The 113,305-nt window shown below is 66.7% G+C and carries 102 protein-coding genes, 1 tRNA gene and 2 pseudogenes (1 of these 105 cut by a window edge); 52 read left to right on the forward strand and 53 right to left on the reverse strand.

Annotated features, from left to right (window positions below):
- Window positions 1-570: 570 nt before the first annotated feature.
- The 3 genes from P2PM1_RS03020 to bfr all read right to left on the reverse strand — a co-directional run bounded on the left by P2PM1_RS03020 (window position 571) and on the right by bfr (window position 3,344).
- A complete protein-coding gene (locus P2PM1_RS03020) occupies window positions 571-1,452 on the reverse strand; it encodes a 2-keto-4-pentenoate hydratase (RefSeq protein WP_186398058.1) in 882 nt (293 codons plus the stop codon).
- 97 nt (window positions 1,453-1,549) lie between these two features.
- Window positions 1,550-2,704 carry a hypothetical protein gene (locus P2PM1_RS03025; protein ID WP_186398059.1) on the reverse strand — a complete coding sequence of 385 codons (1,155 nt, stop codon included), beginning with the start codon at window positions 2,702-2,704 and terminating at the stop codon, window positions 1,550-1,552.
- Window positions 2,705-2,858: 154 nt separating this feature from the next.
- Complete coding sequence (gene bfr / locus P2PM1_RS03030; protein ID WP_186388384.1) at window positions 2,859-3,344, reverse strand: bacterioferritin; 486 nt, start codon at window positions 3,342-3,344, stop codon at window positions 2,859-2,861.
- A 307-nt stretch (window positions 3,345-3,651) separates the two neighbouring features.
- Between bfr and P2PM1_RS03035 the strand changes: the two genes are divergently transcribed.
- Both P2PM1_RS03035 and P2PM1_RS03040 read left to right on the forward strand, forming a co-directional pair.
- The gene (locus P2PM1_RS03035; RefSeq protein WP_186388383.1) at window positions 3,652-4,050 is read left to right on the forward strand and encodes a DUF2177 family protein; all 399 of its coding nucleotides are present in this window, start codon (window positions 3,652-3,654) and stop codon (window positions 4,048-4,050) included.
- Window positions 4,051-4,168: 118 nt separating this feature from the next.
- The gene (locus tag P2PM1_RS03040; protein WP_186398060.1) at window positions 4,169-4,939 is read left to right on the forward strand and encodes an SDR family oxidoreductase; all 771 of its coding nucleotides are present in this window, start codon (window positions 4,169-4,171) and stop codon (window positions 4,937-4,939) included.
- A gap of 11 nt (window positions 4,940-4,950) precedes the next feature.
- Here P2PM1_RS03040 and urtE read toward each other — a convergent pair whose 3' ends face one another.
- From urtE to P2PM1_RS03080, 8 genes are all read right to left on the reverse strand, one after another.
- Window positions 4,951-5,646, reverse strand: a complete 696-nt coding sequence (gene urtE, locus P2PM1_RS03045) for an urea ABC transporter ATP-binding subunit UrtE (protein WP_186398061.1) — start codon at window positions 5,644-5,646, stop codon at window positions 4,951-4,953.
- Between the two features lie 24 nt (window positions 5,647-5,670).
- On the reverse strand, window positions 5,671-6,417 hold the full coding sequence (gene urtD, locus P2PM1_RS03050; RefSeq protein ID WP_186388380.1) for an urea ABC transporter ATP-binding protein UrtD: 747 nt from the start codon (window positions 6,415-6,417) through the stop codon (window positions 5,671-5,673).
- 4 nt (window positions 6,418-6,421) lie between these two features.
- Window positions 6,422-7,603: an urea ABC transporter permease subunit UrtC gene (gene urtC / locus P2PM1_RS03055; RefSeq protein ID WP_186398062.1), complete on the reverse strand. Its 1,182-nt coding sequence runs from the start codon at window positions 7,601-7,603 to the stop codon at window positions 6,422-6,424.
- Window positions 7,604-7,640: 37 nt separating this feature from the next.
- Window positions 7,641-9,305 carry an urea ABC transporter permease subunit UrtB gene (gene urtB, locus P2PM1_RS03060; RefSeq protein ID WP_244301390.1) on the reverse strand — a complete coding sequence of 555 codons (1,665 nt, stop codon included), beginning with the start codon at window positions 9,303-9,305 and terminating at the stop codon, window positions 7,641-7,643.
- A gap of 384 nt (window positions 9,306-9,689) precedes the next feature.
- Window positions 9,690-10,988 (reverse strand): urea ABC transporter substrate-binding protein, encoded by a 1,299-nt coding sequence (gene urtA / locus P2PM1_RS03065; RefSeq protein WP_186388378.1) that lies wholly within the window; start codon window positions 10,986-10,988, stop codon window positions 9,690-9,692.
- A 237-nt stretch (window positions 10,989-11,225) separates the two neighbouring features.
- Window positions 11,226-12,461 carry a CaiB/BaiF CoA-transferase family protein gene (locus P2PM1_RS03070; RefSeq protein WP_186398063.1) on the reverse strand — a complete coding sequence of 412 codons (1,236 nt, stop codon included), beginning with the start codon at window positions 12,459-12,461 and terminating at the stop codon, window positions 11,226-11,228.
- Between the two features lie 392 nt (window positions 12,462-12,853).
- Complete coding sequence (locus tag P2PM1_RS03075) at window positions 12,854-14,287, reverse strand: hypothetical protein (RefSeq protein WP_186398064.1); 1,434 nt, start codon at window positions 14,285-14,287, stop codon at window positions 12,854-12,856.
- A 12-nt stretch (window positions 14,288-14,299) separates the two neighbouring features.
- Entirely contained in the window at window positions 14,300-14,776 is a 477-nt protein-coding gene (locus tag P2PM1_RS03080; RefSeq protein ID WP_186398065.1) for a hypothetical protein, read from the reverse strand.
- A 527-nt stretch (window positions 14,777-15,303) separates the two neighbouring features.
- On the opposite strand from P2PM1_RS03080, the gene aepX reads away from it, so the two are divergent.
- The 8 genes from aepX to P2PM1_RS03120 all read left to right on the forward strand — a co-directional run bounded on the left by aepX (window position 15,304) and on the right by P2PM1_RS03120 (window position 24,760).
- Window positions 15,304-16,923, forward strand: coding sequence for a phosphoenolpyruvate mutase (aepX, locus tag P2PM1_RS03085; RefSeq protein ID WP_244301391.1), 1,620 nt, complete (start codon window positions 15,304-15,306; stop codon window positions 16,921-16,923).
- A gap of 24 nt (window positions 16,924-16,947) precedes the next feature.
- Window positions 16,948-18,087, forward strand: a complete 1,140-nt coding sequence (gene aepY / locus P2PM1_RS03090; RefSeq protein ID WP_186398067.1) for a phosphonopyruvate decarboxylase — start codon at window positions 16,948-16,950, stop codon at window positions 18,085-18,087.
- On the forward strand, window positions 18,084-19,202 hold the full coding sequence (locus P2PM1_RS03095; RefSeq protein WP_186398068.1) for a 2-aminoethylphosphonate--pyruvate transaminase: 1,119 nt from the start codon (window positions 18,084-18,086) through the stop codon (window positions 19,200-19,202). Before aepY ends, P2PM1_RS03095 begins: the two co-directional genes overlap by 4 nt.
- Before the next feature lie 634 nt (window positions 19,203-19,836).
- The gene (locus P2PM1_RS03100; protein WP_186398069.1) at window positions 19,837-21,084 is read left to right on the forward strand and encodes an aminotransferase class I/II-fold pyridoxal phosphate-dependent enzyme; all 1,248 of its coding nucleotides are present in this window, start codon (window positions 19,837-19,839) and stop codon (window positions 21,082-21,084) included.
- Window positions 21,085-21,192: 108 nt separating this feature from the next.
- Entirely contained in the window at window positions 21,193-21,897 is a 705-nt protein-coding gene (locus tag P2PM1_RS03105; RefSeq protein ID WP_186388372.1) for a DUF4833 domain-containing protein, read from the forward strand.
- 109 nt (window positions 21,898-22,006) lie between these two features.
- Entirely contained in the window at window positions 22,007-23,119 is a 1,113-nt protein-coding gene (locus P2PM1_RS03110) for an inositol-3-phosphate synthase (protein ID WP_186398070.1), read from the forward strand.
- Window positions 23,120-23,121: 2 nt separating this feature from the next.
- Entirely contained in the window at window positions 23,122-23,961 is an 840-nt protein-coding gene (locus P2PM1_RS03115) for an SDR family oxidoreductase (RefSeq protein ID WP_186397384.1), read from the forward strand.
- Window positions 23,962-23,986: 25 nt separating this feature from the next.
- On the forward strand, window positions 23,987-24,760 hold the full coding sequence (locus P2PM1_RS03120; RefSeq protein ID WP_186398071.1) for a phosphatidate cytidylyltransferase: 774 nt from the start codon (window positions 23,987-23,989) through the stop codon (window positions 24,758-24,760).
- A 7-nt stretch (window positions 24,761-24,767) separates the two neighbouring features.
- Here the strand turns inward: P2PM1_RS03120 and P2PM1_RS03125 are convergent, their stop codons facing one another.
- The gene (locus P2PM1_RS03125) at window positions 24,768-25,247 is read right to left on the reverse strand and encodes a phosphatidylglycerophosphatase A (protein ID WP_186398072.1); all 480 of its coding nucleotides are present in this window, start codon (window positions 25,245-25,247) and stop codon (window positions 24,768-24,770) included.
- A 308-nt stretch (window positions 25,248-25,555) separates the two neighbouring features.
- Here P2PM1_RS03125 and P2PM1_RS03130 point away from each other — a divergent pair, with 308 nt between their 5' ends.
- Both P2PM1_RS03130 and P2PM1_RS03135 read left to right on the forward strand, forming a co-directional pair.
- Window positions 25,556-26,779 (forward strand): LptF/LptG family permease, encoded by a 1,224-nt coding sequence (locus P2PM1_RS03130; RefSeq protein WP_186398073.1) that lies wholly within the window; start codon window positions 25,556-25,558, stop codon window positions 26,777-26,779.
- A 6-nt stretch (window positions 26,780-26,785) separates the two neighbouring features.
- Window positions 26,786-28,006 carry an LptF/LptG family permease gene (locus tag P2PM1_RS03135; RefSeq protein WP_186398074.1) on the forward strand — a complete coding sequence of 407 codons (1,221 nt, stop codon included), beginning with the start codon at window positions 26,786-26,788 and terminating at the stop codon, window positions 28,004-28,006.
- Window positions 28,007-28,088: 82 nt separating this feature from the next.
- Here P2PM1_RS03135 and P2PM1_RS03140 read toward each other — a convergent pair whose 3' ends face one another.
- Window positions 28,089-28,844, reverse strand: a complete 756-nt coding sequence (locus tag P2PM1_RS03140; RefSeq protein WP_186398075.1) for an NTP transferase domain-containing protein — start codon at window positions 28,842-28,844, stop codon at window positions 28,089-28,091.
- Window positions 28,845-28,956: 112 nt separating this feature from the next.
- Between P2PM1_RS03140 and P2PM1_RS03145 the strand changes: the two genes are divergently transcribed.
- Window positions 28,957-29,715, forward strand: a complete 759-nt coding sequence (locus tag P2PM1_RS03145) for a CDP-alcohol phosphatidyltransferase family protein (RefSeq protein WP_186398076.1) — start codon at window positions 28,957-28,959, stop codon at window positions 29,713-29,715.
- Window positions 29,712-30,830 (forward strand): glycosyltransferase family 4 protein, encoded by a 1,119-nt coding sequence (locus P2PM1_RS03150; RefSeq protein ID WP_186398077.1) that lies wholly within the window; start codon window positions 29,712-29,714, stop codon window positions 30,828-30,830. The genes P2PM1_RS03145 and P2PM1_RS03150 overlap by 4 nt, the downstream gene beginning before the upstream one ends.
- 2 nt (window positions 30,831-30,832) lie before the next feature.
- Here the strand turns inward: P2PM1_RS03150 and P2PM1_RS03155 are convergent, their stop codons facing one another.
- Window positions 30,833-31,840, reverse strand: a complete 1,008-nt coding sequence (locus P2PM1_RS03155; RefSeq protein ID WP_186398078.1) for a stealth conserved region 3 domain-containing protein — start codon at window positions 31,838-31,840, stop codon at window positions 30,833-30,835.
- A 154-nt stretch (window positions 31,841-31,994) separates the two neighbouring features.
- Here P2PM1_RS03155 and P2PM1_RS03160 point away from each other — a divergent pair, with 154 nt between their 5' ends.
- The gene (locus tag P2PM1_RS03160) at window positions 31,995-33,590 is read left to right on the forward strand and encodes an FGGY-family carbohydrate kinase (protein ID WP_186388361.1); all 1,596 of its coding nucleotides are present in this window, start codon (window positions 31,995-31,997) and stop codon (window positions 33,588-33,590) included.
- 28 nt (window positions 33,591-33,618) lie between these two features.
- The gene (locus P2PM1_RS03165; protein ID WP_186398079.1) at window positions 33,619-34,248 is read left to right on the forward strand and encodes a CDP-alcohol phosphatidyltransferase family protein; all 630 of its coding nucleotides are present in this window, start codon (window positions 33,619-33,621) and stop codon (window positions 34,246-34,248) included.
- Between the two features lie 46 nt (window positions 34,249-34,294).
- Here P2PM1_RS03165 and P2PM1_RS25765 read toward each other — a convergent pair whose 3' ends face one another.
- The gene (locus tag P2PM1_RS25765; protein ID WP_186397373.1) at window positions 34,295-35,053 is read right to left on the reverse strand and encodes an FKBP-type peptidyl-prolyl cis-trans isomerase; all 759 of its coding nucleotides are present in this window, start codon (window positions 35,051-35,053) and stop codon (window positions 34,295-34,297) included.
- A 168-nt stretch (window positions 35,054-35,221) separates the two neighbouring features.
- Here P2PM1_RS25765 and P2PM1_RS03175 point away from each other — a divergent pair, with 168 nt between their 5' ends.
- From P2PM1_RS03175 to P2PM1_RS03260, 18 genes are all read left to right on the forward strand, one after another.
- Window positions 35,222-36,049: a 2-keto-4-pentenoate hydratase gene (locus P2PM1_RS03175; RefSeq protein ID WP_186398080.1), complete on the forward strand. Its 828-nt coding sequence runs from the start codon at window positions 35,222-35,224 to the stop codon at window positions 36,047-36,049.
- A 129-nt stretch (window positions 36,050-36,178) separates the two neighbouring features.
- Window positions 36,179-38,278, forward strand: a complete 2,100-nt coding sequence (locus P2PM1_RS03180; RefSeq protein ID WP_244301392.1) for a 3-hydroxyacyl-CoA dehydrogenase NAD-binding domain-containing protein — start codon at window positions 36,179-36,181, stop codon at window positions 38,276-38,278.
- 454 nt (window positions 38,279-38,732) lie between these two features.
- The gene (locus tag P2PM1_RS03185) at window positions 38,733-40,013 is read left to right on the forward strand and encodes an extracellular solute-binding protein (RefSeq protein WP_186388494.1); all 1,281 of its coding nucleotides are present in this window, start codon (window positions 38,733-38,735) and stop codon (window positions 40,011-40,013) included.
- Between the two features lie 181 nt (window positions 40,014-40,194).
- Window positions 40,195-41,148, forward strand: a complete 954-nt coding sequence (locus P2PM1_RS03190) for a carbohydrate ABC transporter permease (RefSeq protein ID WP_208985182.1) — start codon at window positions 40,195-40,197, stop codon at window positions 41,146-41,148.
- The gene (locus P2PM1_RS03195; RefSeq protein ID WP_186398083.1) at window positions 41,145-42,095 is read left to right on the forward strand and encodes a carbohydrate ABC transporter permease; all 951 of its coding nucleotides are present in this window, start codon (window positions 41,145-41,147) and stop codon (window positions 42,093-42,095) included. Before P2PM1_RS03190 ends, P2PM1_RS03195 begins: the two co-directional genes overlap by 4 nt.
- Window positions 42,092-42,391, forward strand: coding sequence for a hypothetical protein (locus P2PM1_RS03200; RefSeq protein ID WP_186398390.1), 300 nt, complete (start codon window positions 42,092-42,094; stop codon window positions 42,389-42,391). Before P2PM1_RS03195 ends, P2PM1_RS03200 begins: the two co-directional genes overlap by 4 nt.
- A 6-nt stretch (window positions 42,392-42,397) precedes the next feature.
- The gene (locus P2PM1_RS03205) at window positions 42,398-43,513 is read left to right on the forward strand and encodes an ABC transporter ATP-binding protein (RefSeq protein ID WP_186398084.1); all 1,116 of its coding nucleotides are present in this window, start codon (window positions 42,398-42,400) and stop codon (window positions 43,511-43,513) included.
- 1 nt (window position 43,514) lies between these two features.
- Window positions 43,515-44,528: an ABC transporter ATP-binding protein gene (locus P2PM1_RS03210; RefSeq protein WP_186398085.1), complete on the forward strand. Its 1,014-nt coding sequence runs from the start codon at window positions 43,515-43,517 to the stop codon at window positions 44,526-44,528.
- Complete coding sequence (dhaL, locus tag P2PM1_RS03215; protein WP_186398086.1) at window positions 44,529-45,137, forward strand: dihydroxyacetone kinase subunit DhaL; 609 nt, start codon at window positions 44,529-44,531, stop codon at window positions 45,135-45,137. It abuts the gene before it with no gap.
- Window positions 45,134-45,523, forward strand: a complete 390-nt coding sequence (gene dhaM, locus P2PM1_RS03220; RefSeq protein ID WP_186388351.1) for a dihydroxyacetone kinase phosphoryl donor subunit DhaM — start codon at window positions 45,134-45,136, stop codon at window positions 45,521-45,523. Before dhaL ends, dhaM begins: the two co-directional genes overlap by 4 nt.
- Window positions 45,524-45,533: 10 nt before the next feature.
- Window positions 45,534-45,836 (forward strand): HPr family phosphocarrier protein, encoded by a 303-nt coding sequence (locus P2PM1_RS03225; protein ID WP_186388350.1) that lies wholly within the window; start codon window positions 45,534-45,536, stop codon window positions 45,834-45,836.
- Between the two features lie 5 nt (window positions 45,837-45,841).
- Window positions 45,842-47,461 carry a phosphoenolpyruvate--protein phosphotransferase gene (locus P2PM1_RS03230; RefSeq protein ID WP_186398087.1) on the forward strand — a complete coding sequence of 540 codons (1,620 nt, stop codon included), beginning with the start codon at window positions 45,842-45,844 and terminating at the stop codon, window positions 47,459-47,461.
- The gene (locus P2PM1_RS03235) at window positions 47,454-47,900 is read left to right on the forward strand and encodes a hypothetical protein (protein WP_186398088.1); all 447 of its coding nucleotides are present in this window, start codon (window positions 47,454-47,456) and stop codon (window positions 47,898-47,900) included. Before P2PM1_RS03230 ends, P2PM1_RS03235 begins: the two co-directional genes overlap by 8 nt.
- A gap of 18 nt (window positions 47,901-47,918) precedes the next feature.
- Window positions 47,919-48,908 (forward strand): dihydroxyacetone kinase subunit DhaK, encoded by a 990-nt coding sequence (gene dhaK / locus P2PM1_RS03240; RefSeq protein ID WP_186397363.1) that lies wholly within the window; start codon window positions 47,919-47,921, stop codon window positions 48,906-48,908.
- A 92-nt stretch (window positions 48,909-49,000) separates the two neighbouring features.
- Complete coding sequence (locus P2PM1_RS03245; RefSeq protein WP_186398089.1) at window positions 49,001-50,056, forward strand: sugar phosphate isomerase/epimerase; 1,056 nt, start codon at window positions 49,001-49,003, stop codon at window positions 50,054-50,056.
- 40 nt (window positions 50,057-50,096) lie between these two features.
- Entirely contained in the window at window positions 50,097-51,269 is a 1,173-nt protein-coding gene (locus P2PM1_RS03250) for a Gfo/Idh/MocA family protein (protein WP_186398090.1), read from the forward strand.
- A gap of 160 nt (window positions 51,270-51,429) precedes the next feature.
- Window positions 51,430-52,518: a metal-dependent hydrolase gene (locus P2PM1_RS03255; RefSeq protein ID WP_186398091.1), complete on the forward strand. Its 1,089-nt coding sequence runs from the start codon at window positions 51,430-51,432 to the stop codon at window positions 52,516-52,518.
- Window positions 52,519-52,647: 129 nt separating this feature from the next.
- Window positions 52,648-53,886 (forward strand): MFS transporter, encoded by a 1,239-nt coding sequence (locus tag P2PM1_RS03260; protein WP_186398092.1) that lies wholly within the window; start codon window positions 52,648-52,650, stop codon window positions 53,884-53,886.
- A gap of 29 nt (window positions 53,887-53,915) precedes the next feature.
- Here P2PM1_RS03260 and P2PM1_RS03265 read toward each other — a convergent pair whose 3' ends face one another.
- The 3 genes from P2PM1_RS03265 to P2PM1_RS03275 form a co-directional block, all read right to left on the reverse strand.
- Window positions 53,916-54,656: a hypothetical protein gene (locus P2PM1_RS03265; RefSeq protein ID WP_186398093.1), complete on the reverse strand. Its 741-nt coding sequence runs from the start codon at window positions 54,654-54,656 to the stop codon at window positions 53,916-53,918.
- 77 nt (window positions 54,657-54,733) lie between these two features.
- Complete coding sequence (locus P2PM1_RS03270; protein WP_186398094.1) at window positions 54,734-56,620, reverse strand: adenylate/guanylate cyclase domain-containing protein; 1,887 nt, start codon at window positions 56,618-56,620, stop codon at window positions 54,734-54,736.
- Between the two features lie 115 nt (window positions 56,621-56,735).
- Window positions 56,736-58,892, reverse strand: a complete 2,157-nt coding sequence (locus P2PM1_RS03275; RefSeq protein ID WP_186398095.1) for a caspase family protein — start codon at window positions 58,890-58,892, stop codon at window positions 56,736-56,738.
- A gap of 137 nt (window positions 58,893-59,029) precedes the next feature.
- Here P2PM1_RS03275 and P2PM1_RS03280 point away from each other — a divergent pair, with 137 nt between their 5' ends.
- The 10 genes from P2PM1_RS03280 to P2PM1_RS03325 all read left to right on the forward strand — a co-directional run bounded on the left by P2PM1_RS03280 (window position 59,030) and on the right by P2PM1_RS03325 (window position 69,944).
- Window positions 59,030-60,145: a Gfo/Idh/MocA family oxidoreductase gene (locus tag P2PM1_RS03280; RefSeq protein ID WP_186398096.1), complete on the forward strand. Its 1,116-nt coding sequence runs from the start codon at window positions 59,030-59,032 to the stop codon at window positions 60,143-60,145.
- The gene (locus P2PM1_RS03285; protein ID WP_186398097.1) at window positions 60,142-60,957 is read left to right on the forward strand and encodes a glycerophosphodiester phosphodiesterase; all 816 of its coding nucleotides are present in this window, start codon (window positions 60,142-60,144) and stop codon (window positions 60,955-60,957) included. The genes P2PM1_RS03280 and P2PM1_RS03285 overlap by 4 nt, the downstream gene beginning before the upstream one ends.
- 114 nt (window positions 60,958-61,071) lie before the next feature.
- Window positions 61,072-63,012 (forward strand): molecular chaperone HtpG, encoded by a 1,941-nt coding sequence (gene htpG / locus P2PM1_RS03290; RefSeq protein WP_186398098.1) that lies wholly within the window; start codon window positions 61,072-61,074, stop codon window positions 63,010-63,012.
- Between the two features lie 89 nt (window positions 63,013-63,101).
- Entirely contained in the window at window positions 63,102-64,019 is a 918-nt protein-coding gene (locus P2PM1_RS03295; protein WP_186398099.1) for a LysR family transcriptional regulator, read from the forward strand.
- 74 nt (window positions 64,020-64,093) lie between these two features.
- The gene (locus P2PM1_RS03300) at window positions 64,094-64,954 is read left to right on the forward strand and encodes a putative hydro-lyase (protein WP_186398100.1); all 861 of its coding nucleotides are present in this window, start codon (window positions 64,094-64,096) and stop codon (window positions 64,952-64,954) included.
- Window positions 64,955-64,976: 22 nt separating this feature from the next.
- Window positions 64,977-66,020, forward strand: a complete 1,044-nt coding sequence (locus P2PM1_RS03305) for a TRAP transporter substrate-binding protein (RefSeq protein WP_186388334.1) — start codon at window positions 64,977-64,979, stop codon at window positions 66,018-66,020.
- 27 nt (window positions 66,021-66,047) lie between these two features.
- Window positions 66,048-66,596 (forward strand): TRAP transporter small permease subunit, encoded by a 549-nt coding sequence (locus tag P2PM1_RS03310; RefSeq protein ID WP_186388333.1) that lies wholly within the window; start codon window positions 66,048-66,050, stop codon window positions 66,594-66,596.
- Window positions 66,593-67,873 (forward strand): TRAP transporter large permease, encoded by a 1,281-nt coding sequence (locus tag P2PM1_RS03315; protein ID WP_186398101.1) that lies wholly within the window; start codon window positions 66,593-66,595, stop codon window positions 67,871-67,873. Before P2PM1_RS03310 ends, P2PM1_RS03315 begins: the two co-directional genes overlap by 4 nt.
- 42 nt (window positions 67,874-67,915) lie before the next feature.
- Complete coding sequence (locus tag P2PM1_RS03320; RefSeq protein WP_186398102.1) at window positions 67,916-68,593, forward strand: DUF2848 domain-containing protein; 678 nt, start codon at window positions 67,916-67,918, stop codon at window positions 68,591-68,593.
- Window positions 68,594-68,657: 64 nt separating this feature from the next.
- On the forward strand, window positions 68,658-69,944 hold the full coding sequence (locus P2PM1_RS03325; RefSeq protein WP_186398103.1) for an amidase family protein: 1,287 nt from the start codon (window positions 68,658-68,660) through the stop codon (window positions 69,942-69,944).
- On the opposite strand, the gene P2PM1_RS03330 is transcribed toward P2PM1_RS03325, so the two are convergent.
- The 3 genes from P2PM1_RS03330 to P2PM1_RS03340 all read right to left on the reverse strand — a co-directional run bounded on the left by P2PM1_RS03330 (window position 69,945) and on the right by P2PM1_RS03340 (window position 73,443).
- Entirely contained in the window at window positions 69,945-71,171 is a 1,227-nt protein-coding gene (locus P2PM1_RS03330) for a mandelate racemase/muconate lactonizing enzyme family protein (protein WP_186398104.1), read from the reverse strand.
- Between the two features lie 111 nt (window positions 71,172-71,282).
- A complete protein-coding gene (locus P2PM1_RS03335; RefSeq protein WP_186398105.1) occupies window positions 71,283-72,569 on the reverse strand; it encodes a UDP-N-acetylglucosamine 1-carboxyvinyltransferase in 1,287 nt (428 codons plus the stop codon).
- A gap of 112 nt (window positions 72,570-72,681) precedes the next feature.
- Window positions 72,682-73,443, reverse strand: coding sequence for a DeoR/GlpR family DNA-binding transcription regulator (locus P2PM1_RS03340; RefSeq protein ID WP_186388327.1), 762 nt, complete (start codon window positions 73,441-73,443; stop codon window positions 72,682-72,684).
- Window positions 73,444-73,703: 260 nt separating this feature from the next.
- Here P2PM1_RS03340 and P2PM1_RS03345 point away from each other — a divergent pair, with 260 nt between their 5' ends.
- The 5 genes from P2PM1_RS03345 to P2PM1_RS03365 all read left to right on the forward strand — a co-directional run bounded on the left by P2PM1_RS03345 (window position 73,704) and on the right by P2PM1_RS03365 (window position 81,223).
- Window positions 73,704-74,621 (forward strand): ABC transporter substrate-binding protein, encoded by a 918-nt coding sequence (locus P2PM1_RS03345; RefSeq protein WP_244301411.1) that lies wholly within the window; start codon window positions 73,704-73,706, stop codon window positions 74,619-74,621.
- A 132-nt stretch (window positions 74,622-74,753) separates the two neighbouring features.
- Window positions 74,754-75,809: a glycine betaine/L-proline ABC transporter ATP-binding protein gene (locus tag P2PM1_RS03350; protein WP_244293100.1), complete on the forward strand. Its 1,056-nt coding sequence runs from the start codon at window positions 74,754-74,756 to the stop codon at window positions 75,807-75,809.
- A 2-nt stretch (window positions 75,810-75,811) separates the two neighbouring features.
- Entirely contained in the window at window positions 75,812-77,875 is a 2,064-nt protein-coding gene (locus P2PM1_RS03355) for a proline/glycine betaine ABC transporter permease (RefSeq protein WP_186398107.1), read from the forward strand.
- On the forward strand, window positions 77,872-78,774 hold the full coding sequence (locus P2PM1_RS03360; protein WP_186398108.1) for a choline/ethanolamine kinase family protein: 903 nt from the start codon (window positions 77,872-77,874) through the stop codon (window positions 78,772-78,774). Before P2PM1_RS03355 ends, P2PM1_RS03360 begins: the two co-directional genes overlap by 4 nt.
- A gap of 4 nt (window positions 78,775-78,778) precedes the next feature.
- A complete protein-coding gene (locus tag P2PM1_RS03365) occupies window positions 78,779-81,223 on the forward strand; it encodes an FAD-dependent oxidoreductase (protein ID WP_186398109.1) in 2,445 nt (814 codons plus the stop codon).
- A gap of 3 nt (window positions 81,224-81,226) precedes the next feature.
- Here P2PM1_RS03365 and P2PM1_RS03370 read toward each other — a convergent pair whose 3' ends face one another.
- Complete coding sequence (locus P2PM1_RS03370; RefSeq protein WP_186398110.1) at window positions 81,227-82,966, reverse strand: cyclic peptide export ABC transporter; 1,740 nt, start codon at window positions 82,964-82,966, stop codon at window positions 81,227-81,229.
- Window positions 82,967-83,483: 517 nt separating this feature from the next.
- Between P2PM1_RS03370 and P2PM1_RS03375 the strand changes: the two genes are divergently transcribed.
- A tRNA-Met gene (locus P2PM1_RS03375) sits at window positions 83,484-83,560 on the forward strand.
- Between the two features lie 238 nt (window positions 83,561-83,798).
- Entirely contained in the window at window positions 83,799-84,008 is a 210-nt protein-coding gene (locus P2PM1_RS25770; RefSeq protein WP_371636329.1) for a hypothetical protein, read from the forward strand.
- Window positions 84,009-84,089: 81 nt separating this feature from the next.
- On the opposite strand, the pseudogene P2PM1_RS25775 reads toward P2PM1_RS25770, so the two are convergent.
- From P2PM1_RS25775 to P2PM1_RS03415, 8 genes and pseudogenes are all read right to left on the reverse strand, one after another.
- Window positions 84,090-85,178: pseudogene (locus P2PM1_RS25775) on the reverse strand (recombinase family protein); the annotation flags it as partial.
- Window positions 85,096-85,410, reverse strand: a complete 315-nt coding sequence (locus P2PM1_RS03385) for a hypothetical protein (RefSeq protein WP_186398111.1) — start codon at window positions 85,408-85,410, stop codon at window positions 85,096-85,098. The pseudogene P2PM1_RS25775 and the gene P2PM1_RS03385, both read right to left, overlap by 83 nt.
- A gap of 475 nt (window positions 85,411-85,885) precedes the next feature.
- Complete coding sequence (locus P2PM1_RS03390; RefSeq protein ID WP_186398112.1) at window positions 85,886-86,785, reverse strand: LysR family transcriptional regulator; 900 nt, start codon at window positions 86,783-86,785, stop codon at window positions 85,886-85,888.
- A gap of 10 nt (window positions 86,786-86,795) precedes the next feature.
- Window positions 86,796-87,338, reverse strand: coding sequence for an invasion associated locus B family protein (locus P2PM1_RS03395; protein ID WP_186398113.1), 543 nt, complete (start codon window positions 87,336-87,338; stop codon window positions 86,796-86,798).
- Between the two features lie 95 nt (window positions 87,339-87,433).
- Complete coding sequence (locus tag P2PM1_RS03400; RefSeq protein ID WP_186398114.1) at window positions 87,434-87,583, reverse strand: hypothetical protein; 150 nt, start codon at window positions 87,581-87,583, stop codon at window positions 87,434-87,436.
- A gap of 293 nt (window positions 87,584-87,876) precedes the next feature.
- Window positions 87,877-88,299 carry a globin family protein gene (locus tag P2PM1_RS03405; protein ID WP_186398115.1) on the reverse strand — a complete coding sequence of 141 codons (423 nt, stop codon included), beginning with the start codon at window positions 88,297-88,299 and terminating at the stop codon, window positions 87,877-87,879.
- 86 nt (window positions 88,300-88,385) lie between these two features.
- Window positions 88,386-91,358 (reverse strand): autotransporter domain-containing protein, encoded by a 2,973-nt coding sequence (locus P2PM1_RS03410; RefSeq protein WP_186398116.1) that lies wholly within the window; start codon window positions 91,356-91,358, stop codon window positions 88,386-88,388.
- Between the two features lie 227 nt (window positions 91,359-91,585).
- On the reverse strand, window positions 91,586-92,359 hold the full coding sequence (locus P2PM1_RS03415) for an outer membrane protein (protein ID WP_186398117.1): 774 nt from the start codon (window positions 92,357-92,359) through the stop codon (window positions 91,586-91,588).
- Between the two features lie 358 nt (window positions 92,360-92,717).
- Here P2PM1_RS03415 and P2PM1_RS03420 point away from each other — a divergent pair, with 358 nt between their 5' ends.
- Window positions 92,718-93,761 carry an AraC family transcriptional regulator gene (locus tag P2PM1_RS03420; protein WP_186398118.1) on the forward strand — a complete coding sequence of 348 codons (1,044 nt, stop codon included), beginning with the start codon at window positions 92,718-92,720 and terminating at the stop codon, window positions 93,759-93,761.
- Here P2PM1_RS03420 and P2PM1_RS03425 read toward each other — a convergent pair.
- The 23 genes and pseudogenes from P2PM1_RS03425 to P2PM1_RS03530 all read right to left on the reverse strand — a co-directional run.
- Window positions 93,703-94,230 (reverse strand): globin domain-containing protein, encoded by a 528-nt coding sequence (locus P2PM1_RS03425; RefSeq protein ID WP_186398119.1) that lies wholly within the window; start codon window positions 94,228-94,230, stop codon window positions 93,703-93,705. The two genes, P2PM1_RS03420 and P2PM1_RS03425, sit on opposite strands and share 59 nt — an antisense overlap.
- A gap of 140 nt (window positions 94,231-94,370) precedes the next feature.
- Window positions 94,371-94,604 (reverse strand): DUF2274 domain-containing protein, encoded by a 234-nt coding sequence (locus tag P2PM1_RS03430; protein ID WP_186398120.1) that lies wholly within the window; start codon window positions 94,602-94,604, stop codon window positions 94,371-94,373.
- Window positions 94,605-94,608: 4 nt separating this feature from the next.
- Complete coding sequence (locus tag P2PM1_RS03435) at window positions 94,609-95,736, reverse strand: TrbI/VirB10 family protein (RefSeq protein ID WP_186398121.1); 1,128 nt, start codon at window positions 95,734-95,736, stop codon at window positions 94,609-94,611.
- A complete protein-coding gene (trbG, locus tag P2PM1_RS03440; protein ID WP_186398122.1) occupies window positions 95,733-96,788 on the reverse strand; it encodes a P-type conjugative transfer protein TrbG in 1,056 nt (351 codons plus the stop codon). The genes P2PM1_RS03435 and trbG overlap by 4 nt, the downstream gene beginning before the upstream one ends.
- Entirely contained in the window at window positions 96,785-97,474 is a 690-nt protein-coding gene (gene trbF / locus P2PM1_RS03445; RefSeq protein ID WP_186398123.1) for a conjugal transfer protein TrbF, read from the reverse strand. Before trbF ends, trbG begins: the two co-directional genes overlap by 4 nt.
- Complete coding sequence (trbL, locus tag P2PM1_RS03450) at window positions 97,471-98,829, reverse strand: P-type conjugative transfer protein TrbL (protein WP_186398124.1); 1,359 nt, start codon at window positions 98,827-98,829, stop codon at window positions 97,471-97,473. Before trbL ends, trbF begins: the two co-directional genes overlap by 4 nt.
- 3 nt (window positions 98,830-98,832) lie before the next feature.
- Window positions 98,833-99,114, reverse strand: coding sequence for a putative entry exclusion protein TrbK-alt (gene trbK-alt / locus P2PM1_RS03455; RefSeq protein WP_186398125.1), 282 nt, complete (start codon window positions 99,112-99,114; stop codon window positions 98,833-98,835).
- A gap of 17 nt (window positions 99,115-99,131) precedes the next feature.
- A complete protein-coding gene (gene trbJ / locus P2PM1_RS03460) occupies window positions 99,132-99,911 on the reverse strand; it encodes a P-type conjugative transfer protein TrbJ (RefSeq protein ID WP_186398126.1) in 780 nt (259 codons plus the stop codon).
- A complete protein-coding gene (trbE, locus tag P2PM1_RS03465) occupies window positions 99,908-102,418 on the reverse strand; it encodes a conjugal transfer protein TrbE (RefSeq protein ID WP_186398362.1) in 2,511 nt (836 codons plus the stop codon). Before trbE ends, trbJ begins: the two co-directional genes overlap by 4 nt.
- Before the next feature lie 10 nt (window positions 102,419-102,428).
- Window positions 102,429-102,710 carry a VirB3 family type IV secretion system protein gene (locus tag P2PM1_RS03470; RefSeq protein WP_186398127.1) on the reverse strand — a complete coding sequence of 94 codons (282 nt, stop codon included), beginning with the start codon at window positions 102,708-102,710 and terminating at the stop codon, window positions 102,429-102,431.
- Complete coding sequence (locus P2PM1_RS03475) at window positions 102,710-103,039, reverse strand: TrbC/VirB2 family protein (RefSeq protein WP_186398128.1); 330 nt, start codon at window positions 103,037-103,039, stop codon at window positions 102,710-102,712. Before P2PM1_RS03475 ends, P2PM1_RS03470 begins: the two co-directional genes overlap by 1 nt.
- Complete coding sequence (gene trbB / locus P2PM1_RS03480) at window positions 103,036-104,034, reverse strand: P-type conjugative transfer ATPase TrbB (RefSeq protein WP_186398129.1); 999 nt, start codon at window positions 104,032-104,034, stop codon at window positions 103,036-103,038. The genes P2PM1_RS03475 and trbB overlap by 4 nt, the downstream gene beginning before the upstream one ends.
- A 145-nt stretch (window positions 104,035-104,179) precedes the next feature.
- Entirely contained in the window at window positions 104,180-104,620 is a 441-nt protein-coding gene (locus P2PM1_RS03485; protein WP_186398130.1) for a CopG family transcriptional regulator, read from the reverse strand.
- Window positions 104,621-104,630: 10 nt separating this feature from the next.
- Window positions 104,631-106,622 (reverse strand): conjugal transfer protein TraG, encoded by a 1,992-nt coding sequence (locus tag P2PM1_RS03490; protein WP_186398131.1) that lies wholly within the window; start codon window positions 106,620-106,622, stop codon window positions 104,631-104,633.
- Between the two features lie 164 nt (window positions 106,623-106,786).
- Window positions 106,787-108,850, reverse strand: coding sequence for a relaxase/mobilization nuclease domain-containing protein (locus tag P2PM1_RS25780; protein WP_371636334.1), 2,064 nt, complete (start codon window positions 108,848-108,850; stop codon window positions 106,787-106,789).
- A gap of 313 nt (window positions 108,851-109,163) precedes the next feature.
- The gene (locus tag P2PM1_RS03500) at window positions 109,164-109,931 is read right to left on the reverse strand and encodes a lytic transglycosylase domain-containing protein (protein ID WP_186398132.1); all 768 of its coding nucleotides are present in this window, start codon (window positions 109,929-109,931) and stop codon (window positions 109,164-109,166) included.
- A gap of 3 nt (window positions 109,932-109,934) precedes the next feature.
- Window positions 109,935-110,270, reverse strand: coding sequence for a DUF736 domain-containing protein (locus tag P2PM1_RS03505; RefSeq protein ID WP_186398133.1), 336 nt, complete (start codon window positions 110,268-110,270; stop codon window positions 109,935-109,937).
- Between the two features lie 35 nt (window positions 110,271-110,305).
- A complete protein-coding gene (locus P2PM1_RS03510; protein WP_186398134.1) occupies window positions 110,306-110,851 on the reverse strand; it encodes a S26 family signal peptidase in 546 nt (181 codons plus the stop codon).
- On the reverse strand, window positions 110,848-111,366 hold the full coding sequence (locus P2PM1_RS03515; RefSeq protein WP_186398135.1) for a DUF2840 domain-containing protein: 519 nt from the start codon (window positions 111,364-111,366) through the stop codon (window positions 110,848-110,850). The genes P2PM1_RS03510 and P2PM1_RS03515 overlap by 4 nt, the downstream gene beginning before the upstream one ends.
- A pseudogene (locus tag P2PM1_RS25345) lies at window positions 111,363-111,616 on the reverse strand (hypothetical protein). Before P2PM1_RS25345 ends, P2PM1_RS03515 begins: the two are co-directional and overlap by 4 nt.
- A complete protein-coding gene (gene parA / locus P2PM1_RS03520; protein WP_186398136.1) occupies window positions 111,613-112,263 on the reverse strand; it encodes a ParA family partition ATPase in 651 nt (216 codons plus the stop codon). The pseudogene P2PM1_RS25345 and the gene parA overlap by 4 nt, the downstream one beginning before the upstream one ends.
- Complete coding sequence (locus P2PM1_RS03525) at window positions 112,260-113,270, reverse strand: replication initiator protein A (protein ID WP_186398137.1); 1,011 nt, start codon at window positions 113,268-113,270, stop codon at window positions 112,260-112,262. Before P2PM1_RS03525 ends, parA begins: the two co-directional genes overlap by 4 nt.
- Before the next feature lie 7 nt (window positions 113,271-113,277).
- Window positions 113,278-113,305, reverse strand: partial view of an AlpA family transcriptional regulator gene (locus tag P2PM1_RS03530; RefSeq protein WP_186398138.1) — the end only. 254 nt of this gene lie beyond the right edge of the window; the window shows 28 of its 282 coding nt (coding positions 255-282); the start codon falls outside the window, past its right edge; it ends in the stop codon at window positions 113,278-113,280.

A 113,305-nucleotide genomic window follows, 5' to 3' on the forward strand; every position in this document is an offset into this window, starting at 1 on the left:
GGTTCCGGTGGTGGTTCTGGCGGCTCGCGTCCCTCGCAGGGCGGCGGCGACGGCGCCATGGCCGCAGCCCTTGCGGCGGCCTTCAACAAGAAGCCGCGCTGATCGGGGAAGGGCATCCTTCTCCATCGACCGCTCTGGGAACGAATGGACCCCGGCTCTCCGGCTTCGCCTGCGTCCGGGGTGACATCCGTGGGTGGGGTGACATCCGTGGGTGGGGTGACCGGTGCGTGCTTGCGTGCGACCGGGGGTGACGGCCGAGAGGATGCGAGGTCGTGCCTCCCCCTCGGAAGGTCATCCCGGCCGCGCGCAGCGCAGAGCCGGGAACCATTGGCACCCTCAGCGGGCATGAGGCGGGACGGCGTGTCGCTCCTCTCGCTGCTGCCGTTTTGCTGGCTCCGACCCCTCCGGCGTCATCCCGGGCAAGCGAAGCGCGACCCGGGACCGGCGAGCCACGGCGGTCGTGGCATTTTTCCGGAGCGCACCTCATACGCCCCGGCTCTCCGATCCCGCATCTCCGCTTACGCTGCGTGCGGGATGACGAAGGAGGGGCTCCCCCCTCCCGCGTTGCCCTTACTCGAACCGGGCGCCGAGCTTCGGCGTGCCGGGCAGGCCCTCGTAGGTCAGTGTCACGCTCAGGCCCGGCTTCATCGGATGCAGCGGGCCGATCGAGCCGACCGAGACGAGGTCGCCGGGCTTCAAGGCCTTGCCCTGCGCCTTCAGCGCGCCGGCGATCCAGGTGACCGCGTTGAGCGGATGGCCGAGCACGGCCTTGCCCGGCGCCTCCGACAGGGTCTCGCCGGTGGCCTCATTCGTCAGCTTCGCGGTGAAGTCGGCGAGCATGGCAACGCCCTCTTCCCCTTGCGGGATCTCGATCAGATCGCCCATCACGCCCTTCCAGGCCCCGACATTGATCGAGGTGATGGCCGGGCCGTCGAGCTTGTCGTCCGCCCCGACGACGAGCGCGGGCAGCTCCAGGAACGGCCGGATGCCGGCGATATGGGCGAGCACCTCCTCCGGCGTCGTCGCCTCGTTGACGGCCGCATCGGCGATCTCGACGATGAGATCCGCCTCGAACAGCGGGCGCACCGCCTCCGCCGGCCGGGCGGTGACCTCGCCGGTGAGGATCATGCCCTCCAGCAGCGTGCCGAGCACCGGCTCGCTGACGCCGAAGGCCTCCTGCGATCGGGGCGAGGTGAGGCCGGCCTTGTAGCCGACGACCGGGCCGAGATCCGTTTCCAGCCTTGCGACGATCTTGTCTTGCGCGCACAGGGCGTCCGCCATCGATCCGCCGGCGGCGACCGGCGGCGGCGTCGGGGCCGCGCTGGCGCGCGCCGCCAGAAAGGCGTCGATGGCCGCATCGTCCGGGCAGGCGGCCTGGGCCGCGCCGGAGAGCACAAGCAGCGAGACGAGAAGCGAGGCACCAAAGGCACGTGCCGAGGGATTGGACTGCATTTATGAAACTCCTCCCGAAAGGCGTGTCACGCCGGGCGCAAGAGTGCCGGGGCGCGGCCCGCCTTGCAAGCGCCAGCCGGCGCCGGGGAGGGGCCGTTCACAGGCCGCCATACTGCTCCTGCAGGTAGATCCAGTAATTGCCGAGATGGTGCTGCCAGAAATAGTCCTTCGGGTCCTCAGGGTTGCCGCCGGGCCGGGCGAAGAGCGGCACCAGGGCGCCCGCCGGGGCATAGTTCAGCGAGAGCTGCAGCCGCGACAGCAGCGTGTCGAGGGCGGGCGAGAGGGCAGTTCCGGGAACCGGCGTCGCGGCGCCGCCCGGCAGCGCGTCGGGGGCAAGGCGGAGGGCGGCGAGATCCGTCTTCAGCCGGTCGATGGTTTCTCGCGCCTGCGCCAGCGCCTGGACCAGCGCCGCCTCGGCCGCCGTCGCCGCAGTCAGCGCCATCGCCGCGACCCGCGGATCGCTGTCCGGCATCGTCTCGCCGGCATAGGCGCGCAAGGGGTTGGGCGTGTTGAGATCGCCCGGCCCCTGCAGCGTGAACGGCACCTGCGGCACCCAGCCTTGCGTGCTGGCGAGGGTCCAGCCGAAGCCTGCCATGCCGACGATGGCGGCATAGTCGGCGGCATAGTGGTCGTTGCCGGGCTTGGCCGGCGCCAGCACATAGGTCTTGACGGAGAGCGTGCGGAACGGTGCGAAGGGGCCGCTGGCGTGGCGCAGGAACGAGGTGGCGAGCGTCGCGATGGAGGCGCCCTGGCTGTGGCCGGTGACGAGCAGCTCCGTTCCCGGCAGCAGCGACAGGCGGGCAAGGGTCGCCAGCAGCGGCCGGTCGGTGGTCAGCAGCATCAACAAGAGGCTGAGCGTGAAGCCGAGATGGGTGCCGGCGATGACGGCGCTGCCCGTCTCGTCGCGGGCAAGGTGAAAGGGAATGTCGAGCGTCGCGCCGCCGATATCGAGCGTCAGGTCGAGCCTTGCATCGACCAGCGGAAACAGCAGGTCGGCGAGGATGCTGGCATCGGTGTCGACCGTGCCGCGCACGACGAGGGCATAGCGGTTCGGGGCGGCGTCGCTCCGCCAGACCTGCCAGAGATTGTCGAGCAGCGTCGGCCCGGACGGCGACAGCGCGTCGACCTTCGACCAGCCGAGCGTTGCCGGATCGGGCGTCGGCACCGGAATGGCGGGAGCGCCATAGATCGCCTGGGACAGCGCGAGCGCGGCCCGCGCTTCGGTGAAATCGAAACCGGCGCTGAATGCCATGCCGTCCTCCTGTTCGTCGGAGCGGCAGGATAGACCGGTTTTGCAATTCAAGGTTGGTTAATTTTTGAATTTACACGCAGGCGTGCCCGCCCCCGCGCGCAAAAAGCCGCCGCGCCTGGGCGCGGCGGCTGTGCAGTGGAGCGAAGCAGGGAGCTTATTCGGCTTCGTCGGCCGAACCGGAGTTGAGCAGCGAGTAGCGCTCGACGCCGATCTTCTCCAGGAGGTCGAGCTGGGTCTCGAGGAAGTCGATATGGCCTTCCTCGTCGGCCAGCAGCTCCTCGAACAGCTTCATGGAGACGTAGTCGCCCTCGTCGTGACAGATGTCGCGCGACTTGGAGTAGGAGCTGCGGGCCTCGTGCTCGCCGGCAAGGTCGGCTTCCAGAACTTCCTTGACGTCCTGGCCGATGCGCAGCGGCGCCACCTTCTGCAGGTTCGGATGGCCCTCGAGGAACAGGATGCGCGCGATGATCTTGTCGGCGTGCTGCATTTCCTCGATCGATTCGGCCCGCTCCTTCTTGGCCAGCTTGGTCAGGCCCCAGTCGTCGAGCATGCGGTAGTGCAGCCAGTACTGATTCACCGCGCCGAGCTCGAGGAACAGCGCCTCGTTGAGCCGTTCGATAACTTTCGCGCTGCCTTTCATTCCATGTACTCCTGTCTTTCGGTCATTGTCTTTAAGGATCGTCCAAACGGGTTTCCGGGGGCGCCGTCGCGGAGGTCGCTCCGGGGAGGGAAGGCGATCAATTGGAGTTAGTTTAGAATAATTCCAATTCAATGGGAAGGGGCTGCGGCCGGCTGGACAGGGATTTTCACAGGAGACAGAACGGGACAGTGCGAAACTCGGCCCTTGCAAGGAATTTCGCAAGGGGCCTGCCGAATGCGGCGGAAAGGTGAACCGCCGGCTGCGATCCTGCGTTTATAGCGGCAGGACCAACAGGAAGGCCCCCGACATGACGCATGCGATCGCCTATGGCGCCACGGCGCTGATCTTCTTGGTGATGGATTATATCTGGCTGGCGCATGTGGCGGGGTCGTTCTATCGCGAGCGCCTTGCCGGGCTGATGGCCGAGCAGGTGAATTTCGCCGTCGCCGGCCTGTTCTACCTCGTCTATGTGGTCGGCATCGTCATCTTCGCGGTCGCCCCGGCGCTGCGCTCGGGCAATTGGCAGGACGCGGCGCTTTACGGCTGCCTGTTCGGCTTCTTCGCCTATGCGACCTATGACGTCACCAACCTTGCCACCTTGCGCGACTGGCCGGTGGTGGTGACGGTGGTCGACATCGTCTGGGGCACGCTGGTGACCGGGGTGTCGGCGACCGCCGGCTTCCTGATCGCCCGCAGTTTCGTCTAGAGCCCTTTCGGCGCTCCGACAAACTGCCCGGCCAAGTGCCGACACGGCTTGCCTTTTCCGCTGCTCCCCGGCCATTCTCGCGACAACGATTGGAACGGCTTGCAAGCGGAGGACCGAGATGGCCGGACGGGGAGATGGAACGGGAGCTGTGGCGCTGGTGACGGGCGCCAGCGCGGGCGTCGGGCGCGCCTGCGCCATCGCCTTTCTCAAGGCGGGCTACCGCACGGTGCTGACCGGGCGCCGGGGCGACAAGCTGGAGGAGACGGTGGCGATGTCCGGCGTCGATCCGGCGGCGGCCCTTTGCGTTCCCTGCGACGTCAGCGATCCGGTGGCGGTGGACGATCTGTTCGGCGCCCTGCAGGACGCCTTCGGCCGGCTCGACGTCGTCTTCAACAATGCCGGCACCACCGTGCTCGGCAAGCCGATCGGCGATCTTTCCTTCGAGGAGTGGCGCAAGCTGATGTCCGTCAATCTCGACGGCGCCTTCCTCGTCGCGCGCGCCGCCTTCAACCTGATGCGGTCGCAGGACCCGCAAGGCGGGCGGATCATCAACAACGGCTCGATCTCGGCGCATGTGCCGCGCCCCGGTTCGGCCGCCTATACGGCGTCCAAACATGCGATCACCGGCCTCACCCGCTCGATCTCGCTGGACGGGCGGCCGTTCAACATCGCCTGCGGCCAGATCGACATCGGCAATGCGGCGACCGACATGACGGTGCGCATGCAGCAGGGCGTCGCCCAGCCGGACGGCAGCGTGCGGGCCGAGCCGGTGATGGCGGCCGAGCATGTCGCCACCTCCGTCCTGCACATGGCGAGCCTGCCGCTCGATGCCAATGTGCAGTTCATGACGGTGATGGCGACGACCATGCCCTATATCGGCCGGGGCTGAGGGGCTGATCGTCAGACGGTGAGGTGGGCGCGGACCGCGCTCTCCTCCAGCTCGTCCCGGGTGCCGGCGAGCACCACCTCGCCGCGGTCCATCACGGCGAAGCGGTCGGCAAGGTCGCGGGCGAATTCGAAATACTGTTCCACCAGCACGATGGCCATTTCGCCGGTGTCGCGCAGGAACGAGATCGCCCGGCCGATATCCTTGATGATCGAGGGCTGGATGCCTTCGGTCGGCTCGTCGAGGATCAGGAGGCGCGGCCGCATGACGATGGCCCGGCCGATGGCGAGCTGCTGCTGCTGACCGCCGGACAGGTCGCCGCCGCGCCGCGACAGCATCGACTTCAATACCGGGAACAGCTCGAACACCGTGTCGGGCACCCGGCGGTCCTTGCGCGGCAGCACGGCAAAGCCGGTCTCCAGGTTCTCGCGTACGCTGAGCAGCGGAAAGATGTCGCGCCCCTGCGGCACAAGGGCGATGCCCCGGCGCGCCCGCTGATAGGGCGTCAGGCGCGAGATGTCCTCGCCCTCCCAGCGCACGCTGCCGGCGGAGATCGGCTGCTGGCCGGCGATGGCGCGCAGGGTCGAGGTCTTGCCGACGCCGTTGCGGCCCATCACGCAGGTGACCTTGCCGACCTCCGCGCTCAGGCTGACATCCTTCAGCGCCTGCGCGGCGCCGTAGTGCAGGTCGATGTGCTCGACGCTCAGCATGGCGGGCGGCTCCTGTGGGTGCGATCAGCGGCCAAGATAGACATCGATCACCTTCTGGTCGGAGGAGACGTGGTCGAGCGAGCCTTCCGCCAGCACCGAGCCCTCGTGCAGCACGGTGACCTTGACGCCGAGCGCCCGCACGAAGGTCATGTCGTGCTCGACGACGACGACCGAATGGCTCTTGGCGATGTCGCGCAGGAGGTCGGCGGTCGCCGCCGTCTCCGCGTCGGTCATGCCGGCGGCCGGCTCGTCGATCAGCAGCAGTTGCGGGTCCTGTGCCAGCAGCATGCCGATCTCCAGCCACTGCTTCTGGCCGTGGCTGAGATCGCCGGCAAGATCCTCGCGCCGGCTGTCGAGCCGCACCAGCTCCAGCAGCGCGTCGATGCGGGCGGTCTCTTCGGGCTCGCGCCGGTGGAACAGGGTGGCGAAGGGCCCGCGCGGCGCCTTCAGCGCCAGCGCGATATTGTCCTCCACCGTATGGCTTTCGAAGACGGTCGGCTTCTGGAACTTGCGGCCGATGCCAAGGCCGGCGATCTCCGCCTCGTCGTGGCGGGTGAGGTCCAGCTTCTCGCCGAATAGCAGCGTGCCGCTGTCCGGGCGGGTCTTGCCGGTGATCACGTCCATCATCGTCGTCTTGCCGGCGCCGTTCGGGCCGATGATCGCCCGCATCTCGTTGGGGGCGATGAGGAAGGACAGGTTGTTCAGCGCCTTGAAGCCGTCGAAGGAGACGCTGACGCCGTCGAGATAGAGCAGGGAGCCGGTCGCGGTCATCGTCTCACTCCGCGGCCTGATTGCTTGCAAGGGCCGGGGCGGGCGCCGCCGCCGCCGCCGGCGTGCGGTCGACAGGAGCCGCCTCCTTGCGCTTGGGCAGACGGGCGCGCAGCGTTGCGGCGAGGCCGAGAATGCCCTTGGGCAGGAACAGCGTCACCGCGACGAACAGCGCGCCGAGGGCGAACAGCCAGATTTCGGGCAGGGCGGCGGTGAACCAGCTCTTGGCGAAGTTGACCAGCACCGCGCCGATGATCGGGCCGATGAGCGTGCCGCGGCCGCCGACCGCCACCCAGATCACCGCCTCGATGGAGTTGGCCGGGGCGAATTCGCCCGGATTGATGATGCCGACCTGCGGCACGTAGAGCGCGCCGGCAAGCCCGGCCATCATCGCCGAGACGGTCCACACGAACAGCTTGTAGTGCTCCACCCGGTAGCCGAGGAAGCGGGTGCGGCTTTCCGCATCGCGCACCGCGATCAGCACCTTGCCGAGCTTGGAGCCGGTGATGGCGATGGCAAGGACGAGGCCGGCGGCGAGCGCCAGCGCCGAGGCGGCGAACAGCCCTGCGCGGGTGGTGGCGGCCTGCACCGGATAGCCGAGGATGTCCTTGAAATCGGTCAGGCCGTTGTTGCCGCCGAAACCCATGTCGTTGCGGAAGAAGGCGAGCAGCAGCGCATAGGTCATCGCCTGGGTGATGATCGACAGATAGACGCCGGTGACCCGCGAGCGGAAGGCGAACCAGCCGAAGACGAAGGCGAGCAGCCCCGGCACCGCCAGCGCCATCACCATGGCGAAGGGGAAGGCGTCGAAGCCGCTCCAGTACCAGGGCAGCTCCTTCCAGTTGAGGAACACCATGAAGTCGGGCAGCAGCGGGTCGCCATAGACGCCGCGCGTGCCGATCTGCCGCATCAGGTACATGCCCATGGCATAGCCGCCGAGGGCGAAGAACGCCGCATGGCCGAGCGAGAGGATGCCGCAATAGCCCCAGACGAGATCGAGCGCCAATGCCAGCAGCGCATAGGTCAGGTACTTGCCCATCAGCGTCACGGCGTAGGTCGGCACGTGCAGCGGGTGGCTCGGCGGCAGGGCGAGGTTGAGGACGGGCACCAGCACGGCGGCACCGACGAGCAGCGCCAGCATGGCGAGGCGGCCGCCGGTCAGGCCGCCGGCGAGGAAACGGACGATCATGACGGGCGGCTCCGCGGGATGTGGGCGGGACGGGGGCTCATGCCTCCACCGCCCGGCCCTTCAGCGCGAACAGGCCGCGCGGGCGCTTCTGGATGAACAGGATGATGAAGACCAGCACCAGGATCTTGGCCAGCACGGCGCCGGCGACGGGCTCCAGGAACTTGTTGGCAACGCCGAGGCTCATCGCCGCGACCAGCGTGCCCCACAGGTTGCCGACGCCGCCGAACACCACGACCATGAAACTGTCGATGATGTAGGACTGGCCGAGATTGGGCGAGACATTGTCGATCTGCGACAGCGCCACCCCGGCGATGCCGGCGATCCCCGAGCCGAGGCCGAAGGTCAGCGCGTCGACCAGCGGCGTGCGGATGCCCATGGAGGCGGCCATGCGCCGGTTCTGGGTGACGGCGCGCACGTTCAGCCCGAAGCGGGTGAACTTCATCGCGATCAGCAGCGCGGCGAAGACCGTCAGCGCGAAGACCAGGATCCACAGCCGGTTGTAGGTGATCGTCAACTGGCCGATCTCGAAGGCCCCCGACATGAAGGCCGGGTTGCCGACCTCCTGGTTGGTCGGGCCGAAGATCGAGCGCACCGTCTGCTGCAGGATCAGCGAGACGCCCCAGGTGGCGAGCAGCGTTTCCAGCGGCCGGTTGTGCAGGAAGCGGATGACGCCGCGCTCGATGGCGACGCCGACGAGGCCGGCGACGAGGAAGGCGGCCGGCAACGCCACCAGCAGCGAATAGTCGAAGAGGTGCGGCGCGTGCAGGCGGAACAGGTTCTGCACCATGAAGGTGGTGTAGGCGCCCAGCATCACCATCTCGCCATGCGCCATGTTGATGACGCCCATGACGCCGAAGGTGATGGCAAGGCCGATGGCGGCGAGCAGCAGCACCGAGCCGAGCGACAGGCCGAACCAGACGTTGCGGGCCATGTCCCAGACCGCCTGCAGCTTCTGGATCCGGGCAAGGGCGGCACCCGCCGCCTCCTGCAGTTCAGTGGCCCCGCTGTTCTGCACGGCGGTGATCATCGACAGGGCGTCGCGGTCGCCGCGTTCGGCCAGCGTGTCGATGGCGGCGATCTTCTCCTCCGTCGGCAGGTCGGAGGCGAGCACGGCGGCGGCGCGCGCCTCGCGCATCAGCTTGGCGACGCCCACGTCCGTCTCGGCGGCGATGGCATCGTCCAGCGCCTCGATGGCCTCCGCATCCTGCGCCTTGAAGATCGCCTCGGCCGCCTGCCGGCGCACGCGGGTGTCGGCGGCGCGCAGGGTCAGCCCGCCGACCGCGTTGCGGATGGTGCGGCGCAGCCGGTTGTTGACGCGGATCTTGTCGAGGCCGCTCGCGGCGACGGGCTCCAGCGCTTCGCCGGTCAGCGGATCGGTGAGGGCAAGGCCGGAGCCGGCGCGCTTGCCGATCACCACGGCGCCGTCGGCCTTGCGCAGATAGAGGTCGCCGTTGCCGAGCGCTTCCAGCGCCGGCACCACGGCCGGATCGCCGGTGGCGGCCAGCGCCGTGACCTGCTTTTCCGTGTCGGTGAACGAGCCTTTGCCGAGCGCATCGACGAGCGGGCGCAGGCTCTCCAGAGCGGGGGCGTCCTGTGCGCTCGCGGCCGAAGACAGCAGCGCCAGGGGCAGGAGCGCCAGCAGCAGGGCGAGCAACAGGGCCGGGAGGGAGCGCTGGGCGTGTGCGTTGACGGATGCGTTCACGGGTGGCTTCACGGGGGACCGTCCGGACTGTTCGGGAATAGGCGGCAGCGGAGGGTAAGGAGGAGGCGGATCTGCGCCCGCCTCCCTCCCCCTCTGGATGCGGAAGGTGGGTGTTAGAGCCCTTCCGACCAATTCGAAGTCAATTCTGCTTCTCGATTGGGGTGGCGATCCGGCGTCGAAACGGTCGCCGCGCGATGCCTTCGCATCGGGCAAGACCGGTTCGGCGTCGGGTGCCCGCCAATCGGAAGCCCTGCGGGACGGGCGATTTTGCGCCAATTCCAGCGCAAAGCCCCTTGTCCGTATCCAGATACGGCCTGCGTGTCTTTGCTTGACCTTGTCACAAAATCGCTCCGTCAGAATGGCTCCGAATTGGCCGAAAGGGCTCTAGCTGCCCGACCCGCCGCACTTGCCCGTGACGGTGTTGAAGTTTCCGCAGCTCATCGGCTTGCGCCAGTCGGCGATCAGGTCCTTGGAGCCGTCGAGATAGTCGGACCAGGCGTCGCCGACGACGAGGCCGGAGGTCTCCCACACGGTCTCGAACTGGCCGTCTTCCTGGATCTCGCCGATCAGCACCGGCTTGGTGATGTGGTGGTTCGGCATCATCGCCGAATAGCCGCCGGTCAGGTTCGGCACGGCAACGCCGATGATCGCGTCGATCACCGCGTCGGCCTCGGTGGTGCCGGCCTTCTCGACCGCCTTCACCCACATGTTGAAGCCGATGAAATGCGCCTCCATCGGATCGTTGGTGACGCGCTTGTCGTCGCCGATATAGGCCTTCCAGGTCTCGATGAACTCGGCATTGATCGGCGTGTCGACGGACTGGAAATAGTTCCAGGCGGCCAGGTGCCCGACCAGCGGCCCGGTGTCGAGGCCGGCCAGTTCCTCCTCGCCGACCGAGAAGGCGACGACCGGGATGTCCTCGGCCTTGATGCCGGCATTGCCAAGTTCCTTGTAGAAGGGCACGTTGGCGTCGCCGTTGATGGTGGAGACGACGGCGGTCTTCTTGCCGGCCGAGCCGAAGGCCTTGATGTCGGAGACGATCGTCTGCCAGTCGGAATGGCCGAACGGCGTGTAGTTGATCAGGATGTCTTCCTCGGCGACGCCCTTGGCCTTGAGATAGGCCTCGAGGATCTTGTTGGTGGTGCGCGGGTAGACATAGTCGGTGCCGGCCAGCACCCAGCGCTCGACGCCTTCCTCGTTCATCAGGTAGTCGACGGCGGGAATCGCCTGCTGGTTGGGGGCGGCGCCCGTGTAGAAGACGTTGCGCTGGCTCTCCTCGCCCTCATACTGGACGGGGTAGAACAGCAGCGAGTTCAGCTCCTCGAAGACCGGCAGCACGGACTTGCGCGACACCGAGGTCCAGCAGCCGAACACCGCCGAGACCTTGTTCACCTCGATCAGCTCGCGCGCCTTCTCGGCGAACAGCGGCCAGTCGGAGGCCGGGTCGACCACCACCGCCTCGAGCTTCTTGCCGAGCAGGCCGCCCTTCTTGTTCTGCTCCTCGATGAGCATCAGCATGACGTCCTTGAGGGTCGTCTCGGAGATCGCCATGGTGCCGGAGAGCGAGTGGAGGATGCCGACCTTGATGGTCTCCTCCTGGGCGAAGGCGCCGGTGACGGCGGTGGAGGCCATCAGGCCCGAGAGCGCCATGCCGGCGAAGAAATTCCTGCTGAAACGTGTCATCTGTTTCCCCTCTGTCGCCTCTCCCCCGGAGGAGAGCCACGACAGGGAAGATCAAGATGCGTGCCAGTTGCGCGCGGCGGCCGTTCCCGGCGCGAAAGTGCCGGAAACGCCTCGGCTTGCGGGAGACGTAGCGTCAAGCTGGCAGGGGGCGGCGCATGCCGCATCGCACAATGAACTTGCACAAATCTGCATCGCGGCGAGAATGTGCCTAAAATTTGCTCAAAATGTGAGGGCCCCTCAGCCCTTGCGCGAGGCGATGGCGCCGGCCGCCTCCAGCGCGTCGAGCTCGGCCTCGTCCAGGCCGAGGACGCGGGCCAGCACCTCGCGGGTGTGCTCGCCGAGCATCGGCGGGGCGATCCTGTCGTTGACCGGCGTCTTGGAGAAGCGCAAGGGGCTGGCGACGCCCGGCACGGTGCCGCCGCTGCCATGCGGCAGGGCCGGGTTCATCAGCCCGCGCGCCTTGGCCTGCGGTTCCTCGAACACTTCGGCGATGGTGTTGATCGGGCCGCAGGGCACGGCGGCGGCCTCCAGGTCGGCGATCCATTCGCGGGTCGTGCGCGTCTTGATGATCTCCGCGACCATCGGCGCCAGGATCTCGCGGTTGAGCACCCGGTCGCGGTTGACGGCAAAGCGCGGGTCGGCGGCGAGCTCCGGCCGGCCGGCGACCTCGCAGAAGCGGACGAACTGGCCGTCATTGCCGACGGCGAGGATCAGGTGGCCGTCGGAACTGGCGAAGACCTCGTACGGCACGATGGCGGTGTGGGCATTGCCCATGCGCACCGGCGAGGTGCCGGAGACGAGATAGCTCAGCGCCTGATTGGCGAGCGAGGCGACCTGCACGTCGAACAGGGCGATGTCGAGATGCTGGCCCTCGCCGCTGCGCTCGCGATGGGCGAGGGCGCCGAGAATGGCGATGGTGGCGTTGAGCCCGGTCAGGATGTCGGCAAGCGCGACGCCCGCCTTCTGCGGCCCGCCGCCCGGCAGCGCGTCGCGCTCGCCGGTCACCGACATCAGCCCGCCCATGCCCTGGATCATGAAGTCGTAGCCGGCGCGCTGGGCATACGGCCCGGTCTGGCCGAAGCCGGTGATCGAGCAATAGATCAGGCCCGGATTGACCTTCGACAGGCTGTCGTAGTCGAGGCCGTATTTCTTCAGGCCGCCGACCTTGTAATTCTCCACCAGAATGTCGCAGCTCTTCGCCAGCTCGACGATGAGCGCGCGGCCCCTCTCGCTGGCGATGTCGACGGCGACCGACTTCTTGCCCCGGTTGGCGGCCATGAAATAGGCGCTCTCGCCGGCGGCCGGCCCGTCCGCGACGAAGGGCGGCCCCCAGCCGCGGGTGTCGTCGCCGCTGCCGGGCCGCTCGATCTTGATGACGTCGGCGCCCATGTCGGCCAGCGCCTGCGTCGACCAGGGGCCGGCGAGGACGCGGGAGAGATCGAGCACGCGCAGATGCGACAGCGGGGCGGTCATGATCGGGAAACGCCTTCTTTCCGGAACGTCTGTCCTGCTGTCCTCAACGTGAGGCGCAGCAGGCGTCCCCGGTCATAGCCCCGGCATCGCCCTCAGTCCAACGACTTGGGGTTGGAACATCATTCCGGGGCGGCAGGACCGGTCAGGCGGCAAGGCGCAGGGCGTAGCGCCCGTCCTGCCACGAGACGCGGCCCATGCGGTGGAGCGAGGCGAGCACTCGCTACTCAACCTCAGGCGCCATTCTGCGACGCGCATGTTGGAACCGAAATTCACAGCCCCCTCGTTCGTGAAGTGTGAGTCCGGGCGGTAGTCGAGTGGCTCCTTGGTGGGACATGCAACCCGGCATCAAGGACACGGCACGTCTTTTGGACGCGCCACGCCAGATAACATGTTCACACGAACGAGAAGTCGTCCTGACCCAGTTGTTCCGCAAAAACGTTGGCTACGGAGATCTGTAGACCGCTATTCAAAACGGAGATCAAGACGCCTCGTTCTTGGTCAAGGAACGTCAAGTCTTCGAACGAGGCGCCAGATATCTGGATTGTATCCAACCCATCTTCAAATGCGTTAAGCCGGTGAAGCCCGCTGTCCTGGTTGAAGACAAAGATGTCTGGGCGCCCATTCGTGGTGAGTGTGGAGATATCGACAGCAAAATGAACGTCTCCAACGACGCCCGTAGAGCCGTCCTCCATTGTGTAGGAGCCCACTTCCGAAATCAGATTGCCATTACTGTTAACGCCCGAGGTCGTCGTATCGAGAGATAGGGAGGTAATGCCATAGTCGCTCAAGGTACCCAGTTCCTCAGCTTGCGAAATGCCATCGCCGTTCCGGTCTCGCCAGATCAGGATCGACTGAAATTGCTCATCATTGGCATCGATCACCCCGTCACCATTCGAGTCGAGAGCGGACAACTCGGCAAACCCCGATTCATTGCGATTACCAAAGAGTTCTCCGATGTCGTTGATGACGCCATCTCCATTGCGGTCGAATGCAAGAAGCCCGTCGTCCTCTCCGACCCAGCCGTGACGCGCACTAAGCCCGTCCTCGGTGAAGAGATTGAAATTGGCTCTGCTGTCATCAACGGAAACAGTCTCGATGCCGTCTCCATCCAGGTCGATGACCAACGGATCATAAAGCGCCGTATAGGCTTCGAAAGCAAAGAGCTGTACCTGATCGTGAAGACTTGAGAGCTCTTGTCGCTGCTCATTAGTGAGGCCATTTGACTCATCGTTTGCGGCCTGATCTACAAGCTCCGCGAGCGCTCTGACGTCGTCAAGCAGATTGTTAAACTCAGACTCAGTGGTTCCTGGTCTAAGAAAGAGCGTTTGCACTCCGTCATCATTAAACCCAATGGCTCCGCTAGTGATCTCTCCAAGGCGTGCCCGATATTCTTCGAATACAGTTGATATTGAATCGTAGTAACTCGTATAATTGGTTTGGCCTGGGCCATAGTATGATCCGCGACCTGTTTCAGACGGGCTGGTGATGAGTTGTCCAGAAATTAGTGCGTTATGTACGTAATTAGCTATTTCTTCTCTCGTAGTAGTTCCTGAAGCCAGAGATCTACCGACCGAATTGTTAAATAGGTCCATCGTTCGTTCTGCGGCCGGCTGACCATTCCAGTCACCTCGCAACTCAACCAATTGGCCAGCAACATTGGCAATCGTCGATCCGTAATCTTGGGTCATTGCAGCGCTGGCATAGGCATGGCGGAATGCGTCCCACTGCCCGTTGTGGGCTGTGCTCGGATCTAGTCCAAAGTGCTGTGCCCATGTATTTGCTTCATTTTGGTAAGCCAGAAGAACATCTGTAGGAACGTAAGTCATCTCATCCTCGGGCTATTTCATTTCAACCAAAGAAATTGCCCAGTGATCGCTTTGTTTTTTTATCGTGAATGCGGCGAGAGCAATCGAAAGACAGCGGGTGTCGTTTTTATCCGCGCGCCACCTGAGCTGACCTGAATTGAGTTGCAGGCGATCGATCACAGGAGCGGCATCACCCGTTGTGACGTAGACGAACAAGCCGTCACTTTCCGGAACCGGGAATATCGCGAGCCCACTGAGCAGTTGCTGGTCCAGTTGGTTGCGAGCAAAACCCTCATCGAAATAAGGACCGATGCTGCAGACATGAGTGGTGGCGGTGGAGTCGAGAAGAGCCGAGACCGGAACTATCTCTTCGTTCGCGACTCTTTGAATGCTCGCCATGGAAAGGTGCAGGCCGGCATCGGTTGTTTTTCCTCCGGCAATCCAGGTCACAATGGCGGCGGCTAGGGCGAGTGTACCCGCGGGCCACAGTAGCTTTGGGAGTGGTTTCATGCTTTGCGCTCCGACAGCACGACGGTGGCATCTTAAAAAGATGAGTTTATGAGTCAAGTTTTGAATTTGATATTTGCAACCTGTAATTTGTGACATGTGCTCAAGCCTCTCGCTTCGCTGTGTGCGGCGGAAGGTCGAGCGTCGCGATGAGAATGTGCATCGCTGGGGCAAGATGGCTCAGGCTGCGCCCGCCGAAGGGCAATGCCGCGCTGACGGTCAAGCATTCGACGATAGCCTATACGGACGGCCTGTCCTGGAGTTCAGGCGGCGGTCCCTACCCAATCGGCAGCATGCGCACATGGATTGCATGCGTGCTTCGCCCTCCCTGTCCCTATCGTTTTACCCGGCCCGCCCCGTCGCGCAAGCCGGCAGGCGCGGCCCGCATCGCCGCCCGGCCGCGCGTCCCCTCCGCGCAAGCGAACAAAGGGCACGCGGCGCCTCGCCCCGTCTTTTCTTTTGGCGGGCGCTTCGCTACCAATGAGCCGCCTTACGAACGGGCGCCGGCAGGCCGGCCGAAAGGAGTTGTTTTGCAAAAGCACGTCGCACTCGAGCGCGCATCGGCGCCGGTCTCCAGGTTCACCCGGCTGCGCGAACTGCTGCAGCGCCCGGATCTTGCCTTCCTGATGGAGGCGCATAGCGGCCTGTCCGCCAAGATCGTCGAGGAAGCGGGCTTTGAGGGCATCTGGGCCTCGGGCCTCTCCATGTCGGCGGCGCTCGGCGTGCGCGACAACAACGAGCTGTCCTGGACCCAGGTGCTCGACATGCTGGAATACATGTCGGATGCCTCCAGCCTGCCGATCCTCGTCGACGGCGACACCGGCTACGGCAATTTCAACAATTTCCGCCGCTTCGTCGCCAAGCTGTGCGATCGCGGCATCGCCGGCGTGTGCATCGAGGACAAGATCTTCCCCAAGACCAACTCGTTCCTGGGCGAGAACCAGCCGCTCGCCGACATCGACGAGTTCTGCGGCAAGATCAAGGCCGGCAAGGACACCCAGAGCCATCCGGATTTCCAGATCGTCGCCCGGGTCGAGGCCTTGATCGCCGGACGCGGCCTCGACGAGGCGCTCAAACGCGCCCATGCCTATGCGGATGCCGGGGCGGACGCCATCGTCATCCATTCCAAGAAGAGCACCGCCGACGAGATCCTCGCCTTCTGCCGGGAGTTCGGCGACCGGGCGCCGGTGATCCTGATCCCGACCAAATATTACCGCACGCCGACCGAGAAGCTGCGCGAGGCCGGCGCCTCGATGATCATCTGGGCCAACCACAACCTGCGCGCCTCGATCCGGGCCATGCGCGAGACCTGCGCGACCCTGCGCGCCCAGCAGACCCTCCTGGAGGTGGAAAGCGACGTGGCGCCGCTCGGCGACGTGTTTGCGCTCGCCGGCGCCAGCGAGCTGGAGGCGGCGGAAAAGCGCTATCTCTCCGCCTCCGCGCCGAAGCGCGCCATCGTGCTCGCCGCAACGCGCGGCGAGGAGCTCGGCGACCTGACGCTGGAGCGGCCGAAATGCATGCTGCCGGTGCGCGGCACCTCGCTGCTCGGCCGCCAGGTGGCGGCGCTGACGCGCCACGGCGTTGCCGATATCCGCGTCGTCGTCGGCTACAAGGCCGAGGCGGTCGAGGCGCCGGGCATCGTGCCGGTGGTCAATGCCGATTTCGAGACCAGCGGCGAGGCGCGGTCGCTGTCGCTGGCGCTCGGCGAGGGCGACACCATCGTCTCCTATGGCGATATCCTCTACCGGCCGTTCTTCCTGGCGATGCTGGAGGACCGGGAGGAGGACATCGTGCTCGCCGTCGACCCGCGCAATGGCGGACGCTCGGGCCGCGATGCGGTCGCCTGCAGCCTGCCCTTCTCCGACGATCTCGACCCGGAGGCCGAGGCGCCGCTGCTCACCGGCTTCGTGCCCGAGGGCGGCGACGGCGAATGGGTCGGCCTCATGCGGGCGAGTGCCGCGGGCGCCGCACGCCTGCGCCGCACGCTTGACGAGATGGCGGGCGAGGGGAGCCTCGACAGCGCCGATCTCGGCGCGGTGCTGACGCGCATGGCGGCGGCCGGCGAGCGCATCGGCGTCGTCTATGTCAGCGGCTTCTGGCGCAACGTCAACGATCTCCTCGATCTGGCGCAGGCCCGCGATGCGGTGTGACCGGCGCGCGCGGAGGGCCGGACGATGATCGAGGCGGGCGACTTTCTCGAGGCGGCCAAGCGCCAGGGCATCGACTTCTTCACCGGCGTGCCCTGCAGCTTCCTGACGCCCTTGATGAATGCGGTGATCTCCGACCGGACGGCGCGCTATGTCGGGGCGACCAGCGAGGGCGAGGCGGTGGCGATCGCCGCCGGCGCCTGGTGCGCGGGCCGCGAGACGGCGGTGATGTTCCAGAATTCCGGGCTCGGCAACGCGGTCAATCCGCTGACCTCGCTCAACCATCCCTTCGCCATCCCGACGCTGGTGATCGCCACCTGGCGCGGCGAGCCGGGGGTCAAGGACGAGCCGCAGCACGAGCTGATGGGCGAGATCACGCCGCGCCTGCTGGCGCTGGCCGGCGTCCATGGCGAGCCGTTCCCGCTTGCGGCCGCCGATATCGAGCCGGTGCTGTCGCGCGCGCTCGCCCATATGCGTTCGACCGGCCAGCCGGTCGGGCTGGTGCAGCCCAAGGGCGCGATCGCGCCGCGCCCGCTCGACGAGGTCCGGGCCGAGCCGGCGCCTCGCGTTGCTCCGGTCGAGTTCGGCGGCGCGAGCCTGCCGCGCCGCATCGACGTGCTGGCCTTGCTGCGGGAGAAGCTTCCCGAAAGCGCCGGCCTCATCGCCACCACCGGCCATACCGGCCGTGAGCTCTTCACCCTGCAGGACCATGCCGGGCATCTTTACTGCGTCGGCTCGATGGGCGGGGCCAGCGCCATCGGCCTTGGCGCGGCGCTCAACAGCGAGCGGGAGATCGCGGTGCTCGACGGCGACGGCGCGGCCTTGATGAAGCTCGGCAACATGGCGACCATCGGGGCCGAGGCCCCAGTGCGCTTCACTCATGTGCTGCTCGACAACGGCCGGCACCTGTCGACCGGCGGCCAGGCGACCGTCTCCGCGCATGTGGACTTCGCCGCCATCGCCGCCGCCTGCGGCTATCGCTTCGCCGCCCGCGCCAGCGGCCTTGGCGAGGCGGGAGCGGCGCTCGATGCGGCGCTCGCCGTGCCGGGACCGCGCTTCCTGCATGTCAGGGTCGCCGCCGAAGAGGTTTCGGGGCTCGGCCGCCCGACCATTGCCCCGCGCGAGGTCGCCCGGCGCTTCCGCGCCCATCTCACCGGTGCCGCATGAGCGCATCCACCGGCCCCATCCTGCTCACCCCCGGCCCGCTGACCACCAGCGAGAGGGTCAAGGCGGCGATGCTGCGCGACTGGGGCTCGCGCGATCCCGCCTTCACCCGGCTTGCCGGCGAGGTCTTGGCACAGATCCGCGATCTTGCCGGCGGCAGGCCGGGCGATCATGTCTGCGTGCCCGTGCAGGGCAGCGGCACTTTCGCGGTCGAGGCGATGCTCGGCAGCCTGCTGAGGCCGGACGAGCGGCTGCTGCTGCTGGTCAACGGCGCCTATGGCCGGCGCATGGCGGAGATCTGCCGCCGGCTCGGCCGCCCCTGCGAGGTGGTGGAGGTCGCGGAGACGCAGGCGCATGACCCCGCCGCGCTTGCCGAAAGGCTCGCCGCCGACCCCGGCATTGCCGCTGTCGCCATCGTCCATTGCGAGACGACCTCGGGCCTCCTCAATCCGCTTGAGGAGATCGCCGCCGTGGCGAGGGCCGCCGGCCGGCGGCTGCTGGTCGATGCGATGAGCAGCTTCGGCGCGCTTGCCGTCGACATGCAGGCCTGGGGCCTTTCGGCGCTGGCGGCCAGTTCCAACAAGTGCCTGCAGGGCGTTCCCGGCCTTGCCTTCGTGGTCTGCCGGCCGGACGAGCTTGCCGCCCGCCGCGGCGTCTCGGCCTCGCTGGCGCTCGACCTTGAGGATCAGGCGCGGGCGCTGGCCGGCGACGGGCAGTGGCGCTTCACCCCGCCGACCCATGTGGTCGCGGCCCTCCACGAGGCCTTGCAGGAGCTCGCCGAGGAGGGCGGCCCGGCCGCCCGGCTCAATCGCTATACCGCCAACCGCGACACGCTGATCGCCGGCATGGCCCGGCTCGGCTTTGTCCCGGCGCTCGATCCGGCCCTGCAGGCGCCGGTGATCGTCTCCTTCCTGGAGCCGCGCGAGGCTTGGTACGACTTTTCCAGCTTCTACGATGCGTTGGAAGCGCGCGGCTTTGCCATCTACGCGGGCAAGATGAAGGCGCTCGGAACCTTCCGGGTCGGCACCATCGGCGCCATCGATTCTTCCCTCATCGAGCGCTTCCTCGCGGCCGTCGAAGGGGTTGTGACAGATTTGAAACAGAAATTGATCCGCTGATCCGGCTCGCCCCCGACCATCCGCCAAGCCCCGGCGGGACGGGGCGTCTTGCGGGCCGGGACGGGGGCCGGCGCCCGTCGGCGGGGCCTGATCCTTGGTCCCGGCCACCGGCCGCCGCCGGCTTCCGGCCGGCGAGCGACGCCGCGTTTCTTGCGAATTTCCGCGAATTGGACGGTTTGCGCAGCGGAGCGCGGGTCGATCGCCGAGGCAGGCGCGGCCAAGGCGCCCGGCGCCGCCGCGGCGCTGCCCGCGGCCGGCACCCTGTCGCCGACGGCGCGGGACGGCATCACGGCGGGCGCCGGGACGGGGTCCGGCCGGGTGTGTCACTTTGTCGGCTTACTCGACAGTTTCCCACCTTTCGGCTATTTAGCGAAAACCGTCCAAGCGGGGGGCTTTGGCGGTGGGCCGTTCCCTGCAAGGGGCTTGCGGGACGAAAGCGGGCAGGTCCCACCTGTGAACCGCCAGTGTCGGAAAGCCGATGACGATGTGACAGACCGGAGATGTGGACGCCCGGCCTGCCACTGCCTGCCTGTCGTTCTTGCGGGTGCATCGCTGCGTTGCGGGCGGTGGCTCGTTGATGAATTTTTCAACCCGAACGGTCGGTGACCCGTTTCGGGCTTGGGGGTAAACAAGAATGAAGCCTGACCGGCCGAGCTTTTCCGTCGTCGCTGAACGCCGTTTCCGTTTGGCTGGCAAGGCGATCATCGAGCAGCACAATCCGTACTTTCTTCCCGTCGACCAGCAGCGCGAGCTCTGCGAGCGCAACGGCATTCCCTTCGTCAGCTTCGCCCATTACGATTATCTCGGCCTCAGCACCCATCCGGACGTGATCGGGGCGGCGAGCACCGAGCTGCATCGGCTCGGCACCGGCGTCGGCGCCTCGCGGCTTGTCGGCGGCGAACGGGTCGGCCACCGGGTGTTCGAGCGCGAGCTGGCGGATTTCCTCGGCGTCGGCGACGTGATGTCGCTGGTCAGCGGCTATCTGGTCAACGTCTCCCTGATCAACTTCCTGATGGGGCCGCGCGATCTGGTGCTGATCGACGAGCTGGCCCACAACTCGATCTTCGTCGGCGCCAAGAACGGGCGCTACGATCACCGGGTCTTCAACCACAATGATCTCGACGATCTGGAGCGGCAGTTGGAAGAGCTGCGCGGCCAGTATCGCAACGTGCTCATCGTCGTCGAAGGCCTCTACTCGATGGATGGCGACATTCCCGACCTGCCGCGGCTGGTGGCGCTGAAGGAAGCGCACGATGCCTGGCTGATGGTCGACGAGGCCCATTCCTACGGCGTTCTCGGGGCGACCGGGCGCGGCTTGTGCGAGCATTTCGACATCGACCCGCGCCGTATCGAGCTGACGGTCGGCACGCTGTCCAAGTCCTTCGTCTCCTCCGGCGGTTTCATCTGCGCCGAGCAGGGGGTGATCGACTGGCTGCGCTTCACCCTGCCGGGCTTCGTCTACAGCGTCGGCCTGTCGCCGGCGACGCTGGGCAGCGCCCATGGTGCGCTCAACCAGCTCAAGGCCGAGCCGCAGCGCGTTGCCCGGCTGCACGACAACTCGGAATATTTCCGCGACCACGCCCGCTCGATGGGGCTGAACACCGGGCCGGCCATCGGCCGCGGCGTCGTGCCGATCCTGTTCTCCAGCCCGATGCAGACGATGATCGCCTCGCAGACGCTGCTGGAGCATGGCATCTACGCGCCGCCGATCGTCCAGATCGGCGTGCCGAAGGACCAGCCGCGCATCCGCTTCTTCCTGTCGGCCGAGCACACGCGCGAGCAGATGGACAAGGCCATCGGCATCGCGGCGGAAGTGGCCCACGGGACCGGATCTGCGGGGGCCGGTCTGTTGGCGCAGCAGCAGGCGGTCGTCGGAGCCTGAAGGTCGACCTGAGGGTTCAGCCCGAGGCTTCGGCCTGACGTTTCGTCAGGCGGGGGCAACCGGGGCATTCGGGGCACGGGGCGCGCACCGAGCGGAGTTGGCATCACCATGACAGCGGATGACAGGGCCGGCATCCAGCCCGGCCGACCGCGGGCGGTCCTGGCGGGGCGCCTGCCGCGCCTGCCGGTCCTCCTTCTGGCAGCCCTCCTTCTGGCAACCCTCCTTTTGGCAACCCTTGTCGTACCGCCCCCCGCCGCGGCCATGGAGGGAACCCGCATCACGCCGGGTACCGGCCAGAAGCCGCGCGGCTCCGTGGTCACCGAGGTGGCGAGCCTCCCGGTGGTCCGCCCGGAATTTCCGGTGCCGGGCGATCCGGGGCAGGTCTTCTACCTGCAGCGGTCGAGCAACGCCAACACGGTGGTCTATGCCGCCCGCTTCACCCAGGACGGCCGGCTCGATCCGCGCAGGCCCGTTCAGGCCTATTGGCGCCGCTTCAACACCACCGGCGAGCAATTGCCGTTGAAGATGATCGAGGACAGTTTCGCCTTCGGCGTGCGGACCCGCGCGACCGGCGATCCCGACGTCTTCCAGGTCTATGTCGTGTCCTATCCGGAGCGGCCGGCGACCTTGCGCCTGGTCGAGCCGGGGCGGGCGGAGCTGCTGCTGCCGGCGGGCGGACGGACCATGCGCATGGCCTATGCCTATGTCGATGTCGACGAGAGCGGGCTGGTGCCGAGCGTGCGCGAGGTGCTGGTGATGGGGCATGACGCGGAGACCGGCAAGCCGCTGGTGGAACGCATCGAGATAGAGTAACGCTTGCCGCGCCGGGACACCCGGTAGGCAGGGATTGCGCCATGGCGCGCGACAGCCATCGAGCCGGCGGCAAGGCCGGACGGGCAGGGTTCGGGGGTAACCAGACAGTATGAGCGCTTCTTCCGCCAGATCGATTCGCACCGCCATTGTCGGTGCCGGCAATTGCGCAAGCTCGCTGATCCAGGGCGTGGCCTATTGCCGGGCGCTCGGCGAGGAGGCCGTGGGCGTCGCCTTCCCCGTGCTCGGCGGCTACCGGCCGGAGGATGTCGAGATCGTCCTCGCCTTCGAGGTCGACGCCCGCAAGGTCGGGCGCACCGTCGGCGAGGCGGCCGTTGCCCTGCCGAACTGCACCGAGATCTTCCACAAGGACCTTGCCGGCATGACCGCGCCGGTGCTGCGCGGGCCGGATCTCGACGGCGTCTCCGCCTTCATGCGCAACCAGGCGCCCGACCGCAGCTTCGTCGTCTCCAGCGCCCCGGCGCTCGACAAGGCCGGCATCGTCGCGGCCCTGCGCGAGGCGAAGGCCGAGGTGATCATCAACTTCCTGCCCGTCGGCTCGATCGAGGCGACGCAGTTCTATGCCGAATGCGCGCTGGAAGCCGGCTGCGCCTTCGTCAACGGCATCCCGGTCTTCATCGCCTCCGACCCGGTCTGGGCGGCGCGCTTCCGCGAGGCCGGCGTGCCGATCGTCGGCGACGACTTCAAGGCGCAGTTCGGCGCGACGATCACCCACCGGGCGCTGGCCCGGCTTGCCGACATGCGCGGCGTCAAGGTCGACCGCACCTATCAGCTCAATGTCGGCGGCAACACCGACTTCCTCAACATGATGGACATGGACCGCCTGGCGATGAAGCGGGAGTCCAAGACCGAGGCGGTGCAGACGGCGATGAACGCGCGGCTTTCCGACAGCGAGATCCGCATCGGCCCCTCGGACTATGTGCCCTGGCTCAACGACCGCAAGGTCGCCTATGTGCGGCTCGAGGGCCGGCTGTTCGGCGGCGTGCGCACCCATGTCGAGATGCGGCTGGAGGTGGAGGATTCCCCCAATGCCGCGGCGATGGCGCTGATCGCCATCCGCTGCGCCAGGATCGCCCGCGACCGCGGCCTTGCCGGCCCGATCGAGGAGGCGAGCGCCTTCCTGTTCAAGCATCCGCCGCTGCAGATCGAGGACGCGGAAGGCTACGACCGTCTGCTCGCCTTCGCCAACGGCGAGGCGGCCTGACCATGACCGGCGCGGCGACGGGCGCAGGGCTGCTCGGCGCCGCCGGGCGTCCCGTCGCCCTGATCACCGGCGGCAGCAGCGGCATCGGCCGCGCCATGGCCCTGTCGCTGGCGCGCAAGGGCTTCGATCTCGGCCTGGTCTCGCGCGGGGCCGAGCGGCTGGAGACTGTTCGCCGGGAGATCGCCGCCGCGGTGCCGCGGGCGCGCATCGCCCTGCGCGCTGCGGATGTCGGCGAGGCGGACCAGGCGCGCGAGGCCATTGCCGGCATCACCGCCGAGCTCGGCGTGCCGCGCTGGGCGGTGATGAATGCCGGCGTCGCCCGGCCCGGCCGGTTCCTGCAGCAGCCGCTCGACGACCACCTGATGCAGATGCGCACCAACTATCTCGGCGCGCTGCATGTCGCCCATGCGCTTGCGCCGGCCATGGCCGATGCCGGCGGCGGGCGGATGGTCTTCGTCTCTTCCGGAGCCGCCTTCTTCGGCATCTACGGCTACGGCGCCTATGCGCCGTCGAAATTCGCCATGCGCGGCCTTGCCGAGGTGCTGCGGGTGGAACTCGCCGGCGACGGCATTTCGGTAACGCTCGCCTATCCGCCCGACACCGACACGCCGCAGCTAGCCATGGAGAACGAGACCAAGCCGGCGGCGACGCGGGCGATCACCGCCGGCGGCGGCCTCTGGCCGGCCGAGCGGGTGGCGGAAAAGATCATCCTCGCCGCCGAGAAGGGCCGTTTCACCGTCGCCCCGGGCTTGCAGATGCGCCTTCTCGCCCATGGCCACAGCCTGCTCTCGCCGGCCTTGCGGCTCTGGCAGGCGCGCCTTGCCCGCTCGCACCGGGACTGAGCGCGGCGCGATGATGCCCTCGTCCATGATGCCGACCCTCGTTCCCCTCGACATTGCCGCGCTTGCCGTTCTCGCCTGCCTTGCCGTCGGCGGCGTGCTGCTCGCGCTCGGCAGCCTGGTACCGGCGACGGCGCCGCAGGCGCGCCCGCTCTGGCCGGTCTATGGCACGGAGCTGGTGATCGTCGGCGGCGGGCTTGGCCCCTTCGTCGCCGGCGGCCTGGTTCTCTCCCTGGCGCTGGCCGCCCTGGCGACGCGCGTTGCCTATGAGGCGGTGAGCGTTGCCTGGCGGCGGCACCTTCGCGCCGGCGGCGATGCCGGTTCGCTGCGCCTTGCCGCCGAGGTTCTGCTGTTTCCCGGCCTGCCGCTGGCGCTGTTCGTTGCCGTCGGCGTCGAGCCGGCCAATGCCGGCGTGCTGGTGCTCGCCTTCCTGCTGGTCGAGACCTATGACAGCTACGCCCTGTTCGGCGGCAAGCTGTTCGGCCGCCGCCCGGCCTTCCCGCGGCTCAGCCCGCGCAAGACGGTGGAGGGGCTTGCCGTCGGCGCGGCGATGCTGGCGCTGACGGCGGCGCTCGCCGGGCCCTTGCTGCTCGGCTGGTCGCTTGCCCTGTCGCTGGCGGCGGCCGCCGTCATCGCGGTTGCGGCGGTGGTCGGCGATCTTGCCGGCTCGCGGCTGAAGCGCGCTTCGGGCGTCAAGGACTACCCAAAGGTGCTGCCGCGCCAGGGCGGGCTGCTCGACATCGTCGATGCCTGGCTGATCGCCGGTCCCGCGCTGGTTCTGCTGCTGCGGCTTGCGCCGTAACGCGGCTTCAGCCGGCGAGGACCCAGGCGATGGGCGCAAGGACGAGGATCGCGTAGAGCGCGGCGGCGGCATCGTCGAGCATGATCCCGGCGCCGCCCTTGACATGGTCCTGGACCCAGTTGACCGGGAAAGGCTTGAGAATGTCGAAGGCGCGGAAGGCGACGAAGCCGGCGATCCACCACAGCGGCTCGGCCGGCAGCGCCAGCACCACGGCGGCGGCGCCGAAGCTCTCGTCGATCACCACGATCTGCGGGTCGTCGGTGCCGGTCGCTTCGGCGACGACGCCCGAGGCCCATACGCCGACGAAGAACAGGACGGCAAGGCCGGCCAGTTGCAGCGGCACGGAGAGCATCGCAAGGCCGGCGGCCAGGGCGAGGCCGACGGCGGCGCCCACCGTGCCCGGCCAGACCGGCGACAGGCCGGCGCCAAAGGACAGGGCGAGGACATAACCGAGCCGCTGGCTCGGCTTATGAACAAGACGGGGCATTGCGGCCGGCCTATGATGAGGGTCGGAATCGGAACCGCCGGGCGGGATGCCGCGCGGCAGGCCGGGCTATAGTGTGGTGAATTTGAAATACGCCTCGTTTTGCGGCAACCGTCGGAGCGTATTTCAAATTCGAAAACCACACTAGAAACATAAACTTACTAGTCACCCTTTTGAATCTGAAGTTCGTACAGAGCTTGCTGCCAAATGTGACGAACTTCAGATTCGGGTGACTAGCATGAAACACGACGGAGAGCGATGCAGGGCGACATGCGGAACGGGGCGACATGCCGGACGGGATGCGGGGTAAGGTGAGACCGCTTGCCTCCATCGCCGCGCGGTCGCTGTTCGCGCGCGTGCTCGGCCGGGTGCTGCTCGTCGTCGCCATCATCGAGGTGGTGTTCCTCGCCGAGAAGCTGACCGGCATCCTGGAAGAGGTGCTCGGCAATGGCGGCGACCTGCTCTCGGCGCTCGCCGTCCTCCTCCTCACCGCGCCGGAGATCTTCGACTTCGCCCTGGCGCTCGCCTGCGTCATCGGCGGCTATTTCGCCTTTGTCGCCGCGCGCGAGGAGCGCGAGCTGGTCGCCTTGTCGGCGGCCGGCGTCTCCTGGGTCCTGCCGGTGCGCGTCGCGCTCACCTTGGGCGCGCTGGCCTTCGCGGCGAGCCTTGTCGTCTCCGGCGTCATCGATCCGCTGGCCCGCCATGCCACCCGCACGGTGATCTTTCATCTCAAGAGCGATCTGCTGTTCGCCCGCATCACCGGGCCGAGCGAGGGCACCTTGATCGAGACCATCCGCGGCAAGACCTTTGCGGCCCTCTCCGACAGCTCGGTCAGCCCGCCGCATGAGAGCCTGTTCGTGCATCAGCCGGGCGAGGAGGGGCGCTGGCGGGTGACCCAGGCGGCCGACTGGAAGCTCGACGGGCCGGACGCTGAGGGAAATTACAGTCTCGGGCTCGGCCGGGTGATCGCCTATGACTTCGTGCGGGTGGAAGCGCGCGAGGGTGCCGGCATGCTGCGCCAGGGGCGCGGGCCGAACCTTTTTGCCGTCGGCCGGCCGGACGTCGCCAACATCCCGGCGCTGCCGCAGGTCAAGGTGGAGAACGTGTCGCTGCCGGTCCGTCTCGACAACATCCTCAACCACGCGCTGCGCGGCGACGTGGCGGGCGAGTGGACGGTGTTCGAGGCGCTGCAGGCCGGCCGCGCCATGGGCGAGACCGGGCGCGAGGCGCTGAAGATCGCCGGCGAACGGCTGTCGCGCGCCATCGCCGTCTTCGTCGCGCCGCTGCTGGCGCTGCTCGCCTGCGTCTTCGCCGGGCGCGGCGTCTTCGGCTATCTGTCGCTGCCGCTCGCCTGCGGCGCGCTGCTCGCCTTCGACATCGTCCTGCGCGGCGTGCTCGGCCGGCTGGCGGCGGAGGCGCCGCTGGCGCTCGCCTCGGTCGGCGGCCTTGCGGCGGCGGCGGTGCTGCTGCTGGCGCTCGCCGGCATCCGCACCCGCGCGGCGGCGCTGCTGCGCCCCGTCAGCTCGCGGGCCTGAGCGATGATGCGCGCGCCCGGAACCGCTCTTGCGTTCCTTGCCGGTGGCCCGCGCGTGCCGCGGCGGCGCACGCCGGTGCTCGGCCTGATCGGCCGGCGCATCCTCTTCACCCATCTGAAGGCGGCGGCGCTGGTGATGACGATGTTCCTGATCGTCGCCTTCGCCATCGACCTGGCACAGACGCTCGACGGCGTGCTGGCGCGGGCCGACGAGCTCGGGCGGTCCCGTGCGGCTCTCGTTGCCACTTATCTCGGCTTCCGCGCCGTCGACATCGCCACGCGCCTCTTTCCCGTCGCCTGTTTCATCGGCGTCTTCGCGGCCGAGCTGATGCGCCTGTTCAACCGCGAGACCACGGTGATCGCCGCGGCCGGCTGGTCGCCGCGCCAGACGCTGGTGGTGGTCTGCCTGTTCGCGGCTCTGACCGGCGCGCTGCAAGTCTCGCTGGAGCGCTGGTGGCGGCCGGCGGCGGTCTTCGCCCAGGCCGGGCTGCAGCTCGGCGGCTACGGCCGGCGCTTCGCCGACGGCGAGCTCGGTGAGCCGAGCTGGTTCGTCGTCAACGGCGCGGCGCTGAAGGCCCGGGTGATCCGCAGCGCGACGCCGGCGCTCGCCGACATCGAGCTCTATCGCGGCGTGGTCGCCGGCGACCTGCGCGACGTGATCGTCGCGCGCCACGGCGAGCCGGGAGAGCGGCCGGGCTTCTGGCGCTTCACCGATGTCGACCTGTGGGCGCGGCTGCCGGCGGAGGAGGTCCCGCGCAGCGACGGCACGCCGCCGGCCTTCGCCCAGACCTCGCTCTATCTGATCAGCCAGTATCCGAGCCTGGAGCTGCGGCTCGATATCGTGCCCGAGGCGCTGACCTATTACGACATCGCCGCCTTCTACCTGCCGCAGGCCCCGCTCGAGGTGCTGGCGCGCGACAGCAACCCGTTGAAGGGGCCGGATGTCGACGCCGCCCTGTGGCGGCGCTGGGCGGCGTTCTTCCTTCCCGGCGCCTATGCGCTGCTCGGCGCGAGCCTTGCCCCGGTCGCCGGGGCCGGGCGCGTCGTTTCGCCGCTGCGCATCCTGGTGCTGGCGCTTGCGGGATATCTCGCGCTGGTCGCGACCAAGGTGTCCTGGGCGATGGGGGAAATCGGCGTGCTCTCGGGCTTTACCAGCAGTTGGCTGTCGATCGCCCTGGCGCTTGCCGGGGTGGTCGTCGCGCAGCGGATGCTGTCGCGTCCGCATTGAGCGGGGTTGCGCGCCCCGTCTCAAAATTTCGCGATTTTGAGACGGAATTTTGCAAAATTCGTCGCAAAAATTCTCGCGGGGATCAGCCGTTCCGGCGGGCTGCCGCGATGCGGGGATAGACCAGTTCGGCGGCGCGGGCGAGCATCGCCTCGTTGTCGACCTCGGCCCAGGCAAGGTCGGCCACCTTGGGAACGGCGACCTGCTGGCGCCGCGCCAGCGCGACGACGCCGCTCTCGTAGTCGGCCATCGGATCACCGGCGATCAGATGCGGGCCGATCTCCCGCAATTCCCCGACCGCGTCGGCGGTCAGGTAGGTGATGCCGACCAGCTCGCCATAGGGGGTATCGTGCCAGCGGTCGATCAGCTTCGACATGTCGCGCAGGCAGCGCAGGCCGTCCCGCTCGTCCGTCCACACATGCACCTCGTCGCCGGCACCGGTCTTTCCCGACACCAGCAGGGCGGAGGTCTGCGGCCGGCCGATGGCGGCCTCAACGGCGCGCGGCTCGAACACCAGGTCGGATTCCAGCACCAGGCAGGGGCCGTCCAGCCCCTCCAGGCCGACCATCAGGCTCTGCAGCGAGCCCTTGCTGGAAAAGGTGTCGTTGTGGCGCAGGTCGAGCGACGGGCGGCGCTCGGCGGCCAGCGTCCGGTAGTGGTCGGCGAGATGGCCGGTCACCACGCGCACGTCGGAAATCCCGTGCAATGCCAATGTGTCGACGGCGTCTTCAAGGAAACTCTGCTCTCCAAGCGAGATCAGGCCCTTGGGCGTCAGGCGGCCACGCTCGCCCATGCGCACACCGCGACCGGCGGCAAGGAAAACAGCTTTGATGTTGAGCATGGATCGACCGGAATATGGTAAGGCGGTCCACTATTAGGGGAGCGCCGGGCCATCGGCAAGTGCCGGATGGCGGCAGGGTCGGCGCCGCAGACAGCAGGAACCACGGAGTGACATGCGCCCGGACCTGACGTTTCGTTCTCTCTGGCGCCAGTACCGCCAGGACAAGTTCGCGAAGGAGCTGGCGACCGACTGGGCGGCGGCGCTGCTGTACCGGGCGCCGGGCTTCTGGCTGGTCGCCCTGCTTGCGCCGACGGGCATTTCTCCGACCGCGGTGACGCTGGCGGCCGTGCCGGTGGTGCTGGCCATGCCGCTGGCGGCGCTGACACTCCCCCTTGCGGCGGCCGCCGTCGCGGTCGCGCTGCTGGCGGCGCTGTTCCAGACCCTCGACTGCACGGACGGCGCCCTGGCGCGGGCGACGGGCCGCAGTTCGGCCAGGGGCGGGGCGCTCGACTTCGTCATCGACATGGGCCAGTGGGGCTTCTTCTATACGAGCATAGGCCTGCTCGCCGACCGGGTGGCGGCCGGGGACACGGTCGCCGGCTTCTTCTGGACTGCGCTGGCGGCGGTCGCGGCCTGGCTGCGCCTCTATGCGAGGGTAATTCGCGACGCAAGGCCCGCCGCGCCCACCGCGCCCGCGGTGCCGGGCCCGGCGCGGCTCGGTGTGTTCGACATTCTCGAGCGGGGGATATCCGGGCTGAGCGGCGCCCTGCCGGTTCTTCTGATACTGGCCTTTTTCACCGGCACCCTGCCGGCGCTGGTCGTCTTCCTGCTGGCCTATTCGCTGCTCGATGTCGGGGATGCGGCGCTGGCGACCTTCCGCGGTTGGCCGCGCGACAGCGGGGATACGGGCGAGGAGAGCGGCGGCGCATGAGGATCGTCCAGATCCTCCCCTACGCGATGGCCCGCCCCGGCGGGGTACAGGCGCATGTGCGCGACCTGTCCCGCTGGCTGCGCGGCGAGGGGCATGAGGTCCGTATCGTCGCGCCGCCGACGCGGGAGGGAATTTGCGCAGTGGGAACAGAGTGTTGCGGCCGCTCGCGGCTGGTCACGATGTTCGGCACGCGCTTCGAGGTGAGCTATGCCTTGCGGGCGGAGCGGCGCCGGCTGGTGGAGGATCTGCGCGATTGGGGCGCCGATCTCGTCCATCTGCACACGCCCTGGACGCCCTTCGTCGCCTGGCAGGTTTGGCGGGGATTGCGGCTGCCGACGGTGGCCACCTTCCACGCGACGCTGCCAGGGACAGAGGCCGGCGGGGTGACGGCGCGGCTGCTGCGGGCGGCGGCCGGCCATTTCCTGTCGCACTCGCGGATCGTCGTCGTGCCCTCGCCGACGCCGCTGGCGCATCTGGGCGCGGCCGCGCGCGACGTGCGGGTCGAGGTGGTGCCGCCCTGCATCGATCTGGAGCCCTGGCGGAACGCGCGAAAGAGCGAGCAGAATCAAAACCTTGAGATCGTGTTTCTCGGGCGCTTCGAGGCCCGCAAGGGGCTCGACGTGCTGCTTGCCGCCTGGCCCGACATCGCCTCGGCGCTGCCGGACGCGCGGCTGACGGTGGCGGGGGGCGGCGACTTGAAGCCGCTGGTCGAGGCGGCGCTCGCCGCTCCCCATGGCGGGCGCATCCGCCTGGTCGAGCGGCCCGACGATGCCACGGCCCGCGCGCTTGTCGCCGGCGCGGATATCTTCGCCGCGCCCGCCCCCTATGGCGAGAGCTTCGGCCTCGTCCTGGTCGAGGCGATGGCCGCCGGCGCGCTGCCGGTGGCGGCCGCCAATCCCGGTTATGCCGGGGTGCTGAGTGGCGAGGGGGCGGAGCTGCTGGTGCCGCCGGGGGACGCTGGCGCGTTGGCGCGGCGCATCGTCTCCCTTGCCGGGGACAGGCCGGCCCGCGAGCGGCTGGCCGCCTGGGCCGATGCCCGCGCGCAATATGCCGACATCCGCGGCACGGGTCCCGTCTTTACAAGGCTTTACGCCGAGGCGCTGCGCGGCTCCTGACGTCAGCCGCGCGGCTTCTCGAAGCGGGAGGGGACGGGGAACCAGCGCTCCAGCACGGCGCGCATATGGGCGACGACGCGCGGGTTCGGGGTGCTGCCGAAACTGTCGTTCAGCGTCACCGCCAGCGGTTTTTCCCATTCCAGGCGGCGCAGTTGTGCCCAGGTCCAGACGAACCAGTTCTCCAGCGAGGCATAGCCCATCGTCCGGCGGATGTCGGCCGGTTCCGCGGTGACGGCATGGCCGGTGGCGGCCGCGAAATGGGGATAGAGATATTCCGGCGGCACGTTGGAGCCGGCGCGAAAGCGGCTGCGGCGGGTCGTGTCGATCGCCCCGGCGAAAACCTCGCACATCTCCTCGAACAGCGCCTTGTCGATCAGTTGCGGCCCATGCGCCAGATAGTTGCGCCGGCCGCCGCCGAACCGGTGGACAAGCAGGTCGTTGGCGGTTGCCATCGCAAGGTTCCAGGGGCTGGCGCGTGCCGGGTCGAGCTCGGAGAGGACGGGCGAGGGTTTGCGGGTCAGGAACGCCTTCATCCTGCCGTCCCCGTTGAGGAAATGGTCGAGGCCGAGCGGGGAGAAGGCCAGCATGTCGTCCTCGAAATAGAGGAAACGGGACGACAGACCGGGCAGTTTCGCAAGGTGGCTGACGATGGCGAAGGAGTTGAAGGTGGGGAGGATATCCGGCGCCATGATCTCGTCGTGGTGGACGACGACGAGGTCCGGATGGTCGGCGTCGAGCCAGGCCGGCACCTGCGGCCGGCAGCTCAGCAGGTAGACCTTGCGGGCGAACGGCACATGCGCGTCGAGCGAGCGCAGCGAGTAGCGCAGCAGGTCGAGATTGTCGCGGGTGCGGTTGGGGTTGGTGTCATGCGACGTCCCGGCATGCCGGGCGAGGAGATCCCGGTAGCCGGGGAACGTATCGTCCACCCAGGTGTAGACGATATCCACCGTTCCGGCCTCGCCGGCTTGCGAGCCTGTCCCCGTCTCCCTTGCGGGCATTTCTGCGATCATCCGGCCCTCGAGACAGGCGGTCCCCGGTGCCGTGCCGCTGCCCCGCCGGCTGGCGGAGGGGCGACACGTTTCCCGGTTCTCATTTGCTTGCGAACTCTATAAACCCGTTGCCGGCGAAGGAGCAATTCCTGCGCGCGAGGTTCGAGGCAGTCAGGTGATCGGCGATAGCGCAACAGATGTGGGGCACCCGGGGGCGGACGGGCGCGGGCTGATCATTGCCGCCGATTTCGGCACGTCGGGCGTGAAGATCGCCGCCCTCGACCGCCGCCTGTCCCCGCTGGCGACGGCGACCCGGCCCTATCCCTTGAGCCTTCCCGCGCCCGACCAGGCCGAGCAGCAGCCCGAGGACTGGTGGTCGGCGCTCGCCGCCGGCATTGGCGACCTTGCGGCGGAGATCCCGGATCTTGCCGCGCGCGCCTCGGCCCTCGTGTTCTGCGCGCAGATGTGCGGCGTCATCCCGGTCGAGCAGTCCGGGCGCCCCTTGCGCCCCGCCATCGTCTGGCTGGACAAGCGGGCCGGCTCCCTGTCGCGGGCGATGAACGGGGGATTTCCCTCGCTCGCCGGCTACCGGCTCGACAAGTTGTACGCCTGGACGCGCATCGCCAATGGCGCGCCCTCGCATAACGGCATGGACCCGCCGGCCAAGATGCTGTGGCTGAAGCGGAACGAGCCGGACGTGTGGGATGCGACGGCGCGGTTTCTCGACGTCAAGGACTGGCTTCTGCACCGGGCGACGGGACATTTCGTCACCACCGCCGACAGCGCCAACCTGACCTGGATGATGGATACGCGGCCCGGCCGCGAGGGCTGGTCGCCCGATCTCGCCGGACGGCTCGGCATTCCGCTCGACCGGCTGCCGGAGATCGTCGACGGCACTTGTACCGTCGGCGGCCTGCTGCCGCAGGCGGGGACAGAGCTCGGCCTTGCCGCCGGCCTGCCGGTGATCGCCGGGGCCGGCGACGTGGTGGCGACCGCCATCGGCTCGGGCGCCACCAGCGACGGCGAATTGCACGCCTATGCCGGCACCAGCGCCTGGCTGAGCGGGTTTTTCCCCTCCCGAAGGATCGATATTTTCCACTCTTACGCGACGATATCCTCCAGCGTCGGCTATCGGCCGCTGCTGATCGCGACGCAGGAAAGCGCCGGCGCCGCCTTCGCCTGGGCCGCGCGGCTGTTCGGTTGCGGGGAGAGCGGGGAGGCGCGCGACGACGACGCCTCGCTGGCGGCGCTCTATTCCGGCATCGGCTCGTTGCGCGACAGCGATCCGCTCTTCGTGCCCTGGCTTGTCGGCGAGCGGGTCCCGGTCGACGACGACCGCTTACGCGGTGTTTTTACAGGACTTTCTGTCGGTCACGACCGCAACGCGCTGCTGCGCTCGGTGCTGGAAGGCGTCGCCCTCAACATGCGCTGGGCGCTCAGCAAGGTGGCGCGGCAGAAGGGTGTGCGAACCGGCCTGCCGCTGCCGCTGGTCGGAGGCGGGGCGGTCAATCCGCATTTCGCGCAGATGCTGGCCGATGCCCTGAAGCTGCAGGTCGTGGTCCGCCAGCCGCGGCTTGCCGGCGTGCGCGGGGCAGGGGCCATCGCCGCGGCCGGTCTCGGCTGGTATCCGTCCGTCGAGGCGGCGGCCGCGAGCCTGACCCAGGGCGAGGCGCTGACCTATGACCCTGAGGGCGAGGGTGTGGCGCGGGCCGACCGTCGGGCCGCGCTGCTCGACCGGCACCGGCCGAAGCTGATCTCGCTTTATCGCTGATTTTTCTTGCAAAAACGGAACCGCGCCAATGATCGACGGCTTGTTCAAGCGCCATATCGACCCGCTCTGGGAGAGCATGGCGACCCCACTGGTGCGCATGGGGCTGACCCCCAACCAGGTCACGGCGACGGGGCTGGTGCTGGTCTGCGCGACCTCCGCGCTCTACCTGTGGCACGGCAATTCGGCGCTCTTCGGCCTGACGCTGGCCTTTGCCTTCGCCTTCGATGCGCTGGACGGGGCGGTGGCGCGGCGCCGGTCGATGTGCACCAAGTCCGGCGGCTATTTCGATGCGATGGTCGACCGCTACCAGGAACTCGCTGTTCTCGCGGCGCTTGCCGCGGTCAACGACCTCTGGGCGCTGGCTTTGCTGGCCTTTTCCGGCGGGGTGCTGACCAGCTATGCCAAGGCGCGCACGGCCATCGAGATCCCGATCCGCAATGAGGCCTGGCCGGATCTGTTCGAGCGGCTGGAGCGGATCATCTTCCTCTGCGCGATGCTGCTGGCCGCTGGCGGCCTGTCGCTGGCGGGGATTGCGCCGGCCTCGACGATCGCCGTCGGCCTTGCGATCTACGCGCTGCTGGCGCACCTGACGTCAATCCAGCGGATGCGGCGGGCCGTCGCCCTGCTGCGGGCGGCGGATCGGTCCGGACCCGTCTGAGGAGGCCGTCCCACGGGGACATCTCTGACGCGGGCCCTGTATAAGGTCAGCAGAGCCAGCATTTTTCCGGCATCTTGGCCGCGGTGACAATGTTGCTGTCGCCGATCCAGCCAACGATGCCCTGGCCGACGCTGTCGACCTTGGAATAGCCGGCCCGCTCGGTCAGAAAGCGGGCAAGGACCTCCGTTCTGTTGCCGGTCCGGCAGACGAGGACAATGCGGTCGTCCTTGCCGGCGATGGCGGCCAGTTCATCCATGAAGCCGGGGTTCACGTTGCCCTTGTCGTCGAAGAAGGTGATCAGGTGGGCGCCGTCGATGACGCCGGTCTCCTTCCATTCTTCGGGGCGGCGGATATCGACCAGCACGGCGCCAGCCGCCAGCCTGTCCTTGAGCTGCGAATTGTCCAGCGTGCCGAAATTGGGCTTGGCGACGCCGAGCAGTTCGACCTCGAAGCGCAGGGTCGCATTGGGCGGGATGACGCCGCCGGCGCCGCGGGCGCCATAGCCGAGCTCCGGCGGGATGACGAGCTCGCGCTTGCCGCCGACGCGCATGCCCTCGACGCCCTGGTCCCAGCCGCGGATAACGCGGCTCGCCCCGAGCGGGAAGGAGAAGGGCTCTCCCCGGTCGAGGCTGGAATCGAACTTGGTGCCGTCCATCAGCCAGCCGGTATAGTGCACGGTCACCGTGGCGCCGGGCACGGCCTCCTCGCCGGTTCCCACCACGATATCGCGGATCTCGAGCTCGGCGGCCTGGGCCGTGACGGTCAGCGGCAGCAGCATGAGAAATGCCCGAAGCAGTCGCAACATGAGGAAACCTTTCCGTGAGGGTAAAGCGTGAAGCGGGATCAGGACGGAAAATAGCGCGCAGTGCCGTCCGGGGGAAGGCGGGGACCTGCGCCCTGCGCCCACTTGCCACGGGAGCGGCCTGACGCCATCGTGTCGCCCGACAAACGAGGATAACTGGGAGGAGCGACCTTGCAGATTTCGGATGGCGACAGGACCCACGCGCAAGCGCTTTTGAGGATCGCCGCTGAAGCGGGCTCCTGCGCGCCGATCACCGACGGGGACAAGAGCTTCGGCCTTGCGCGCGCCTATCAGGTTTCGGCCGAGATCCGCGCCGCCCGCCTCGCCCGCGGGGAGATCCCGCGCGGCTGGAAGATCGGCTTCACCAACCGGACGATCTGGGACGAATACGACGTTCACGCGCCGATCTGGGGCCCGGTCTACGACACGACGCTGGCCGAGGCGCCGGCGCAAGGGGCGGCCGAGACATCCATCGGGCATCTGGTGGAACCGAGGATCGAGCCGGAAATCGTCTTCCGCATCGCCGCGCCGCTCGAGGCCGGGCTGTCGGAAGCGCAGTTGCTGGAGCGGATCGACGGGGTGGCGCTCGGCTTCGAGATCGTCCAGTCGGTCTATCCGGAGTGGCGGTTCCAGGCGGCGGATACGGTCGCCGCCTTCGCCCTGCACGGCCTGCTGCGCCACCGCCCCTTCGCGGCCGTTACGGCGGCGAACCGCGCCAAGTGGCTGGACCGGCTCTCCTCGTTCACGCTGGATCTCTACCGCGACGGTGAGCGGATCGACAGCGGACATGCAGAAAACGTGCTCGGCGGGCCGCTGAGCGCGCTGAAGGCCATGGCCGACGGGCTGCCCGATACGGCGCTGGCGAGCACGGTCTCGTCCGGCGACGTGGTAACGACGGGGACGCTGACGCGCGCCTTTCCGGTCGCGCCCGGCGAGAGCTGGGAGACGCGTGTCGCCGGACTGCCGCTCGCCGACATGGCGATCTCGTTCACCCGGTAAGGCGCGCATCGATCCATCCGCGCGGAGATATTTTAGGATTGAAACAGTTGGGCCGCTCCCTAAACTGCGGCCCAAATCCGGCCTCGGGAAGGGGCTCTGGACCCTCGCCACATGCCAAGGAGTTGCCCCGTGACCGATCCCGTACGCTATTCCGTTCAGGACGGCATTGCCGTGATCGCGGTCGACAATCCGCCGGTCAATGCCCTGTCGCAGGCAGTGCGCGCGGGCCTTGCGGCGGCCGTCGCGCGGCTGGCAGGTGACGATCAGGCGCGCGCGGGCGTGATCTACGGCACTGGTCGCACCTTCATCGCCGGCGCGGACATCCGCGAGTTCGGCAAGCCGATGGCCGAGCCGTTCCTGCCGGACGTGATCGCGGCCATCGAGGCCTGCGACAAGCCGGTGGTGGCGGCGCTGCACGGCACCGCGCTCGGCGGCGGGCTCGAAGTCGCGCTCGGTTGCCATGCCCGTGTGGCGGTTTCCTCGGCCAAGGTCGGCCTGCCGGAAGTCACGCTCGGCATCCTGCCCGGCGCGGGCGGGACGCAGCGCCTGCCGCGCCTTGCGGGCGCGGCCGCCGCACTCGACCTCATCACCAGCGGTCGCCATGTGGCAGCGGTCGAGGCGGTAAAGCTCGGCATCATCGATGCCGTCGTCGACGGCGACGACCCGTTGGCGGCCGGCCTTGCCTTTGCCCGCCGCCTTGTCGAAGGCGCGGTCACCGGCCGGCGCTCGGGCGAGATCGATCCGGGCGCGAAGGACGAGGCGCTGTTTGCCGACTGGCGCGCGAAGACGAAGACGTCGGCGCGCGGGCAGATCTCGCCGATGGTGGCGATCGACGCCATCGAGGCGGCCTACGACCTGCCGTTCACTGAGGGAATGGCGCGCGAGCGCGCGCTCTTCAAGGAGCTGATGGCCTCCGACCAGCGGGCCGGCTTGATCCATGCCTTCTTCGCCGAGCGGGCGGTCGCCAAGATCCCGGAAGCGGAGGCGGCGAGCCCGCGCGAGGTCGCCTCGATCGGCGTCATCGGCGGCGGTACGATGGGATCGGGCATTGCGGTTGCGGCGCTGAATGCCGGCCTGCCGGTGACGCTGGTGGAACGCGACGAGGCGAGCGCGGAGCGTGCACGCGGCATCGTCGCAAAGCTCCTCGACGACGGGGTGCGGCGCGGCAAGCTGAGCGAGGCGCGGCGCGACCAGATCCTGTCGCGCGACTTCTCCACCGCGACGGATTATGCCGCGCTCGCCGAGACCGATCTGGTGATCGAGGCGGTGTTCGAGGACATGGCCGTCAAGAAGGACGTGTTCGCGCGGCTCGACGGGATCGCCAAGGCGGGCGCGATCCTCGCCACCAACACGTCCTATCTCGATGTCAACGAGATCGCGGCGGCGACCGCGCGGCCGCAGGACGTGATCGGCTTCCACTTTTTCTCGCCCGCCCATGTCATGCGCCTGCTTGAGGTGGTGGTGGCGGACAAGACGGCGGCGGATGTGGTCGCCACCGGCTTCGCGCTGGCCAAGACGCTGCGCAAGGTGGCGGTGCGCGCCGGCGTCTGCGACGGCTTCATCGGCAACCGGCTGCTCAACACCTATCGCAAGGCCGCCGACTACATGGTGGAGGACGGGGCGAGCCCCTACCAGATCGACGCGGCGCTGGTCGCCTTCGGCTTCCCGATGGGTCCCTTCGCCGTCAGCGATCTTGCCGGCCTCGACATTGCCTGGGCCGGGCGCAAGCGGCGGGCGGCGACGCGCGATCCGCGCGAGCGGACGGTGGAGATCGCCGACCGCATCTGCGAACGCGGCTGGTTCGGCCAGAAGAGCGGCCGGGGATATTATCTGTATGAACCGGGCGCCCGGCGCGGCAGCCCCGACCCGGAGGTCGAGGCGATCATCGCGGCCGAGCGCGAGGCCAAGGGCCTCGTGCCGCGCAGCTTCAGCGACGCGGAGATCGTCTCGCGCTACATGGCGGCGATGATCAACGAGGCGGCGAAGATCGTCGACGAGGGTATCGCGCTGCGTCCGCTCGATGTCGACGTGACGATGCTGGCCGGCTACGGCTTCCCGCGCTGGCGCGGCGGGCCGATGCACTATGCCGACAGGCTGGGCCTCGCCCCCGTGCTCGCCGAGTTGCGTCGCCTCAGCGAGGAAGACGCTTTCTTCTGGGAGCCGGCGCCGCTGCTGGTCCGGCTCGCCGAAGACGGCGAGACCTTCGGCTCCCTGAACGGACGGGACTGATCGCGGCCGGTTTGCTGCACCGCCAGAAGTCTCGCGAGATCGCCGAAGCCGGGCCCTGGAAAGGCCCGGCTTTTTTTCGGGCTGCGGCCCCGGGCGTGATTAAAATGTTTATTGTCATAGCTCTCATTATTTCACGAAACGAAGACAGATCGTTTCGATAAGTTCGACCATTGCGAAACAAAGGGATCTTTGACGCTCTTTTGACGGGTGAAGCATGCTGCATTGCAAGGTTGAGATGCGGCTGCGCAGCAACGAAATTGCTTGATTTGTTTAGCTATGCTGATCTTACTAAACATCGCGGTAAACATCCGGGCAACGGATGGCGTCCTCGCGCAAGGCGGGGCGCGGCCGGCGGCCGTCTGGAGGGGCGGTTCCGACAAGAACGCCGCGCGAAGTTTGGGAGGATCACGTGAACGGATATCGGAAGACATGGGCTGCCGTCCTGTGCGGGACGATGCTTGGCGGGTTCGCCACGACATCGGCACAGGCGCAAGACATCACCCTGTGCTGGGCCGCCTGGGACCCGGCCAATGCACTGGTCGAGTTGTCGAAGGACTTCACGGCCGAGACCGGCATCGGCATGAAGTTCGAATTCGTGCCCTGGCCGAACTTCGCCGACCGGATGCTCAACGAGCTGAACTCGGGCGGCAAGCTGTGCGATCTTCTGATCGGCGACAGCCAGTGGATCGGCGGTGGCGCGGAAAACGGCCACTACGTCAAGCTGAACGACTTCTTCGACGCCGAAGGCATCAGCATGGACGATTTCGCCCCGGCGACTGTCTATGCCTATTCGACCTGGCCGAAGGGCACACCGAACTACTGGGCGCTGCCGGCGATGGGCGATGCCAATGCGTGGTTCTACCGCAAGGACTGGTTCTCCAAGCCGGAGATCCAGGAGGCGTTCAAGGCGGAGTACGGGCGGGATCTTGCTCCGCCGGAGACGCAGCGCGAACTGATGGAGATCGCCAGGTTCTTCCAGGGTCGCGAGATCGACGGCAAGACGCGCTACGGCGTCAACATCTTCACCGAGCGTGGCTCCGAAGGCATCACCATGGGGGCCACCGGAGCGCTCTATGCCTGGGGGTTCAAGTATGAGAACACTCCCGGCAAGTATGACATGGAAGGCGCGGTGAATTCGCCCGAAGCGGTTGAGGCGCTGGAGTTCTACAAGGAACTCTACAAGTGCTGCACGGCGCCCGGCTACACCGACAGCTACATGCAGGAGAGCCTCGACAGCTTCAAGTCCGGCCAGGTGGCGATGGCGATGAACTGGTTCGCCTTCTTCCCCGGCCTCTACAAGGACGAGCAGGTCGGCGGCGACAAGATCGGCTTCTTCGTCAATCCGAAGCAGAATGTCGAGGCCTCGACGCTGGGCGGCCAGGGCATCTCGGTGATCTCCTATTCGGAGAAGAAGGACGAGGCGCTCAAGTACATCAAGTGGTTCGCCCAGCCTGCGGTGCAGGCCAAGTGGTGGTCGCTCGGCGGCTACTCGGCCCACAACTCGGTGCTCAACGATCCCGGCTTCAAGGACAGCCAGCCCTTCGCGGCAGACTTCCTGAAGGCGATGGGCGCCGTGCAGGATTTCTGGCAGGAGCCGGCCTATGCCGAACTGCTGCTGGCCATGCAGAAGCGCCTGCATGACTACATCGTCGCCGACCAGGGAACGGCCCAGGAGGCGCTCGACAAGCTGATCGCCGACTGGACCGAGACCTTCGAGGACGAAGGCAAGCTCTAGGCCTGCCCATCCCCTTGCCGCCGCCCTGGCGGCGGCAAGGCCGGCAGACGAACGGCCCCGCCCGACCGCGGCCGGCCCCGGCTCCTGGCCCGGCGCTCGCGCCGTTCACGTCCCCATGCCGGAACGCCCCTGCAAGCCCAGGCGCTCTGCGCCGACCATGCGGAACCCGATCATGTCTCAAATGCAGATCAATCAGCGTGCCGCCGACCGGCTCGCCCGCAGCACGCCGCACGGCATCGCCCGCAAGGTGCGTGGCCTGTCGGACAAGGCGATCGCCTGGCTCTTCATCGCACCAACCATCGTGCTGTTGCTGGCGATCAACGTCTTTCCGCTGATCTGGACGGTCTACCTGTCCTTCACCGACTTCCGCGCCAACCGCATCAATCGCGCTGTGGAGTGGGTGGGTCTGCGCAACTACGAGCGGGTGCTGACCGATCCGGACATCTGGCACAACATGCTGGTGACCGCGCATTTCCTGTTCTGGACGATGTTCTTTCAGGTGCTGATCGGCTTCGCGCTGGCCTGGCTGATCAACAAGAACTTCCGCGGCCATGGCGTGTGGACGACGGTCATCCTGCTGCCGATGATGCTGTCGCCGGCGGTCGTCGGCAATTTCTGGACGTTCCTGTATCAGCCGCAGATCGGCCTGTTCAACTACGTGATCAGCTTCTTCACCGGCGCCGATCCCTCGTCCTTCCAGATGATCGGCAGCGTCAACCTGGCGCCCTGGGCCATCGTCATCGTCGATACCTGGATGTGGACGCCCTACACGATGCTGATCTGCCTCGCCGGCCTGCGCTCGATCCCCGACTACATCTACGAGGCGGCCGAGGTGGACCGGGCCGGGCCGTTCCGGACCTTCTGGTCGATCACCCTGCCGATGGTGATGCCGTTCCTGATGCTCGCGGTGCTGTTCCGGTCGATCGAGAACTTCAAGATGTTCGACCTTGTCGTCGAACTGACCTCGGGCGGTCCCGGCTCGGTCACGGAACTTGCCTCGATCAATCTCAAGCGCGAGGCCTTCGAGAAGTGGCGGACGGGACTGTCCTCGGCCTTCGCGATCATTCTCTTCGTCACGGTGTTCGGCGCGGCCAACATCTACGTCAAGGCTCTCAACACGGTGAAGAGCAGATGAGCACCTCAACCGCCCATTCGGTCGTCGAGCCGAGCCGCCTGACGCGCACCGTCGCCGGAACGCTGGTGATCGTCTATGCGCTGGTGACGATGGTGCCGCTGGCCTGGATCTTCCTGACCGGCTTCAAGACGCCGCCGGATTCGATCTCCTATCCGCCGAAGGTCGTCTTCGAGCCCTCGCTGGAGGGCTATGTGAACCTGTTCACGACGCGGACCCGCCAGACGCCGGACTATATGGCGAGCCTGCCGCCGCCGCAGACCTGGTACGAGGAACTGGTACGCTCGCGGCAGATGGTGATCGCCGGCCCCTCCAAGTTCGGCGAACGGTTCCTCAACTCGGTGATCATCGGCTTCGGCTCGACCTTCCTGTCGGTCTTCCTCGGGACGCTTGCCGCCTATGCCTTCTCGCGGTTCCGCGTGCCGCTGGCCGATGATCTGCTTTTCTTCATCCTGTCGACGCGCATGATGCCGCCGATCGCGGTCGCGATCCCGATCTTCCTGATGTACCGGACGCTGGGCCTGTCCGACACCCATCTCGGCATGATCATCCTCTACACCGCCGTCAACGTGTCGCTCTCCGTCTGGCTGCTGAAAGGCTTCGTCGACGAGATCCCGCGCGAATACGAGGAGGCGGCGCTGATCGACGGCTATACGCGGCTGCAGGCCTTCGTGAAGGTGGTGCTGCCGCAGATGGCGACCGGCATCGCCGCGACGGCGATCTTCTGCCTGATCTTCGCCTGGAACGAATATGCCTTCGCGCTGCTGCTGACCTCCGGCACGGCGCAGACGGCACCGCCCTTCATCCCGACGATCATCGGCGAGGGCGGGCTCGACTGGCCGGCCATCGGCGCGGGCGTCACCCTGTTCCTGCTGCCGGTGCTCGTCTTCACCATCCTCCTGCGCAAGCATCTGCTCAGGGGTATCACCTTCGGAGCGGTGCGCAAATGACCGGATCTCAGCCAACGAAGACGGCGGCCGGAAACGGCCTGGAGGCGGCACGCGCGCGCATCGCCCACCAGCGCGCCCACCCGCCCGGACGAGAAGGGGCGGGGGCCGAGACGCCTGGTTCGGCGGGGCCGCGGATCTTTCGCCGCGGGCCGTGGGAGCTGTTTGCGACGGTGCTGATCGGCCTCGGGGTGGTGATGCTGATGCAGCCTTTCGCGTTGGCGCTCTTCACCTATTCCTTCATCACGATCCTGACCGGCACCGTGATGTTCATCATCGTCAGCCACTTTCCGGAATAGTCAGCCATGGCGGAGATCAGGGTCGAGGCCCTCAGGAAAAACTTCGGCGCCTTCACCGCGGTGAAGAACTCCGACTTTACCGTGGAAGACGGGGAGTTCTTCGTCATGCTCGGCCCGTCGGGCTGCGGCAAGACGACGACGCTGCGGATGATCGCCGGGCTGGAACTGCCCACCTCGGGGCGCATCTTTCTCGGCGGCGAGGACGTCACCTTCAACCGCGCCTCCCATCGCGACATCGCCTTCGTGTTCCAGCTCTTCGCGCTCTATCCGCATATGAACGTGCGCCGGAACATGGCGTTTCCGCTGGTCTGCCAGGGCATGCCAAGACAGGAGATCCGGACGCGGGTGGAGGAGACGGCGCGGCTGCTGCGCATCGACCATATTCTCGACCGGCCGGTCTCGGGGCTCGCCGGCGGCGACCGCCAGCGGGTGGCGCTCGGGCGTGCCATCGTGCGCCGGCCCAAGGCCTTCATGATGGACGAGCCGCTCGGCACGCTGGACAGCGAGTTCCGCGACCTGATGGTGCGGGAGCTGCGCGAGCTTCACAACTCGATCAGGGCCACCACGGTCTATGTCACCCACGACCAGGTGGAGGCGATGGCGATGGCCGACAAGATCGCGGTGATGAACCACGGCGTCATCGAGCAGTTCGGTCACCCCCAGGAGATCTACGATCGCCCGGCCACGATGTTCGTCGCCGATTTCATCGGCTCACCGCCGATGAATTTCCTGGACGTTGAAGGCGGACAGGACGCAGGCGCTTCCAAGGTCCGGCTGTGCGGGACGGAGGTGGCGATCCCGGAGCTGAGGGAACAGGTCGCCGACGGGGCGCTCGTCCTCGGCATGCGGCCGGAACACATCCGCTTCGACGATGGTTCGCGGCTGAGGGGCGAGGTGGTCGGCAGCGAGTATCTCGGCACGACGCAGATCGTCACGGTGATGCTGGGCGCCGCGCAACTGAAGGCGCGGATCGCCGCCGACCTTGTCGTTCGTGACGGGGAAACGGTGGGGCTGACTTTCGACACCGCGCGGCTGTCGCTGTTCGACCGGGCGAGCGGACGGGCTCTGGCGAGCGCGCGCGACGATGCGGGTCCCGCCCGCCGCACCGGAACGGGAGGCTGACATGGCGACCGTTGCTCTTTCGGGGATCTCCAAGCAGTTCGGCCGGACGCTGGCCGTCGATGATCTCTCGCTCACCATCGCCTCCGGCGAATTCGTCGTGCTGCTCGGCCCGACGGGCGCCGGCAAGACGACAACGCTGCGGCTGATCGCCGGGCTGGAGACGCCGGACGGCGGCTCTCTCCATATCGACGGGCAAGACATGACCCGCATGCCGCCGGCCGGGCGGGATGTTGCCTTCGTCTTCCAGCAATATTCGCTCTATCCGCATCTCAGCGTCTTCGACAATCTCGCCTTCCCGCTGCGCTCGCCGGCCCGGCGCGTGCCGGAGGACGAGATCCGCCGCACGGTGGAGGCGGTGGCGAACATGCTGCGGATTGGCCACAAGCTCGGCAACCGTTCGACGCAGCTTTCGGGCGGCGAGATGCAGCGCGTCGCCATCGGCCGGGCCTTGGTGCGCCAGCCGTCGATCTTCCTGATGGACGAGCCGCTGTCCTCGCTCGACGCCAAGCTGCGGGCGGACCTGCGGCTGGAACTGAAGCGCATCCAGCGCGAGCTTGCCGCAACGATCCTCTACGTCACCCATGACCAGATCGAGGCGATGACCATGGCCGACCGGATCGGCATCCTGTCGGAAGGGCGGCTGGTGCAGATCGGCACGCCGCGCCAGATCTACGAGGATCCGGACAATGTCTATGTCGCGGCCCGCCTGGGCCAACCGGCGATCAACGTGCTGCCTGTCGGCGTGATCCCGGCGGAGAATGCGCCGGCTACCGCCTTCTCCCTCGGCGCGCGCACGGAGCATTTGCGGATCGCGGCCGCAGATGCGACAAGCGCCAACGCACGGCTCGACTGGGTCGAGCATCTGGGCGACCAGAACCATCTCCACATCAGGATCGGCGACTTCCGGCTGACCACACTGGCGGATCCCGCAAGCCGGCTGGCCGGCGAGGAGGCGATCCGCGTCGAGGCGGTCTCGCCGCTCTATTTCGATGAAGACGGAAACCGGATCAGATAGATGAGCGATACCGATCCCCGCCTGAGGGACATCTTCGAGACGACGGCGCAGGCCGTCATCGCCCATGCCGACGAGCTGACCGAGCTGGATGCCGCCATCGGTGACGGCGACCACGGCCACAACATGAAGCGCGGGATGCAGGCCGTGCTCGACGAGCTCGACACGCTTGCCGCAAAGCCCTGGGACGAGGCGCTGAAGGCGGCGGGCATGCAGCTTGTCATGAAGGTCGGCGGGGCTTCCGGTCCGCTCTACGGGACGCTGTTCATGACGCTCGGCAAGTCGCTGGACACGCCGCCGACACGCGAGGGCGTTGCGGCCGCGCTGAAAGCCGCCATCGAGGCGGTGATGGCGCGCGGCAAGGCGACCCCCGGACAGAAGACCATGCTCGACGTGCTGGTGCCGGCATCGGAAGCTCTCGCTGCGGGCCGCCCTCCGGCCGAGGTCGCCGAGGTGGCGCGCGAAGCCTGCGCGGCGACCAAGGACATGCTGGCCACCAAGGGGCGTGCGTCGTTCCTGGGGGAGCGGTCGATCGGTCACATCGACCCGGGCGCGCGGTCGAGCCAGATCCTCATCGAGACAATCGCCGGGAAGTTTGGAGACGTGAAATGAGCAATGTCGGCATCGTCATCGTGTCGCATTCGCCGCTTGTGGCGGAAGGGACCGCCGACATGGTGCGCCAGATGGTCGGCGACGAGGTGCCGCTCGCCTGGTGCGGCGGCGATCCCGACGGGGGCCTGGGGACCAGCGTCGAGGCGATCCTTGCTGCCATCGACAAAGCCTGGTCGGAAGCCGGTGTCGCGCTTCTGGTCGACCTCGGCGGGGCCGAGACGAATTCGGAAATGGCTGTCGAGATGCTCCCCGAAGAGCGCGGCGGCAAGGTGGTGGTGTGCAACGCGCCGATCGTCGAGGGCGCGGTGATCGCCGCGACCGAGGCCTCGGGGGGCGCGTCGCTGCAGGATGTTCGCCGGACCGCGGAAGAGCTGTCGGCGCTTTGAGGACGATGACATGAGTGACGTGGCGCTGACCGCCGAGGTCCTGCTGGAACATGAAGTCGGGCTGCATGCCCGGCCGTCGGTGAAGCTGACCAAGCTCGCCAAGACCTTCCAGTCGCGCATCGAACTGAGCCCCGGCCCGGACGGCCCCTGGATCGATGCCAAGAGCATCGTCAAGGTGATGGCCGCACGGGCCCCCAAGGGCACGGTCCTGCAGTTCCGGGCGGCCGGCGACGACGCCCGCGCCGCGCTCGACGCGCTGGTCGCGCTGGTGCGCAACGACTTCGAGACCGGAGCCGCGGGCGAGGCGGAGTGAGGGAGATGACAGGGACGCCAGCAACAGGACAGGAGCTTGCCGGCAGGGCGGCCTCTCCCGGCCTTGCGGCGGGCCCGGTCGTGGTGGTCGATAGGGTCGTGGCGGGGACCCGTCCCGCAGGCGATCCGGACGCGGAAGCCGCGCGCCTGTCACAGGCGCTGGAGACGGCCTCGGCGCAGATTGCCGGCCTGATGGAGACGGTCGACGCGGAAGCGGCCGAGATGCTCGAGTTCCAACTGGCGATGCTGGAGGACGAGGAACTGACCGCGCCCGCCCGCGAGGCGATTGCCGGCGGGAGCTCGGCCGATGCCGCCGTCGCGGCCGCGCTCGATGCCGCTATCGCTGAGTATCGCGCCTCGCAGGACGAGTATTTCTGCGCTCGCTCCGCCGACCTCGCCGATATCCGGGAGCGGCTGCTCAGGGCACTGTCGGGCGAAGAGGGCGCGGCCGGTTCTATGGCGGGCGCGGTTCTTGTGGGTACCGACCTGACGCCGACGCGGTTCCTGGAGACGGACTGGTCCGCCGGTGGCGGCATCGCCCTGGCGGAAGGCAGCCCATCCAGTCATGTGGCGATGCTGGCGCGCGCGCGCGGTGTGCCGATGGTGACCGGGCTTGGGGCTTTCGACATGAGCGGCCTCACCGAGGCGCTGGTCGACGGGGACAGCGGCCTTGTCCGCTTCAATCCGGACGAGGCAGCGCGGCGGCAGCACAACGAACGGGCGGAGGTCCTTGCCCGCGAGGCGGAGGCGGCGAAAACCTATCTCGGCCGTCCGGCGGCGACCGCCTGCGGCGTGTCGATCTCGGTGATGATCAATGTCGCCGCCCCGGAGGAGGTCGACGCGCTCGATCCCTCCCATTGCGACGGCATCGGCCTGATGCGCACGGAGTTCCTCTTCCATGGTCCCGGCGGCCTGCCGGACGAGGAAAGCCAGTATCGCGCCTATCGCAAGGTGCTGGTGTGGGCGGATGGGCGCAGCGTGACGATCCGCACGCTGGATGCGGGCGGCGACAAGCCGGTTCCGGGCCTCACCGTCGAGGAGAGCAACCCCTTTCTCGGCTGCCGGGGGATCCGCCTGTCGCTGCGCCGGCCGGATGTGTTCCGCGTCCAGTTGCGGGCATTGGCGCGCGCCGGCTGCCACGGCAATCTCCAGGTGATGCTGCCGATGGTCAGCGTGCCGGGAGAGATCACGGAGGCGGCGCGGCTGCTGGACGACTGCATCGCCGAGCTTCGCGCCGAGGGACGGGAGGCCGTGCGCCCGCCGCTCGGCATCATGGTCGAGGTGCCGGCGGTTGCCGTGACGCCCGAGCGGTTCGGCGAGGCGGCGTTCTTTTCCATCGGCTCCAACGACCTGACGCAATACGTGCTGGCGGCCGGCAGGGATTCGCCGGACGTTGCCGAACTCGGGCGGGCCGACGATCCGGCAGTGCTGGCGCTCGTCGCCTCCACCTTGCGCGGCGGCGCGGCGGCGAGCCTGCCGGTCAGCCTGTGCGGCGATGCCGGCAGCGACCTTGCCGTTCTGCCGAAGCTGCTTGTTTGTGGGCTGCGGCGGGTGTCCGTCGCGCCGGCCGCGCTTGCCAGGGTGAAGGCGGCGATCGCCGGGATGCGGCTGGGTGACGATGGCTAGACCGCCCGAGACATCGGCGCCCGACAGCGCACCGCTCGTCGCCGTCTACAAGGCGGTGCTGCAGAAGGTGCTGGACAAGCGCCCGTCGGGCACCCGCCAGCGGATCGCCGCGGCGCTGGGCAAGAACCGGAGCTTCGTCTCGCAGATCACCAACCCCGCCTATTCGACGCCGATCCCGGCGGCTCATATCGAGCCGATCCTGGAGATCTGCCATTTCTCGCCGCGGGAACGCGAGGCTTTCCTGGAGGCTTATGCGGCCGCGCATCCCCGGCGCCAGTCACCGGCTGACCGAGGCCCGAAGCTGCGGGCGCGCACGCTGCTTCTGCCGGATCTCGGCGACCCGGAACGCAACCGGCGGCTCGATGTTCTGCTCGACAACGTCATCCGCGACCTCGCCGCCCTCCTGGAGGAGGACGGTGACGAGACCGCGGCCCCATAGTCCTTTCGGGAGGAAGCAATGAAGAAGCTGATCAATTCCGTCGACACCGTGCTCGCCGACAGCCTCAACGGGTTCTGCCGGGCGCATGGCGACATTCTCGTTGCCGGCGAGGACCTGAAATTCGTCCGCCGCAAGGAGCTGAAGCCCGGCAAGGTGGCGCTGGTCTCCGGCGGCGGATCGGGCCACGAGCCGCTGCATGGCGGGCTGGTCGGCCACGGCATGCTCGATGCCGCCTGCCCGGGGCAGGTGTTCACCTCGCCGACGCCGGACCAGATGCTGGCGGCGGTCGAGGCGGTCGATACCGGCGCGGGCACGCTCTTCATCGTCAAGAACTATGAGGGCGATGTGATGAACTTCGAGATGGCGGCCGAGATGGCCTCCGGCGAGGTCGCCACCGTTCTGACCAACGATGACGTTGCCGTCGAGGACTCGCTCTACACCACGGGGCGGCGCGGCGTCGCCGGCACGCTGGTGGTGGAGAAGATCGTCGGCGCGGCAGCCGAAGAGGGGCGTGATCTCGCAGCCCTGAAAGCGCTGGGCGACAAGGTCAACGCCCGCACCCGCTCGATGGGCGTGGCCTTGACGAGCTGCACGGTGCCGGCGGCCGGCAAGCCGATGTTCGAGATCGGCGACGACGAGATGGAGATGGGCGTCGGCATCCATGGCGAGCCGGGCCGCCGCCGCGTCAAGCTGGCCAGCGCGGAGGACATTGCCGCCGAGATGATCGGGGCGATTCTCAAGGATCTCGGCGAGGCGGCCAGCGGCGAGGTGCTGCTCTTCGTCAACGGTTTCGGCGCGACACCGGCGATGGAGCTCTATGTCATGTACGAGGCGGCGGCGCGCCAGGTGGAGGCGGCCGGGCTCTCCATCTCCCGTGCGCTGGTCGGCAACTATGTGACCTCGCTGGACATGGCCGGCTGCTCGCTGACGGTCACCGTGCTGGACGACGAGATCAAGGCGCTATGGGACGCGCCCGTGCACACCGCCGCCCTGCGCTGGGGCATGTAAGCTGGAGCATGTAGGCTGGCGGGCCTGGCGAGGGGCGGGCATCATGAGGATCGGGTAACGGATAGAAGCTGCCAAACGGGAGGAGACAGGCAATGAAGACGATGAAAGGTCCGGGGATTTTCCTGGCGCAGTTCGCCGGTGACACGGCACCGTTCAACTCCTTGAGCGAGATCGCCGGCTGGGCCGCCTCGCTCGGCTACAGGGGGGTGCAGATCCCCACCTGGGACGGGAGGCTGTTCGATCTCGACAAGGCGGCCGAAAGTCAGGACTATTGCGACGAGGTCGCCGGCATCTGCCGGGAGGCCGGCGTCGAAATCACCGAGCTTTCCACCCATCTGCAAGGTCAGCTCGTTGCGGTCAACCCCGCCTATGACGCGGCCTTCGACGGCTTCGCCGCGCCGCATGTACGCGGCAATCCGAAGGCGCGGCAGGAATGGGCGACCGACCAGATGCGCAAGGCGGCGAAGGCCTCGCGCCGGCTCGGGCTGACGGCCAGCGTGTCCTTCCCCGGTGCTCTCGCCTGGCCGTATGTCTATCCCTGGCCGCAGCGCCCGGCGGGGCTGGTCGAGACCGCCTTCGCCGAACTGGCCCGCCGCTGGCGCCCGATCCTGGATGCCTATGACGAGGCCGGCGTCGATCTGTGCTACGAGATCCATCCGGGCGAGGACATTTTCGACGGGGCGACTTTCGAGATGTTCCTGGAGGCGGTCGGCAACCATCCGCGCTGCTGCATCAACTACGACCCCTCGCATTTCGTGCTGCAGCAGCTCGACTATCTCGCCTTCATCGATATCTATCACGAGCGGATCAAGGCGTTCCACGTCAAGGACGCCGAGTTCAATCCGGACGGCCGGCAGGGCGTCTATTCCGGCTACCAGTCCTGGGTGAACCGGGCCGCGCGGTTCCGCTCACTCGGCGACGGGCAGGTCGATTTCGCCGGCATCTTCTCCAAGCTCGCAGCCTATGACTACGATTCATGGGCCGTTCTGGAATGGGAATGCTGCCTCAAGCATCCGGAGGACGGTGCGGCGGAAGGCGCCCCCTTCATCGCCGGCCACATCATCCGGGTGACGGAAAAGGCGTTCGACGACTTCGCGGCCGGCGGAGCGGACGAGGCGGCGAACCGGCGCATGCTGGGGATCGACTGACCGGCGCCGCGAGAGCGCCAGCAACGGGAGGAAGGCAGCGATGGCGATCGAGGCAGGACAGGAAACACGGGGCGGAGGACGGATCCGCCTCGGCATGGTGGGCGGCGGCGAGGGCGCCTTCATCGGCGGCGTTCACCGCATGGCGGCGCGGCTCGACGGACAGTTCGAACTGTTGGCGGGTGCCTTGTCGTCCGACCCGGAACGGGCGAAGGCGTCGGCTGCCGCGCTCGGCCTGGCACCCGATCGCAGCTATGGCTCGTTCGCCGAGATGGCCAAGCGCGAGGCGCGGCTGAAGGACGGCATCGAGGCGGTCGCCATCGTCACGCCGAACCACATGCACTACCCTGCAGCGCGCGAGTTCCTGAAGCGCGGCATCCACGTGATCTGCGACAAGCCGCTGACCTCGACGATGGCCGATGCGAAGAAGCTCGCGGCCCTCGCGGAAACGTCCGGCGCGCTCTTCGTGCTCACCCACAACTACACCGGCTATCCGATGATCCGGCAGGCGCGCGAGATGATCGCGGCCGGGGACCTCGGCACGATTCGGGTGGTGCAGGCGGAATATCCGCAGGACTGGCTGACGGAGCGGCTGGAGGCCAGCGGCCAGAAGCAGGCGGACTGGCGCACCGACCCGCAGCGCTCGGGGGCCGGCGGCTGCGTCGGCGACATCGGCACTCATGCCTACAATCTCGCCTGCTTCGTCTCCGGTCTGGAGCTTGCGGAACTCTCTGCCGAGCTTACCACCTTCGTGGAGGGGCGGCGCCTCGACGACAATGTCCAGGTGATGCTGCGCTTCCGCGGCGGCGCACGCGGCATGTTGTGGGCCAGCCAGGTGGCGCCGGGCAACGAGAACGGCCTGCGCCTGCGCGTCTATGGCGAGAAGGGCGGGCTGGAATGGGAGCAGGAGCAGCCCAACCACCTGTGGTTCACGCCGTTCGGCGAGCCCAAACGGCTGATCACCCGAGGCGGCGCCGGCGCCGGGGCGGCAGCCGGGCGCGTCACCCGCGTACCGGCTGGCCACCCGGAAGGCTATCTGGAAGGGTTCGCGACGATCTACCAGGAGGCCGCGCATGCGATCCGCGCGGCACGGGCCGGCAAACCGGCGGGGCCGGAGGTGCTCTATCCTGGCATTTCGGACGGGCTTGCCGGCATGGCCTTCATCGATGCCTGCGTGCGCTCCTCGCGCGCCAACGGCCGGTGGACGTCACTGTAGGGAGAGACGGCTCGCGCAAGGCGCTCCTTCGCACTGGCGGGCGGCGGGCGCGGGCCCTATGTGAGGGCGCAATGCAACTCTGCCCCGATGCCACGACACGGGCGCGGTGGAACTTGCTCCGCCGCGCCCGTGTCGTGCCTGCCTTGGACAAGACCCGCCCATGGATTCTCTGACCCAGTTCGTGCTCGGTGCCGCCGTCTCGACCGCCTGCCTCGGCAAGACCCTCGGCCCGCGCCGGGCGGCACTGGTCGGCGGCGTGCTCGGCACGCTGCCGGATCTCGATGTCCTGCTGCCCTTCGCCGATCCCGTCGACAGCTTCGTCCTGCATCGCGGGGCGACGCATTCGCTGTTCATCCAGGCGCTGGCCGCGCCGGTTTTCGGCGAGGTTCTGATCCGGCTGTTCCGCTCCTTGCGCGAGCGGCGGCTGCTCGTCTGGCTGACGGTTTACCTTTGTTTTTCCACCCATGCGTTGATCGACGCGATGACGGTCTACGGGACGCGGCTGTTCTGGCCGATCTTTCCCGATCCCGTCGGCGTCGGCTCGGTGTTCATCATCGATCCGCTCTACACGCTGCCGCTGCTTGCCGTCGTGATCTGGGCACTGGCCCGACGCGAATGGTCCGCCGGTCTGGCGCGGGCGAATACAGTGGCCCTTGCCGTCAGTACGGGCTACCTGGCGCTGACGGTCGGCCTGCAGGCGCATATGGAGGCGCGTGCGAGCCGCGTTTTCGCCGAAGCGGGCCTCATGCCGGATCGGGTCTTTGCCATCGCCGCTCCCTTCAACACGGTGGTGTGGAAGGTGATCGGCATGGAGGAGGCGCGCTATCACAACCTCTATCTGTCGCTGTTCGATGCCGACGGCCCGCCGACGATCTACTCGCATGACCGGGGCGGCGCCCTGGCGAACTGCCTTGCGGACAACCCTGCCTATACCAAGCTCGACTGGTTCAGCCGCGGCTATCTGCGGATCGAGGAGCAGGAGGAGCGGCTGGTCGTCTCGGACCTGCGGATGGGCCTGACCCCGGCCTATGTGTTCCGTTTCGCGATTGCCGAGCGGAACGGGGACGGCTTTGCGCCGATCCCGCCAGAGCGGGACATGGCGCACCGGCGGTCCAGCGAGGGCGACGGCGACTGGCTGCTGGCGCGGCTGTGGGGCCGGCCGGTCCTGCGCCCGGCGGAGGCGCAGGCCGCGGAGGCGGCGCTTCCGGCGGACACGGCTGCAACATCGGGTCAGGCTCCGTCCTGCTAACGGCTGCGCGCCGCTACGTCAGGTGCCGGGCGGTGCCGATTGCCGTTGAAACGGCCGGCGCGGGGGAGTAACCGGTTGAAAAAGCCTGCATGCGGGAGACATGCCGGCAGCCGGGAGGACATGCACGCCATGCAGGGAACCGCGACGCGCGACACGGGCGGTGTCGACAGTGGCTATGCCTGGGCGCGGCTCGGGCTTTCCATGTTCCTCGCCACCATCGGCGGAGCCGGCATGTGGTCGGTGGTGGTGGTGCTGCCGGCGGTCGAGCGCGAGTTCGGCGTCGATCGGGCGGACGCCTCGCTGCCCTACACCGCGACCATGATCGGCTTCGCGCTCGGCAATCTCTTTATCGGCCGCTTCGTCGACCGCTTCGGGGTGATGGTGCCGCTGGCGCTCGCCTCCGTTCTACTCGGCTCGGGTTTCCTGCTGGCCTCGCAAGCCAGCTCGATCTGGATCTTCGTGGTCCTGCAGGGCGCGATGATCGGCTTTGGTTCGGCCGCGACCTTCGGCCCGCTGCTCGCCGACGTTTCCCACTGGTTCGCCAAGCGCCGGGGGCTTGCCGTCTCCGCGACCGCTTCGGGCAACTACTTCGCCGGCGCGATCTGGCCGCTGGTGCTCCAGGCCACGATGTCCGAATACGGCTGGCGCGGCGCCTATATTCTTGCAGGCTGTGTGTGCCTCGCCGTACTGGTGCCGATGGCCTTCCTGTTGCGACGCCCGGCGCCGCATATGGCCACGGGAGCCAGGCATGTCGAACCGCCGCCGCCGGTGCGCACGACGCCGCTGTCGCCGGGTGCCCTGCAGTTCCTGCTGATCATTGCGGGGCTCGGCTGCTGCGTCGCCATGTCGATGCCGCAGGTGCATATCGTCGCCTATTGCGTCGATCTGGGCTATGGCGTCGCGCGCGGGGCGGAGATGCTGTCCCTGATGCTGGCCGGCGGCATTGCCAGCCGGCTGATCTCCGGCGTGCTTGCCGACAAGATCGGCGGCCTGCGGACATTGCTGATCGGCGCGGTGCTGCAATGCCTGGCGCTGTTCCTCTACATCCCCTATGACGGGCTGGCCTCGCTCTATATGGTGTCGCTGATCTTCGGCCTGTCGCAGGGCGGCATCGTCTCCAGCTACGCCATCGTCGTGCGCGAATATCTGCCCGCCCGCGAGGCCGGGCGCCGCGTCGGCGCGGTCATCACTGCGACCATCGTCGGCATGGCGCTGGGCGGCTGGATGTCGGGATGGATCTACGACCTGACGGCGTCCTATCAGGCGGCGTTCCTCAACGGCATTGCCTGGAACATGCTCAACATCGCGGTGATCGTGCTGATCCTGTTGAAGAGCGGTCGGCCGCGCCGGTTGCCGGCCGCGGCCTGAGGCATCGCTGCCTGACGCACTGGCGCGGCTCAGTCGGCCGTACCGCCCCCGTGCAGGCGCGCGATCAAAGCGAGCGCCTGACGGCGGCAGTCCCGTTCGGACAGCCATGACAGGAGCTGGCCGGCCGGGGCACCGGCAAGCGTGTCCGGCATGACCGACAGCTCGAAATCCCGAAGCTCGCCGCCGACCGACACGACCATCCGGCCGTCCTCCATTGCCATGTCTGCGGGCAGGGCAAGCCGATGGTCCCCTGCCGTCCAGGCAAGGCCCTCATGGCGGCCGGCCGCGCTTCTTGCGGAAACCTGCAGGGTTTCGTCCGCCTGTTTCCGCCACAGCGTGAGTTCGCCCTTGCGGACGCATCGGGGACCGGAACTGTCGGCACCGAGATCCCAGACGTCAGGGGGCGGCGGGATGTCGCCAGCGCCGGCGCGTGCGGCTCCAAGCACCGTCGAGCTCGCTTCCGCCGAGCCGACAAGTCGCTTCAGGATGTCCCAGTTCGTGGAGGATGTTTCGGACGGGCCCACTTGCGCCGATCCTGGAACCGAACCGGAAAAGGCGCCGTCGATCGTCACGATGTGGCCGCTGCGCTCGATCAGGGTCAGGCGGGCACCCTGGGGAAGGTCGATCTGCTGGTCGTCGGCTATCTCGGTGCCGGCACTATAGGCGTCCGGCGCATCGCTGGCGACGATGACGACATAGTCGGCATGTGCCGGGGCGAGGGTAAGGATGGCAAGCAGGCCAAGTCCGAGGCAAAGAGCAATCTGGCGCATGGCGGTTCCGGGTCTTGTGTTCATCCAGCCTTCGCGCTTGCGGTCGTCCTGCGCACGCGAAGCGCGTCTCACCTGCCTCATTTGCCCTCAAGCACCAATGTGGCCCCGCTTTCGCCGGCCTGCAAGCGCCGGAGATGCAGCAGCGCCAGCGGATCGTCGGGCTTCAGGCGCAGCGTGGTCTCGAACAGGGCGGCGGCGCTTCCATCGCCCGCGCGCATCGCGGCAAACGCGGTCCGATAGGCGGCAAGCCATGCCGGATCCCGCCGTCCCTCCGCAAGAGGCTCGAAACAGCGAAGCGGGCTGCTGCGTCCCTTGAGCACGAGGTCGGCGGCCGGCCGACAGGCGTCGCCAGGGCAGCGGCCGGCGACGCTGTCGCTCATCAGGATGCGGGTGCCGAGAAATCGGTTGGCGCCCTCCAGCCGCGCGGCGGTGTTCACCGTGTCGCCGATGCCCGTGTAGTCGAAGAACCGGCTGCCACCGAAATTGCCGATCACCGCGTCGCCGGCATGCAGGCCGATCCGCGTCGCGCCGAGATGGATGCCGCGGCCGGCAACCTTCAGCCGATAGGCTTGTGCAAAATCGTCGAGGGCATGTGCGAGCGCAACGGCATGGCTCTCCTGGTCGGGGTCCTCGTCGGGTGCCCCGAAGAAACCGACCACGGCGTCGCCGATGATCTTGTCGATGGTTGCGCCGTGCTCGGTCATCAAGCGGCACATCTCGTCCAGATAGGGATTGAGGATGTCCGCGAGGGCGGCAGGTTCAAGCTGCTCGGACAGGGTTGTGAACCCCTCAAGATCGGTGAAGAGGTAGGTAACCCGCCGCTTCTCGCCGCCAAGCTCCAGCGGCAGGCGGCCCGTGGCGATGCGCTCGACTACGGCCGGGCTGACATAGCGGGAGAAGGCAAGGCGCAGGAAGGCCCGCTCGGAGCGTTCGATCTGCCATTTTCGCCAGGCGAGCAGGCCTGCTGTCGCAAGGGCCGCAAGGGGCGGTGAGACCAGCGGGGGCAGCCCCGTTCCGCTCGCCACCAGCCAGCCGGCGGCGATCCCATAGGCAAGAAGGCCGGCAAACAGCAGCAGGACCAGGCGGCGGGGAGGCAGCGGCAGGGCCATCGCCAGGGCCGCGAGCACGGCCAGCGTCAGGGTCGCCGCGATCCTCGCTGAGGGAGGGAAGGCGGGCAGGGACAATCCGGCGAGATGTTGGGCGAGGATATGGGCATGGATCAGCACGCCGGGGATCGTCCCGGCCTCGCTGCCCTGGCCCACGACCATCGGCGTCGGATGCCGGTCGATGGTCGGCAGGTCAGTGCCTACAAGGACGATCTTACCGGCGAACCAGTCGTCGGGGAGCAGGCGCACGAGATGCGCGGGATAAAGCGTGAAGGGCGCGGAGGCGGCGTTGCCATACAGGATGCGGGATCTGGACCTCGCGGTCACCTCGGCGCCGGGGGCCGCCTCCCGGGCCAGAACTCCGGGAAAGGTGTCCAGTCTCTCGCCCCTCTCGATTCGAGCTTGCGGCACGTGGCGGACGACGCCGTCGATCTCATCCCGCGGCAGGGCGATCAGGCCATGGCGGCGCGTGGCGACATGCCGTGCCGAAAAGGCGGTCTGTCGTTCCGTGAGACCGTCAGAGGAGGTTGCATAGGCGAGGACGACCGGAAGCGAGGCCTCGTCGATCGCCGAAAACAGCGCCCGGTCCTTTTGCAGCAGGCTCGGCTGGTCCAGCAGGATGTCGATGCCGACCGCGCTCGCCCCGGCCCGGTCGAGGCGCTCGATCAGACCGGCGAGGAACTCCCGGTCGATGGGGGAGCGATAGGGGAAGGTGGCGAGCGTGTCCTCCGTCACCATCACCACGACGATCCGCGACAGGATCTGCGGCGAGGGAGACGGGGCGAACGGCAGGGCCACGTCGCCCGCCAGCGGTTCGAGCCGGGCAGCGGCCAACAGGGACAGCAAGGTGGCAAGCACAATCGCGACAGCTTCAAAGCGCCATCCCCGACGTCGGCCTTGTTGCACGACCGGTGGTGAGGTCACGGCGACCTCTCATCTGGCCGTGCGGCTGTCATGATGTGCCGCAAGAGGGTCATTGGGCGGCGTCGAAACGCTTCACGCCGGATCGCGTGCCGTCCCGATAGAAGAGCTCCACGGAGACGAAGGCGGTCCTTGCCGGAATGTCGATATGGACAGTGGAGCCCGGCCCCGAACTCGGGATCGCGTGCGGGTTGTCCGGATCGCAGGGACCGGTGTCGAACACCTGGTCGGGAGTGTCGCTGTCGAGGGCGTAGCGGACTTCCTGGATCGCGCAGCGATAGCTGATCAGGTGGGTGAAATAGAGCAGCTTGCGCCCGTCCCAGTCGCGGAAGGCGAGCCAGCCGGTGGTCAAGCGCTCGAGAATGTCCTTCTGGCCGGAGACGAGGGCGTCGCCGGGCGTGAAGCTGACGGAGAAGGGCCCCTGCATCTCGCCATGGATATTGCGGTAGCTCACCTCGATGGCCGTATCGCCGGCATTGCCGGGAAGCTCGAAGGCTGGATAGGGGATCGGCGCGCCGGTCGAGGGATCGACCGCGCCGCTGACAAAGCCGGTGGAGCGCGGTTCGCTGCCCGGCAGCTTCACGAAGATCTCCTGGGCCCTGTCGGCAATAGCGAGCGTCAGCATCCAGCCCTGGTTGGAGCGCATGGCGTTGAGGCGCACCGGATTTGCGAGCGCCGCCGGATTGATGAAGGAGAGGGCGGCGAGGCGGGTCTTGGCGTCCTCGACCTGCTCGGCCGCCATCTGCTGGTCGAGATAGTAACGCAGGAACCGGCCGTCCTCGACTGCGGCCATGAAACGGTCGAGGAGATCGCGCTCGCGGGCCTTGTCGGTGGCCGATTGCTGGCCGAGCCGCGTCTGGCTGTAGTCCTGCGACAGGGCGTAGAGCGCCGGCGAGAAGTCGGGATAGGCGTCCAGGAACGCGCCGAGGCGGCGGAGGCGCTCCTCGCGCTCCTCCAGCAGGATCTCGGCGAACAGGGTCGTGGGATCGTTTCGCCCCTGCGACAGGGAGCGGTAGATCTCCAGCGCGCCGGTCCGTCCTTCCTGCACCCGCAGCACCGACTGGAAGCGCAGGTGCGGGTCGACCTGCGGCAGGCCGAAGGCGAAATATTTGAGATAGTCCTGCCGGGCGCCCGGATAGTCGCCGCGGATCTCCTTGAGACGGGCGTTGGAGTAGAATTCGTGCGGCTGGGTCGGGGTGTCGACGATCAGCGAGCGGCTGGCGAGCTGGGCGAAGAGCTGCTCGACCCTGCCGCTGCCTGCCTCGGCGTCCTCCAGTCGGGTTTTCGCAAGGGCGGCGAAGGCGCCATCCGGGAAACGGTCGAGATAGGCGCGGATCTGCTCGGCCGAGCCGCTGTCCTTGACGTCGTTCCACAGTTGCAGTTCGAGCTGAACCGCAGAACCCGGCGCTGCCGCGGCGAGGGTATTGCCGCCAGCCGCTGCGCCATCCGGCACGAAGACGATTTCCGAGGTCAGCGAGGAGTGGTCCCACGGTACCTGGTCGCCACCGGTCGCCTCGACAACGCGCAGGCGTACCGCCTTGAACACCGCCTCGACGCTGCGGCCGGGAACGAGCATCTCGGCGGCGATAGCGGCCGTATAGGGGCTGTTGAGCCCGCTGCCGTCGGCGGCGGTGCTGCCGGGAGCAGTGGCGAAGGAGATGAAGCTGCCGCGCGGCGTGCTGCTCAGCAGCGCCAACCCGCCGGTGCCGATGGACCGGCTGAGCGCGGTGTTGCGGCAGGCATCGAGAATGACGATGTTGGCACCCTTGTGCGCCGCCTCGACGGTGGAAAGGACCCAGTCGACGGCGAGGGCCTCGAACTCCGCATCGACCTCGTCCTTCAGGTCGGCGCCGATGGGAGCAAGATAGTTGCGCCCGCCTGCCTGAAAGCCGTGGCCGGAATAGTAGACGGCGGCGATGGAGCCCTCGCCCGCCGCCGAAAGGCGCGTGGTGAACTCGCGCAAGGCCTGCTTCATGGTGCGCAGGTCCGCGTCCAGAACCGTCTCGACGGAAAAGCCCGACTGGCGCAATGCGTCGGCGATGAGCGCGGCATCGTTGACCGGGTTCTTGAGCGGTGTCATCGCACCGCCGGCATAGTCTGCATTGCCGATGACCAGCGCCAGCCGCTCGGCGGCAAGGCTGGAAGCGGTGCCGAGGATTTGCGAAACACCGATGCAGGCGATGAGGGCGATGCTCTGCAGGAGGCGCATGAACAGGTTCCTTCCGCGGCCGAATGGGGACAAGCACTGCCTGCTGGACTGCCGGTGCAGCCGCTCGCTTTCGCCCCTCACAGGACCGTGATTGCAGCCCAATCCTCTATCACCGTCAATCGGCACGGTAAAACCCGGTGAACGGCTTGCTCCTTGCGCCGGTTTTTCCCAAGATCCCGGCCAAGGTGAGGCAGGAGCGGAATGTGATGGGGCTGCGGGTCGGATTTTCCGGGTATGGAGCGGCGGGACGCTATCTGCACGCGCCGCTGGTCGCGGCCGCCGGGATGGAGGTCGCGGCGGTGGTCACCTCGCGGGGCGAAGAGGTTGCTGCCGATTTTCCAGGCGCGGCGGTGCTGCCCGACTTCGGGGCGCTGCTGGCGCGGCCCGATATCGACCTCGTCGTCATCGTCACGCCGAACGTGCTGCATGTCCCGCAGGTGCGCGCCGCGCTTGAAGCCGGGCGCCATGTGGTCGTCGACAAGCCGGCGACGCCGACCCGCAGCGAGGCGGAGCAACTGGCGGCGATGGCCCAGGAGCGGGGCTTGAAGCTCGCCGTCTATCACAACCGCCGTTGGGACAGCGATTTCCTGACCGCGAAGCGCCTGCTGGAAAGCGGCGAACTCGGCGAGATTGCCGCGCTGCGGCTCGTGTGGGACCGGTTCCGGCCGCAGGTTCTGGAACGCTGGCGCGATCGGCAGGCACCGGCTTCCGGCAATCTCTACGACCTCGGCTCCCACCTCATCGACCAGGCGCTGCAACTCGTCGGAATGCCCGACTGGCTGCAGGCGGATGTCTTCACCCAGCGGCAGGGCGGTGTGACGGATGACGGGTTCGAACTCCTGATGGGGCTCGGACGCATGCGCCTGTCGCTCGGTGTGTCGCTGATCGCCGCCGCGCCGCGCGATCGCTTCCGCATCGAGGGGACGCTCGGCACGTTCCGCAAGCAGGGTCTCGACGTGCAGGAGGACCAGCTCAAGGGGGGCATGGCACCGCTCGATCCGCGGTTCGGGCTCGAGCCGCAGACGCAGTGGGGCGAGATCGTCGACCCGGATGGAAGCCGCCGCCCGGTGCCTTGCGAGCGTGGGCGCTGGCTGACCTTCTACGAAGGGATGCGGCAGGCCATTGAAACCGGGGCCGAAGTGCCGGTGACCATGACATCGGCGGCACGGGTGATCGGCCTCATCGAGGCAGCGCACGCCTCCGCCCGGCTGGGGCGCAGGATGGCGCTCGATCCGGACGGGCGCTGGGCATGAGCGCGGTGCGGCGCGGCGGCTTCGCGCATCCCTATCTGGCGGAGCCGGGCTTTCATGCGCTTGCCCATCGCGGCGGCGGGCTGGAGCACCCGGAAAACAGCCGCCAGGCCTTCTCCGCCGCGGCAGACCTCGGCTACCGCTATATCGAGATCGATGTGCAGGCCTCGCGCGATGAGCGGGTGGTCGTCTTCCACGACGACACGCTGGAGCGGACGACGGACGGGCAGGGCGTCGTTTCCTCGCTGGTCATGTCGGATCTTGCCGGTGTGCGCATGCAGGGCGGCGAGCCGCTGCTGACCCTTGCCGAAGCGCTGGAGAGCTATCCGGACCTGCGCTTCAACATCGACATCAAGACCGACCAGGCTTTGCAGCCGACGCTCGACCTGCTGGAGCGGATGGCGTGTCTCGACCGCGTCTGCGTCGCCTCCTTCTCCGATGCAAGGTTGCGGGCGGCCCGCACCCGCTTCGGCGACAGGGTCTGTCTCAGCAGCGGGCCGCGCGCGGTGACGGCCCTGCGCTTCGGCGCCTGGGGCGTCCCGCTGCCGACGCCCGACGTTGCCTGCGCGCAGATCCCGCTGACGCAATACGGTGTTCCTCTCGCAACGCCCGGCTTCGTGCGCCACTGCAATGCCAGCGGGATCGCCGTGCATGTGTGGACAATCGACGAGGAGGCGGAGATGCGCAGGCTGATCCGCATGGGCGTCAACGGCATCGTCACCGACCGGCCGTCGCTGCTAAGACAAGTGGCGCAGGAGGAGGGCGTGTGGCCGGGTTCCGCTCAGGCCGGGCCAGGCAGTGGCAGAGGCGCTTGATTTCGCCGCATCGCTCGCCGATATCTCAGCCGCCTTCGCATCTGCCGGGCTCGATCCCGCGCGAAAGGCGTTTCACCCTCAGACATTTCAGAGCGTATGGGGCAGTCAGAACCAATGAGCACCGAGCCGAACACGACAGAGGCAGGCACCCAGGCGCCGCAGAGCCACGCCTTCCAGGCGGAGGTCGCGCGGTTGCTCCATCTCATGGTGCACTCGGTCTATTCCAACAAGGACATCTTCCTCCGCGAGCTGATCTCCAATGCCGCCGATGCCTGCGAGCGCCTGCGCCATGCGGCTCTCACCGATCCTTCGCTGCTCGGCGAGGATGCCGAGTTCGGCATCCGTCTGGAGGCGGACGAGGCCGGCCGCAGGCTGGTGGTGTCCGACAACGGCTCCGGCATGAGCCGGCAGGAGCTGATCGACAATCTCGGCACCATCGCCCGCTCCGGTACCAAGGCCTTCATCGACAGACTGGGCGAGGGCAAGGACGGAACGGCGTTGATCGGCCAGTTCGGCGTCGGCTTCTATTCCGCCTTCATGGTGGCCGAGAAGGTTGACGTGGTGAGCCGTGCCGCCGGCAGCGATGAGGCCTGGCAGTGGAGTTCGGACGGGCTCGGCGCCTTCACGGTGGAGCCGGTGCCCTTGGCGGCGGACGTGCCCGTGCGCGGAACCCGGGTGATCCTGCATCTCAAGGACGATGCGACCTCCTATGCGCGGCCCGCCACCATCGAGCGGATCGTGCGTGCCTATTCCGCGCATGTGCCGGTGCCGATCACCCTGGCCGTGCCGCCGGCCGAAGACGGGGCGCCGGCTGAACCGCGGCGCCTCGCCGACGGCACCGCGCTTTGGACGCGTCCGAAGTCGGAGATCGGCGAAGAGGAATATCGCGAATTCTACGGCCACGTCTCCGGCCAGTTCGACGAGCCGGCAATGACCGTTCACTACCGGGCGGAAGGACGGCACGAATATTCCGTGCTGCTGTTCGTGCCGTCGATGAAGCCGTTCGACCTGTTCGATCCCGACCGCAAGGGGCGGGTGAAGCTCTATGTGCGGCGGGGGTTCATCGCCGACGATGTGGAGCTTTTGCCGGCATGGCTGCGCTTCGTGCGCGGCGTGATCGATTCCGCCGACCTGCCGCTCAACCTGTCGCGCGAGATGCTGCAGCACAACCCGGTGCTGGACGCCATTCGCAAGGGCGTAACCAACCGGCTGCTCGGGGACCTGCAGAAGCTGTCGGAGAGCGATGCGTCCACCTACGAGAAGGTCTGGGAGACCTTCGGTCCGGTGTTGAAGGAAGGCCTCTACGAGGACTTCGAGCGCCGGGAAAAGCTGCTCGGCCTCGCTCGCTTCCGCAGCAGCCGCGACAACAGGGCGAACTGGCGCTCGCTTCGCGACTATGTCGCGGACCTGAAGGAGAACCAGACCCAGATCTACTACGCGACCGGCGCGAGCCAGGAGGCGATCGCCGCCAGCCCGCATCTGGAGGGCTTCCGCGCCCGCGGCGTCGAGGTGCTGTATCTGTCCGACCCTGTCGATGCGTTCTGGGTTCAGATGGTGGAGGGCTTCGAGGGCAAGCCGTTCCGCTCGATCACGCAAGGGGCGGCAGAGCTCGATGCGATCCCGGTCAGCGAGACGGAGGCCGGTGCCGAAAAGAAGGCCGAGACCGGGGACACCGATATCGGCCTGGTCACGGCGTTCCTGAAGGAGACGCTCGGCGAGCGGGTTTCGGACGTGCGCAGCTCCTCGCGGCTTGCCGAGAGCCCGGTCTGCCTCGTCGCTCCCGAGCACGGGCCCGACCGGCAGTTCGAGAAGCTGATGTCGCGGCAGGGAGACGGGCGGACGCGCCTTGCGCCGGTGCTGGAGTTCAACCCAACGCATGCGCTGCTTGCGAGCCTGTCGCGCGCGCTGGCCGGCAGCGGCGACAAGGACGGGCTTGCGGACACCGCCTGGCTGCTGTTCGACCAGGCGCTGATCCTCGACGGCGAGGTGCCGGCGGACCCGGTTGCCTTCGCGCGCCGACTGTCTTCGGTGCTGGGGCGCGGACTGCAAGGTTGACAGGACATCCGGACGCTTGAAACCGGATAGGCGTTCCCCGACGATGCGTCGTTGTTCGCGCCAGGGGCGCCGGGAGGGAGGAGGTCCGGGTGTTCGAACTGAAGGATGTGGAGATCCTGCAGGATATCGTGCGGGCGGGCGGCTTTCGGGCCGCCGCCGCCAAATATGGCCTGTCGCAATCGGCGATCTCCAACCGGGTGCTGGCGCTGGAAAAACGCCTCGGCATCCAACTGTTCGACCGCGGGCGCCGGCAGGTCCGGTTGACACCGGTCGGGCGCCGGTTCCTGGAAGAGGCGCAGCGGCTGAGCGCGGCCCGCGACCGGTTGATCCAGGAGATCACCCGCCCGGGCGGGCTGAGCGGCACGGTCCGTATCGGCGTTGCCGAGACTATCGTCCACACGATCCTCAGCGAGTTGCTGAACCAGTTGAAGGGCGCGCACCAGCGGGTGCGCTTCGAACTGTCGGTCGACACGTCGCGCGAATTGGGCGTCGCCCTTGCCGATGACGGGCTGGATGTTGCGATCATGCTGCGCGAGAGCGTGCCGAGCGGAGCCGCGGTGGTGCCGCTGCAGCGCCAGCCGCTCGGCTGGTATGGCGCTGCCGCCGATCCGCTTCGCCGATCGGAGAGCGCGGAGCCGCTGACGCTTGCCGATCTGGCGCGCCAGACCATCGTCTCCTTTCCGAAGGGTACGCCTCCCTTTCGGGAACTGGAGGGGCTGCTCGCCGCGCCCGATCTGCCGCCGCCCGACCTGCACGGATCCGCCAGCCTGTCGACCGTCCTGCATCTGGTCGCCGACGGCTTTGGCATCGGCGTGCTGCCGGTGCGCATCGCCGAGGCCGACCTGTTCCGCTCCCGGATCCGCCGGCTGAACGTCGTGGCAGAGGCGCAGTTGAGCGCCCTGAGGTTCGTCGTGGCCTATATGCCGGATCGAAATCGCGACGTGGGGGAAGAGGTTGCGGCAATTGCGCGCGCATGTGATCAAAATGATCTTGAAAAGAGATCATAAAAATCTTATATCGATAACTTGACAAGATCATTTCGACTGGCAATCCTCAAGGGACCTGTGAGGAGGCTGCCAGCGTGTCTGCATCTGTTGCCGTTGATCGTGCCGCATCCGATCCGGATGCCTTCCGCGGTCTCTCTCCCGCCGAACTTCGGCGCAGCATTCGGCAGGGGCGGTTCCGCGGCCCGACCGCCGGCTACGGCAAGGGATGCCTGCAGGGCAATCTCGCGATCCTGCCGGCCGCGCTTGCCGGCGACTTCCTGCGCTTCTGCACCCTCAATCCCAAGCCCTGCCCGCTGATCGGCGTGTCCGAGCCCGGCGATCCGAATATCCCCTCGCTGGGGACGGATCTCGATATCCGCACCGACGTGTCGGGCTATCGCGTGTTTCGCGCGGGGCAGGAGGGATACACCTCGGTGCCGGATCTCGCCGCGGTATGGCGCGAGGATTTCGTGGCCTTCGTTCTCGGCTGCTCGTTTTCCTTCGAGGCGGCGATCGTGCGGGCGGGCATTCCGCTACCGCATTTCGAGGGCGGCAGGAACGTGCCGATGTACATTACCAGCCTGCCGACGGCGCCGAGCGGGCCCTTCGGTGGGCCGCTGGTGGTGTCAATGCGCTCTTTCCATCCCTCCGACGCGATCCAGGCGGTGCTGCTCTCCGACCGCTACCGGCTGGCGCATGGCGCGCCGGTGCATATCGGCGATCCGGCGGCGATCGGCATTTGCGATCTGATGACGCCTGATTTCGGCGATGTCCCGGACCTGGCTCCGGGCGCCATTCCCGTGTTCTGGGCCTGCGGCGTGACCCCGCAGATGGCGATCCGCCAGGCCCGGCCGGAGATCGCCATCACCCATGAGCCCGGCCACATGTTGGTGACCGATCTCTCCGCCGATGCCGCCGAATTCTCGCTGGGCGGCGTCTGGCCCGCTTCGACGTGAACGAAAACCAGAGGAGTCCCACATGAAGCGCATTGCCTCCAGCCTGCTCGCCGCCACGGCCCTGTCCTTTGCCGTTGCCGCTCCCGCTTCGGCGGAAACGCTGTCCGTCGTCGGCAGTTGGTCGAACCTTCCCCTGCACCAGAAGTTTGAGGCCCCGTTCTGGACCGAGATCCTGCCGGCGGCATCGAATGGTGCCATCGAGGTGCAGATGACCACCCACAACCAGATGGGCATCCAGGGCGGCGACGTGTTCCGCATGCTGGGCGACGGCGTCTTCGACGTCGGCATGACCGTTGCCGACTACGCGGTCGGCGATGCGCCCGAACTGGAAGGGCTCGACGTGCCGCTGATCGCCACGACCGCCGACGAGGCCCGCGCCATGGTCGCCGCCGCCCGCCCGATGGTCGAGGACATCTATGCCGAGCGCTTCAACGCCAAGGTGCTGGCGATCGCCCCCTATCCGCCGCAGGTGGTGTTCTGCAAGGGCGAGGTTTCCTCGCTTGCCGATCTCAAGGGCAAGAAGATCCGCGGGTCCGGTCGCATGACCACCAAGTTCCTCGAGGCGCTGGGCGCCGAGGGCGTCAACGTCGCCTTCTCGGAAGTGCCGGGTGCACTGGAGCGCAGCGTCATCGACTGCGCCGTCACCGGCTCGGGTTCAGGCTACAGCGCCGGCTGGTGGGAGGTGACCAATACGCTGATGAACCTGCCGCTGGGCGGCTGGGACTCGGTGGTGACCGCGATCAATCTCGACCGCTGGAACGCTCTGCCGGAGGAGACCCGCAGTCTCATCGAGACCCAGATCAGGGACAAGTTCGAGACGCCGGCCTGGGATGCTGTTGCGGCCTCGATCACCACCGATACGGCCTGCCTGACCGGCAATGGCGAATGCCCGGCCGGCAAGCCGGCGTCGATGACGTTGGTCGAGGCGAGCGAGGAAGATGTCGCCACCGCGCGCGAGATCCTGACCGAGACGGTCCTGCCCGAATGGGCGGAGCGTGCCGGCGCGGACTGGGTCAAGCGCTGGAACGACAGCGTCGGCCAGACCACCGGCGTCACCGTCAACTGACGATGTGAGCCAAGAGGGGGCCGCGACATGACCGAAAATCTCGCCGCGGCCCTCCGCCGCATGAATTCCTGGCTTGCCCTGCTGGTCGGCCTCGTACTGCTGGCAACGGCAGGCTTCGTCATTGCCGACATCACGCTGAGACAGTTCGGCCGCTCCTTCGGCGGCTCGGACGAGATCTCCGGATATGTGATGGCCGCCGTCGCAAGCTGGGGCCTGTCCTATGCCCTGACAGAGCTTGCGCATGTGCGCATCGATCTCGTGCGGCAGAAGCTGCAGACACGGGCGCGGGCGTGGCTTGATCTCTTCGCCATGAGCGTCGCCGCCGGGACGGTCTGCATCATCGCCTACCAGGCCTGGCCGGTGCTGGAGAAGACCCTGGTCCGCGGATCCCGGTCCAACACAGCGTTGGAGACGCCGCTGTGGATCCCGCAATCGATCTGGTTTTCCGGCTGGGTGTGGTTCGCCGTCTCGTCCTGCGTTCTCGTGCTGCTGGCGCTGGCGACGGTGCTGCGAGGGGATTTCCGGACCGCCGACGCGATGATCGGCGCGCGCGGTGAGGGAGAGGACGCCACATGATCGGGAGCGTCGCCCTCGCCCTTCTGGGGCTGCTTTCCCTGTCGATCCCTGTCGGTATCGTCCTCTTCCTGCTCGGCTTCGGCATCTCCGAGTTCTTCTCGGTGTTTCCGCTGATGCGGGGGCTGGGGCAGGTGGTGTGGTCCGCCTCCGCGTCCGCCACGCTGATCGCCATCCCCTTCTTCGTGCTACTCGGCGAGATCCTGGTGCGCGGTGGTATCGCCGAGAGAACCTACGGATCCCTCGACAAGTGGGTGTCCTGGCTGCCGGGCGGGCTGGTCCATGCCAATATCGGCACGGCGACGATGTTTTCCGCAACGTCCGGCTCGTCCGTGGCAACTGCGGCGACGGTCGCGACCGTGGCGATGCCCCAGGCAGAGAAGCTCGGCTATGATCCCAAGCTGTTCTCGGGCGCGATTGCCGCCGGCGGCACGCTCGGCATCCTCATTCCGCCGTCGATCAACCTGATCGTCTACGGCTTCCTCACCGAGACCTCGATCCCGCGCCTGTTCCTGGCCGGCCTCTTGCCGGGATTGCTGATGGCGGTCGCCTTCATGATCGTCACGGCGATCCTGTGCAAGCTGAGGCCCTCGCTCGGCGGTCCGAGCCGCAGCTTCGGCTGGGGCGAGCGCATCGCGGCGCTTGTCCAACTGGTGCCGATCCTCGTCCTGTTCATCGTGGTGATCGGATCGATCTATGCGGGCTGGGCGACGCCGACGGAATCCGCCGCGGTGGGCGTTGCGATGGCGCTGCTGATCGCCGCGCTCAATGGCGGCGTATCGCTCGCCATGTTGCGGGACAGTCTGCTCGGCACCGTGCGCATCACTGCGATGATCATGCTGATCATCGCGGGGGCCTATTTCCTCAACTTCACGCTGGCCTCGGCCGGGCTCGGGCGCGAGCTCCAGAGCCTGTTCGACAGTCTGAACCTGTCGCCCTTCGGCACGCTGCTGGTGGTGATCGTCCTCTATATCGTGCTCGGCTTCTTCATCGAGACGCTGTCGCTGATGGTCGCAACCATTCCCATCGTCGTGCCGATCATGGTCGGGCTCGGCTACGACAAGGTCTGGTTCGGCGTGATGATGATCGTGCTGGTGGAAATGGCGCTGATCACGCCGCCCGTCGGGCTCAACCTCTACGTGGTGCAGGGGGCGCGCAAGTCCGGCTCGCTGAGCGAGGTGATGCTCGGCAGCATTCCCTACGTGCTGGTGATGCTCGCCATGGTCGCGGCCCTCATCGTCTTCCCACAAATCGCCCTGTTCCTGCCCGGATCGCTCTGATCCGGTGCAGGCGCGGGCCTGTCCCTCCCCAAGGAGCCTCTCATGGAGTTCACCCTGAACGGTGCGCCGCTTGTCGCCCACGTCGCCGATCTGACTGTCGCCGGCTGGACCGGACGCGATCCCGAGGCGATCCGCCATCACATCGAGGAGTTGGCGGAAATCGGCGTGGTGCCGCCCTCCACCGTGCCGCTCTACTATCGCACCGCCGCCGCTCTCCTCACCCAGGAGAACCGCATCCAGGTGGTCGGCGGCGGCACGTCCGGCGAGGTCGAGCCCTTCCTGCTGGCGAAGGACGGCGTGCTTCACATCGGGCTTGCCTCCGACCATACGGACCGCGACCTCGAAGCCCATTCCGTGGCATTGTCCAAACAGGCCTGCGCCAAGCCGGTGGCGCGTGAGCTCTGGCTGTTCGAGGAGGTCGCCGGCCATCTCGATGCGCTTGAACTGCGCTCCTGGATCAAGGAGGATGCGGCCGGTGACTGGATCCCCTATCAGGACGGCAAGGTCGGCTCGATCCGTCCGCTCGCCGATCTGATCGAGGGCTCCGGACTGGAGGCCGCCCGCGAGCGCGGGGACTGTACCGCCATGCTCTGCGGCACGCTCGGCGCCATCGGCGGCGTGCGGCCGGCGGCGGCATTCAGGATGGAACTGCGCGATCCGGTGCTCGGCCGCAGCATCGGTCACAGCTATGACATAACAGTCCTGCCGATCGTCGCCTGAGGCGCCGCTCGCGGGAAGATTGCCGCCGGCGGACGGGCCAGCCGGTACAGGAGGAGACAGGCGTATGGGTGAGATTGTCGAGAAGGCCAGGGCCGCGATCGGGCGTGTCGAGGCGCTGGGGGACGCAGCATCGGCGCTCTTCACCGAGTTTTCTCCTGCCCGCATCCTGCAGGCGGCGGCAGAGGCGGAGGCCCGTGTCGCGGCGGCCGACAGGCCGCTGCCGCTGGCCGGGCTGCTGGTCTCCGTCAAGGATCTCTATGATGAGGCGGGCCAGCGCACCACGGCGGCCTCGCTGCTTTTGAAGGACCGGGAGCCTGCAACCGAAGACTGCCCGGTGGTGGCGCGGGTCAAGGCGGCTGGCGGCGTGCCGTTCGGCCGCACGGCGATGAGCGAGTTTGCCTATTCCGGCGTCGGCCTCAATCCGCACTACGGCACGCCGTCGAATGTCTTCGAGGAGGGCGGCATCCCGGGCGGTTCGACCTCGGGCGGCGGCGTGACGGTGGGCCTTGGCCTGTGCGACATCGCGCTCGGCACCGACACCGGTGGCTCGATCCGCATACCGTCCGCCATCAACGGGCTTTACGGCCACAAGCCGAGCCAGGACAAGGTGCCCCTCGAAGGGGTGCACCCGCTGGCCGTCTCCTTCGATTCCTGCGGACCGCTGGCCGCGGACTTCGCGACCATGCTGGCTGCCTATCAGGTGATGAGCGGGGGCGATGCGCCGGGCGTCGAGGCGCCGGCCGGCAGCTTGCGTCTTGCCGTGCCCGAGAACGCCTTCACCAATGAGCTGGACGAGTGGTCGCGCGGCCATTTCGAGGCGGCCAAGGCGCGCCTCGCCGAAGCCGGGCATGACCTCGTGCCGCTCGATCTCGGCTTCCTGCACGAGGCGCTGCCGCTCAACAGGATCCTCGTCTCCGCCGAGGCGCATGCGCTCTACAAGGATCATCTCGACACGCTCGCCGGCATCGGCGATCCCCGGGTGCTGGCCCGCATTCGCTTCCGCGAGACGGTAAGCGACGAGGATCTGGCGCGGGCGAAGGCCGCCCGCCTCGAAGTGATCGCGCGTACGGCCGAGGCGCTGTCGGGCTTTGATGCGATGATCGCCCCGACGCTGCAGATCCGCCCGCCCAGCATCGAGGACGCGCTTGCGGACTTCGACCGTATCAACGCGGCGATGCTGCGCAACACGTCGATGCTCAATCTCGCTGATGCCTGCGCGATGTCGATGCCTACGCGCGGCACCAGTAGCGGTCGCCCCGGCGCGTTGATGATCGGCGGCGCCAAGGGTCATGACGAGCGCGTGCTGTCTGTCGGCGCAAGGCTCGACCGGGATCTCAACGGCGAGCGCTGATCAGATGCCGTTCCCCGGAAACCGGCGATCCCGGACGGGGTCGACCGGGGTCTGGGTCATCTCCAGATGCAGCGCGCGTCCCGTGTAGGGATGCGCGCGTGCGACGTCCTCGTCGAGGTCCACGCCGAGCCCCGGCGCGTCGGGCACGATGACATAACCGTTTTCCCAGCGCAGCGGCGTCTTCAGGATATCGGCGTGGAAACCGTCGAACCGGCGGATCGATTCCAGGATCAGGAAGTTCGGCGAGCAGGCGGCGAGCTGAATGTTCGCCGCGGCGACGATCGGTCCGCAATAAAGGTGCGGCGCGATCTGGGCATGCCAGGCCTCCGCCATGCCGGCGATCTTCTTGGCCTCCAGCAGCCCGCCGACGCGGCCGAGGTTCATCTGCAGGATCGAGGCCGCGCCGGTCGAGAGCAGGCGGGCGAACTCCCATTTGGTGCAGAGCCTCTCGCCGGTCGCCACCGGGATCGCTGTTCCGCGCGCGACCTTGGCCATTTCCTCCGGCATGTCGGGCGGCACCGGCTCCTCGAACCAGAGCGGGTCATAGGGTTCGATCCGGCGGGCAAGACGCAGGGCACCCGATGCGGTGAACTGCCCATGGGTGCCGAAAAGCAGGTCGGCGCGGCTGCCGACGGCCTCGCGGATGCGGCGGCAGAACAGCTCGCTGCGGTCGAGGTCTTCCAGGTCCGGCTGGCGTCCGCCATGCACCGAGTAGGGGCCGGCGGGATCGAACTTCACCGCCGTGAAGCCTTCCTCGACATATTCGGCAGCCCGCTCGGCGGACAGGTCCGGATCGCCATAAAAGGCGGCGTGGTCCTCGTCGCCCTTCGGGTAGAGATAGGTGTAGGAACGCAGCCGCTCGTGCACGCGTCCGCCGAGCAGGGCATGGACCGGCTTGCCGAGCGCCTTGCCGATAATGTCCCACATCGCCATTTCGAGACCGCTGACAACGCCCGACATGGTGGGGTCCGGGCGCTGGGTGAACCCGGAGCCATAGGCCCTGCGGAAGAACACTTCGACGGCGAAGGGGTCGCTACCCTCCAGGTAGCGGGCGAAGACGTCCTCGGCGAGGCACGCCATCGCCTCGGGACCGAAGCTCGCCGCATAGATCTCGCCATAGCCGACAATGCCGCAGGCGGTGGTGAGCTTGACGAAGACGAAATAGCGCCCGCCAAAGCCGGGCGGCGGATTGCCGACGATGAAGGTCTCCAGGCCGGCAAGCTTCATAGCGGTTCCCTCTCATCGCGCGGTGTTCGGCCCCTGCAGGCTAACGGCGATGGGGAGGATGTCCAGACGCGCGAAAGCGACACGGGTGGTCGCTTTCGCGCAAGTGAGATATCAGGCCCAGCGGACCTGCGCGCCCAGTTCCGTCAGCTTCTCGACGAAGCGGGGGTGGGCGCGGCGGATCGGATCGGCCTTGCGGATGATCGACTGGCCCTCGACCTGGATCGCGGCCAGGAACAGGCCAAGCACCACGCGGATGATGTAGGGCGCCTCGACTTCCGCCGGCCGCAGGTTGTTGCCGCCGAAGACGATCAGCCGGTGCGGATCGGACAGATGCACGCGGGCGCCGAATTTCGCCAGCTCCGAGCTCCAGGCCAGCGCACCCTCGTAGATCTTGTTCCAGAACATGATCTCGCTGCGGCAGCCGACGGCGACGCCGATCGCTTGCGGCAGCAGGTCGGCCGGGAAATAGGGCCAGGGGGCGGCCTCGATCTTCGGCAGCATCTCGCGCGTATAGGGCCGCGAGATTTCGCGGGTCCAGCCGGTCACGGTGATCGCGCCGTCGTTGGTCTCGAACTGCAGTCCGAGCTTGGCGAACTGGCGCAGGATCAGCGTCATGTGCGGGGTGATGTCGGTCTTCACCGTGACCCGGCCGCCGGTGACGCCGCCGATGGCGAGGAAGGTCGCGACTTCATGATGGTCGTCCGGCACCCGCACGCGGGTTCCCGACAGGCGCTCGACGCCGGTCACGGTGAGGCGCGAGGTGCCGAGACCGTCGATCTTCGCGCCCATCGAGCGCAGCATCTCGCACAAGGCCTGCACATGCGGCTCGGAGGCCGCGTTCATCAGCACGGAGGAGCCTTCCGCCGTGGCGGCGATCATCGCGAAGGTCTCGGTCGCGGTCACGGATGCATAGTCGGCCCAGATCGCCTGGCCCTTGAGCGGCTCCTCGCGGCGGATGTCATAGGGATGCGTCGCGACGATGCGGGCGCCGAACTGCTCGATGATCTCCAGATGCGGATCGATCTCGCGCAGGCCGAGGGCACACCCCTTGGCGTCCGTGTCGAAGGTGAGGGTGCCGGTGCGCACCATCACCGGCGCCAGCAGCAGCACGGCGGAGCGGATGCCGAGCGGCAGGTCCGCCTCTCCGCTGCGGAAGGCGTCGAAGTCGTGGCGGATGGTCAGCGTCGCCCCGTCGTCGGCGCGGGCAACGGTCGACCCCATGCTCTCGAAATAGGCGAGGATCTTGGCGACGTCGCTGATCTCGGGAACGTTTTCCAGTGTCACCGGCTCGTCGGTGAGCAGGGTGGCGCAGAGCATCGGCAGAACGGCATTCTTGTTGCCCGACGGAATGACGGTGCCCGAGATCGGGTGTCCGCCATCGACGATAAGGTCGGCCATGGGAAAGTGCCTCCGGATGGAAGGGGCAGGATGTTGCCCGTTCCTAATGGAGAATCCCGGCGACGGCAAACGGCAGTTCCGTGGCAAATGCAGGGCCGCGCGGGGAGCCGGGCTATGCGGCGATTTCCAAGGCGGTTCCGGCGGCCAGCAGCCGCTCGGCAATTTCCGGCGGCGGTGCCCTGTCGGTAACGATCCGGTCGACATCCAGAAAGCCGGCAACCCGCACCAGGGCGCGCCGGTTGAACTTGCTGTGGTCGGTGATGACCGTGCGCGTCTCGCCGCAGCCGAGCACGGTACGGGCGAAATCCGCCTCGGCAAGGTGGTAGTCCATCAGGCCGCCCACCGGATCGATGGCCGCGATGGAGATGACCACATGACGGACGCGAAAGGCGGAGACGAAGTCGATGGCCGAGCGGCCGAAGGCGGCGCCATTGTCGCCGTGAAGCTCGCCGCCGGCCATATAGACCTTGTTGCCGTTGACCGTCGCCAGGGTCCTGGCGACATCGGACGAGTTGGTAACGATGGTCAGGCCGGTCTTGCCGCGCAGCTCGCGCGCCAGCACGCTTGTCGTGGTGCCGGTGTCCATCATGACGCTGTCGCCATCGGCGATGCCAGCGGCGACATGGCGGGCGATGCGGATCTTGGCGTCGAGATTCTCGCGCATCCGCCGCTCGAACGGGGCTTCCATGTCCTGGCGCGGCAGGCTGATCAGTCCGTGCGACTTGACGACCTCGCCGGTCTCCACCAGCGAGCGGATGTCGCGTCGGATCGTCTCCAGCGAGACGTCCAACTCGGCGGCGAGATCGGCGATGCGGGCGCTGCCCGTGCGGCGGGCGCGTTCCAGGATCAGGGTCTGACGCTTGCTGAGAGCCATGGCACCACCGGCAGTTTGCGAATTTGGTTTATTACGTGGTTTTTGTGGTGATAACAGGCATTAAATCTCAAAACACCACAAAAATTGCGCAACTTGCCAATTTATTCCCTCAAATCGATTGACAGGGTTGGCGGCGGGAGTGACGATCCTGTGACGGCGCCGAAGAGATCCGACAAGGGCGGGCGCTGCCTCCAGAGCGCATACAGAGGGAACCAGCCATGACACATGTCCGCCCGGCGGCAGCGATCCTGTCCGCCCTGATGGCCGCAACCGTCCTTGCGGGGACGTCGGCGCAGGCCGCGGAAAGCACCGACCCCATCCGCCTCACCCTGCACGACTGGACCGGCCAGTTGATCACCACCCGGATCATGGGCGAGGTGCTGCAGAAGGCCGGCTACAATGTCGAGTATGTCCAGGCCGATTACATCGCCCAGTTCGCCGGCCTGAAGACCGGCGACTTGCATGTGGCGATGGAGATCTGGGAGACCACCGGCCGCGATGCACTGGACGAGGCGACCGCCACCGGGCAGGTCGAGAATCTCGGCGACAGCGGCATGCTGGCGATCGAGGAGTGGTGGTATCCGAGCTACATGAAGGAGCTCTGCCCGGGCCTGCCGAACTGGGAGGCACTGAAGAGCGACGCGTGCGCCAAGGCCTTCTCGACGGCGGAGACAGCGCCGAAGGGCCGCTATCTCGGGGCGCCGGTGACCTGGGGCGGCTATGACGACGAGCGCGTCGAGGCGCTCGAACTGCCGTTCGAGGTGGTGCATGCCGGCACCGACGCGGCGCTCTTCGCCGAGCTGGAATCGGCCTATCAGCGCAAGGCGCCGATCCTCCTGTGGGTCTATGCGCCGCATTGGGCGCCGCAGAAATACGAGGGCGAGTGGGTCGAGTTCCCGGCCTACGAGAAGGCCTGCTACGAGGATCCCGCCTGGGGGCCCAACCCGGACATGGCCTATGACTGCGGCAAGCCGCGCGGGCCGATCTGGAAGGTTGCCTGGTCCGGCGTGAAGGACAAGTGGCCCGGTGCCCACCAGGCGATTTCGGCCTTCTCCGTCGACAATGACGAGATGGGCGGGATGATCACCAAGGTCGATCTCGAAGGACAGAGCGTCGAGGACGTGGTCGCCGCCTGGATGGAAGCCAATACCGGCCGCTGGTCGGAGTGGATCAAGTAACACCCTTGCCCGACTGGCTGTCGCCGTCTTCCATCCCCTGGGCGGCGGCAGCCTCTTTTCGGCCTGTCGCCTGACGGCTCGCCCGTCCTGGCGGTGGAGGCGACCGGACATGCAAGCCGAGGCAGAGCGACCTTGACCATTTCACAGCAGCAAAGCGATAGCCTGGCGGCCGCGGAGCCCCCGGCAAAGCTCGAGTGCCGGTCCGTCTGGAAACTGTTCGGCGACGGGGCCGAGCGCTATCCCGTCGACGGCGTGGACGCGGCCGACAGTGCTCGGCTGGCGCGGGCCGGGGTGGTCGGTGCGGTGCGCAACGTCAATCTCGGTGTGCGCGAGGGCGAGATCTTCGTGATCATGGGGTTGTCGGGCTCGGGCAAGTCGACGCTGGTGCGCTGCCTGTCGCGGCTGGTCGAACCAACCCATGGCGAGATCCTGTTCAACGGCGAGAACCTGCTTGCCGCGAGCCCCAAGCGGATGATCGAGATCCGCCGTCACCACATGGGCATGGTGTTCCAGCATTTCGCGCTGCTGCCGCATCTCACCGTGCTCGGCAATGTCGCTTTTCCACTGGAGGTTCAGGGCGTGGCAAGGGCAGCCCGCGAGGCCCGCGCCCGGCAGATGATCTCGCTGGTCGGGTTGGAGGGGCGCGAGGGATTTTTTCCGCGCGAACTGTCCGGCGGCCAGCAGCAGCGTGTCGGCATCGCCCGCTCGCTCGCGGTCGAGCCGGAACTGTGGTTCCTCGACGAGCCCTTTTCGGCGCTCGATCCCCTGATCCGGCGCGAGATGCAGGACGAATTCATCCGCCTGCAGTCGGTGCTGCGCAAGACCATCGTCTTCATCACCCATGATTTCGACGAGGCAATCCGCCTGGCCGATCGCATCGCCATCATGAAGGATGGGGCGGTGGTGCAGGTCGGCACGCCGGAGGATCTCGTGCTGCGGCCGGCGGATACCTATGTCGCCGAATTCACCCGTGGGGTGGCCCGCGCCAAGGTGATCCGTGCCGGCAGCCTGATGGAGGCGGGAGCGGCTCCCGCCGGCGCGCCGACCGTCGAGGACGGGACGCCGATCGCCGATGCCGCCCCGCTCTTCGCCGGCGGGGCGCAGGACCTTTGCGTGTGCACGCGCGATGGCCGTCCGATCGGCCGACTGTCCCGCGATGCGGTCGCCACCGTCATGATGCAGGGCTGAGCATGAGCGAGACCGCCGGCCTGTCGCGTTCCGCCGTGGCACCTGTCGTCTCCGTCCGCGCGGACGGCGGGGAGGGCCGTCGCTGGCAGGCGATCTGGGGTGTCGGACTTGTCGCTTTCGTGCTGCTCTGGCAGTTCGGCAAGCCCTATGCCGGTTGGGCCTTCGACATCCCCCGCCCCTGGCGCATCCCGATGCAGCGCTGGATCGGCGATGCGATGCGCTGGCTGGTCGAGGATGCGAGCTTCGGCCTGTTCACCTTCACCGAGTTCACCCGCTTTCTCGCAGGCATGGTCGAGGCGCCCTATCGTCTGGTTCTCGGACTGCTGTCGACGGGCATCCTCGACGGACGCGGCAGCGCTGCCGTGCAACTGCTGCCGCCGCTGTCCTGGATCGCGGTGATCGGCATTGCCATGCTGATGGGACATTTCGCCGGAGGGCGCCGGCTCGCCCTGCTGGTCGGCGGCTGCTTCGCCTTCCTTGCCGTCTTCGGCCAGTGGACCAGCGCGATGGTGACGCTCGCCTCGATCCTGATCGCGGTGCCGATCGGGGTCGTCGGCGGCTTGCTGCTCGGGCTTGCCGCCTTTCGCTGGCGGACCTTCGACCGCTTGCTGCGGCCAGTGCTCGACCTGATGCAGACCGTGCCAGTCTTCGCCTATCTGGTGCCGATCCTGTTCCTGTTCGGTTTCGGCCCGACGTCGGCGATCGTCGCCACCATCATCTATGCGCTGCCGCCGATGACGCGTATCAGCCTGCTTGCCTTGCGGGCCGTTCCGGAAGAGGCGCACGAACTGGGCCGGATGACCGGCTGCTCGCGGCGGCAGATGACCTGGCGCATCCTTGTGCCGAGTGCCCGGCCGGGGCTGATGGTCGGCGTCAACCAGGTGATCATGCTGTCGCTCAACATGGTCATCATCGCCTCGATGATCGGCGCGGGCGGGCTCGGTTTCGACGTGCTGGCCGCCCTGCGGCGCCTCGACATCGGGGCGGGCATCGAGGCGGGGCTTGCCATCGTTGTGCTTGCCATTGCACTCGACAGGCTGAGCCAGGCCTTCGCCGGCCGCCGCCCGGAGCACGAGGCGGAAGGCGCACGGCGCAAAAACCTGCTCGCGCGCCATCCCTATACGGTTGCCGGCTGCCTGCTTGTTGCCGTCACTGCCCTTGCCGGCCTCGTTGCCGCGCCGGTGCAGGCCTATCCGAAGGCCTTGCAGCTTTCCACCGGGTCGGTGGGCAGCGACATCGTCGGCTGGATCAACGTCAATTTCTTCGACCAGATCGAGGCGGTGAAGAACGCGCTGCTGCTCAACGTGCTGGTGCCGGTGAAACGTTTTCTCGCCGACCTGCCCTGGCTCGGCGTGACCGGGCTGCTGGGCCTGCTCGGCTGGCGGCTGGGCGGCTGGCGGCTCGCCCTTCTGGTCACCGTGCTCGCCTCGCTGATCGCCTTCACCGGCCAGTGGGAAAAAGCGATGGTGACCGTCTATCTCTGCGGCATCTCGGTCGTCATCGCCTGCATGATCGGCATTCCCGTTGGCATTCTCGCCTCGACCCGCGAGCGGCTGTGGAAGGCGGTCGAACTCGTCATCGACACGCTGCAGACGCTGCCCTCCTTCGTCTATCTGATGCCGGCGGTGATGCTGTTCCGGGTCGGCGATTTCACCGCGATGATCGCCGTGGTCGCCTATGCGGTGGCGCCGGCGATCCGCTACACCGCGCACGGGCTGCGCCAGGTGAACCCGCAACTGGTCGAGGCCGGCATCGTCTCGGGGGCAACCCCCTGGCAGTTGATGACCAAGGTCCGCTTGCGGCTGGCCCTGCCGGAGATCCTGCTCGGCATCAACCAGACGATCATGCTGGCGCTGTCGATGCTCGTCATCACTGCCCTTGTCGGCACGCGTGACCTTGGCCAGGAAGTCTATATCGCGCTCACCAAGGCCGATACCGGGCGCGGCCTGGTCGCGGGCCTTGCCGTCGCCTTCATCGCCATCATCGCCGACCGGCTGATCTCCGCCGCGGCCGAGCGGAGCCGCCAGCGCCTCGGCCTCAACGATACCGCAGGAGGACGCGCATGAGCGATGCGCCCGGATCCGCCGCGACGCGGGACAGGATCGCGGCTCTGCCGGTCTGGTCCGGCCGACCGGAGATCGAACCGCTGCATGGCGGGCTCTCCAATGCCAGCTTTCTGGTCCGCGACGGACGCGGAGCCTTCGTCGTGCGTCTCGGCCAGGATTTCCCGTTCCATCATGTCGAGCGGGCACGCGAGGCGATGGTGACGCGGGCTGCCGTCGAGCTCGGCCTTGCGCCGGAACTGGTACATGCCGAGCCGGGCATCATGGTGTCGCGGTTCATCGACGGTCACACGTTTGGTCCCGCCGACGTGCGCGCCCGCCGCGCCGACGTCGCCGCGCTCATCCGCCGCTTCCACACCGGGATGGGGGCGAGGATCAGCGGGGCCGGCTTCATCTTCTGGGTCTTCCATGTGATCCGTGACTATGCCCGCACGTTGGTCGCCGGCAACTCGCGCATGGCGGGCCGCCTGCCGGAGTTCCTCACTGTAGCGCAGGAGATGGAACAGGCGCAGGTCCCCCTGCCCATCATCTTCGGCCATCACGACCTGCTGCCGGCCAACTTCATCGATGACGGCAACCGTCTGTGGCTGATCGATTTCGAATATGCGGGTTTCGGCACAGCGATGTTCGACCTCGCCGGCGTCGCCTCCAATGCCGGTTTCTCGCAGATGGAGACCGCAGATCTGCTGGAAACCTATCTCGACGCGCCGGCGGAGGCGGCCTTCCTGCATGCCCATGCGGCGATGCAGGTCGCCTCGCTGCTGCGCGAGACCCTGTGGAGCCTCGTCTCCGAGCTCCATCTCGACGCGCCCGGCGTCGACTATGTCGCCTACACCGCAGAAACGCTCGCCGCCTACGAGGCGGCGCTCGCCAGCTACCGCCTCCGTTTCGGAAAGGGTTAGTTCCATGTCGCTTCCTCAGCAGGCCCAGATCGTCGTCATCGGCGGCGGCATCATCGGCTGCTCGACCGCCTATCATCTGGCCCGCGATCACAAGGCCGGCGTGCTGCTGCTCGAGCAGGGCAAGCTCACCAGCGGTTCGACCTGGCATGCCGCCGGTCTCGTCGGGCAGTTGCGCTCCTCCGCCTCGATCACTCAGGTGCTGAAATATTCCGTCGACCTCTACAAGCGGCTGGATGCCGAGACGGGTCTCGAGACCGGCTGGCGGATGACCGGCTGTCTGCGGCTCGCCTGCAACCAGGACCGCTGGATCGAATATCGCCGCCTTGCCACCACCGCCCGCAGCTTCGGCATGGAAATGCATCTGCTGTCGCCGGACGAGGTGAAGGCGATGTGGCCCTTGATGCGTGTCGACGACCTGGTAGGGGCAACATTCCTGCCGACCGACGGACAGGCCAGTCCCTCCGACATCACCCAGTCGCTGGCAAAGGGCGCACGCATGCACGGGGTGCGGATCGTCGAGGGCGTGCGGGTTACCGGGTTTGTCATGGAGGGGTCCCGCATCACCCATGTGGAGACGACGCAGGGGCGCATCGCCTGCGACAAGGTGGTCAACTGCGCCGGCCAGTGGGCGCGGCAGGTCGGCGCCATGGCCGGCGTCAACGTGCCGCTGCAGCCGGTCAAGCACCAATACATCATCACCGAGGCGATCGAGGGCATCACCTCCAACACCCCGACCGTGCGCGACCCCGACCGGCGCACCTATTTCAAGGAGGAGGTGGGCGGCCTTGCGCTCGGCGGCTACGAGCCGGACCCCATCGCCTGGACGACGGGAGATGTCCCGAACGACTTCCAGTTCCAGCTCTTCGAGGACGATTGGGATCACTTCGAACAGCATCTGGTCAACTCGATCCACCGGATCCCGGCGCTGGAACGCACCGGCGTCAAGCAGATGATCAACGGACCGGAGAGCTTCACGCCGGACGGCAATTTCATTCTCGGCGCGGCGCCCGAATGCGCCAACATGTATGTGGGCGCGGGCTTCAACGCCTTCGGTATCGCCTCGGGCGGCGGTGCCGGTTGGGTGCTCGCCGAATGGGCGATGAAGGGCGAGGCGCCGCTCGACCTGTGGAGCGTCGATATCCGCCGCTTCTCGGGCCTGCACAGCGACCGCGACTGGGTCTGCGAGCGCACGCTGGAAGCCTATGGCAAGCACTACACCATCGTCTTCCCGCACGAGGAATACGAAAGCGGCCGGCCGCGCATCGTCTCGCCGCTGTATGAGAGGCTGAAGGCACGGGGCGCGGTGTTCGGCTCCAAGCTGGGCTGGGAGCGGCCGAACTGGTTTGCCCGTTCCGGCGACGAGCCGCGCGACGTCTATTCGATGGGCCGGCAGAACTGGTTCGACGCGGTCGGCGAGGAGCACCGGGCCGTGCGCGAGGCCGTCGGCCTGTTCGACCAGTCGTCCTTCGCCAAGTTCGAGCTGCGCGGGCCGGATGCGGCGGAACAGCTCGAGTTCATCTGCGCCAACAAAGTCGGCAAGCCGGCCGGCCGGCTCACCTATACCCAGCTCCTCAACAGCCGCGGCGGCATCGAGTGCGACTTGACGGTAGCGCGTCTTGCCGAGGACCTGTTCTACATCGTCACGGGAACGGGCTTCCGCACCCATGACGGAGGTTGGATCTCCGAGCACCTGCGCACCGGCTCCAACGCGACCCTTGTCGATGTGACCGAGGAGCATGGCACCTTGTCGCTGATGGGTCCGAAGGCCCGCGATGTGCTTGCCACTGTCGCGCCGGGGGCGGATGTGTCGGGCGAGGCCTTCCCCTTCGGCCATGTGCGGGTGATCGAGATCGCCGGACATCCGGTGCGGGCCTTGCGCGTCACCTATGTCGGCGAACTCGGCTGGGAACTGCATGTTCCGATCGCGGCCACCGGCGCGGTGTTCGACGCGCTGATGCAGGCGGGTGCCCCGCACGGCATCCGTCCGGCCGGCTATCGCGCCATCGAATCCCTGCGGCTGGAGAAGGGCTATCGCGCCTGGGGCGCCGACATCACGCCGAACGACAGCCCGTTCGAGGCGGGCCTTGGCTGGGCGGTCAAGCTGCGCTCCGGTCTTCCCTTTCTCGGCCGGGAGGCCGTGGAGCGCATTGCGGCCGCGCCGCTGCGCAAGCAGCTCGCCTGCTTCACCGTGGAGGACCGGGGCGTGGTGCTGCTTGGCCGCGAGACGATCCTGCGTGATGGTGAGTTTGCCGGCTATCTTTCCAGTGGAGGCTTTGGCTACACGGTGGATCGGCCCATCGGCTACGGCTATGTGCGCCGGGCGGAGGGAGTGGACGAGGCGTACTTGCGCGCCGGCAGCTACGAGCTCGTCGTCGCCAATGAGCGGGTTCCGGCCCGGATCGAACTCGGTGCCCTCTACGATCCGCAGAACGCGCGGGTGAAGGCCTGAGGATCAGGCGCTCGCCGCGGCATCCGCCATCGCGTGTGCCGCGCCGGGCATGCGCGTGTCCGACACGATGCGGCCGGCCTCCATGCGGATCAGCCGGTCGCATTTGTCGAAGCAGTGCTCGTCATGGGTGACTGCGATGACCAGATGGCCGTTGCGGGCCATCTGCGGCACGAGGACCTCGTAGAAGAGCTTGCGGCGAACGGGGTCCTGATCGGCGGCGAACTCGTCGAGCACGATGATCGGCCGTGCCTCGGCAAGCGCCACAGACAGCGCCAGCCGGCGCTTCTGGCCCGTCGAAAGCGCCAGGGTCGAGAACGCACCGTCCTGTATCCGCACCCGGTGGGCGAGGTCGAGCTCCGCGAGATGCGGCGGGACCTTGGCCTGCTCCACCGCGTCGAGGCCATAAAGGCGGGCGAAGAGGTGGAATTCGCTGAACACGGCGCTGAACAGGTCCCGATAGTCCTGCAGGCCGGCAACCGACACCGGTTTTCCGTCGAGCAGGATCTCGCCGCTTTCGGGCCGGCGCAGGCCGGTCAGCAGCGAGATCAGCGTCGACTTGCCCGCGCCGTTGCCGCCGCTGATGAACACGACCTCGCCGGGCTTCAGCACCAGGTCGAGCGGACCGACGGTGAAGCGTTCGTCGTCGGCCGGGGCGCCGGCGCTCTGTGGCGGGGTTTCCGACAGGGTCGCCGTCACGCCGCGCAGTTCGATCCGCGAAAACGCCGGGGTCGGATTGTCTGGCGCGGTGCCCGCGTCGACCTCCGCCTCGGCGATCAGGTCCTTTTCCAACCCGGCGATCAGGCGACGGGCGACGGCGGCGCGCGAGAAGGACGCAAGATTGCCCATCACCGTTTCCACCGGTCCGTAGGTCAGCAGCACGACGGTCAGCACCTGCAGCACGGTTTCGGTCGGCGTGCCGGCGAGAAGCGGCAGACCGACGACGATCAGGCACAGGAGGCCCATCATCGCGCCCTGGGCGACCGTCTGGCCGAGGCTGAAGAAGCGCTCGGCGGTGACCTTCAACTCGCGTTCGCGGCTCGCCGCATCCAGGATGTCGGCCTGCAGTCCGTCGCGCCGGGCGCGCCGCAGCCGCAGCTCCTTGTAGCCGCGCAGCACGTCGTTGACCCGGTCGAAGAAGGTCCATTCCGTCCGCGAGGCCCGCTCGGCGCTCGCCTGCGCGGGCGTCTGCGCCAGCAGGTAGCCGATGGCGCCGAGCACCACGGCACCGAGTGTCGCCACGCCGCTCGGCCAGGACAGATAGAAGATGTAGGGGATGCAGAAAGCGATCACCAGCGCCGCTTCCAGCGACTGGATGAAGTTCACCGATGCATAGGAGATCTGGTTCACCTCGTGGGTGACGATCGAATAGACCTTGCCGTGGTCGCGGCGTGACAGGAAATCGGCACGCGCCTCCAGCAGCCGCCGGCTCAACTCGGTGCGCAGCCGCCGCTTCGTCGTCTCGACGAGGCGGAAGCTGGCGACCCGTGCGAGGTGCGAGAAGGTCAGCGTCGAGGCGATGGCGGCGAGCAGCAGCAGGACGTCGCCCGTGGCAATGGCGGCAGCCCCCGCCAGCGTGTTGATGGCGTAGATCATGCCCGAGCGGGTGACGCTGGCCAGCACCGCATAGGCGAGCACGGGCGAGCGCATCAGATTGCCGTCGCGGATCAGGAAGGCGAAGAGCGAGCCGAGCCCGCTGCCGCCGTCGGTGCTGCTACCCGTCTCGCTGTCGTTCTGGCCCGCCATCTTGCCCGTCTTGTTCGCCGTGTCCGCGTGTCGCCGGCGTGTGATTGCTCCTGCCGCAAGACCTGCCTTGCGTGCTGGCCGACCGTCGCCGTGCCCCTGCTCTAGCCCAATTCGCGGGCGAGGGGAACGCGCTTGAGCCGGGCAGGGGAGGGGCGCCTTCGCGATCGACATCCCCTTCGCAACTCTCCGCGCGGTTGTCGGGCCAGGCCGCTCTGCCGTCTGGCGGTGTACTGGCTCCGCCGTTCCGGCCCGTCATGCGCTTGACCGTCGCTTCGGACCATCTCGTGCTGGAGGCAGCCGGCCGATGGCATTGCCGACGGGCGGTGCAAGCCGGTCTGCGGCAACTCGGTCACGGGTGTTTTCGCGTCATCAGCGGCTCTGGCGCCAGGGTCTTGGCGGGATGCGAAACTGCGTTGGGAAAAGCCGACTTGTCCGGCCGCTCTTCTCTTGACAGTCGGGCGCGGCGCCGACTATATGCGGGCTCACTCGCGCGGGCCTTGCTGCCCGCTGCCGGTCTGGCGGAGTAGCTCAGTTGGTTAGAGCAGCGGAATCATAATCCGCGTGTCGGGGGTTCGAGTCCCTCCTCCGCTACCACCAATCCCCACACCCGTTTGACCCCATTGGGGTATGCGCGCTCGCCAAGGATCGAATTCAGGCGTCCTGCAATCTCGATCTCGACGGCGCCGGCTTCTGACGGGTCGCGATAAACGGTCACCGTTTCGACGAGTTCTCGTATGGCTTCCGCGCATTCCCGGTCGCCCGAACGGATGCCTTCCGCGAGTGCATCTTGCAGGTTTTCGAGTTGCTCTTCGTAGCGCTTCAGGGTCGCTGGATGCAGAGAGACGACCTCGAAGGCGGGTGGAGCTTTCTCCAGCTCAGCAAGAACGGCCTGGCGCTCGTGGTAGAGTTCCGTCGAGCGGGGACCGATCACATATGGATCGCCGATGCCCTTGGCGAGATGATCGACCAACCGGTCGATCTCGCGCTTGAGCTTATCGGCACGGCGTTCAAGCCGGGTTCGATTGGCGTCGGCCTCCGCTGATAGTCGCTTGCGTTCCTCGTGATAGGTCTTCACGTATTCGGCGAGCACCTTGGGGCTCTTCATCTCGGCCCGCAGTCCGGTCAGAACAGCGGCTTCCACGGTTCCGAGATAGAAGGTTTTCGGGTCTGGACACGACCCGCTTTCCGTCGCGGCCGAGCACCTGATCCGGATACGGCCCGACTTGTCCTTGCCGTTGGTCGACATGCCCGATCCGCACGCGCCGCACCGCAAAAGCCCCGAAAGCATGTGACGCGGTCGGCGATGGTGGTGAGGATGGTCAAGGCTGCGCTCGCGTTTGCGTGCCTGCGCCTGATCGAACAGTTCGCGATCGACAATCGCGAGTTCTGGCACGTCGGACGACTGCCACTCCTCTTTCGGATTAGGGCGCGAGACGCGGCGGCCCGTGTCAGGATCCTTCACCATGCGCACCTTGTTCCAGACCAGCCGGCCACCGTAGAGTTCGTTTTGCAGGATGCCGGTGCCACGCTGCACGTTGCCGTTGATGGTCGAGGCGTTCCATTTCGTCCCCCGCGGAGGCGGAACGTTGTCACGGTTGAGGTCGCGCGCGATGTTGCGCGGCGTTCGCCCCGAGACATATTCGTCAAAGATGCGGCGGATGATTTCTGCCTCTTCTTCGACAATCTGCCTCTTCCCCGGCTCACCTGGAACCGGAGCGTAGCCGTATGTCAGGCCACCGGCGTTGAGGCCCTGACCGACACGTCCAGCCTGGCCGCGGCGAATCTTGTGTGCGTTGTCTTCACGGTAGAGTTGGCCTACCAGCCCCCGGAGACCGACGAGAACGGTGTTGGCGACGCCGTCGTGAACAGCGCGGATTTCGATGTTGAGAAAGGACAGGCGTTTGTGGATACCCGCCAGGTCCTCCATGTCGCGCGAGAGCCTGTCGAGTGCCTCGATGACCACGACGTCGAACGCGCCATCTCGGGCGGCATCCATGAGTTGGACGAGACCTTCCCGTCCAAACACCGAGGCGCCTGAACGCGCTCTGTCCTCGTAGGTCGCAACGACTGTGAGATTTTGCTCCGTGGCGTGTTTCCTGCAGAGGGTGACCTGATCCTCTATCGACCGTTCATTCTGCAGGTCGGTGGAAAATCTCGCGTAAATTGCCGCGCGTTTCGTCATGACATGCGCTCCCTGCTTGTTGGCGCGCATGGTCTTCTTTGGCTGCCTGGCGTGCGAGAACCCGCGCGAGCTTCAGAATCGCATCGTCAATCTCTGCGGGCAAGTCCTTTCCTGCAACTGGAAGATGTTCCCGACAGATCTGTCCGTCGGCTCGATATCTCTTGGCGGAAAGCCGCACGACTTTGGCGGTTCGCCGTGCATTGTCCTCGGCGGCGGGAGAATGTGGTGTAGCACCGGTGACTTTCTTGCTTCTATCGGCCATGCGATGACCATGGGGCGCTGCCGTGATCGATGAAATACCTAACGTTGATCTATCGAAGTGTGGCGTGGCATGGCGTGAATATCGGACAGATCAAGGTTGCGCTGAATTTTGAGAAATCCACGTTTGACGGGAGTCCCCGTTCGAAGCGGCATGGTCCTGCTGGCCAGTACGTCCTGCCGGAGCGCCGCGGTTGGCTGCTACGGCCGGGCGGGTCTCACGAGCGCATGGGCGGAAAGCGGCGAGGTACTGCTGAAGGGACGATGCGTCACCGCCTTCTCCAACGGAGAAAGGCATTCGGTGGGCCTAGAGGAAACCGTGCTGTTCCTCTCCAAACACGGTTGTACGAAATTGGCAGGAAATTCAAACTTGTCGACGATTTCCAACCGTTCACCATCGCTGGCTGCCGCCTTGAGACCGTCAGAACCCGACATCCCCGACACGAACTGATTGGTCTGGCCGAGAGTACGCCCCTCAATCAGGTCCCTTCGGCAGCCATGTTCCGGGCGATGGCAACAAAACGGAGCACGGAACGCTTGGGGTTAGATTCCAGCCAAACTGCGTTAATTGGGCAGGAGCCATCGTTTCCCACGATCGGCCTCCAGATAGCAGCCTCGATCGTAACGGCATTGGCAAAGCTCTCGCCTGTCAGGGTGAAGCCTTTGCCGAGTTGCACCTTAACGATGACGGTCGCTTGGCTCGCATTGCATCGCTCAATGATCGGGGGGTGCGGCCCGGAGCCAAGACGGGCAAGAAAGCAGGCATCGAGTAGCGGGCCTTCCGTTCCCATCGGAACCAGCAAGCGCTCACCGGCAAGATCGTTCCAAGTTAGCTCCGAATTTTCTGCAAGCGCATGATCCGCTGGCAGGAGCGCCGATAGGCGCTCCTGCCAGATCGTTTCGCTCTTGCAGGCTTTAGCGGGGCAGCAGCCGCACATGAAGGCGACGTCGAGGTGACGGTGGCGTATGGCGGCAGCATGCTTGCTACAAGAAGCGTCGCGAAACGTGACTTCTATCTCCGGGTGCGTGTTCTGAAAACGTTCAATAAGGCGGATTAGAAACTCTCGCCCCACCGGTGAACTGAGACCGATGCGGAGTTTGTCGGCATCCTTTTTGCGATTGGCGGTCTGGGTCAGTATCTCTTCCAACCCGTCATAGTGTCCTCGAACAGCATCAAGCCATTCGCTCCCCTCTTCCGTTAACTGCACACCGCTGGTGAAGCGGTTGAACAGTTGGATATCCAGGTGCTGCTCGATCGCCGCAATTTTCCGGCTAACAGTCGATTCCTTTACGCCCAATGCCTGCGCCACCTGCCTCATGCTGCCGTGCTCCGCCACGGCCAAGACGTATTTCAGATGGCGTATGGTATCGATAGCCATTGCATTTTCGCTATTTGGTCAGGTCCGTGACGCGGTCATAAGCGCTCGAAAATCCCGTCAGTGAAACCGCGAACACCATCTCCTGTCCGCCATCGGCAGTCGCCTTCACCTTGAGGGCGTTGCCTGCCTTGAGCGAGGCCACGGTCCGGGCGTCGAATGTGACGTCGATCAGACAGCCGGCGGGCAGGCAGGTGCGGAAGTGTTGCTGCGCGCCGGGCTGGCCTTCATCGAGCTGGTAGACGATGCCATCTTGCAGAGCGAGCCCGAAGGGCAGAACCAACGTTCCCTCGACACCATCGTCATGTGGCCGAAGTTCTATCGCGAGCGCGCGCTGGCGTGTCTGGCCAGCAATCTGTTGTTGCGAAAAAGCACAGAGCTTGGTCTTGTTGCCGTCTGCCTGTGTTTGAATGGCGCAGGTGACTGCCCAGTCGCCGTGACTTTCGGTCAGCGTACTGGCTCCACCGGGTAGTGCAGCATCTTCAGCCAGGGCACTGCCACACACCATAGTCGCAAGGATAAGGAAGCGGGCCGTTCGCTTTATGTTGGGAATCATCGTTTTCTCGGTTTGAAATTAATGCAGGTGCCCCTGCCAATGCGATCGGCAAACGGCGTCACCAGAGAAGCTGAAGAGGATACTCGTTCCTATCCTTATTGTTCACCCATAGCCGCTTCCTGTTCTTTCGGCGCCATCCATTCATCGTCCGCTTCTGATCCAACAATGAGGCAGGCAAACGCCACAAAGCTTCCGGGGATCGAGATGACGAGCCAAATCGCCAGGATGGTAGCAAGGTCAGTCATGACGAGTTCCCATCAATCTTGTGCGCGAGGAGTTCGTGGTACATGCCGGGCAAGCGACCGAACGCCCGTTACATCCTCGCTGCACCGTACCCTCCGGGCAGCCGCATCCTGGCCAATCCAGACAGTCGAAGACGATGCCAGCATCACGAAAGGTTTCGCAGGCGAAAGGTGGACGGGGCACACGTTGCCCGAGAGGCTGCTCGCCCTGGGAGCGAAACCCCTTCAGCATAGGCAGCGCTCGAACCGCCTACTGCGACGGCGACGAAAGCTATGGTTTTTCAGGAACGGGCCGGTCATAGCTGCCATACCTCTTCCCGGCCGACCGCTATCATCACGCCCGAAAGCATTGAGAAGGCTGTGGACCAGGCCGATCTGAGGTCGTCCGTGAAGGCCGGGCCGAGGCCTTGCGCCAGCGTCCACAGAAGGGTTTCGCCAACTGCGGCGTAGTGCTCATCCTTCACCCCGTAGTCGACATGCCTGCGGGCGAGTTCCTTCACGGCAGGCAGAAGTGCTTCCAGACGGTTCAGGCCGTTCACCATCAGCGCAAGCATTTGCACCAGTTTCCTGGCCTGCGGGGTGATGTCCCGCGGGAAAAGGTCGCGCAGTTCGGGATGGGTGGTAAAGAGCCGTTCGTAGAACATCAGGCCCAACTCATCTGCGTTGCTCTGCAGTGAGGCAAAGCTCGCCTGGATTTTGCGGATTTCGTCTTCTGTCATGCGTTGCACTCGTGTCATGTTTGGGGCGGAGACGCAGGAGGAGCCCGAAGGCCCCTCCCGTCAGGCCCGTCGCCAGATTGCCGTTGTCAGAATTTCACGCCGAGGTTGGCCTTGAGGGCGTGGTCGGAGATGCCGGAACCGATCTGGCCGGAATAGTTAAACCCGAGCGTTGCCATCGGGGTGATATCGAGGTTGAGACCAGCCTCCAGCACCAGCGTGTTCTTGGCCAGCGGCACACCGGCGACTGTGAAGGGCGCGCCCCCCGCAAAGTTCAGCGTCGATGTGGGCGTGTCGCCAAAGGCATGGCGCCAGCCAGCCATGCCGGTCAGGCGCGCCTTCGTGCCCTCGCCCATGGCAAGCTCGGTCGAGGCGCGCGCACCAAGCGTGGTGAAGGTGGCGTTGATTACGTCTTCCGCGCCTGTAAGTGCCGCAGCCCCGCCCTGCTCGGTAAAGCCGTTGGTCCTGTGATTGACCCAGGCGAGGTTAGCGAAAGGCTCAAAGTGAGCCGAGCCGGCATCAATGCCATAGCCGAGTTCGCCGAAGAGCTGGCCGGTACCGGCCCAATAGTCGGAGGAGAGGCTGTCGGAGAAGCCCGTGAAGGCGACCGAGCGGTTGACGCTCATGTCGTGCCAGCTGTAGGCGCCGCCGAAGCGGAAGGCGAGATCGTTCCACTCAGTGCCGCCATAGGCGCCGAGGTGATAGCTGTCGGCCGAACCGGAGGAGGCGCGCTCATCGACGTTGAAGCTCGAATGGCTGTAACCGGCGAGCACGCCGAAGTTCCAGTTGTCGATCACCTCGCCGTCCGCGCCGATGAAGAACCCACCGGTCGAACGATCGAGCGCGGCCGCGTTGCCGTCGCCGTCGATCTGGCCTCGTGCGCCGAAGCCGTGCATCCAGAGCCCGGTGCCTTCGTCAGTGCCCGTGTCCGCGAATGCCTGGCGGATGCGGTCCAGCGCCGCCTCGCGGACAAACCGGCTGTCCTCGGTCAGCGCCGTCTTGGCCGAGGCGTGGATTTCGCCGGAGAGCTGGTCCAGCGCGCCGGGTGCCTCGGCGTCCGACAGGTTCAGCACGGCGGTGTATACGTCTCCCGAACCCAGAGCGAACACGGTATCACCCGTCGCGCACTCGTTGGCACTCATGCCGGACAGGCAGAACGTGGTGATCGGGTTGAGGGCGGAGATGAGGTAGACATTGTTCAGGTCGTAATCGAGCTCGAAGCTCAGGAACGCATAGTCGTCGGTCAACGTATCGAACATCCCCGTGACACCGCCGCCAGCGGTTAGGATGGTATAGGTGCCCGGCGTGTAGCTAGAGCCGTCATCACCGCCGGATACCGGCGTCACATGCACCGTGCCACCGTTGATCGTTGCGCTGCCGCCTGCGCCTATGAAGATGAAATCGTTGTTCGTGCCCGCAACGAAGCCACCGTCATTGAGTTCGACTTCGTATACCGAACCGGCATTGAAGGTGATGTCGGACACAAGGCTCAGCGTACCGATCGAGTTTCCGGGGGCAATCGTGCCGCCGGACTCTATCGTTACATTGCCGAAGAGCGTTCCGGAACCGCCGAGCCGACCGCCCTCGACATTGACCGCGCCACCCAGCATGCCCCCTATGAACAGCTCTCCACCCGTAACGTTTGTGGTGCCGGTGAACCCGGTCGAAACGCCGGAAAACGTCGTTGTTCCGGCAATGTGGTTGACCGTTCCAGAGCCGGACATGACGGCGGAAAAATCGTATCCGCCAACAGGGGCCGCTGCCACGGAGCTCAAGTCGTGGTTGAAATTGATCGTGCCGTCCCCATCACCGAAGGTCACAGCGGCGGCGTTGAGTTCTCCCGCCTCCACCGCGGCATCCCCCGCGGCCGCGCCGATATTGAGTGTGCCGGTGCTGCCGGCGTTAAGCGCCAGGTCAAGCGTGCCGGTTCCCGCGCCAATGGTGACTGTTCCGCCCTCGGCAATGGTCAGCGCGCCCTCGCCCGACGCGCCGATTTCGATGCCATTCGCAATCGTCAAACTGGAACCCGCCCCCGTCACCGTCACTGTACCGGTTCCGTGCACCCCGACATTCATTACAGCGTTTCCCTGCAACACGCCGCCGTCGCCGATCAGAAGCGAACCGCTTCCATCGTCGCCGACGAGAACGGCACCGTTGACCGATACAGTGGACCCGGTTCCCTGAACACTGACAAAACCTGTACCGTCGGCACTTTGCCCAATACTCAACCTGCCGGCGACGGTCGCATCGGCACCAGATATGACGTTGAGGACACCCGTCCCGGCATCTCCGACCACGACGTGATGTGACGCCGCGAGCAGCGTTCCCTCGTCGATGAAGGTTGCAGAACCGATGCCGCCGGCCTGGGCGCCCAATTTGAGCGCCCCATCGCCCGCGGCGAAATTCCAGCCCGCATCGACCCGTGCGCCATCGGCGGCGATCAATTCGGCACTGCCATCGAAACCCAGGATCAGTTCGCCGCTCGACCGGAAGGCGCTGCCCGTGCCACCAATGGTGATAAAGCCACTGCCGGTGCTGCCGAGCCCGACGAATACCCGGCCGTCCGGGGATGCGGCGCTCGTGTCGACGACGCCGCCATCCAGAATCCTCAACTCAGCATGGCCAAGCCCCCCGAAGGTCATGGTGTCACCACCGATGATTGTCGACCCGGCATCCTGAACGGTAACCGTTCCCTCGCTTCCCGCTGATGCGCCGACCGTCACATGGCTACCTGCCTCAAGCGTTCCGCCCGACCAGACCAGCAACTCGCCGGTCGCAGTGTCGCCCACGACGACAACGATCGCCTCGGCGCCGGGCGCGGTCACCCAGGATATGTCTGTGTCGATCGTCGCCACGTCCGCCGCCATCGGCACCGTGCCAGTGCTCCAGTTCGATCCCACGAACCAGTCGACGCTCGTCGCCCCGGTCCAGTCGGCTGCGCCCGCGGCGCCTGCCAGCATCGGGAGCGCGCAGCTTGCCAGCAGCGCGGCCTTCAAGGCGCGGCCGCGTCCAGCCATTGTCCGAATATTCGAGAGATATTCTTTTGCGGGCTCGCCCATCATTCAGTCCTTCACCTCATGGGCTCTTTCCGGACGGATTAAGCCGATTCCTTACTTTGGAGCGCAAAGTATTGATTTTGCTGGGATTGTCTCGGCAGAGCGGGAACTGGCACTATGCGGTGAGGGAACTTGCGCAAGGAACACCGATGCCGTGGCACGAGGAACACAGGCCCACGATGTGGCGAGACACAAAAAAGGGCGACACCGACGCCGCCCCTTTTCGAAATTGCTCAGAATTTGTGGCTGAAGCCCACACCGATCATGTGGAACCTCGGATTGAGCGCCTGTTGGTAGGCGCCATTGAAGTCCTGGAACTTCTGGCCGAATTCCGCATATTTGTAGTCGAGTCGAAGGCTGTCTTTTTCGGTGACGGCAAATTCCGCTCCACCTCCGAGCGTGTATCCCCACAGGTTGTAATCCTGGCTGACATCGAGGACGGTGTCGCGCACACTGGCATTGAGGTATGCGCCGCCGGCAGTGACATAAAGCAGCAGCTTGTCCATCGCGAGGCCGGCCCGCCCTTCAAGGGAGGCCATGTACTTGCCCTCGAACCTGGCGTTAAAGGTCTTGAATGTGGTCAGGCCACCGTTTTCGCCGCCGCTGAACGGCGTGTAGTCCAATGCCGCCTCGACGCCGAGGACGAAGCTGTCCTTCTGCCAGTTCACGCCCGCATGCGCGCCGCCAAAAGCACTGGAGAAATCGAACGGCCCGAGATTGTTCACGGGATTGCCTGGAGTGTACCAGTCCAGATCGGTCTGACCGGTCAGATACCCGGCGTGGAGCCCGGCATAAAATCCGCTCCAGTCATGAACCTCGTTCACTTCGCCGACCGGAGGCACCGCGGGAGGTTCGGGAGCCGCCTCAATGAGATCCGCCGCGTTGACGGGCCCCGCCAGGACGCCGAGGCAGCTGAATGCAAGCAACGCCGCCTTTACCGATTTAATGAGACGACGAGCCGATTGACTGCGGAATTGAGCGGCTCCGCCGGTTGCCGCAGTTTTCACCAATAGTCCAGTCATATTCTTGCACCCTTTCCCTTGCCCCGTATCGAAGCAGCCGATTCATCTTGGCAAAGGTCGTAATTCGGTGGGCCGGGGCTGTCTCGGCACACAGGGAACGAGCACTGTGCGATCAAGGAACCGCGTTGGGCAGATCACATGATCGCTGCAAATCGGCCACAGGCGCACTGCGGCACTAGGCATGTAAGGAACAACTGGTATGCACACAGAGAACTCTGAGCAGATTCTAGTATTATTTCTCTGTTTCAAAGGGCTGCGTGCAACATTTCAGCTTGAAACGTAACTCTTCGGCTGTACTTTTTGCCGTCGGTCTAGAGAGACGAGAAACACGCAGAGGAGAGCGATGGGCGTAGAGGAAAACAGACAGACGGCAAGCGAAGGAGGCGCGCGCGGTCAGGTAAGCGGCGCCGACCGGCTGGTGTTTTCGTCGGACGATTTCGGCCCCGACCTCAGCAACAAGGCGCGGCTGACCTTGTGGCATGACATCTACACCCAAAACTACGGTTCGGTTCAAATCGACTGGCGTGGAGAGGGCACGTTCCGGGCGCGGTCACAGGCGGTTCTCCTGGAGGATGCCGTAGTCGGACGCATCGACTTCATGTTCCACAGCATGGCGCGCACCAAGCAACATGTCGCCAATGAAAATCGGGACGACATCGTCATCGGTTTCATGCGCGAAGCCCCCGTTCACGGTACATTGGAAGGCCGAGAGATCGAAGCGCCCGCCGGAAGTGCGTTTCTTCTAACCACAGCAGAGGCGGTACACTGGCGAACGAAAGCGGATAGAATAGCCGGCGACACGCTCGTACTGCCCCGCGCGGCTCTCGCGCCGATGGTCGGCAATGGAGCCGACCTTACCGGTCGATTGCTCGATGGATCCGATCCGGCAGTCGTTCTGCTCGCGCGCTATGTCGAACTCGTTTTGAATTCCTCGGCAGGCTTTGTTACGGCGCCGCTCAAGGAGCATATCCGCCATACACTGCTCGATCTCGCCGCCATTGCCGTCGGCGCGAAGGGCGAAAACGCGCTTCTGGCTTCCGAGCGCGGGCAACGCGCCGCGCGGCTCGCCGCAGTCAAGGCCGATGTCAGAGAGAATATCGGTCGATGGGACCTTTCCGTCCAGGCCGTCGCCGCACGGCATGGCATCACGCCGCGCTATCTGCACGTCCTGTTCGAAAGTGAAGGCAGAACTTTCAGCGAATTCGTCGCGCTCGAGCGGCTGGCAAAAGCATACCGCTACCTGACCGGAAGCTTCTACAAGGAACGCCGCATCAGTGAGATCGCCTTCGCCACCGGCTTTGCCGACCTCTCGACATTCAACCGGCAGTTCAAGCGGCAATACGGGATGACGCCGTCAGAGGCGCGGGAAGCTGCACTTCGCGGCTGAAGCCGGCCCCTCGCGAAATGGGTCGCGGCACCGATGGGGCGATCGCGTCCCGCAAGCACAAGCCCATCCGAAGTCGGGCGAACACCTCGCCACAAATAGTAGCGTAGGCGGTGAGCCAAGCGGTCTCGACCTGCGGCATGAAATCCCACCCCAGGCCCTGTGCCAGTGTCCAACGCAGCGTTTCGCCGACGATCGAGTAGTGCTCGTGCCGCACACCATATGTCTCGTGGCGGCGAGCCAGATCCTCCACCGTCGGCAGAATCGTGGTGAGCCGATCCAGGCTCGTCACCACCACTGCCAGAACCTGCATGAGCTTGCGAGACTGATGCCAGATGTTCGAGCCGAACATTGGGCGCAAATCCGGATGTGTTTCGAAGAGTCGTTCATAGACGATGAGGCCGACTTCGGCCGCTTTCGGCTGAAGCTGCTTGAAGCTCATCTGAACGAGATGGATATCGTCTGGTGTCATATGCCTGGTTCCAACAGTGTCGAGCTGACCTCATGACAACATCGACGAACGGGAACGACGTCTGTGCCGACAGGGAAACGCCGGCATTGCCAAGAGGGAAATAAGCGACGGTCATAACCGTTCAGCAATGCACCGCTGGCTCAGACGGTGGACCGCCCTTGATGACGCTTTGCCTTAGCAAAGGCCCTGTCGCCCGCGATGAATTTCGCCAACATCGGAACGATAAGCTTGTCAGGCGCAAGCCGGGTGTTCTTGAGACTTTCTCGCGCGAGAATCTCTGCGTAGTGGATAAGGTCCTCATGCAGTTGGGCAGGTAATTCGACTGTGACCTTTATAGGTTTTTCGTCTTCGATGGGGCCAAGGCGGAGCTTCACCGGGTTATCCTCTCTGGGGCTCTAATATCAGATCGCGGGTCACGATCACCCTGACCGGAAATCCCGGCCGGACGGTGAGCGTCGGCGCGACCTGCAACTGGCGCTGGACGATCTGCTGGCCGGCCTGGTTGATGGTGTCCTGCGCCCCGTCGCTGATGGCGCGGATCAGGCGGTCTTCGTCGCTGGTGGCCAGTTCCGCGCCGACCGCAAGCAGGGTCGAGAGGCCGGCGGCCTTCATCAGATCCCACCAGTGGTAATCGACGCCATCCTCGAGCCCGGCATAGCCTGACGCATCCGCGCCCGGCAGGCGTTCCAGGACGATGGAGCGGCCATCTGGCAGTATCAGCCGGTTCCATACCAGCAACACGCGGCGCTGACCGAAGGTCACGCCGTCATCATATTGGCCGATGATGCGCGTTCCCTGCGGGATCAGGAGCAGGCTGCCGGTCGGGCTGTCATAGACATTTTCGGTAACCTGCGCGGTGATCTGGCCGGGCAGATCGGAACGGATGCCTGTGATCATGGCAGCCGGGATCACGGACCCCGCCTGAAGGATGTAGGGCGAGGCCGGCGGCATGACGCGGTCGAGCGCAACCGTTTGCCGATCGAATGGGCCGTTGAGGAAGGCGGTGTGCCGATCCTGCGCGGCGGCCTGTCCACCAAGTTCAAGACCGGAGAGGCCGGGCATCGTAGTAGCAGTGGTCTGAGGGCGCGGCCCGATCTGGAAGAAGACATTGCTCAGACGCGCGGCCTCTTCCTCGGCGCGGCGGCGTTCTTCCTCGGGATCGACAGCAGGTGTTGCGATGGCGGGTGGTGCCACCGGCTGTCCGCGCTCCTGCGCGCTGAGAATCGGACGGCCGAGATCGCCGGGCAGCGCCGGTCCCAGGACGGGGCCGGTATAGTCGCGCGGCAGGCCGGACAGGCCGTCCGCCGTGGGCCGGTTCTCGGTCGAATAGAGTTCTCCCCCTCCCGGTCCCGCTTCGCGGGTCTGGAGAGCGTAGATCAGCGCCCCGCCGATGCCGAGAAGTGCCACCGCGCCCACGCCCGCCAGCATCTTGCGGGACAGGCGGGTAACGCGGGGTGGTTCGGCGCGCAGGCGCATGGGCGCTGCATTGGCTTCGGTGTCGCTCATGACGACGATCCTCCATCGTGCGTATCACCTTGCGCGGGCGTCGCCGCTTGCTGCTCTTCGATGCGGACGATCCTCACCACCTGCTGGCGATTGCCGCTGCCGAGACGCAGTTCGGCCGCGCCGAACAGGCGATCCACGATCAGGATGTTCTGGTGGATGCGGCTATTGACGATCTGCGGCTCGCCGTCCGAGCCCAGGACGAACAGAGGCGGCATCTCGCCCTGCACGATCCCGCGCGGGAAGACGACATAGACGCGGCGACCATCATCGAAGACCGAGACCGGGCGCCAGGGCGGATTGTCGCCCTGCACCTGCAACCCGTAGCGATGATTGCGGGCCGAAAGTGCCGGGATGACAGGCGCGGTCGGAGCGGTCTGTCGCTGGGCGGCAGGTGGTGTGGGATAGGCCCAGGCGACCGCAGGCATGTACGGCTCCTCCCGCGCATGCAGCTCCATCATGTAGAGGCGGCGATCGGTGGTAACGACGAGGTTGGTCGTGATGTCTGGCCGGGTCGGTTTGACGAGGATATGGACGCGGGCGTTCGCGCCAGATCCGCTCTCTGTATCGCCGATGATCCAGCGGGCGGTATCGCCTGCCGCGATCGGCCCCGCGCCGGTCAGGCTCTCGCCCGGCTCCAGCGCGATATTGGTGATCTGCCCGGGCGCGGCATAGACCTGATAGAGTGCGCCTTCCGACCAGGGATAGATCTGGATGGCATTATAATAGCCCTCACGGCGCGGCTCGACGCGGGCCGCGGCATTGGCGTTTTCGACACGGGCGGTCGGCGTGCCGGCCGCATCGCCGCCGCGCGCCACGGTCCAGGCCGGGGGCGTGTGCAGCGGCCGGGGACGATCCTGGGTCGAAGCCGCAGGCGGGGCCGGCAATGGCGGCACAGAGTCGTCATAGCTGAACTGCGGAACCCGGTTCGTCGCGCAGCCTGCGAGCATGGTCGCTGACAACAGCAAAGCCGGAAGGCCGAGTTTGCGCAAATCCGACAAGTCGGGTCGACGGAAAGCCGGAAACGCGGCTTTACGGAAGATCGCACGGGTCATTGGCTCATCTCCCGCGACCAGGAGATCGCGTTGATATAGATTCCAAGGGGGTTGGCGCGCAGGCGCTCGGCGTTGCGCGGGGTCTGGATCACGATGGTCAGGATCGCGGTCCAGCGCTCGGTGGTGGAGAGCTGGCCGTTCTCATAGTGGCGCTCGGTCCAGGCGATGCGGAAGCTGTCCGGCGATGCCCGGATGACCGATGAAACCTCAACCGCCACCTGCTGACGCCCGACGCGGGTGAACGGGTCGTTGGCGCGCGCGTAGTCATTGAGCGCCGCCGCGCCGCGATCCGTGGTGAACTCATAGGCGCGCAGCCAGTTCTGACGGACGATGATCGCGTCGGCGGGGATCGCGCGGACCTGCTCGATGAAGCGGCCGAGATGGAAGGCGATCTGCGGATCGGTCGGGCGATAGTCGGCAACGGCTGGCGCGACGGTTTGCGCCTCGCCGAGATTGTCGACCTGCACCACCCAGGGCACGACAGTGCCACGCGCCGATTGCCAGACGAGGGCGGCCGCGAAACCGGCCGACAGGATCAGAGAGCCGAAGGCCATGTAGCGCCAGTTCTTCGCCTGCACGCGGGCAGAACCGATCCGCTCGTCCCAGACCTGCGCGGCTTTCTGATAGGGCGTCTCGGGTTCCGGCGTCCTGCCGTAATGGGTTGCGGGTCGTTTGAAGAGGTTCATGAGCGATCACTTTCGGAAAGGCTGACGGAGGAACCACCACCATGGCTGTCGCCGGAGCGGACGGCATGGGCGGCGGCGGTGACGCCGTGGCCCATGGCCCGGCCGCGCTGCATCCGTTGTGCCCAGGTCGGCGGGCCATCGGTGGAGGAGGAATTGGAGGATACGGGCGTGGCGTTTCCGCCGACCGTGCCCATCGAGGAGCGACCACCAGAAGCTTCAAACCCGCTTTTGATGCCATCCGAATAGCTGGATTTCAGACTGTCGGCGGCACGGGCGGCGGCGCGCTTGAGAGGCGAGGCGGTTGCAGCCGCACCCGCGCGGGCAACACCGCCAAGGCCGGAAGGGGCACCGGCCGCGCCCGACTGGCCCATCGAGCCAAGGGTGTAGGCCGACGAGGCAGCGCCGGCGGCAAAGGCCCCGCTTCGCGCGAGGGCGGCACCACCCGAGAGTGCAGCCGCGCCGCCCTTTGCTGCGAGCATGGTCGCGCCTCCGGCGGCGACCGCCGCTCCGCCAACAGCAAGGCCCGTACCGACAGCGGCGCCGGCGCTGAGTTGCGGGCCACCGGAGACGAGGCCGGTGGCGATGCCAGGGCCGAAGATGCCGAGACCGAGAAGGGAAAGTGCCGCCAGCACGATCGCCATGGCGTCGTCGATGGTCGGGGTCGCGCCGCCGAAGCCGGCAGTGAACTGGCCGAAGAGTGTTGAGCCGATACCGATGATGACGGCGAGAACCAGCACCTTGATGCCGGAGGAAATGACGTTCCCCAGGACCCTTTCCGCCATGAAGGCTGTCTTGCCGAAGAGGCCGAAGGGAATGAGCACGAAGCCCGCCAGCGTGGTCAGTTTGAACTCGATCAGGGTCACGAACAATTGGACGGCAAGGATGAAGAAGGCGAGGATGACCAGCACCCAGGCGAAGAACAGGCAGGCGATCTGGATGAAGTTCTCGAAAAAGGCGATCCAGCCCATCAAATCGGAGATGGAGTCGAGCATCGGGCGGCCGGCGTCGAGACCGGTCTGCGCGACGCGGCCGGGGCGCATGAGATCGGCTGCGGAAAAGCCGGTGCCCGAGGCCATCAGCCCGAGACCGGCAAAGCTGTCGAAGACGATCTGCGCGAGGCTGTTCCAGTTGGAGATGATGTAGGCGAAGACGCCGACGAAGAGCGTCTTCTTCACCAGCCGGGCAATGATGTCGTCATCGGCACCCCAGGCCCAGAACAGGGCGGCGAGCGTCACGTCGATCACGATCAACGTGGTGGCAATGAACGCCACCTCACCGCCGAGCAGGCCGAAGCCGCTATCGATGTAGCTGGTGAATATGCCCAGAAAGTTGTCGATGACCCCCGTTCCGCCCATGACTCACTGCCCCCCGTTCGGAGCGGCAGGCGCCGGTGCCCGGCCAAGGAAGCGATCGCGGTTTTCGGCCCAGGCGGCAAGACAGTCGGCATCGCTGGCCGCGGCCTCGCCAAGTTGCTGGCAGTGGCGGAGCGTTGCGCGCAATGGATCGGCCGGAGGTTGAAGCGAGGGAGCGGTGCTGACCGGCGCGGGACCATCTTCGCGGGTCATCTCGATCACCGTCACGGTGATCGCAATCGCGACAAACACGATCGCCCCAATCCGGGCCAGCACCTTCCCTTCCATGGTCTTCCCTCCCGGCCTCAGTTGAACATCCGCGCGTTGCCGGGCTGGTAGCCCGACCCCGGCGTCAGGAAGCGTTCACGCTGGATGCGTCCCTGTTCGGCGGCCGTGGCGCGCTCCGCCTCCAACAAGGCTTCCGCCCGGCCATTGGCCGAGATGACCGCGATCAGGTCGGAAAGCTGCTGTGACTGAAGGGCGAGAAGCTGGTTGCCGGCCTGCGTCGCCTGAAGCGCGCCGACAGCATTCTGACTTTGGCCGACCAGCGCGGACATCTCGGCGCGGTTGGTGTCGATATTGCCGACAACGCCGGCCTGAACGCGCATGGCATCCTGCAAGCCCCCGACGGTATTTTCCCAGCGGCTGCGCGCATCGGCGATCATCTGGACATCTGTCGTGGTCAGGGACAGGTTGCCGTAGTCCTGCTGGAACATCCGGTCGATATTCTGCACATCGAAAGCGATGTTCTGGGCCTGCCCGAGAAGCTGCTGGGTCCGCTGGACATTCTGCTGAAGCTGCTGAAGCGAGGAATGAGGCAGGCTCGCAAGATTGCGGGCCTGGTTGATCAGCATCTGCGCTTCGTTCTGGAGCGAGGCGATCTGGTTGTTGATCTGCTCCAGGGATCGAGCGGCGGTCAGCAGGTTTTCCGCGTGGTTGGTCGGATCATAGACGATGCCGCCAAAGCCGAAGAAGGCATGGGCCGGTGTGGTGAACACCGGGGCCAGGGCCAGCGGAGCGGCGAGCGCGAGGGCCAGTGCCGAGGCGCTGGCCATGCGGGTGAGCCGGGGCATTTTGCGCGTCATGGAGTAATCTCCTCTTCTTCCAGGGTGAATTCGAACGCATCGTCATCGGGGGTGACCGGCGAGAGGTCCTCGCTTTCAGTCGCGAGATTGGTGAGGTCGGGGATCAGGTCGGCGGCCCATTCGATGCCGCGATGGCGCAGCCACGCCGCAAGGAAGCCGTCGCTTCCATGCTCGGCATGGATGCGGGCGATATCGGCCTGGTCGGACTTGGAGGAGGCCGCGCAGAGCGCGAGGCCGACCTCGGAAAGCCCCAGCTCGAACAGACGATTGCCGCGCCGGGACTGGCAGTAGTAGTCGCGCTTGGGCGTCGCCCGCGCCAGGATCTCGATCTGCCGGTCATTGAGGCCGAAGCGGCGATAGATCGCGGTAATCTGCGGCTCGATTGCGCGCTCGTTCGGGAGCAAGAGCCGCGTCGGGCAGCTCTCGATGATCGCAGGCGCAATGGCGGAATTGTCGATATCGGACAGTGACTGGGTGGCGAAAATGACGGAGGCGTTCTTCTTCCTCAGCGTTTTAAGCCATTCGCGGAGCTGGCCGGCGAAGCCCTCGTCGTCCAGCGCCAGCCAGCCCTCGTCGATGATGAGGAGCGTGGGGCGGCCGTCGAGCCGGTCGCCAATGCGATGGAACAGATAGGAGAGCACGGCCGGGGCCGCGCCCGTGCCGACCAGCCCCTCGATCTCGAACGCCTGCACATCAGCCGAGCCGAGATGCTCGCTCTCCGCGTCGAGCAGACGCCCATAGGCCCCGCCGACACAATAGGGCCGAAGGGCTTGCTTCAGGTCGTTGGACTGGAGCAGCACGGCGAGGCCGGTGATCGTCCTTTCCTCGACAGGCGCTGAGGCAAGCGAAGTCAGCGCCGTCCAGAGATGCTCCTTCACCTCGGGCGTGATCTGGATGTTTTCGCGCATGAGGATCGCGACGATCCAGTCCGCGGCCCAGGCGCGCTCCGCTGTCTGATGGATGCGGGCCAGCGGTTGCAGCGACACGGATGCCTCCGCCATATCGGCCAGCTCGCCGCCCAGATCATGCCAGTCGCCACCCATGGCGAGCGAGGCGGCGCGGATCGAGCCGCCGAAATCGAAGGCGAAGACCTGGGATCCTGCATAGCGCCGGAACTGCAAGGCCATGAGCGCAAGCATCACCGATTTGCCCGCGCCGGTCGGTCCGACGACAAGCGTGTGGCCCACATCGCCGACATGAAGAGAAAACCGGAACGGGGTCGATCCTTCGGTCCTGCCATAGAGCAGCGGGGGTGCGCCGAAGTGATCGTCCCGTTCCGGCCCCGCCCACACGGCAGAGAGGGGGATCATGTGGGCAAGGTTGAGCGTCGAGACCGGCGGCTGCCGGACATTGGCGTAGGCATGTCCGGGCAGCGAACCGAGCCAGGCATCGACGGCATTGACGGACTCGGACATCGCCGTGAAGTCGCGGCCCTGAACGATCTTCTCAACCAGCCGCAGCTTTTCGTCAGCGCGGCGCGGATCGGCGTCCCAGACCGTGACGGTTGCCGTGACATAGGCCATGCCCGCGACATCGGTGCCGAGTTCCTGCAAGGCCATGTCGGCGTCGGCCGCCTTGTTGGCCGCGTCGGTGTCCACGAGCGCGGATTGCTCGTTGGTCATCACCTCTTTCAGGATGGCGGCGATGGATTTGCGCTTGGCGAACCATTGCCGCCTGATTTTGGTCAGCAACCGCGTCGCGTCTGTCTTGTCCATGAGAATGGCGCGCGTGCTCCACCGATACGGGAACGGCAGGCGGTTCATCTCATCGAGAAGTCCCGGTGTCGTCGCGGAAGGAAAGCCGGTGATGGTCAGCACCCGAAGGTGCTGATCGCCGAGGCGCGGCTCGAGCCCGCCAGTCAGAGGTTGATCGGCCAGCAGCGCATCGAGATAGATCGGGGTTTCCGGCACGCGAACGCGATGCCGGTTGGTCGAGATTGTCGAATGGAGATAGGTCAGGGTCTCGGTATCATCGAGCCAGCGGCACTCGGGCATGAACCCGTCGAGCAGCGCAAGCACGCGGTCGGTGCGATCAGCGAAGCCGCGCACCTGTTCCCAGGGGTTCACGCCCGAGGTCTCGCGCCCCTCGTAAAGCCAGGATTCGGACCGGGCGGCGTCCTCGGCAGGCGGAAGCCACAGAAAGGTCAGGAAGTAGCCGGACACGAAATGGCTGCCTTCTTCCTCGAAATCGGCCTTGCGCTCGGCATCGACCAGCGCCGAGGCTGGATCGGGGAAGCGGCTTGCGGGATAGGTCGCGGCTTGGAAGCGCTGCGCTTCGACGAAGATGGCCCAGCCCGAGCCGAGGCGACGGAAGGCGTTGTTCAACCGACCGGCGACCGCGACCAGCTCGGCGGCGACCGCCGAATCGAGATCCGGCCCACGAAACTTCGCGCTGCGCTGGAACGAGCCATCCTTGTTCAGAACGATGCCATCGCCGACAAGCGCGGCCCATGGCAAATAGTCGGCAAGGCGGGCGGCGGTGCGGCGATATTCGGTGAGATTCATCATGGGTCTGTCCTCACACCGAGAGATGGCCGGGCACGCGCAAGTGCTGGCGCGCGACCTCGACGAAGAGCGGGTCACGCTTCGCTGCCCAGACGGCTATGAGGTGGCCAACGGCCCAGATCAGGATGCCGGCAAACCAGAGTTGCAGCCCGAGGCCTATGGCTCCGGCCAGTGTTCCGTTCAGGATGGCGACGGAGCGCGGCGCCCCGCCAAGCAGGATCGGTTCTGTCAGGGCGCGGTGAACCGGCACGCTGAATCCCGGCACCGTGTCGAGTGCCTCGAAACTCACGCCCATCAGACCAGGGCCCCGCCGCCAAAGCTGAAGAATGACAGGAAAAAGGATGAGGCCGCGAAGGCGATGGAGATGCCGAAGACGATCTGGATCAGACGGCGAAAGCCACCGCCGGTATCGCCAAAGGCCAGCGTCAGTCCGGTGACGATGATGATAATCACCGCGACGATCTTGGCCACCGGCCCCTCGACGGATTCGAGGATGGATTGCAGCGGCGCTTCCCAGGGCATGGAGGAGCCGGAGGCGAGAGCGGGCGAAGTCATCAGGCTCGCCCAGGTGAATGCGGCGGCGGTTGCCACATGATGGCGGATACGGAAGGCGCGACGGATCATGCGGGTTCTCCAGTGTTGTGAGTGGTGTCGGGTTCTGAAAGGGCCGGCGAAATCCGGTAGTCGCCGTCCGGCCTCAGCCCTTCGACACGGGCAAGCTCGGCCAGCCGGCGCGCGGAACCGCGCCCGGACAGGACGGCAACAAGGTCGATGGTCTCGGCGATCAGCGCGCGCGGCACGGTGACGACAGCCTCTTGAATAAGTTGTTCAAGCCGTCGCAGCGCGCCGATGGCGGAGCCGGCATGGATGGTGCCGATGCCGCCGGGATGGCCCGTGCCCCAGGCCTTGAGCAGATCGAGGGCTTCCGCGCCGCGCACCTCCCCGATGGGGATGCGGTCGGGCCTCAGGCGTAGCGACGAACGGACGAGATCGGACAGCGTCGCCACGCCGTCCTTGGTGCGCATGGCGACAAGGTTGGGCGCCGCGCATTGCAGCTCGCGCGTGTCCTCGATGATGACGACGCGATCCGCACCCTTCGCCACCTCGGCGAGCAGCGCGTTGGTGAGCGTGGTCTTCCCGGTCGAAGTGCCGCCCGCGACGAGGATGTTCGCGCGGGATGCGACGGCTTCCCGCAACGTCTCTGCCTGGCTGACGGTCATGATGCCGGCGGTCACATAGTCGTCGAGAGTGAACACCGCGACGGCGGGCTTGCGGATGGCGAAGGCCGGCGCGGCCACCACCGGCGGCAGCAATCCCTCGAACCGCTCTCCCGTCTCGGGCAGTTCGGCCGAGACACGCGGTGAGCGCGTATGGACTTCCGCGCCGACATGGTGGGCGACCAGCCGCACGATGCGCTCACCATCGGCCGCGGCTAGTCGCTCCCCCGTATCGGCCAGGCCCTCCGACAGCCGGTCCACCCAGATGCGGCCATCGGGGTTCAGCATCACCTCGACCACGGCGGGGTCTTCGAGCAGCTCTGAAATGGCGGACCCAAGCGCCGTGCGCAGCATGCGCGCGCCGCGCGCGATCGCCTCCGGTTTGTCGTGAGTGGCAGTCATCTCGGCCCCGCTTCTTAGCGGGGCGCGACAGACGGTCCCCGCATCGGGGTCGATTAAGAAGGCCTGAAATCCGGCCGGTTCAACAAGTATTTACGCGTGTGCGGGCGTCGGCGGTGATCGGCGGCAAATAGGAGGGGTTGAAGGTTCAGGGTTGGTCGCCATTGACCCCGACTCCAGTCGAATCGACGTCGCGTGACAACTCTTTCAGGAACCTGTCTCCCGTCGCCAGACGCCGGCCGAGGGTCTGCATGAAGCCCTCGAATCGCTCGACGCCTTTGGCTCGAGACGACTCTTTTCCGGCCTCCGGGATCGGCGGCGTGATGGTCAGCCAAAAGCGGATGAACAGCGAGAGGGTTTCGCCCAGGATGGCAAGATCTTCATCGAGCGTGTCAACCTGACGGCCGAGCCTGTCGAGGCGGCGTGACATGGCCGCTTCCAGCCGATCCGCCGTGTCCCCGGAGAGGAAAGAGGCGACGGCCGCCTCGATGATCGCGGACTTTGACACCTTGCGCCGCAACGACAGCGCCTCGACCTGTTTCAGCAACTCCGGGTCGAAATAGACATTCATGCGCGCGCGTTTGGTCACGGGGAGTCCTTCAAAGTTCGATGCCGTCATCGGGGTTCATCGACGCCTGCCGCGCGACCATGCGCATGCGGGAGCGCAGGGCACGGGCCTTGGTGGCGTCTACATCCGGTTCGTCGTCGAGGATGTCGAATTCCCGCGCCGGAGATGGTGGCGGCGGGACGATTTCTTCATGCTCGGGCAGTTCCGGTTCGCGGCGGATGCCGGCATTGGCCGGATCACCGGGGGCGCCTTCCGTGGCGCCCGATGCCGATCGGTCTGCCGCGGCAATCGCGCGGCGCGACCAGTCGTCGGTTGTGGGCGCCGGTGCGGAAGCCGGCCCGGCGGCCGGGTCGGGCGGCGTAAGAACACGCTCCGTGAACCGCGCATCCTCATAGTAGCGGGCCTTGGTGGCACGGATCGGGGGCGTGCCCGCCACCATGACGATTTCGTCGGTGGGCGGGAGCTGCATGATCTCGCCGGGTGTCATCAATGGCCGCGCGGTTTCCTGCCGCGAGACCATGAGGTGGCCCAGCCAGGGCGCGAGCCGATGTCCAGCATAGTTGGTGGAGTCACGCAATTCGGTCGCGGTGCCGAGCGAGTCGGACACGCGTTTTGCCGTGCGCTCGTCATTGGTGGCGAAGGCAACGCGGACATGGCAGTTGTCGAGAATGGAATTGTTCTGGCCGTAGGCGCGCTCGATCTGGTTGAGGCTCTGCGCGATCAGGAAGCTCTTGAGACCATAGCCGGCCATGAAGGCGAGCGCCGATTCAAAGAAGTCGAGCCGGCCGAGGGCCGGGAACTCGTCCAGCATCAACAGCAGGCGATGACGTTTGCCGGATGTGGTCAGCTCTTCGGTGAGCCTGCGGCCGATCTGATTGAGGATCAGCCGGATCAGCGGCTTGGTGCGGTTGATGTCGGAGGGCGGCACGACGAGGTAGAGCGAGACGGGCTGGCCGCTGCCAACCAGATCGGCGATGCGCCAGTCGCAGCGCGACGTGACGCGCGCCACGACCGGATCGCGATACAGACCCAGGAACGACATGGCCGTGGACAGTACGCCGGATCGTTCGTTCTCGGATTTGTTCAGCAGTTCGCGGGCTGATGAGGCGATGACGGGGTGAACGCCGGCCTCACCCAGATGCGGCGTGTCCATCATGGCGCGCAAGGTTGCCTCGACCGGGCGACGCGGGTCGGACAGGAAATTTGCAACACCGGCCAGTGTCTTGTCGGGTTCGGCATAGAGAACGTGCAGGATGGCGCCCACCAGCAGTGCGTGAGAGGTCTTTTCCCAATGGTTTCGCTTGTCCAGACTGCCTTCGGGATCGACCAGAATATCCGCGATATTCTGGACGTCGCGGACTTCCCATTCGCCCTGCCGGACCTCGAGCAACGGGTTGTAGGCGGATGACTTTGCATTGGTCGGGTCGAACAGCAGGACGCGGCCATGCTTCGCGCGAAAGCCCGCTGTCAGCGTCCAGTTCTCGCCCTTGATGTCGTGGACGATGCAGCTTCCCGGCCAGGTCAGCAGGGTCGGCACGACCAGTCCCACGCCCTTGCCGCTACGGGTTGGGGCGAAACACAGAACATGCTCCGGCCCGTCATGGCGCAGATAGTCGTGGTCGTATTGGCCGAGCACCACACCGTCAGGGCCGAGAAGCCCGGCGGCACGGATTTCCCGATCCTCGGCCCAGCGTGCGGAGCCGTAGGTGGCGACGTTCTTTGCCTCCCGCGCCCGGATGATCGACATGAGGATGGCGGCGGCGATGGCGATGAAACCGCCGGACGCCGCCATAATCGCGCCCTCGACGAAGATCGCAGGCGCATAGGCGTCGAAGGAGAACCACCACCAGAAGAAGGCCGGCGGATAGTAGATCGGCCAACCGGCCAGATCGAACCATGGGTTGCCGAGTTGCGGCTGGAAGCCCAGGCGGAAAGCAACCCATTGCGTCGCCGCCCACGTCATCACCAGAACAATCGTGAAGACGACGGCCATCTGGCCCCAGAGTATTCTGCCTCCGCGCATAAAGGCTCCAATCGGCAAAAGAGATGGAGCCGATCAGAGAATAGGCATTTGCGCGAGAGGCAACAGGAAAGACCGGACCGGAGAGCGGGCGAATACCACAGCGCGCGAATAGGACGGTTCTCAGCGCCGGGGCACGCGCCAAGTAAACACACGTCTGCTTTTGGTCAGATTCCGATGCCGCGCGATCTGCCAAGCTGCCACGATACCGAACCGCCCTGCACGACGCCCATGACCTCGCGGCCGAGCTGACGGTCGATAACGGGCCGCCAGGGGACCAGGGTGAACTCATGCGCCTTCTCGACCACGGCGAACTTGCCGCTGGATAACTGCACTGTCCCGGTGAACTTGCCGCTGATGGATTCGCCATCAGCGGTGGCACGAAACGGCAGACCCTTGCTCGCCGCCATCTCTGTGCCGGCATGGGCAATTTCGCGCTCGCGCAGCGTGGCGAGAAGATTGCGCCGGTAGAAGACGCGGCCGTTCTGTTGCCGCGTGGCGTCGCCCCGTTCGATATGATGATCGCGCCTCTGGTCGATCGCCTCGCGCACCTGGCTCCCGAACCCGGCCGGTGCGAGATCCGATGCCTCGCCGGAGATCAGCCGCCGGTCCAGCCAGGTCGCGCCATCGGCGCCGACCTGTCTTTCCAGATCGAAGGCAGACAGGACGCGGACGCTGGCCTGCCGATTGCGGCCCGCATCATAGGCGGCGGCGCGGCTCTCGAAGTCGTCTGGGATGCGCCATTGGTGAGCGTCGATCCGCTCCACGATGCCGGCGCGGCGCAGCGCTTCCAGCCTGCGCACATGGGCATCGACATAGCCCTCGTAATCACCTCCAGGAACGCGCCCCTCGAACCTGGCCTGTTCCAGATGGCGGCTCGGCCGATAGATGCCGTCCTCGGCGATGGCCGCGATGCCGCGATCGGATGGCAGGCTCCCCCTATCGGCCGGGCCGATCTCGATGACGCTGCCGATCCGGGCGTCCTCGACGCGGGCCGCCTCGATACCGGCGACATGGTGCGTCCGACCGTCGATGCCGTCCACTACCAGCGTCAGGTTCTCGCCCAGCTCGTCGGACAGGTATTTGTCCACGACGCGGCCGACGATGGGGGACATGGGCGGTCCGTCATGAATCTGGAAGGTTATTGGGTCGCGCTCCAGACCATCGGCCTTCAATGCCTTGTGCATGGTGCGGATAATGTTGCCACGCTCGCCCAGCTCACGTAGCGCCGGTTCCATCCTCTCACTCAATTCCCAGGCGCCGGGGGCGTGCTCCGTGGCCAGGCCCATCTTCTCGAGTTTGGCGAGCCGGCGCAGGCGCAGCGTCCGCTCGAACTGCCGCCTCGGTTCGGCGGGCTCGTGGCGCAGATCGAGGAAGCGGCTATCGGCCTCGTCTGCCATCGCCCGGTCGATGCGGGTGAAGCGGTCCTGATCGATCTCGGCCGACAGCTTTCGGCTCTGCTCGATCCCGGTCACTGGGCCGAGCTCGAGGGTGGTCAACTCGCTCGCCCGCTCGCGAATCCCGTTGGCGAGATAGTCGCCATTGATGACCAGATTCTCGCCGAGATCATCCTTGCCCCGGACGATGACATGCACATGGGGATGGCCGGTGTTGTAGTGATTGACCGCGACCCAATCGAGCCGGGTGCCGAGGTCGGATTCGATACGGCTCATCAGATCGCGGGTGTGCGCGGTCAGGTCGGTGAGGTCGGCTCCGTCTTCGGGCGAGACGATGAACCGGAACTGGTGACGATCATCGGCACCGCGATCAAGAAAGGCGTTGCCATCGGCGCGGTCCTCGTCGGCCGAATAGAGCTGGCCACGCTCGCCGTCGCGCGAGGTTCCGTCGCGCTGGATGTAGCGCAGATGGGCGGCAGACCTGCCGTTCCTGCCGGCGTTCTGGACGTAGCGGGTTTTCACGACGACGCGGCGCATGCCGGGGGCGCTGTGCCGCCAACCGCCTGAGAGCGTGCGCGACCGGACGAAGGCCGCGCCACGCCCGCGCCGCACGCCCGGTCCTCCACTTGCCCGCGATGCCTTGCCGCTCTTCCCGACCGCTCCGGATACGGAGCGCATTGATAGTCGCGTCGCTGATCTGGATGGGCCATTGCCGTGCTGCCGCGCGAGCTTCTTCGCCTGGGTGAGAAAGCTCTTTGCCTTGCCCGCGCGCGGCGTGTCGGAGCGGATGCGGCCGGGCTTCGGCCGGAAGCGGATTTCGTCGTCGGCGCTCATCGCCGCGCTCCGGGCCAAAATGGCGCAAAGCCGACCGATTTCGGACGAGAGTGCCGGTCAAAATCCAGCAAGGCCAAGGCTTTGGGCGACAACGCGGCACGCGGGGTCCACAATCGGGGTGCCGTTCGCGTCCCGACCAAACAGTGTGCAGACAACAATAAATTCGAGAACTGGCCCGATCTGGTGCCATGTTCCTTTATCTTGCCCTCCACCCTTTTCGCTCTTTCTGCCCTTCCTGCCGTCATTGCAGCCAGGCGCCAATATGTCGGTCTGCACACTGCAATCGGCGCGATGAAGCAGAGTAGCGCCATGCTCATGGCGTGCTTCCATCGCCCGCGCGGGCGACGAAAACGCTGCCGTCCTGCGGCTCCGCATCGGCGGTATCGCGCACCGGAACGGGTGTGCGGGCGTCGCCGGATTGCGCTTCGGATGGCCGCGCGCCTGCGCCCTGTGTGTCGCCCGAGCGTATGACGAAGAGCGGTGCATCGCGCCAATCAGGGGCTGGTGGCGTCGCCGGGATCGCCGGATCGGACGCAAGGCCGCCGCCAAGAACCGGCACGAGGGAAGCGACATAGGCGCGAGTCTCGGCGGGCAATGCGCGGCCCGTCGCGAGGTAGTCGTCATAGCGGGCGGGACCGGCATTGTAGGCCGCGAGCATGGCCGCGACATTGCCGTAGCGGTCCCACATCTCGCGCAGGTAAGCTGCACCGGCAAGGATGTTGTCGCGCGCATCATAGGGATCGCGGCCGAGGCGATAGCGTGCGCGCAGTTCGGCCCATGTGGCAGGCATGACCTGCATCAATCCCATCGCACCGGCCGACGAGATTGCGCGCACGTCACCCGCGCTCTCGGCGCGCAGCACGGCCGCGATCCAGTGCTCTGGAATGCCGAAGCGCTGCGCAGCTTCGGCAATATGAGCCGCATAGGGATTGCTCTCTGGCATGGCGATGGCAGGCGCTGGCTGGGCGAAAGCAGTCCCATCGGGCGCTACCGAAAACGGAAGGCCGGAAAGGAGAAGGAGCGCGATGCGCCGGGCGGCACGACAACGCCCCGGCGCATGCTGGTGGCGTTGCCGAGCCATGGTTCAGTCCTTCCCGTCCCGCCTGGGCCGGCTCCAGTGCAGCGACCAGGACGTCGCCTCGGCGCCATCGCGGAACAGATTCGCGCGGATCGGACGCGGCAGCGCGGGGTCGTCGATCAGGACCGAAAGATATTCACCGGCCTTCTCGCCTGTGCGTTTCCAAGCCGCGCCGATCTCGGGCGCCGCATCGTCCGCCCCGTGAAAGATGCGGTAGTCGGGCGCGTTTTCGGTGTCGGAGGGTTCGGCCGGAACGATGCTGACTTCGCGGTAGAGGGTGAGCGTGTGGACGCGCCCGACAAAGTGCGTTTCCTCGCGTGTGAATTGACCGATCTGCGGCATGGAAAGTCTCCTGCGGTTGGGGTGGATGTACGGGATCAGTGCGTCGGCGCGCGCCAAATGAAGCGGCCGTCGGCTTCCTCATCGGTCCAGAGCGGCAGCGCCCGGCCGATGACGGAACTTGCGGGGATGGGTCCGAAATAGCGGCCGTCGAGGCTGTCGCGGACCTGCCAATTCATGAGGAAGAGTTCACCCTCGCGAACGACGCGGCAGCCCTGCCAGACAGGCAGTTCGCGGCCCAGGCTGTCGCGCTCCAGCGCTTCGCCCATCTCGATCCCGTCCACCGTGATCGTGCGCCCGGTGCGGCAGACGCGCTGTCCGGGCAGGCCGAGGATGCGTTTGAGGAGCGGCACGCCGCGTCCGACATAGCCGCGCTCGACCATGGAGCCGGCAAGCGGTTCGGGCGGCATCACGGCGACCAGTTCGGGCACCTCGATACGGTCTGCCGGCTCGACGGTGTAGAAGCCGACCGGCGCGCTCGCCGTCGCATTCCAGATCAGTTTGGTGGGCGTCTCGACGGTGCCGGCGGCGGCGATGCTGATGACCGCCAGCGCCGTCACCACGAGAGTGCGGCGGCGGGTCATGGCTCGATCCTCCGGCGATGCAGCCAGGCGGCGTGTTGCTCGGGTGTATAGGCGTGCGGTTCCAGGCCGGCGCTCAGCCGGTTGTGGACGTGCCGCCAATGATCCGGCGAGGCGTCGGCCGGATCGAGGCCGAGCGCTTCCACGGCGTCGATGGCGGCAAGCGCGCGCTGCACCTTCGGCCAGCCGTCGAGGCGCAGCAGGATGTCGCCGCCGGGGCGGACGAAGGGCAGCGTCTGGAAGGGTTCGCCGCGCCGAACCGCGCGCACGATGTCGATGCGCGAAATGATCGTGCCATGTTCGCCGGCCGCCCATCTGACAAAGGCGAAGACGCTGTCCGGCGCGAAGCCAACGACGCTGCGGCGGCGGTCGAGGATCTTCTCGTAGCTCTTGCGGCCGAATCTGATCCAGTGCTCGACCTTCTGTTTGTGGAAGGTCAGTTCGACCAATGTGGTGAAGGGCGCCGGCCCGTCCGGCAGCGGACGGCCATGCATGCGGTGGGCCGGCTTGCCGGTCATGTCGGATCTCCGTCGGTGGATGGAAATTTGCGGGCGAGCAGGTCGCGCAGCATCTCGGCGACGGTGATCCCGCGCGGAAAGCCGCGACCTTGATGCGCCCGCGCAGCGCGGGCGTGATGTCGATGGTCAGCCGAGCGGTGAACGCCTGGCCGGCGGCCTTGCCATCCGGCTGCGTCTTGGCCGCCCTGATCCAGCTTTCTGGATTGCTCGGCCGGGATGCGAAACCGCGTTTGCCTGTACGCCCGGTCATGGCGCCCTCCCGATACCGAGACGGTCGATCTCGTCGGCCAGCGCCGTGACCTCGCGCGCGGCCAGGCTGTCACCGTCGATCTCGGATGCGATGCGGCCGGACTGCGCGGCATCGGCGAAGACGACGCGCTGGCCGACGGTGGCGGCGAGCAAGGGTGGATCGTGGTCGGCCAGCGTCTCGGCCGTCTCGCGGGCGATGACCGTGCGCGCGCCGCAACGGTTGAGAATGAACCGCGCGGCCAGTTCGGGCCTGTAGATGCGGGCTTCGTTCAGAAGCGCCAGCATCTCGGCGGATGCCCAGCCGTCGAATGGCGAAGGCTGCACCGGGATCAGCACCAGGTCGGCGGCGAGCAGCGCGGAGCGCATGAGGCCGGCGACACGCGGCGGCCCGTCGATGACAACATGATCGGCGTCGCGGGCCAGCTCTGGCGCCTCGCGGTGCAATGTGTCGCGGGCCAGGCCGACGACGCCGAAGGTGCGCGGCAGACCCTCATGGCCGCGGCGCTCGGACCAGTCGAGAGCCGAGCCTTGCGGGTCGGCATCGATCAGGGTGACGCGCTGGCCGCGCTGCGCCCAGGCTCCGGCGAGATGCAGCGCCAGCGTGGTCTTGCCGACGCCGCCCTTCTGGTTGAGGAGCGCGACGATCATGGCGCACCTCGCCGGGCGGCACCGGCACCATGGCTCGCCTGCGCGCGCGTCAAAGAAGAAGAGTTAGATTCTCTGTTAGAGTCTTCTATGGAGTCCGGCGCGCGATTTGCGCCTAATGTCCCGATACTGCGTGCGCCTAATGTCCCGACAGGATTCACATGGGTTTCCACAGGCACTGTGGATAGGTTTTCGGGCAGGAAGCGCAGCAGTTCGCGCCCGTCCTGCCATTCGATCTGGAGGCGATAGCCGGGCAGTGTCTGGCGGGCTGCGATGCGGCGCAGATCCAGCGCGAAGTCGGACGGCCGCGCCAGGCTGCCGGACTTCCGGTGAAGGTGAGACACCTCGAAGGCCCAGCCCTCGGGCTGGCGTCCGGCGTGCTTGCGGGCAACGCGATAGAGCCAGCGCTCGATGCCGCCGGTCAGCCGGAAATAGGCCGGGTCGATGGTCAGCACCAGCGAACGGTCGACGACGCTGTTGTAGAACCATTCGGGCAGGACGAACTCCATGCCCTCGACGCGGCCGGTTCGCGTCGTCATCTCTTCCCATTCGTTGATCCATGAAAATTGCCGCCGCCGCCAATGCCGCCCGCCCCGGATCGTGGTGGCGATGACGGTCGACTGCAGGCGCGCAAGCGCGGCCTTGAGCAGCAGATAGTCACGATTACCGGTGGCCCGCCCGATGGCGCGCAGGAGCTGATAGGGCATGAAGCGAAAGAAGCGCGACGTGGCGAAGCCGTTGTTCTCGGCCGCGACGATCTGCGAGGCGGCCCAGATCAGCACATCGGCGTCCCATATCGTCGCCATGCCGTGCTCGGGCATGGCGAACACCTGCACTTCGACATCGGCGGCCCGGTAAGAAATCGGTTTGGTGCGCGGTCGCTTTGCCAGCGAGAAGAACGGCCGTTCCATGAGATCACGCTGATCGCGGGGCGATGCGTCACCGGTTGCGACCACAAAAGGATCGAGGTGGCTGCGCTCGCTGGACGTGGTGCGGCTACGGTGCGGCATTGCGACCTCAGCGGCCGTGCCGGTCGGCACCGGCC

The organism is Stappia sp. P2PMeth1, assembly GCF_900185735.1.
Classification (GTDB): Bacteria; Pseudomonadota; Alphaproteobacteria; order Rhizobiales; family Stappiaceae; genus Stappia.

Excerpts from the sequence above, each read along its gene's own strand:
- P2PM1_RS03020 (WP_186398058.1), bottom strand. The coding sequence starts at position 1,452 with ATGCAGTCCAATCCCTCGGCACGTGCCTTTGGTGCCTCGCTTCTCGTC.
- P2PM1_RS03025 (WP_186398059.1), bottom strand. The coding sequence starts at position 2,704 with ATGGCATTCAGCGCCGGTTTCGATTTCACCGAAGCGCGGGCCGCGCTC.
- bfr (WP_186388384.1), bottom strand. The coding sequence starts at position 3,344 with ATGAAAGGCAGCGCGAAAGTTATCGAACGGCTCAACGAGGCGCTGTTC.
- P2PM1_RS03035 (WP_186388383.1), top strand. The coding sequence starts at position 3,652 with ATGACGCATGCGATCGCCTATGGCGCCACGGCGCTGATCTTCTTGGTG.
- P2PM1_RS03040 (WP_186398060.1), top strand. The coding sequence starts at position 4,169 with ATGGCCGGACGGGGAGATGGAACGGGAGCTGTGGCGCTGGTGACGGGC.
- urtE (WP_186398061.1), bottom strand. The coding sequence starts at position 5,646 with ATGCTGAGCGTCGAGCACATCGACCTGCACTACGGCGCCGCGCAGGCG.
- urtD (WP_186388380.1), bottom strand. The coding sequence starts at position 6,417 with ATGACCGCGACCGGCTCCCTGCTCTATCTCGACGGCGTCAGCGTCTCC.
- urtC (WP_186398062.1), bottom strand. The coding sequence starts at position 7,603 with ATGATCGTCCGTTTCCTCGCCGGCGGCCTGACCGGCGGCCGCCTCGCC.
- urtA (WP_186388378.1), bottom strand. The coding sequence starts at position 10,988 with ATGACACGTTTCAGCAGGAATTTCTTCGCCGGCATGGCGCTCTCGGGC.
- P2PM1_RS03070 (WP_186398063.1), bottom strand. The coding sequence starts at position 12,461 with ATGACCGCCCCGCTGTCGCATCTGCGCGTGCTCGATCTCTCCCGCGTC.
- P2PM1_RS03075 (WP_186398064.1), bottom strand. The coding sequence starts at position 14,287 with ATGACTTACGTTCCTACAGATGTTCTTCTGGCTTACCAAAATGAAGCA.
- P2PM1_RS03080 (WP_186398065.1), bottom strand. The coding sequence starts at position 14,776 with ATGAAACCACTCCCAAAGCTACTGTGGCCCGCGGGTACACTCGCCCTA.
- aepY (WP_186398067.1), top strand. The coding sequence starts at position 16,948 with ATGATCGAGGCGGGCGACTTTCTCGAGGCGGCCAAGCGCCAGGGCATC.
- P2PM1_RS03095 (WP_186398068.1), top strand. The coding sequence starts at position 18,084 with ATGAGCGCATCCACCGGCCCCATCCTGCTCACCCCCGGCCCGCTGACC.
- P2PM1_RS03100 (WP_186398069.1), top strand. The coding sequence starts at position 19,837 with ATGAAGCCTGACCGGCCGAGCTTTTCCGTCGTCGCTGAACGCCGTTTC.
- P2PM1_RS03105 (WP_186388372.1), top strand. The coding sequence starts at position 21,193 with ATGACAGCGGATGACAGGGCCGGCATCCAGCCCGGCCGACCGCGGGCG.
- P2PM1_RS03110 (WP_186398070.1), top strand. The coding sequence starts at position 22,007 with ATGAGCGCTTCTTCCGCCAGATCGATTCGCACCGCCATTGTCGGTGCC.
- P2PM1_RS03115 (WP_186397384.1), top strand. The coding sequence starts at position 23,122 with ATGACCGGCGCGGCGACGGGCGCAGGGCTGCTCGGCGCCGCCGGGCGT.
- P2PM1_RS03120 (WP_186398071.1), top strand. The coding sequence starts at position 23,987 with ATGATGCCGACCCTCGTTCCCCTCGACATTGCCGCGCTTGCCGTTCTC.
- P2PM1_RS03125 (WP_186398072.1), bottom strand. The coding sequence starts at position 25,247 with ATGCCCCGTCTTGTTCATAAGCCGAGCCAGCGGCTCGGTTATGTCCTC.
- P2PM1_RS03135 (WP_186398074.1), top strand. The coding sequence starts at position 26,786 with ATGCGCGCGCCCGGAACCGCTCTTGCGTTCCTTGCCGGTGGCCCGCGC.
- P2PM1_RS03140 (WP_186398075.1), bottom strand. The coding sequence starts at position 28,844 with ATGCTCAACATCAAAGCTGTTTTCCTTGCCGCCGGTCGCGGTGTGCGC.
- P2PM1_RS03145 (WP_186398076.1), top strand. The coding sequence starts at position 28,957 with ATGCGCCCGGACCTGACGTTTCGTTCTCTCTGGCGCCAGTACCGCCAG.
- P2PM1_RS03150 (WP_186398077.1), top strand. The coding sequence starts at position 29,712 with ATGAGGATCGTCCAGATCCTCCCCTACGCGATGGCCCGCCCCGGCGGG.
- P2PM1_RS03155 (WP_186398078.1), bottom strand. The coding sequence starts at position 31,840 with ATGATCGCAGAAATGCCCGCAAGGGAGACGGGGACAGGCTCGCAAGCC.
- P2PM1_RS03165 (WP_186398079.1), top strand. The coding sequence starts at position 33,619 with ATGATCGACGGCTTGTTCAAGCGCCATATCGACCCGCTCTGGGAGAGC.
- P2PM1_RS25765 (WP_186397373.1), bottom strand. The coding sequence starts at position 35,053 with ATGTTGCGACTGCTTCGGGCATTTCTCATGCTGCTGCCGCTGACCGTC.
- P2PM1_RS03185 (WP_186388494.1), top strand. The coding sequence starts at position 38,733 with ATGCTTGGCGGGTTCGCCACGACATCGGCACAGGCGCAAGACATCACC.
- P2PM1_RS03190 (WP_208985182.1), top strand. The coding sequence starts at position 40,195 with ATGCAGATCAATCAGCGTGCCGCCGACCGGCTCGCCCGCAGCACGCCG.
- P2PM1_RS03195 (WP_186398083.1), top strand. The coding sequence starts at position 41,145 with ATGAGCACCTCAACCGCCCATTCGGTCGTCGAGCCGAGCCGCCTGACG.
- P2PM1_RS03200 (WP_186398390.1), top strand. The coding sequence starts at position 42,092 with ATGACCGGATCTCAGCCAACGAAGACGGCGGCCGGAAACGGCCTGGAG.
- P2PM1_RS03205 (WP_186398084.1), top strand. The coding sequence starts at position 42,398 with ATGGCGGAGATCAGGGTCGAGGCCCTCAGGAAAAACTTCGGCGCCTTC.
- P2PM1_RS03210 (WP_186398085.1), top strand. The coding sequence starts at position 43,515 with ATGGCGACCGTTGCTCTTTCGGGGATCTCCAAGCAGTTCGGCCGGACG.
- dhaL (WP_186398086.1), top strand. The coding sequence starts at position 44,529 with ATGAGCGATACCGATCCCCGCCTGAGGGACATCTTCGAGACGACGGCG.
- dhaM (WP_186388351.1), top strand. The coding sequence starts at position 45,134 with ATGAGCAATGTCGGCATCGTCATCGTGTCGCATTCGCCGCTTGTGGCG.
- P2PM1_RS03225 (WP_186388350.1), top strand. The coding sequence starts at position 45,534 with ATGAGTGACGTGGCGCTGACCGCCGAGGTCCTGCTGGAACATGAAGTC.
- P2PM1_RS03230 (WP_186398087.1), top strand. The coding sequence starts at position 45,842 with ATGACAGGGACGCCAGCAACAGGACAGGAGCTTGCCGGCAGGGCGGCC.
- P2PM1_RS03235 (WP_186398088.1), top strand. The coding sequence starts at position 47,454 with ATGGCTAGACCGCCCGAGACATCGGCGCCCGACAGCGCACCGCTCGTC.
- dhaK (WP_186397363.1), top strand. The coding sequence starts at position 47,919 with ATGAAGAAGCTGATCAATTCCGTCGACACCGTGCTCGCCGACAGCCTC.
- P2PM1_RS03245 (WP_186398089.1), top strand. The coding sequence starts at position 49,001 with ATGAAGACGATGAAAGGTCCGGGGATTTTCCTGGCGCAGTTCGCCGGT.
- P2PM1_RS03250 (WP_186398090.1), top strand. The coding sequence starts at position 50,097 with ATGGCGATCGAGGCAGGACAGGAAACACGGGGCGGAGGACGGATCCGC.
- P2PM1_RS03255 (WP_186398091.1), top strand. The coding sequence starts at position 51,430 with ATGGATTCTCTGACCCAGTTCGTGCTCGGTGCCGCCGTCTCGACCGCC.
- P2PM1_RS03260 (WP_186398092.1), top strand. The coding sequence starts at position 52,648 with ATGCAGGGAACCGCGACGCGCGACACGGGCGGTGTCGACAGTGGCTAT.
- P2PM1_RS03265 (WP_186398093.1), bottom strand. The coding sequence starts at position 54,656 with ATGCGCCAGATTGCTCTTTGCCTCGGACTTGGCCTGCTTGCCATCCTT.
- P2PM1_RS03275 (WP_186398095.1), bottom strand. The coding sequence starts at position 58,892 with ATGCGCCTCCTGCAGAGCATCGCCCTCATCGCCTGCATCGGTGTTTCG.
- P2PM1_RS03285 (WP_186398097.1), top strand. The coding sequence starts at position 60,142 with ATGAGCGCGGTGCGGCGCGGCGGCTTCGCGCATCCCTATCTGGCGGAG.
- htpG (WP_186398098.1), top strand. The coding sequence starts at position 61,072 with ATGAGCACCGAGCCGAACACGACAGAGGCAGGCACCCAGGCGCCGCAG.
- P2PM1_RS03305 (WP_186388334.1), top strand. The coding sequence starts at position 64,977 with ATGAAGCGCATTGCCTCCAGCCTGCTCGCCGCCACGGCCCTGTCCTTT.
- P2PM1_RS03310 (WP_186388333.1), top strand. The coding sequence starts at position 66,048 with ATGACCGAAAATCTCGCCGCGGCCCTCCGCCGCATGAATTCCTGGCTT.
- P2PM1_RS03315 (WP_186398101.1), top strand. The coding sequence starts at position 66,593 with ATGATCGGGAGCGTCGCCCTCGCCCTTCTGGGGCTGCTTTCCCTGTCG.
- P2PM1_RS03320 (WP_186398102.1), top strand. The coding sequence starts at position 67,916 with ATGGAGTTCACCCTGAACGGTGCGCCGCTTGTCGCCCACGTCGCCGAT.
- P2PM1_RS03325 (WP_186398103.1), top strand. The coding sequence starts at position 68,658 with ATGGGTGAGATTGTCGAGAAGGCCAGGGCCGCGATCGGGCGTGTCGAG.
- P2PM1_RS03330 (WP_186398104.1), bottom strand. The coding sequence starts at position 71,171 with ATGAAGCTTGCCGGCCTGGAGACCTTCATCGTCGGCAATCCGCCGCCC.
- P2PM1_RS03335 (WP_186398105.1), bottom strand. The coding sequence starts at position 72,569 with ATGGCCGACCTTATCGTCGATGGCGGACACCCGATCTCGGGCACCGTC.
- P2PM1_RS03340 (WP_186388327.1), bottom strand. The coding sequence starts at position 73,443 with ATGGCTCTCAGCAAGCGTCAGACCCTGATCCTGGAACGCGCCCGCCGC.
- P2PM1_RS03345 (WP_244301411.1), top strand. The coding sequence starts at position 73,704 with ATGGCCGCAACCGTCCTTGCGGGGACGTCGGCGCAGGCCGCGGAAAGC.
- P2PM1_RS03355 (WP_186398107.1), top strand. The coding sequence starts at position 75,812 with ATGAGCGAGACCGCCGGCCTGTCGCGTTCCGCCGTGGCACCTGTCGTC.
- P2PM1_RS03360 (WP_186398108.1), top strand. The coding sequence starts at position 77,872 with ATGAGCGATGCGCCCGGATCCGCCGCGACGCGGGACAGGATCGCGGCT.
- P2PM1_RS03365 (WP_186398109.1), top strand. The coding sequence starts at position 78,779 with ATGTCGCTTCCTCAGCAGGCCCAGATCGTCGTCATCGGCGGCGGCATC.
- P2PM1_RS03370 (WP_186398110.1), bottom strand. The coding sequence starts at position 82,966 with ATGGCGGGCCAGAACGACAGCGAGACGGGTAGCAGCACCGACGGCGGC.
- P2PM1_RS25770 (WP_371636329.1), top strand. The coding sequence starts at position 83,799 with ATGCAGAGAGACGACCTCGAAGGCGGGTGGAGCTTTCTCCAGCTCAGC.
- P2PM1_RS03385 (WP_186398111.1), bottom strand. The coding sequence starts at position 85,410 with ATGGCCGATAGAAGCAAGAAAGTCACCGGTGCTACACCACATTCTCCC.
- P2PM1_RS03390 (WP_186398112.1), bottom strand. The coding sequence starts at position 86,785 with ATGGCTATCGATACCATACGCCATCTGAAATACGTCTTGGCCGTGGCG.
- P2PM1_RS03395 (WP_186398113.1), bottom strand. The coding sequence starts at position 87,338 with ATGATTCCCAACATAAAGCGAACGGCCCGCTTCCTTATCCTTGCGACT.
- P2PM1_RS03400 (WP_186398114.1), bottom strand. The coding sequence starts at position 87,583 with ATGACTGACCTTGCTACCATCCTGGCGATTTGGCTCGTCATCTCGATC.
- P2PM1_RS03405 (WP_186398115.1), bottom strand. The coding sequence starts at position 88,299 with ATGACAGAAGACGAAATCCGCAAAATCCAGGCGAGCTTTGCCTCACTG.
- P2PM1_RS03410 (WP_186398116.1), bottom strand. The coding sequence starts at position 91,358 with ATGATGGGCGAGCCCGCAAAAGAATATCTCTCGAATATTCGGACAATG.
- P2PM1_RS03420 (WP_186398118.1), top strand. The coding sequence starts at position 92,718 with ATGGGCGTAGAGGAAAACAGACAGACGGCAAGCGAAGGAGGCGCGCGC.
- P2PM1_RS03425 (WP_186398119.1), bottom strand. The coding sequence starts at position 94,230 with ATGACACCAGACGATATCCATCTCGTTCAGATGAGCTTCAAGCAGCTT.
- P2PM1_RS03435 (WP_186398121.1), bottom strand. The coding sequence starts at position 95,736 with ATGAGCGACACCGAAGCCAATGCAGCGCCCATGCGCCTGCGCGCCGAA.
- trbG (WP_186398122.1), bottom strand. The coding sequence starts at position 96,788 with ATGACCCGTGCGATCTTCCGTAAAGCCGCGTTTCCGGCTTTCCGTCGA.
- trbF (WP_186398123.1), bottom strand. The coding sequence starts at position 97,474 with ATGAACCTCTTCAAACGACCCGCAACCCATTACGGCAGGACGCCGGAA.
- trbL (WP_186398124.1), bottom strand. The coding sequence starts at position 98,829 with ATGGGCGGAACGGGGGTCATCGACAACTTTCTGGGCATATTCACCAGC.
- trbK-alt (WP_186398125.1), bottom strand. The coding sequence starts at position 99,114 with ATGGAAGGGAAGGTGCTGGCCCGGATTGGGGCGATCGTGTTTGTCGCG.
- trbJ (WP_186398126.1), bottom strand. The coding sequence starts at position 99,911 with ATGACGCGCAAAATGCCCCGGCTCACCCGCATGGCCAGCGCCTCGGCA.
- trbE (WP_186398362.1), bottom strand. The coding sequence starts at position 102,418 with ATGATGAATCTCACCGAATATCGCCGCACCGCCGCCCGCCTTGCCGAC.
- P2PM1_RS03470 (WP_186398127.1), bottom strand. The coding sequence starts at position 102,710 with ATGGGCGTGAGTTTCGAGGCACTCGACACGGTGCCGGGATTCAGCGTG.
- P2PM1_RS03475 (WP_186398128.1), bottom strand. The coding sequence starts at position 103,039 with ATGATCCGTCGCGCCTTCCGTATCCGCCATCATGTGGCAACCGCCGCC.
- trbB (WP_186398129.1), bottom strand. The coding sequence starts at position 104,034 with ATGACTGCCACTCACGACAAACCGGAGGCGATCGCGCGCGGCGCGCGC.
- P2PM1_RS03490 (WP_186398131.1), bottom strand. The coding sequence starts at position 106,622 with ATGCGCGGAGGCAGAATACTCTGGGGCCAGATGGCCGTCGTCTTCACG.
- P2PM1_RS25780 (WP_371636334.1), bottom strand. The coding sequence starts at position 108,850 with ATGAGCGCCGACGACGAAATCCGCTTCCGGCCGAAGCCCGGCCGCATC.
- P2PM1_RS03500 (WP_186398132.1), bottom strand. The coding sequence starts at position 109,931 with ATGGCTCGGCAACGCCACCAGCATGCGCCGGGGCGTTGTCGTGCCGCC.
- P2PM1_RS03505 (WP_186398133.1), bottom strand. The coding sequence starts at position 110,270 with ATGCCGCAGATCGGTCAATTCACACGCGAGGAAACGCACTTTGTCGGG.
- P2PM1_RS03510 (WP_186398134.1), bottom strand. The coding sequence starts at position 110,851 with ATGACCCGCCGCCGCACTCTCGTGGTGACGGCGCTGGCGGTCATCAGC.
- P2PM1_RS03515 (WP_186398135.1), bottom strand. The coding sequence starts at position 111,366 with ATGACCGGCAAGCCGGCCCACCGCATGCATGGCCGTCCGCTGCCGGAC.
- parA (WP_186398136.1), bottom strand. The coding sequence starts at position 112,263 with ATGATCGTCGCGCTCCTCAACCAGAAGGGCGGCGTCGGCAAGACCACG.
- P2PM1_RS03525 (WP_186398137.1), bottom strand. The coding sequence starts at position 113,270 with ATGCCGCACCGTAGCCGCACCACGTCCAGCGAGCGCAGCCACCTCGAT.